Source organism: Vibrio sp. CB1-5, from assembly GCF_059412285.1.
In genome coordinates, this window is record NZ_JBJHPB010000003.1 from 1 (window position 1) to 115343 (window position 115343).

88 protein-coding genes, 1 tRNA gene and 1 pseudogene (1 of these 90 running past the window's edge) are annotated in these 115343 nt (G+C 43.7%); 37 read left to right on the plus strand and 53 right to left on the minus strand.

What is annotated here, in order from left to right:
* Positions 1 to 106: 106 nt before the first annotated feature.
* Positions 107 to 256 (minus strand): hypothetical protein, encoded by a 150-nt coding sequence (locus tag ACJB0T_RS02745; RefSeq protein WP_479293080.1) that lies wholly within the window; start codon positions 254 to 256, stop codon positions 107 to 109.
* Between the two features lie 382 nt (positions 257 to 638).
* Between ACJB0T_RS02745 and idi the strand changes: the two genes are divergently transcribed.
* Both idi and glgC (ACJB0T_RS02755) read left to right on the plus strand, forming a co-directional pair.
* Entirely contained in the window at positions 639 to 1175 is a 537-nt protein-coding gene (gene idi, locus ACJB0T_RS02750; RefSeq protein WP_479293078.1) for an isopentenyl-diphosphate Delta-isomerase, read from the plus strand.
* A 376-nt stretch (positions 1176 to 1551) separates the two neighbouring features.
* The gene (gene glgC, locus ACJB0T_RS02755) at positions 1552 to 2769 is read left to right on the plus strand and encodes a glucose-1-phosphate adenylyltransferase (RefSeq protein WP_479293076.1); all 1218 of its coding nucleotides are present in this window, start codon (positions 1552 to 1554) and stop codon (positions 2767 to 2769) included.
* A 196-nt stretch (positions 2770 to 2965) separates the two neighbouring features.
* Here glgC (ACJB0T_RS02755) and ACJB0T_RS02760 read toward each other — a convergent pair.
* Positions 2966 to 3229 (minus strand): annotated as a pseudogene (locus ACJB0T_RS02760) (glycosyl hydrolase family 18 protein); the annotation flags it as partial.
* A 127-nt stretch (positions 3230 to 3356) separates the two neighbouring features.
* On the opposite strand from ACJB0T_RS02760, the gene ACJB0T_RS02765 reads away from it, so the two are divergent.
* The 4 genes from ACJB0T_RS02765 to ACJB0T_RS02780 all read left to right on the plus strand — a co-directional run bounded on the left by ACJB0T_RS02765 (position 3357) and on the right by ACJB0T_RS02780 (position 7079).
* A complete protein-coding gene (locus tag ACJB0T_RS02765; RefSeq protein ID WP_479293074.1) occupies positions 3357 to 3974 on the plus strand; it encodes a hypothetical protein in 618 nt (205 codons plus the stop codon).
* 146 nt (positions 3975 to 4120) lie between these two features.
* Positions 4121 to 5263, plus strand: a complete 1143-nt coding sequence (locus ACJB0T_RS02770; RefSeq protein ID WP_479293072.1) for an iron-containing alcohol dehydrogenase — start codon at positions 4121 to 4123, stop codon at positions 5261 to 5263.
* Between the two features lie 1123 nt (positions 5264 to 6386).
* Complete coding sequence (locus ACJB0T_RS02775; RefSeq protein ID WP_479293070.1) at positions 6387 to 6740, plus strand: TraR/DksA family transcriptional regulator; 354 nt, start codon at positions 6387 to 6389, stop codon at positions 6738 to 6740.
* Positions 6741 to 6797: 57 nt separating this feature from the next.
* Positions 6798 to 7079 carry a hypothetical protein gene (locus tag ACJB0T_RS02780; RefSeq protein ID WP_479293068.1) on the plus strand — a complete coding sequence of 94 codons (282 nt, stop codon included), beginning with the start codon at positions 6798 to 6800 and terminating at the stop codon, positions 7077 to 7079.
* A 993-nt stretch (positions 7080 to 8072) separates the two neighbouring features.
* Here ACJB0T_RS02780 and ACJB0T_RS02785 read toward each other — a convergent pair.
* From ACJB0T_RS02785 to ACJB0T_RS02795, 3 genes are all read right to left on the minus strand, one after another.
* Positions 8073 to 9101, minus strand: coding sequence for an acyltransferase (locus ACJB0T_RS02785; protein WP_479293067.1), 1029 nt, complete (start codon positions 9099 to 9101; stop codon positions 8073 to 8075).
* 297 nt (positions 9102 to 9398) lie between these two features.
* Positions 9399 to 10544: an iron-containing alcohol dehydrogenase gene (locus tag ACJB0T_RS02790; protein WP_479293065.1), complete on the minus strand. Its 1146-nt coding sequence runs from the start codon at positions 10542 to 10544 to the stop codon at positions 9399 to 9401.
* A 125-nt stretch (positions 10545 to 10669) separates the two neighbouring features.
* On the minus strand, positions 10670 to 11023 hold the full coding sequence (locus tag ACJB0T_RS02795) for a TraR/DksA family transcriptional regulator (RefSeq protein ID WP_429759666.1): 354 nt from the start codon (positions 11021 to 11023) through the stop codon (positions 10670 to 10672).
* Between the two features lie 1071 nt (positions 11024 to 12094).
* Between ACJB0T_RS02795 and ACJB0T_RS02800 the strand changes: the two genes are divergently transcribed.
* The 3 genes from ACJB0T_RS02800 to glgC (ACJB0T_RS02810) all read left to right on the plus strand — a co-directional run bounded on the left by ACJB0T_RS02800 (position 12095) and on the right by glgC (ACJB0T_RS02810) (position 14124).
* Positions 12095 to 12448, plus strand: coding sequence for a TraR/DksA family transcriptional regulator (locus ACJB0T_RS02800; protein WP_479293063.1), 354 nt, complete (start codon positions 12095 to 12097; stop codon positions 12446 to 12448).
* A gap of 57 nt (positions 12449 to 12505) precedes the next feature.
* A complete protein-coding gene (locus ACJB0T_RS02805) occupies positions 12506 to 12787 on the plus strand; it encodes a hypothetical protein (RefSeq protein ID WP_495292909.1) in 282 nt (93 codons plus the stop codon).
* 80 nt (positions 12788 to 12867) lie between these two features.
* Complete coding sequence (glgC, locus tag ACJB0T_RS02810; protein WP_479293059.1) at positions 12868 to 14124, plus strand: glucose-1-phosphate adenylyltransferase; 1257 nt, start codon at positions 12868 to 12870, stop codon at positions 14122 to 14124.
* Positions 14125 to 15178: 1054 nt separating this feature from the next.
* Here the strand turns inward: glgC (ACJB0T_RS02810) and ACJB0T_RS02815 are convergent.
* Together ACJB0T_RS02815 and ACJB0T_RS02820 are read right to left on the minus strand one after the other, a co-directional pair.
* Positions 15179 to 15706: an opioid growth factor receptor-related protein gene (locus tag ACJB0T_RS02815; protein WP_479293058.1), complete on the minus strand. Its 528-nt coding sequence runs from the start codon at positions 15704 to 15706 to the stop codon at positions 15179 to 15181.
* On the minus strand, positions 15696 to 16292 hold the full coding sequence (locus ACJB0T_RS02820; protein ID WP_479293056.1) for a hypothetical protein: 597 nt from the start codon (positions 16290 to 16292) through the stop codon (positions 15696 to 15698). The genes ACJB0T_RS02815 and ACJB0T_RS02820 overlap by 11 nt, the downstream gene beginning before the upstream one ends.
* 553 nt (positions 16293 to 16845) lie before the next feature.
* Here ACJB0T_RS02820 and ACJB0T_RS02825 point away from each other — a divergent pair.
* Genes ACJB0T_RS02825 through ACJB0T_RS02835 form a run of 3 tightly spaced genes read left to right on the plus strand, consistent with a single transcriptional unit; the run spans position 16846 to position 22628 of the window.
* Positions 16846 to 17424, plus strand: coding sequence for a hypothetical protein (locus ACJB0T_RS02825; protein ID WP_479293055.1), 579 nt, complete (start codon positions 16846 to 16848; stop codon positions 17422 to 17424).
* Complete coding sequence (locus ACJB0T_RS02830) at positions 17417 to 19639, plus strand: integrase (RefSeq protein WP_479293053.1); 2223 nt, start codon at positions 17417 to 17419, stop codon at positions 19637 to 19639. The genes ACJB0T_RS02825 and ACJB0T_RS02830 overlap by 8 nt, the downstream gene beginning before the upstream one ends.
* Positions 19632 to 22628 carry a tyrosine-type recombinase/integrase gene (locus tag ACJB0T_RS02835; RefSeq protein ID WP_479293052.1) on the plus strand — a complete coding sequence of 999 codons (2997 nt, stop codon included), beginning with the start codon at positions 19632 to 19634 and terminating at the stop codon, positions 22626 to 22628. Before ACJB0T_RS02830 ends, ACJB0T_RS02835 begins: the two co-directional genes overlap by 8 nt.
* Before the next feature lie 33 nt (positions 22629 to 22661).
* Here the strand turns inward: ACJB0T_RS02835 and ACJB0T_RS02840 are convergent, their stop codons facing one another.
* On the minus strand, positions 22662 to 22820 hold the full coding sequence (locus ACJB0T_RS02840; protein WP_479293050.1) for a hypothetical protein: 159 nt from the start codon (positions 22818 to 22820) through the stop codon (positions 22662 to 22664).
* 23 nt (positions 22821 to 22843) lie between these two features.
* Here ACJB0T_RS02840 and ACJB0T_RS02845 point away from each other — a divergent pair, with 23 nt between their 5' ends.
* The gene (locus ACJB0T_RS02845; RefSeq protein WP_479293048.1) at positions 22844 to 24937 is read left to right on the plus strand and encodes a caspase family protein; all 2094 of its coding nucleotides are present in this window, start codon (positions 22844 to 22846) and stop codon (positions 24935 to 24937) included.
* Positions 24938 to 25359: 422 nt separating this feature from the next.
* On the opposite strand, the gene ACJB0T_RS02850 is transcribed toward ACJB0T_RS02845, so the two are convergent.
* From ACJB0T_RS02850 to ACJB0T_RS02865, 4 genes are all read right to left on the minus strand, one after another.
* Positions 25360 to 25746, minus strand: a complete 387-nt coding sequence (locus ACJB0T_RS02850) for a hypothetical protein (protein WP_479293046.1) — start codon at positions 25744 to 25746, stop codon at positions 25360 to 25362.
* The gene (locus ACJB0T_RS02855) at positions 25733 to 27070 is read right to left on the minus strand and encodes a CHASE2 domain-containing protein (RefSeq protein ID WP_479293044.1); all 1338 of its coding nucleotides are present in this window, start codon (positions 27068 to 27070) and stop codon (positions 25733 to 25735) included. Before ACJB0T_RS02855 ends, ACJB0T_RS02850 begins: the two co-directional genes overlap by 14 nt.
* A gap of 482 nt (positions 27071 to 27552) precedes the next feature.
* Positions 27553 to 32697 (minus strand): caspase family protein, encoded by a 5145-nt coding sequence (locus tag ACJB0T_RS02860; RefSeq protein WP_479293042.1) that lies wholly within the window; start codon positions 32695 to 32697, stop codon positions 27553 to 27555.
* Positions 32698 to 32740: 43 nt separating this feature from the next.
* A complete protein-coding gene (locus ACJB0T_RS02865; RefSeq protein WP_479293040.1) occupies positions 32741 to 34303 on the minus strand; it encodes an alpha/beta hydrolase in 1563 nt (520 codons plus the stop codon).
* Between the two features lie 846 nt (positions 34304 to 35149).
* Here ACJB0T_RS02865 and ACJB0T_RS02870 point away from each other — a divergent pair.
* The 5 genes from ACJB0T_RS02870 (at position 35150) to ACJB0T_RS02890 (ending at position 37945) form a co-directional block, all read left to right on the plus strand.
* On the plus strand, positions 35150 to 35497 hold the full coding sequence (locus ACJB0T_RS02870) for a hypothetical protein (RefSeq protein WP_475556175.1): 348 nt from the start codon (positions 35150 to 35152) through the stop codon (positions 35495 to 35497).
* A gap of 13 nt (positions 35498 to 35510) precedes the next feature.
* Positions 35511 to 35987 carry an alpha-amylase family protein gene (locus ACJB0T_RS02875; RefSeq protein WP_479293038.1) on the plus strand — a complete coding sequence of 159 codons (477 nt, stop codon included), beginning with the start codon at positions 35511 to 35513 and terminating at the stop codon, positions 35985 to 35987.
* A 678-nt stretch (positions 35988 to 36665) separates the two neighbouring features.
* On the plus strand, positions 36666 to 37019 hold the full coding sequence (locus ACJB0T_RS02880; protein WP_479293036.1) for a TraR/DksA family transcriptional regulator: 354 nt from the start codon (positions 36666 to 36668) through the stop codon (positions 37017 to 37019).
* Positions 37009 to 37359 (plus strand): hypothetical protein, encoded by a 351-nt coding sequence (locus tag ACJB0T_RS02885; protein WP_479293035.1) that lies wholly within the window; start codon positions 37009 to 37011, stop codon positions 37357 to 37359. Before ACJB0T_RS02880 ends, ACJB0T_RS02885 begins: the two co-directional genes overlap by 11 nt.
* A 370-nt stretch (positions 37360 to 37729) precedes the next feature.
* A complete protein-coding gene (locus tag ACJB0T_RS02890; protein WP_475556171.1) occupies positions 37730 to 37945 on the plus strand; it encodes a hypothetical protein in 216 nt (71 codons plus the stop codon).
* A 90-nt stretch (positions 37946 to 38035) separates the two neighbouring features.
* Here the strand turns inward: ACJB0T_RS02890 and ACJB0T_RS02895 are convergent, their stop codons facing one another.
* The 19 genes from ACJB0T_RS02895 to ACJB0T_RS02985 form a co-directional block, all read right to left on the minus strand.
* Positions 38036 to 38563, minus strand: a complete 528-nt coding sequence (locus tag ACJB0T_RS02895) for an opioid growth factor receptor-related protein (RefSeq protein ID WP_479293033.1) — start codon at positions 38561 to 38563, stop codon at positions 38036 to 38038.
* Positions 38553 to 39149, minus strand: coding sequence for a hypothetical protein (locus ACJB0T_RS02900; RefSeq protein WP_479293032.1), 597 nt, complete (start codon positions 39147 to 39149; stop codon positions 38553 to 38555). The genes ACJB0T_RS02895 and ACJB0T_RS02900 overlap by 11 nt, the downstream gene beginning before the upstream one ends.
* A gap of 74 nt (positions 39150 to 39223) precedes the next feature.
* The gene (locus tag ACJB0T_RS02905) at positions 39224 to 40408 is read right to left on the minus strand and encodes a cell division protein FtsZ (protein WP_479293030.1); all 1185 of its coding nucleotides are present in this window, start codon (positions 40406 to 40408) and stop codon (positions 39224 to 39226) included.
* A gap of 157 nt (positions 40409 to 40565) precedes the next feature.
* Positions 40566 to 41093, minus strand: coding sequence for a single-stranded DNA-binding protein (gene ssb / locus ACJB0T_RS02910; protein ID WP_479293028.1), 528 nt, complete (start codon positions 41091 to 41093; stop codon positions 40566 to 40568).
* Between the two features lie 44 nt (positions 41094 to 41137).
* On the minus strand, positions 41138 to 42265 hold the full coding sequence (csm6, locus tag ACJB0T_RS02915; RefSeq protein WP_479293026.1) for a CRISPR-associated ring nuclease Csm6: 1128 nt from the start codon (positions 42263 to 42265) through the stop codon (positions 41138 to 41140).
* Between the two features lie 177 nt (positions 42266 to 42442).
* Entirely contained in the window at positions 42443 to 43708 is a 1266-nt protein-coding gene (locus ACJB0T_RS02920) for a hypothetical protein (protein WP_479293025.1), read from the minus strand.
* Positions 43709 to 43835: 127 nt separating this feature from the next.
* Complete coding sequence (locus ACJB0T_RS02925; RefSeq protein ID WP_479293023.1) at positions 43836 to 44456, minus strand: DUF4326 domain-containing protein; 621 nt, start codon at positions 44454 to 44456, stop codon at positions 43836 to 43838.
* Positions 44456 to 44896, minus strand: coding sequence for a DUF488 domain-containing protein (locus tag ACJB0T_RS02930; RefSeq protein ID WP_479293021.1), 441 nt, complete (start codon positions 44894 to 44896; stop codon positions 44456 to 44458). The genes ACJB0T_RS02925 and ACJB0T_RS02930 overlap by 1 nt, the downstream gene beginning before the upstream one ends.
* A 14-nt stretch (positions 44897 to 44910) precedes the next feature.
* Entirely contained in the window at positions 44911 to 45540 is a 630-nt protein-coding gene (locus ACJB0T_RS02935) for a dual OB domain-containing protein (RefSeq protein WP_495292910.1), read from the minus strand.
* 120 nt (positions 45541 to 45660) lie between these two features.
* Positions 45661 to 47406 carry an AAA domain-containing protein gene (locus tag ACJB0T_RS02940; protein WP_479293019.1) on the minus strand — a complete coding sequence of 582 codons (1746 nt, stop codon included), beginning with the start codon at positions 47404 to 47406 and terminating at the stop codon, positions 45661 to 45663.
* Positions 47393 to 51496: a sacsin N-terminal ATP-binding-like domain-containing protein gene (locus ACJB0T_RS02945; protein WP_479293017.1), complete on the minus strand. Its 4104-nt coding sequence runs from the start codon at positions 51494 to 51496 to the stop codon at positions 47393 to 47395. Before ACJB0T_RS02945 ends, ACJB0T_RS02940 begins: the two co-directional genes overlap by 14 nt.
* 5 nt (positions 51497 to 51501) lie before the next feature.
* Positions 51502 to 52302 carry a hypothetical protein gene (locus ACJB0T_RS02950; RefSeq protein WP_479293015.1) on the minus strand — a complete coding sequence of 267 codons (801 nt, stop codon included), beginning with the start codon at positions 52300 to 52302 and terminating at the stop codon, positions 51502 to 51504.
* 122 nt (positions 52303 to 52424) lie between these two features.
* On the minus strand, positions 52425 to 54125 hold the full coding sequence (locus tag ACJB0T_RS02955) for a DUF3696 domain-containing protein (protein WP_479293013.1): 1701 nt from the start codon (positions 54123 to 54125) through the stop codon (positions 52425 to 52427).
* A 207-nt stretch (positions 54126 to 54332) separates the two neighbouring features.
* Positions 54333 to 56474 (minus strand): hypothetical protein, encoded by a 2142-nt coding sequence (locus tag ACJB0T_RS02960; protein ID WP_479293011.1) that lies wholly within the window; start codon positions 56472 to 56474, stop codon positions 54333 to 54335.
* Between the two features lie 24 nt (positions 56475 to 56498).
* Positions 56499 to 56858, minus strand: coding sequence for a hypothetical protein (locus ACJB0T_RS02965; protein ID WP_479293009.1), 360 nt, complete (start codon positions 56856 to 56858; stop codon positions 56499 to 56501).
* A gap of 404 nt (positions 56859 to 57262) precedes the next feature.
* A complete protein-coding gene (locus ACJB0T_RS02970; protein WP_479293008.1) occupies positions 57263 to 58459 on the minus strand; it encodes a restriction endonuclease subunit S in 1197 nt (398 codons plus the stop codon).
* Positions 58456 to 59994: a type I restriction-modification system subunit M gene (locus ACJB0T_RS02975; protein WP_479293006.1), complete on the minus strand. Its 1539-nt coding sequence runs from the start codon at positions 59992 to 59994 to the stop codon at positions 58456 to 58458. The genes ACJB0T_RS02970 and ACJB0T_RS02975 overlap by 4 nt, the downstream gene beginning before the upstream one ends.
* A 192-nt stretch (positions 59995 to 60186) precedes the next feature.
* Positions 60187 to 63564: a DEAD/DEAH box helicase family protein gene (locus tag ACJB0T_RS02980; RefSeq protein WP_479293004.1), complete on the minus strand. Its 3378-nt coding sequence runs from the start codon at positions 63562 to 63564 to the stop codon at positions 60187 to 60189.
* A 136-nt stretch (positions 63565 to 63700) separates the two neighbouring features.
* Positions 63701 to 64666, minus strand: coding sequence for a hypothetical protein (locus ACJB0T_RS02985; protein ID WP_479293003.1), 966 nt, complete (start codon positions 64664 to 64666; stop codon positions 63701 to 63703).
* 166 nt (positions 64667 to 64832) lie between these two features.
* Here ACJB0T_RS02985 and ACJB0T_RS02990 point away from each other — a divergent pair, with 166 nt between their 5' ends.
* Positions 64833 to 67172: a DUF3696 domain-containing protein gene (locus tag ACJB0T_RS02990; RefSeq protein WP_479293001.1), complete on the plus strand. Its 2340-nt coding sequence runs from the start codon at positions 64833 to 64835 to the stop codon at positions 67170 to 67172.
* Complete coding sequence (locus ACJB0T_RS02995; RefSeq protein WP_479292999.1) at positions 67172 to 68116, plus strand: hypothetical protein; 945 nt, start codon at positions 67172 to 67174, stop codon at positions 68114 to 68116. The genes ACJB0T_RS02990 and ACJB0T_RS02995 overlap by 1 nt, the downstream gene beginning before the upstream one ends.
* Here the strand turns inward: ACJB0T_RS02995 and ACJB0T_RS03000 are convergent.
* Both ACJB0T_RS03000 and ACJB0T_RS03005 read right to left on the minus strand, forming a co-directional pair.
* The gene (locus ACJB0T_RS03000) at positions 68106 to 69257 is read right to left on the minus strand and encodes a PcfJ domain-containing protein (protein WP_479292997.1); all 1152 of its coding nucleotides are present in this window, start codon (positions 69255 to 69257) and stop codon (positions 68106 to 68108) included. The two genes, ACJB0T_RS02995 and ACJB0T_RS03000, sit on opposite strands and share 11 nt — an antisense overlap.
* Positions 69258 to 69266: 9 nt before the next feature.
* A complete protein-coding gene (locus tag ACJB0T_RS03005) occupies positions 69267 to 69791 on the minus strand; it encodes a hypothetical protein (protein WP_479292995.1) in 525 nt (174 codons plus the stop codon).
* A 741-nt stretch (positions 69792 to 70532) separates the two neighbouring features.
* Here ACJB0T_RS03005 and ACJB0T_RS03010 point away from each other — a divergent pair.
* A complete protein-coding gene (locus ACJB0T_RS03010; RefSeq protein ID WP_479292993.1) occupies positions 70533 to 70760 on the plus strand; it encodes a hypothetical protein in 228 nt (75 codons plus the stop codon).
* A 66-nt stretch (positions 70761 to 70826) separates the two neighbouring features.
* On the opposite strand, the gene ACJB0T_RS03015 is transcribed toward ACJB0T_RS03010, so the two are convergent.
* Genes ACJB0T_RS03015 through ACJB0T_RS03025 form a run of 3 tightly spaced genes read right to left on the minus strand, consistent with a single transcriptional unit; the run spans position 70827 to position 72536 of the window.
* Positions 70827 to 71138, minus strand: coding sequence for a hypothetical protein (locus tag ACJB0T_RS03015; RefSeq protein WP_479292991.1), 312 nt, complete (start codon positions 71136 to 71138; stop codon positions 70827 to 70829).
* Positions 71138 to 72313, minus strand: coding sequence for an Arm DNA-binding domain-containing protein (locus ACJB0T_RS03020; protein WP_479292990.1), 1176 nt, complete (start codon positions 72311 to 72313; stop codon positions 71138 to 71140). Before ACJB0T_RS03020 ends, ACJB0T_RS03015 begins: the two co-directional genes overlap by 1 nt.
* 10 nt (positions 72314 to 72323) lie before the next feature.
* Positions 72324 to 72536 carry a hypothetical protein gene (locus ACJB0T_RS03025; RefSeq protein ID WP_096993182.1) on the minus strand — a complete coding sequence of 71 codons (213 nt, stop codon included), beginning with the start codon at positions 72534 to 72536 and terminating at the stop codon, positions 72324 to 72326.
* 133 nt (positions 72537 to 72669) lie between these two features.
* Here ACJB0T_RS03025 and ACJB0T_RS03030 point away from each other — a divergent pair, with 133 nt between their 5' ends.
* Positions 72670 to 72882, plus strand: coding sequence for a helix-turn-helix domain-containing protein (locus ACJB0T_RS03030; RefSeq protein ID WP_418642358.1), 213 nt, complete (start codon positions 72670 to 72672; stop codon positions 72880 to 72882).
* 206 nt (positions 72883 to 73088) lie between these two features.
* Here the strand turns inward: ACJB0T_RS03030 and ACJB0T_RS03035 are convergent.
* Positions 73089 to 73163 (minus strand) — tRNA-Gly (locus tag ACJB0T_RS03035).
* Between the two features lie 381 nt (positions 73164 to 73544).
* Between ACJB0T_RS03035 and ACJB0T_RS03040 the strand changes: the two genes are divergently transcribed.
* From ACJB0T_RS03040 to ACJB0T_RS03055, 4 genes are all read left to right on the plus strand, one after another.
* Positions 73545 to 74708, plus strand: a complete 1164-nt coding sequence (locus ACJB0T_RS03040) for a threonine/serine exporter family protein (RefSeq protein WP_479292987.1) — start codon at positions 73545 to 73547, stop codon at positions 74706 to 74708.
* A 429-nt stretch (positions 74709 to 75137) separates the two neighbouring features.
* Positions 75138 to 75347 (plus strand): cold-shock protein, encoded by a 210-nt coding sequence (locus ACJB0T_RS03045; RefSeq protein WP_042497416.1) that lies wholly within the window; start codon positions 75138 to 75140, stop codon positions 75345 to 75347.
* A gap of 148 nt (positions 75348 to 75495) precedes the next feature.
* Positions 75496 to 76032, plus strand: a complete 537-nt coding sequence (locus ACJB0T_RS03050; protein ID WP_479292985.1) for a YaeQ family protein — start codon at positions 75496 to 75498, stop codon at positions 76030 to 76032.
* Positions 76029 to 76568, plus strand: coding sequence for a hypothetical protein (locus tag ACJB0T_RS03055; protein WP_479292983.1), 540 nt, complete (start codon positions 76029 to 76031; stop codon positions 76566 to 76568). The genes ACJB0T_RS03050 and ACJB0T_RS03055 overlap by 4 nt, the downstream gene beginning before the upstream one ends.
* Before the next feature lie 37 nt (positions 76569 to 76605).
* Here ACJB0T_RS03055 and hmpA read toward each other — a convergent pair whose 3' ends face one another.
* A complete protein-coding gene (hmpA, locus tag ACJB0T_RS03060) occupies positions 76606 to 77805 on the minus strand; it encodes an NO-inducible flavohemoprotein (RefSeq protein ID WP_479292982.1) in 1200 nt (399 codons plus the stop codon).
* 296 nt (positions 77806 to 78101) lie between these two features.
* On the opposite strand from hmpA, the gene norR reads away from it, so the two are divergent.
* Both norR and ACJB0T_RS03070 read left to right on the plus strand, forming a co-directional pair.
* Positions 78102 to 79682 (plus strand): nitric oxide reductase transcriptional regulator NorR, encoded by a 1581-nt coding sequence (norR, locus tag ACJB0T_RS03065; protein WP_479292980.1) that lies wholly within the window; start codon positions 78102 to 78104, stop codon positions 79680 to 79682.
* 105 nt (positions 79683 to 79787) lie between these two features.
* Positions 79788 to 80147: a glutaredoxin family protein gene (locus ACJB0T_RS03070; protein WP_479292978.1), complete on the plus strand. Its 360-nt coding sequence runs from the start codon at positions 79788 to 79790 to the stop codon at positions 80145 to 80147.
* An 80-nt stretch (positions 80148 to 80227) separates the two neighbouring features.
* Here the strand turns inward: ACJB0T_RS03070 and ACJB0T_RS03075 are convergent, their stop codons facing one another.
* The gene (locus ACJB0T_RS03075; protein ID WP_479292976.1) at positions 80228 to 82954 is read right to left on the minus strand and encodes a parallel beta-helix domain-containing protein; all 2727 of its coding nucleotides are present in this window, start codon (positions 82952 to 82954) and stop codon (positions 80228 to 80230) included.
* Positions 82955 to 82984: 30 nt separating this feature from the next.
* Positions 82985 to 84274: an outer membrane protein transport protein gene (locus ACJB0T_RS03080; RefSeq protein ID WP_479292974.1), complete on the minus strand. Its 1290-nt coding sequence runs from the start codon at positions 84272 to 84274 to the stop codon at positions 82985 to 82987.
* 702 nt (positions 84275 to 84976) lie between these two features.
* Between ACJB0T_RS03080 and ACJB0T_RS03085 the strand changes: the two genes are divergently transcribed.
* Together ACJB0T_RS03085 and ACJB0T_RS03090 are read left to right on the plus strand one after the other, a co-directional pair.
* The gene (locus tag ACJB0T_RS03085) at positions 84977 to 85228 is read left to right on the plus strand and encodes a DUF2999 family protein (protein WP_112479601.1); all 252 of its coding nucleotides are present in this window, start codon (positions 84977 to 84979) and stop codon (positions 85226 to 85228) included.
* A gap of 218 nt (positions 85229 to 85446) precedes the next feature.
* Complete coding sequence (locus ACJB0T_RS03090) at positions 85447 to 86574, plus strand: ribosomal protein uL16 3-hydroxylase (protein WP_479292972.1); 1128 nt, start codon at positions 85447 to 85449, stop codon at positions 86572 to 86574.
* Between the two features lie 53 nt (positions 86575 to 86627).
* Here ACJB0T_RS03090 and ACJB0T_RS03095 read toward each other — a convergent pair whose 3' ends face one another.
* Positions 86628 to 87800 (minus strand): MFS transporter, encoded by a 1173-nt coding sequence (locus ACJB0T_RS03095; protein ID WP_479292970.1) that lies wholly within the window; start codon positions 87798 to 87800, stop codon positions 86628 to 86630.
* Positions 87801 to 88103: 303 nt separating this feature from the next.
* On the opposite strand from ACJB0T_RS03095, the gene ACJB0T_RS03100 reads away from it, so the two are divergent.
* On the plus strand, positions 88104 to 88838 hold the full coding sequence (locus ACJB0T_RS03100; protein WP_479292968.1) for a nucleoside recognition domain-containing protein: 735 nt from the start codon (positions 88104 to 88106) through the stop codon (positions 88836 to 88838).
* Positions 88838 to 89305, plus strand: a complete 468-nt coding sequence (locus tag ACJB0T_RS03105; protein ID WP_112479591.1) for a YjiG family protein — start codon at positions 88838 to 88840, stop codon at positions 89303 to 89305. Before ACJB0T_RS03100 ends, ACJB0T_RS03105 begins: the two co-directional genes overlap by 1 nt.
* Positions 89306 to 89388: 83 nt before the next feature.
* On the opposite strand, the gene ACJB0T_RS03110 is transcribed toward ACJB0T_RS03105, so the two are convergent.
* The gene (locus ACJB0T_RS03110) at positions 89389 to 91386 is read right to left on the minus strand and encodes a methyl-accepting chemotaxis protein (protein WP_479292966.1); all 1998 of its coding nucleotides are present in this window, start codon (positions 91384 to 91386) and stop codon (positions 89389 to 89391) included.
* Positions 91387 to 91540: 154 nt separating this feature from the next.
* Between ACJB0T_RS03110 and ACJB0T_RS03115 the strand changes: the two genes are divergently transcribed.
* The 3 genes from ACJB0T_RS03115 to ACJB0T_RS03125 all read left to right on the plus strand — a co-directional run bounded on the left by ACJB0T_RS03115 (position 91541) and on the right by ACJB0T_RS03125 (position 94412).
* Entirely contained in the window at positions 91541 to 92482 is a 942-nt protein-coding gene (locus tag ACJB0T_RS03115; protein ID WP_479292964.1) for a LysR family transcriptional regulator, read from the plus strand.
* A gap of 155 nt (positions 92483 to 92637) precedes the next feature.
* On the plus strand, positions 92638 to 93657 hold the full coding sequence (locus ACJB0T_RS03120; protein ID WP_479292962.1) for a hypothetical protein: 1020 nt from the start codon (positions 92638 to 92640) through the stop codon (positions 93655 to 93657).
* 71 nt (positions 93658 to 93728) lie between these two features.
* Positions 93729 to 94412: a hypothetical protein gene (locus ACJB0T_RS03125; RefSeq protein ID WP_479292960.1), complete on the plus strand. Its 684-nt coding sequence runs from the start codon at positions 93729 to 93731 to the stop codon at positions 94410 to 94412.
* An 81-nt stretch (positions 94413 to 94493) separates the two neighbouring features.
* Here ACJB0T_RS03125 and ACJB0T_RS03130 read toward each other — a convergent pair whose 3' ends face one another.
* From ACJB0T_RS03130 to ACJB0T_RS03165, 8 genes are all read right to left on the minus strand, one after another.
* Positions 94494 to 95513, minus strand: coding sequence for a glycoside hydrolase family 16 protein (locus ACJB0T_RS03130; protein WP_479292959.1), 1020 nt, complete (start codon positions 95511 to 95513; stop codon positions 94494 to 94496).
* 187 nt (positions 95514 to 95700) lie between these two features.
* Positions 95701 to 98097 (minus strand): glycoside hydrolase family 17 protein, encoded by a 2397-nt coding sequence (locus tag ACJB0T_RS03135; protein ID WP_479292957.1) that lies wholly within the window; start codon positions 98095 to 98097, stop codon positions 95701 to 95703.
* 439 nt (positions 98098 to 98536) lie between these two features.
* Entirely contained in the window at positions 98537 to 100135 is a 1599-nt protein-coding gene (locus ACJB0T_RS03140; protein ID WP_479294530.1) for a glycoside hydrolase family 16 protein, read from the minus strand.
* A gap of 334 nt (positions 100136 to 100469) precedes the next feature.
* Positions 100470 to 102074 (minus strand): ABC transporter ATP-binding protein, encoded by a 1605-nt coding sequence (locus tag ACJB0T_RS03145; RefSeq protein ID WP_479292956.1) that lies wholly within the window; start codon positions 102072 to 102074, stop codon positions 100470 to 100472.
* Between the two features lie 10 nt (positions 102075 to 102084).
* Complete coding sequence (locus ACJB0T_RS03150; RefSeq protein ID WP_479292954.1) at positions 102085 to 103107, minus strand: ABC transporter permease; 1023 nt, start codon at positions 103105 to 103107, stop codon at positions 102085 to 102087.
* Entirely contained in the window at positions 103108 to 104196 is a 1089-nt protein-coding gene (locus ACJB0T_RS03155) for a microcin C ABC transporter permease YejB (protein ID WP_479292952.1), read from the minus strand. It abuts the gene before it with no gap.
* Between the two features lie 9 nt (positions 104197 to 104205).
* Positions 104206 to 106026 (minus strand): extracellular solute-binding protein, encoded by a 1821-nt coding sequence (locus ACJB0T_RS03160; RefSeq protein WP_479292950.1) that lies wholly within the window; start codon positions 106024 to 106026, stop codon positions 104206 to 104208.
* A 184-nt stretch (positions 106027 to 106210) separates the two neighbouring features.
* The gene (locus ACJB0T_RS03165) at positions 106211 to 107155 is read right to left on the minus strand and encodes a sensor domain-containing diguanylate cyclase (protein ID WP_479292948.1); all 945 of its coding nucleotides are present in this window, start codon (positions 107153 to 107155) and stop codon (positions 106211 to 106213) included.
* Positions 107156 to 107523: 368 nt separating this feature from the next.
* Between ACJB0T_RS03165 and ACJB0T_RS03170 the strand changes: the two genes are divergently transcribed.
* A complete protein-coding gene (locus tag ACJB0T_RS03170) occupies positions 107524 to 107715 on the plus strand; it encodes a hypothetical protein (RefSeq protein ID WP_479292946.1) in 192 nt (63 codons plus the stop codon).
* Between the two features lie 42 nt (positions 107716 to 107757).
* Here ACJB0T_RS03170 and ACJB0T_RS03175 read toward each other — a convergent pair whose 3' ends face one another.
* Positions 107758 to 108645 (minus strand): MalM family protein, encoded by an 888-nt coding sequence (locus ACJB0T_RS03175; RefSeq protein ID WP_479292945.1) that lies wholly within the window; start codon positions 108643 to 108645, stop codon positions 107758 to 107760.
* A 276-nt stretch (positions 108646 to 108921) separates the two neighbouring features.
* Positions 108922 to 110217, minus strand: coding sequence for a carbohydrate porin (locus ACJB0T_RS03180; protein WP_479292943.1), 1296 nt, complete (start codon positions 110215 to 110217; stop codon positions 108922 to 108924).
* A 787-nt stretch (positions 110218 to 111004) separates the two neighbouring features.
* Between ACJB0T_RS03180 and ACJB0T_RS03185 the strand changes: the two genes are divergently transcribed.
* Entirely contained in the window at positions 111005 to 112012 is a 1008-nt protein-coding gene (locus ACJB0T_RS03185) for a LacI family DNA-binding transcriptional regulator (protein ID WP_479292941.1), read from the plus strand.
* Positions 112013 to 112133: 121 nt separating this feature from the next.
* On the opposite strand, the gene ACJB0T_RS03190 is transcribed toward ACJB0T_RS03185, so the two are convergent.
* Positions 112134 to 115343, minus strand: partial view of a 1,3-beta-D-glucan phosphorylase, GH149 family gene (locus ACJB0T_RS03190; RefSeq protein WP_479292939.1) — the 3' portion only. It continues 246 nt past the right edge of the window; only the last 3210 of its 3456 coding nucleotides appear in the window; the start codon falls outside the window, past its right edge; the stop codon is at positions 112134 to 112136.

The following is a 115343-nucleotide window of genomic DNA, read 5'->3' on the forward strand; positions in this document are numbered from 1 at the left end:
ACTCCTATTAGATCAAAGGTCTAGCTTGAAAGCTAGACCTTTGTCAGCAGTCTGACCCCGCTACAAGGTAGCGGGGTTTTGTTAATCTATTTGGCAATTAATAGCTCTATAGAACACGTTCCACTTCACCGGTGGCTAGTTCAAAGCCCTCTTCTTCCTCAACCCAACATTCGACCATCTGACCTTCTATCTCAAGCTTGTCACAGTCTTCGAGAACACCAAATCGTCCATTGGTCAGCATTACGACTACATCCATGTCTTTCTCCTAATTAGTGGGTCACTGCAATTACTACACTAGACACTCTTTCGATCACTATCAACCCTTTAAGACTAAAGTATAATTACCATTATCAACTTTGAGAATTCTGTTCTTACAGAGCCTAAGGCTCTCGAAAAAGCGGGCTGGCACCCAACATATTGGTCAGAAGATATGACGGTAAAAGTATTCGACGTTCAAAAAATGAACCGTAAGTATCGGAGAATATAGGCGATCTTACTGATTTTCTCGCGGCACTTTCAATCTGTGTGATATTTAAATCTTTGATGGTATGATTCGCGCTCACAACAGGAGTTGAGTGAGCTGTTTAACTGGTAGAGCGAACAAAGGATGTCGCAGTTGCCACATTATGAGTGTACCTATGGTTGAAGATCTCGTTGTTGTTCTCGATAAATTTGGAAACCCAATCGGAACCGAAGACAAGTTAGATGCGCACAGAATGGGCTTCCGTCACCTAGCCTTTTCCGTCATGTTGTATCGCTATCACAATGGTGAACTTGAGTTCCTAATGCAGAAACGTGCGGCCAACAAGTATCATAGTGGTGGACTTTGGAGCAACACCTGCTGCTCTCACCCTAGACCCGACGAGGACATCATTCATGCCTCAAAGCGCCGCTTAGAAGAAGAGCTTGGCATCCGAGACTCGCTATCTCTGAGCGATATTGGCACTATTAGCTATCTTGCGAAATTCGATAATGGCCTTACTGAGAACGAGTTGGACCATATCGTCATCGCGCAGTGCAGCGATGTCTCGTTAGAAGTGAATCCTCGAGAAGCAGAAGCGTGTGAATGGCAATCACTCAATTCAATTGAACAATCGATGATCGCCTACCCACAAAACTACACCGCTTGGTTCAAACTTGTGCTAACTAAGATCACCGCTCACCTCAACAGCTAATCACAGCGTACATCCTGTCTAGGCAATCGACACTCACTCGCTTTAGTGTCGATCAACCTTATCAATTTACAATGTAAAACATCGATACCATTACCTCTCAAGAGAGTTACCATACAGCTTTAACTCTACATAATTGCAAATCGCTGCTCATCATGCACTAACCTTGGTTTACATCCTGTTTTGCACCAAGTTGAAACATCAAGCATTTCTAAGCACAACAAACGTGCACTCACTCATACTCCATCCCTATTTTGGTGCAATCTCACCGCTAACAGCGATGCGCTTCATTGATATTCAACATGTTAGCCTCTGGCGTGGTTCTTGAAAGGTATGTGACTAGACCTACTCTAATTGCACAATTTCAGGGAGAAATAAGATGCAAGACGTTCTTACTATCGTCCTAGCGGGCGGCATGGGCTCTCGGTTAAGCCCCCTAACCGATGACAGAGCCAAGCCAGCGGTTCCTTTTGGCGGAAAATATCGAATCATAGACTTCACGCTAACCAATTGCTTGCACTCAGGCCTTCGTCAAATATTGGTGCTGACTCAATATAAGTCCCACTCGTTACACAAGCATATCCGTGATGGCTGGTCTATTTTCAACCCTGAGCTGAGAGAATACATTACCGTTGTTCCCCCGCAGATGAGAAAAGGTGGTGCTTGGTACGAAGGTACTGCCGACGCGATTTATCACAATATGTGGTTGCTTTCACGAAGTGAAGCTAAGCATGTAGTGGTTTTATCTGGGGACCATATCTATCGAATGGACTATGAAGCTATGGTACAAGAACACAAGGAAAGCGGTGCAAAGCTTACTGTGGCATGTATGGACGTCCCTCGTGAAGAAGCAACAGCCTTTGGTGTGATGGCGACAAACGAGTTAAAGCAAGTGACGGACTTTCACGAGAAGCCTAGCGATCCTGCATCCATGCCGAGCGATCCTGATCGCTCTCTGGTTTCGATGGGAATCTACGTGTTTGAAATGGAAGCACTGCAACAAGCTCTCGAGCTCGATGCGGAGCTCGACAGTTCAAGTCACGATTTCGGTAAAGACATTATTCCTAAGCTTATCGACTCACAAGGCGTCTATGCCTACAACTTTGGCGACGACAAAGGTCGCGTTGCTCGCGATTGCTACTGGCGTGATGTAGGCACTATCGATTCCTTTTATGAAGCAAACATGGACTTACTCGAGCCAGTACCTCCTATGAACCTGTACCAAGAAAATTGGGGGATTCGAACCTATGAGCCACAATTGCCGCCAGCACGCACCGTTCCGTCAGCAACGGGCAATGAAGGTATTTTCATCAACTCAATTATCGCCAATGGCGTAGTGAACTCTGGCGGCTCTGTGCACCATTCTATTTTGTCACCCAATGTTCATATCAATGATGGCGCAACGATTGCCGACAGTATTTTGTTTGGCGATGTCACTGTGGGTGAAGGCTGTCAGCTAGTCAACTGTATCGTGGATAAACACGTTAATATCCCTGATGGTACTGTGATAGGTGTAAACCCTGCAGAAGATGCTAGACGCTTTCACATCTCTGAAAAAGGCATTGTGGTAATACCCGAAGGATATATCTTTGAGTAGTGACTGCTCTTTTTCATATGCTTAATTTACCAATGAAACCGAAGTATCTAGTTAGTAGAATAGCTTCTCCGAGATATTGAACAGAGTAGACAGCGAAAGCCGCTTCCCCGAGCGGCTTTCTTTATCTTTGATGATTGGTTAGGAAGAGGGCTCTACCCCACAAACCATTATGACCTACATGATCGTTCCACGCTCAGTGCAAGTCGTAGGTCATGACGTTCACATAATCGAGTTACTGGTTCACGGACATGGTTTCCATACCACGTAGAAGATAGCCTGATGAAGACGCCGCGATAGTCAACATGTAATGGACACCATCTTATGCACTGGCAGCATCAAGCTTTTCACGCAACACCTTCATTAGGACTTCGTACGACTTCCATAAGTGGGGTCGTCTGGATTCGGCGAATGCTTTGTCATCTGGATTCCCAGCGCCCGACATGAACGTTGGGTATTCGTAGCGTTTCTTTCTGGTCAGAAATTCTGTTTTCATGAGAGCATTTAAGCAAATCTGATTTTGTCGATCTCTTTTTAACAGAATCATCCTATAATGCTTTTATTACAGTCGGTTACATAGGATGGAAACCATGAAGTTAAAATCGATTTTGGCGGGGGCTATCGCTGCTAGCTTACTCGTAGGATGTGGCGCTAACACGACTCAAGGTGCTGCAGAAGGTGCCGCGGCAGGCGCCGTATCAGCGGGTATGTTAGGGGCGTTGACAGACCTCATTGTCGATGGTGAAGTAAATACTTACCGCTTAAGCCGCAATGTCACTGCGGGTGCTTTGGCTGGTGGTGCAGCGGGCGCTGTGGATGGCTATGCAAAAGATCAACAAGCGGAAGCAACGCAAGCGAAACAAAATACTACACCACCAGCTCCGGCGAAACCGGCGCTTGAGTTTGGGCCAGATGTAGAAGGCTCAGTAACGGCACTGATTGCTTGTCAGCATGATGATGCTTATCGATCGGCTCTAAGAGCTGAGCAGGCTTCACAACAGTCCTACAAAGAAGCCGGTGTTGCTATGCAAGCACTCATCGACTACGACCGTAGCAACACGGAAGGCGTTGATAGAGCGGTTAGCAAATACGTCAAACTCAGCTCAAGCATGAGTGATGTAGACCAAGCAAAAACGCAATTAGAAGCCCTACACAAAGAGCTTCAACAAGAGCGCCAAATCGCAGGTTCCGCTCCAAATTGCGGTTAGTCTAACCGCAATTCCCCGCTCCAATCGCCCTATCTCAATCAGGCTTCCCCTTGAAGCCTGATCTATTTACCCTAAATATAAGTAACAGCAATCTAATAACTGAGCGTAAATTCACTAAGCTTGACCACAAAGTAAAAGGCAAAATCATGAAATTCAGCTACGTAAACCCTACTGTCATTCATTTTGGCCAAGGTCAGATTGAGCAAATCACCAACAGCATCCCAAAAGATTCAAAAGTCCTCATCGTCTTCGGTGGTGGCTCCATCAAAAAGAATGGCGTCTATGATCAAGTCACAACCGCACTAAGTAGCCATGATTGGCTTGAGTTCTCGGGCGTAGAAGCCAACCCGACGAAAGAAACACTCGACAAGGCCATTGAGATAGTCAAAACAGAGAACGTTACCTACCTTCTCGCTGTCGGCGGAGGCAGTGTCATTGACGGCACCAAGTACATTGCTGCTGCTTCTTTGCACGATGGAGACAGTTGGGACCTGATCACCGGCGCGTACAAGCCAGAATCTGCGATTCCACTTGGCGTAGTGCTCACGCTGCCTGCGACAGGTTCTGAATCTAATATGGGCGCTGTTGTAACCAAGAAATCGACACAAGAGAAACTTGGGTTCCTGTCTCCAACAGTAAGACCAACGTTCGCGGTATTGGATCCAGACGCAATGAAAACCCTGCCAGAACGTCAGCTCATCAACGGTCTGGTTGACGCTTGGGTGCATGTCTGCGAACAGTACATCACTTCACCTACCCGTCACATGGTTCAAGAAGGCTATGCCGAAGTGCTGCTTCGTAACCTACTCGAACTTGGCGATAAGTTTGAACAACGCGATGACGCTTGGCGAGCCAATTTGATGTGGACAGCGAACCAAGCACTCAACGGTCTTATTGGAACGGGCATGCCGCAAGACTGGGCAACACATATGATTGGCCACCAGCTCACTGCGCTTTGGCATGTGGATCATGCACGCTCGCTTGCCATTGTTCAGCCCTCACTACTGCGCAGCCAAATGGAGTTCAAGAAAGAAAAAATCGAACAGATGGGCCGAAATGTCTTTGGTTTAACCTCTAGTGATGATCTGGCCGAGCGCACTGTCGACGCAATCGAAGCTTTCTACATCAAGTTGAACGTCGATACCTGCCTATCTGAGGTTCAGGGCGACAAGTCTGAAGCAGTAGATGCTGTGATTAAGAAGCTTGAAGACAATGGTTATCTTAAGCTTGGAGAAAACCAAGCTATCACCATCGATGTGTCGCGTCATATTCTGGAAAATGCGCTGTAGATGAACCAGTTGGTAATTTTATAGCGAGATTTCGGCAACAAAGCCCTATCCCGTGCTCCTTGAAGTTGCCTACACATAAACTAAAGTTAAGAAAGGTAATCGGTAGCTCGCCGTTAATGAGTATGGCTTAGCGATGGGAACTCGCCTCAGTGAATACGTGTTCCCCTTGATGTATTCACTGCTCTTTCCGGTTTTACTTGCAATCTATCAACTCGTTGAAGCAAACGTTTAATTGAAAGTTATCCACTAAATTTGTGTACAAAATTCGGTCAAAACCAACAACCTAGACTATTATGATTTTCTTCTAGGATATCTCTTAAAATTCAATAAGCTAAATTCAAAACTTACAGAAAAATGAAAAGACCGCATAATGAAAATGCACATTTTTCATACACCAGTTGTTAATTTCTCTTACTTGAACCCATTTAACGACAAACAGTTCCATTTAGTAAGTTTCACTCTATAGCGAAAATGTTGACAACTTGGTTTCAAACCTCTCACCAATGCATTAAATTCAAAATATTGGGCGGACAAATTACTGGTAACATAAACAAGATGACCATAGCCTACATGTCAACATATTGTCAGCAAAGCTTGTAAGCGATCGTCCATAACAATGGACATAATGCATCTGGATTCATGGCCAAACCTACTTGGCCATACAGATAACCCTCTGTTTTATCGTTCCATCAATCCTTCTATTGCTCAATTAAATCAATCTTTACTTACCGTTAACACACATTTCATTTCCTGAGCACGTAAAATATCCCTCATCGACGGGGCTAGTCGAGTCACAAGGAGTGCCTATAGAGATAGGCATGGTTTTGAGGATTGGAAAACCAGGACGGAATCATAAGGACACCGCGTATGGATGGCGATTTGACCTGATAAGGATACTTCAACACCAAGGAATGATTATGGACACCGCTAGGACAGCGATTGGAGCCAGAAGCTGGACGATAACAGCCCGCTCATTAAGGATGATTTGCATTGAGCAACATAAGTAGCATGGGGGCTACTGCGTCAATTTAGGCCCCGATGATGGTTTTACCTCTCGGGGCTACTTTATTTTGACAAAAAGCTTTTTACGAACAAAAAGCAAACAGGCCAAGGAAAACAACACATGGATTTGAATCACATTCTAGCTCGTATTCAAGAAGAGCTTACTCATACTCTAGCGAGTATCGACGATACCCGCACACAATTAAGCCAATCCGCCGTTCAATCAAGCGATTGCTGCGATACGGCCGACCAATTACAACACCATTACCAACTCAACACGATTATGGGTCGTTTGAATACACGCGCAAATGCATTAACCCTCGCTAAAGCAAAAGTGTCTTTGAATGATTATGGGTATTGTCAAGCATGTGGTGACGACATCGAACCGGCTCGCTTAGCCTTTGATGTCACGTGTACACACTGCATTAGTTGTCAATCCAAAAAAGAAATGAACCAGCACCTTTATGCTCAATAAGATTGATATATTAGCAGTAGGACTCGCCTTTTTAGTGCTTTGAATATTAAGGAAAATATGATGAACGTCACTTCTCATTCATTTAACGATTGGTATAGCCTCACCGGACAACGAATGGTCGACTGGGATATGAATGGACTGTCTTTAAAAGAAGCAGAAGCCTACTTAATGGAATATTTCAGTGACTTCCCTGCGGCGGGTGTTGAAGTAGGAAAATACATTGCAGAAAACTGGACCAGCCGTCGAGTTAAAATGTTAAACCCAAGAGCAAGACAAATACTGATACAGGTCTGTAATGACTACGAGCTTGTTCTCATTGAAGGACACATGACTAGATAACATATTGCCTCGCTGTCACCATGAAAATGGCAAACGACCACTTATGCCTTGATGTTCTCTGCACATAAACTAAAGTTAAGAAAGGTAGTCGGTAGCTCGCCGTTAATGAGTATGGCTTAGCGATGGGAACTCGCCTCAGTGAATACGTGTTCCCCTTGATGTATTCACTGCTCTTTTGCTGTTTTGCTTGCAACCGATCAACTCAGTGAAGCAAACGGTTTATTACAAGTTATCCACCCTACGTCTACCGCTCATCAGTCCCTATAAAATTAGGGCAAGTTCACAATAATAAGTTCATGACTTTGTAAACCTGTAAACAAATATCGAAACAGAGCATTGATTAGTTCTTGTACTTCATAGGTTTACCATACACACTCGAAAACACAGCCAGAAAGCATTCACTGTGCAAATATTAGACTTAAGAACATTTCCAAACGGTATTTGAAGTCTCTGACAAACATGTATATATTTCGCGCAAACGTTCTCCTAATACTACAACAACGTCTTTCAGGCTTATTACATGAATCATTCAACATTCGCTCTTCTTAAAAATACCACTCGCGGAAAAATAAAAAATATCGAAAGGATCCCACCTTGCAGTAAAGAGTCGTTACTCGATGCCGTCGACAATGTGACAGATCTAGACGACATCATCGTGATCAATCAGGCAATAAAAAAACTAATTGCACACGAGCAAGCTTCAATACCAAATTCAAGAAAGGAAGTAAGATACTGACAAATCGGTCATTAAAACATTTTCGTGACTTATATAGACCAATTCCTATCAGAAAATATCTTGGATGAAGAACAGCGAGAATAAGAACGAAAGTAGACTGATTCTCCAACGAAAACGCCCTTTGCTGTTGTCAGCAAAGGGCGTTTTTATTGCAAAACCAACTCAATCACTTGTATACCAGCAGGTAGATATCTTTGCAAACCACATAGTTCATACAAACATCATAGCGTCATAATGACTCTTTCCAATAATAGAGTTTAACGCTTTACCATAAACGATAACGGCGTTCGCTCGAGTAAACAGACAAGGCTATAGGACAACGCTAATGTCCCAACCAATACAACAATGTCCTTTGACAACCCATTCAGACCTAAAATCCCACATACATTAAACATGACGATAATCACAAGAAGATGCACTACATAGAGTGACAATATTCGATTTGAGATTTTAGATACAAAAGGATAATTACCCCAATTTGGATTAGCCAGCAACCATAAAAAGCAGCCAACCGCCCACGGTACGGTACCGGCCAGATAATCGTTCAAACTAAACTCATAGCCTAGCTGATGTAAAACGCTAGCCTCGAAAAAGTGAACCATTAAACCAACTAACATTACCTTGATCGCATCTCGCGAGTTTAGCTTTATATTGAGACGTCTTATCTCACAACCAAGGCTGACCAACAGCAGACTAAAAAATGGACCATTTCTTGTAAACACTGGTGCTTCATGGCCACTCATTACTTGATAGCTCCCCCCCAACAAACCATACAAGTATAATAAAGAAGCAAACACCAAAATCCATTGAACATTTTTGAAGCTAACGGCAAACGCAATGATATAAACTGCCATCACCAAAGCAGGCAAGAACCATAAATGGACCAGCCCTCCCTCTAGGATTGAATTCAGAGGGTTAATCATTAATGAATCCCAATATCCCTGCCTCTCGGTGAGATAGCCTTGTTCCATCACTGTGCCCAAGTTAAAAGGCATCACCAGTGAAATAACCGACCATATCAACCACAAGCGTATCAAAGGTATAGAATATTGAGATGCAGTTTCAAAAGGCTTTGAATACAGTTTCGGCTGTATAAGATAACCAGACATCAAGAAAAAGAGCGGTACAGCAAAACGAGCGAGTTGATTTCCGATGTAACCTAGCCAAGGCTCCCCGGCAGTACCAACTTCAATACTCATAAGAAATTGACCGTGAATCAAGACTACTGCTAAAAACGCTATTAGCCTAGCCATCTCAATACTTGCTATTTTTCTTGTTTTACTCATATTTACCACTACTAAAAATAATACAGGCTACTTTCCACTCATAAAAATAGTCAAATACGTCATCGATACGCCCCAGGCCAGTACAACCACACTCTGGTCGTACCCATAGGTTTGATGGGTGGATAGGACTAAGAGCTAAGCGCCGTTGACTTCGATACATATACTCACCACACTTCCTTATATGGAAAGATGTAATTGAGGTCTTAATGTAAATGATATTTTTATACCTTTCATACTTGATGTAGCGTATTGGCTGCATCAAGCATGAAAGAGATCTTACCTAGAGCTTTCGGGGTGCTATAGCGCCGCTTCAAATATCTCTTTAATCTGTTTCTTCGAGGCTTGCCTAGGATTAGTCATGCAACAAACATCTTCCAGAGTTTTTGAAGCCAACATTTCTATGTCATTCCCATCCACGCCTAAGTCACTCAACTTTGCTGGAATACCTGTACGCTGCGCCAACTCAGCCATCGCATCTGCTGCTAACAAACTGGCTTGTTCAATATCAACGCCATCGATATCTTTTCCCATAGCCTTAGCAATTTCTGCAAACTTTGTTGGATTTGCAGGAGCATTGAAGCGCTGTACGTGCGGCAAAAGTATAGCGTTGCATACGCCATGTGGCAGGTGGTAGGTAGCGCCGACTTGGTGAGCCATTGCATGAACATAACCTAAAAGAGCATTATTGAAAGCTACCCCTGCCATAAATTGGGCATAAGCCATTTGCTCTCTTGCTTCAATGTCATTCCCATTATCAACACATTTAGGTAAATACGTTGCAATCATTTCAATCGCTTTTAACGCAACAGTGTCCGTTATTGGGTTCGCCGCCACTGATACATAAGCTTCGACAGCATGAGTTAATGCGTCCATCCCTGTTGCTGCTGTCAACGAAGCAGGCATCGCTAGCATCAATTGAGGGTCATTAACTGAAATTAATGGCGTTACTTTCTGATCTATAATCGCCATTTTCTTTCCCCTTACAGGATCAGTAATGACACAGAACATTGTCATCTCAGACGCCGTTCCTGCGGTCGTATTAATCGAAATTAAAGGCATTGCTGGTTTTGAAGCAATATTCAATCCTTCATAATCACGGATGCTTCCACCGTTTGTCGCCACCAAGGCAATGCCCTTTGCGCAATCATGTGGCGAACCACCACCAATTGACACAATTAAATCACTGCGATGTTTAGATAACTCATCCAACCCTTGTTCTACGTTATTAATCGTTGGATCCGGCTGAGTTCCATCAAAGACATGAAACTCAATATCCCTTTTCTCAAGTTCACACGTTACTTTCTTGACCAGACCAACTTCACTTAATACTGAGTCAGTGACTATTAGCACTTTTTTAAACTCCTGGTTCTTAATGATATCCATCGCTTGAACTAGGCAATCCCTACCAATTAAATTAGTAGATGGTAAAATTATGGCGCTCATTTTTATATTCCTTTTAAAGTATGAAAGATAATATCAGATCGTATTTATTAGATTATAATAATTATATAATGGGCTGAATGTCTTTGTTGTCACCTGACATCTCGCCTAATATTAACGGACTAATGCTAGTCTACGTATAGATGACTTTTTTTCTCGATAATGCCCTGACAAGTCACACAACAACGGCAAGTAACGTCAAATTGCAACCGAGCTAACTCAACGGCTTCTCCACAATTTTGACAAAGCCCAAAATCATAGTTGTCGATACTAATAAGTGTTTGCTCAAGCGCAGATAGACGAGTGACTAAACGTCTCATCCTTTGTTCAATACCGGCTTGCTGTTGTGCTATGCCCGCAACATCGCATGAATCAGTGACTCGTTCCGTTACGGCACTTAATAGTGCTTTGGATGTTGAGAGGTCTTGCGTAACTTGCGCTAACTCAGAGCAAGTAATATTTTTGGCTGTAGTGAAGTCCATTCATCATTTCCATATAATAAATTGGTAAAAGAAGTATCTTGCTCGGGCATCTTGCCCATTGGTGTACAAGTAATAGAACGAAAAAATGCTTGTCCTTTGATACCGCAACATAATAAAAGGAGAAGAGTTAGAATAAATGACATAAAAATGTAAAAAACGGAACAAAATACCGCCAACAATGAACATACCTATAACTATTAGTAAGTTAGTAATTTTTAGCTTACAAAAAACAATACTCAACCGCTGAAAAACCACTCCAAATGTAAGCTTTATCTCACAAGCCTTAGGGTAAATATCTCACTTTGCAGTTACAGTACTGTATCGCATCATACAAAAAACAAATAGCAATCACGCCAACTAGTGGTCTGCGAAATCATTCATTCCCCCCCCCCAGAAAAAAGAAGCCTGTGGCTGCTTCGTGGCTGATCAATGAGACTTACATTAATGTCAAAGGTCAGCGGAAGTATTATTACCGAACCGTTAATCAGTAGGGTAATATCATTAACTCAACTCGGTGTTAAGCCTTGTTCCTATACATTGAATTCAAATCATTGGGTGTGTGAATTATGGCTAACATAAATAAGTTGCTTATAGTCTCAATGTCAGCATAGTGTCAGCAAAACTTGTAAGAGATCGTCCATAGCGATGGACATAATGCATCTGGATTCATCGCCAAACCTACTTGCCCATACACATAACCCTTTGTTTTATTGTTCCACCAACCCGTACATTGCTCTGTTAAATCATTCTTTACCTAGCGTTAACACCCATTTCAATTCCTGAGCACGTAAAATATCTCTCATCGACGGGGCGTCGAGTTAAAAGGAATGCCTTTAGGGACGGATATGGTTTTTGAGGACAGAAAAACCAGAACGGAATCATAAGACAACGCTAGGACAGCGAATGGAGCCAGGAGCTGGACGATAACAGCCCGCTCATTAAGGATGATTTGCATTGAGCAACATAAGTAGCATGGGGGCTACTGCGTCAATTTAGATCCGATGATGGTTTTACTTCTCGGGCTACTTTATTTTGACAAATAGCTTTTTGCGCATAAAAGGAAAACAACACATGGATTTGAATCACATTCAAGCTCGTATTCAAGAACAGCTTAGTCTTACTCTAGCGAGTATCGACGATACCCGAACACAATTAAGCCAATCCGCCGTTCAATCAAGCGATTGCTGCGATACGGCTGACCAATTGCAACACCACTACCAACTCAACACGATTATGGGCCGTTTGAATGCACGCGCAAATGCATTAACTCTCGCTAAAGCAAAAGTATCTTTGAATGATTACGGGTATTGTCAGGCATGTGGTGACGACATCGAACCGGCTCGCTTAGCCTTTGATGTCACGTGTACACACTGCATTAGTTGTCAATCAAAAAAAGAAATGAACCAACACCTTTATGCTCAATAAGATTGATATATTGGCAGTAGGACTCTGCCTTTTTAGTGCTTTGAATATTAGGAAAATATGATGAACGCCACTTCTCATTCATTTAACGATTGGTATAGCCTCACCGGGCAAAGAATGGTGGACTGGGATAAGAATGGACTGTCTTTAAAAGAAGCAGAGGCCTACTTAATGGAATTTTTCAGTGACTTCCCTGCGGCGGGTGTTGAAGTAGGAAAATACATTGCAGAAAACTGGACCAGCCGTCGAGTTAAAATGTTAAACCCAAGGGCAAGACAAATACTGATACAGGTCTGTAATGATTACGAGCTTGTTATCAATGAAGGCCACATTGCTAGATAACGTATTGCCCTGGGGTCTCCCCCCCATATTGTTATTGATACACTGCTCCGACTCTCCCTCACTAATTTAATGGATTGAAAATGAATAAAGGAAATAACTACTCTCACATTTCGAGTAACGCACGATTGAGAAATACGACGGCCATGATACTGGCCGGAGGTAAAGGGACAAGACTTAAAGGATTAACGTCAAGTGTCGCTAAACCGGCAGTATCATTTGGTGGCAAATTTAAAATTGTTGATTTTGCCCTATCGAACTGTATTAATTCTGGTATTCGTCGAGTTGGTGTTCTAACTCAATATATGGCACACGATCTCATTAGCCACATCCAATTTGGGTGGCAGTCAAGCTACTCCGCTTTAGGAGAAGGTGTACACATTATCCCTGCACAACAGCGAGTTGGAGAAAGTTGGTATAGAGGAACGGCAGATGCCATCTATCAGAACTTAGATTTATTGAAGCGCCAAGAATCAACAGAGCGCGTGCTTATCTTAGGTGGCGATCACATCTATAAAATGGATTACTCTCGAATGGTTAACTTTCATGTCGAAAGTGGTGCAGATGTCACCGTAGCCTGTATTGAGAAGCCAATAGAGCAAGCATCCGAATTTGGGGTGATGGGACTCAACTCTGAGGCTGACATCATTAATTTTGTCGAAAAGCCGACTAACCCTACGCCCACGCCTAATGACCCCTCTAAAGCTCTTATCTCAATGGGGATCTACATTTTCAATATTGATGTACTAGATTGCGAGCTAAAACAAGCGCTTGAAAGCCCAGAATACAAACATGATTTTGGCCACAATATCATCCCTAGCTTAATTGGCAGGGCAAAAATTAAGGGCTATGTTTTCGCCGATAAGGGACATCCTGGTGGTAACGGTTATTGGAGAGACGTAGGTAACCTTGAAGAATACTATGCCGCTACCATGGACCTACTTTCACCAACACCAGAGTTGAATCTTTATGATCAACAGTGGCCAATCATGACCAACCAAGTCCAACGTCCAGGTGTTAAATTTCTATTTAATGACGCAGAACGTCAAGGTAGTGCCGTCGACTCTGTGGCATGTGCTGGTGCCATAATTTCAGGCGCATCTATCGTTCGGTCATTAGTCTCTTCTGACGTCTACATTGATGAAAAAACAATAGTGGAAGACTCTATTCTCTTACCTGCATCCCATATCGGAAAGAATTGTAAATTAAACAAAGTCATTGTTGGTGAAGGCTGTGTTATCCCTGACGGGAGTGTTATTGGTTACGACAGAGAAGAAGATCAAAAGCACTACACCGTATCTGAAACTGGTATTGTGCTGGTGACATCAGAAATGCTCTAACGTACGACAGGAAAAACATTGAACAGTGCAGTTCCGAGTTCTACGATTGTATGAGGTAAAGGTAGCTCGCCATTAATGAGTAAGGCTTAGCGATGGGAACTCGCCTCAGTGAATACTTGTTCCCCTTGATGTATTCACTCCTCTTTCCTGTTTTGCTTGCATTCTGTCAACTCTATGAAGCAAACGTTTTATTACAAGTTATCCACTAAAAATGTGTAGCAAATTCAACCAAAGCCAGCAACATCGTTCAATCGAGATACTGACAAAATAACTCTTTAAATTCAATAGGATAAAGTCTAAACCTGCGAATTAATGCACAGACTGCATAATGCGCGTGCGCATTTTTCATACACCAACTGCTAATTTCTGTCACTTGCCTCCATTTAGCTATGAACAGATTCATTTAATAAATTTTACTCTATAGCGAAAATATTGACAATTTCTTGTCCCAGCGGACATTGTGTACCGCCCACGTCTACCGCTCATCAATCCCAATAAAACTAGCGCGAGTTCACAATAATAGACTCATTACTTAGCCAGCCTGTTAATAAATATCGAAACAGAGAGCTGATTAGTTCTTGTACTTCATAGGGTTAACATTCACACTCGAAAACACGAGCAGGAAACATTCACAGCAAAAAATGAGAGACTCAAATACATTCCCAAGCAGTATTTGAAGTACCTGGAAAACATATATATTTCGCGCAAACGTTCTCCTAATACTACAATGTCTTTCAGGCTTATTACATGAATCATTCAGCATTCGATCTTCTTAAAAATACCACTCGCGGAAAAATAAAAAATATCGAAAGGATCCCACCTTGCAGTAAAGAGTCGTTGCTCGATGCCGTCGACAATGTGACAGTTCTAGACGACATCATTGTTATCAATCAGGCAATAAAAAAACTAATTGCACACGAGCAAGCTTCAATACCAAGTTCAAGCAAGGAAATAAGATACTGATAAATAAGTCATTAAAAACACATTCTTGGCATATATAGACTGCGGTGACCAAGTCAAATTGGCCGCTGCTTCACAACTTCTTTAACTCTCTTCATGAATCCGAATTAAGGTCATCCCCAGCCTTCAACCAATAATCTATTGACTCATCACTAACCTCTCCATACTCTTTCGCGACCTTAATCACAGCCTGTTGAAATTGGTAGCTAAGCTCGTGTTGTCCGCAAAGCGCAAGGCTTCTGATGATTCGTGAAATACGAAGGTGGTTATGTCCACCCCGTTTCAACCAGATATGATCGCGGATATTTAACTGAGCGGTAGGAACGATTTCACCCTCTTGCCATTGCAAACCAAAAAAGCGGAGCAACAAATCTAAAGATTTTTGCTGCGCTTGCTGAAGTGCTTCCGACTCAAAAAATGCAGCTCTGTCATCAGTGGTTAAAACAGGCGCATGTCGGTTGAACTTGGTTTGGGTATCGATAGGAAATAGCCATTGGATATACTTGTGATCATGCTCAAGCCAAAAACTAGTATAGTCCCATATCTCGTTAATGAATCGCCCTTGGTGATCGGTACCTTTTCCGAGTTGAAAGGCGATTAATGCGGACTGTTCAATCTTCATAAGTGACATCCAAAAGTCGAAAATCAGGGTCGGTTACATAATTACCTTCAAGGAGGGGATAAACGGCCTTATAGGTTACCGCAGCGCGCTCAGGATCTGGTGGTACTAACCTCAACTGATAGCTGCAAATAGCGCTGAAGCAATGCATCTTAAAGGCTTGATAATAACCTTGGTATTGTGTGCTTTCGCTAAACCTAAACATTCGCTTTCGGTTAAAGCCTTTTTCAAAGCCAGCCAAGTCTGGAAGGAAATACTCTGCACTTTCCATCGGGACATAGTAGTTTTCACCATCTTCAGAAACGTGTTGATAGTCAGTCACTAACACACGTTCAGGTACCAATGTCCATGGAAGTTCAACCGACAAAAAGAAGATACCTTGCTGTTCAATTTGCTGTTGAAGAAAGTGATGCATTTCTGAGCCATCAACAGCGAGACTAACCACTTCTCTATCTTGTTCGATAACCAATTTCTCAGTTAATGTAATGCGAGCCAGGTGATACGGATATGGCTCTACCTCCGCCTTAGCGGGTAAAGAGCACAGTAATAGTTGCGCCAAACCTAAAAGGCCAATTAACAAGCGTTTCATATTTTTATTTTCAAGCAAATGTGACGACACCTTTCGAGTAAAAAAGCCGGAAGCTTAAGCATTGTGGATGACCCACTAGTTCTTTAAAGAAGCGTAGGTTCGGATAAGTATTGTTAATAGTGAGCTGACAACTTGACCATTTAAAATCAATTAACACCATTTTTACTACAAAAGTATCATGGTCTAGATTTGGTTTCAAAATGGTCTCAACCGCAGATAGAACGGTTCAAACTTGTGGAGTTGGGGCTTTGATCGCTTGATTTATAGAACGATTAAACACTTGAAATTAAGGGTTATTTTAGCAGTATGCTTAGGAAGCAAAGATTGGAGCGTGCAGCGGGAATCGAACCCGCATCATCAGCTTGGAAGCATTATACCCACTCAATTTTTTACTGTCGAATAATTAAAATCAAAAGCTATTTCAGATAGTTACCGTTGCATACCCTACCAAATCTCGATCTCATTTTTCACCATTTTTGATCGATTTTTTTAACTTTGAGTCGCAAACAATGTACACTTATTGTACATTTTGTGACTTAAACGAGCGTTTGAAATGTCTCATATTTTATCAAATCGTTCAAAAAATCGATTAGAATTTTCGATTCATAGTGCTGCCCTACCCGCCTTTTCGTTCTTTCATACTCGGCAGTTTTGGGTGGATAAAGCGGTTATGCAGCCGTCGTCTTTAGATGAGATTAATGTCGGTCTCACGCTTCAGGCCGTACGCATATCAAACAACAAAATCGCCATTATCTCCGGATTTGAATCGTTCAGTTTTTCATTAACAACACTGAAGCTCGTCGACTGCGAAGTACTTATTCACGATGAGATGAGTGATGTTGAAGTCGAGAAAAGAGCTTGGTTGGCCGTGTTACGCACCATGCTTTCCTCAATCGACAACAAATCAGCAGAAGACTTTCGTCGAGCACTTAATCAACAGGCGCCAAACACAATCATTAAATCTCTTTTTGATAAGAATAAATTGAGCCAAAAACAGCTCTCCGTCATGACACACTCTTCGAGAAGTTCTCTCGCTCAGCAAAACGCAAAAGCGCAAACCCTACAAACTCCCCCCGATGAAGAACCTTCCATTTTTGAGCAGCTGTTACGGGAGAAAAAACGAGATGTTTGAAGGTGTAAAAGAGCGGTTTAAACACAAGAATATCGAGCGTTTTCTAAAGCAGCTCTTCCCATTCGACGAGAGTCACAATGCCCTTATCGCAACTGAAGTCATTCGGCTATGTGCCGTCATCAGAGAAGAATACCGAGACGAGTTTTCTGAAATCCCCTTTCTTGTTTCAGAAGCCCAAAGAGTACAACGCCCGCCAGCTTCGGCAAATTTGCACGACATAGTCATCTCAATTTCGAATAATAAGAACCTCGGTGTCCATTATCTACCTGCTTTCTTGTCATCCAATCTTTTGCTTACTTCCTATGACCGCAACAAGTTCGACCAATATAAAGCGCTGACTTTTTTATCCGTGGCGCGCCTTTCATTTATCGGTACGCATCAATCCAAAATCAAAGACATCTGTAATGACGTGAGGTTATTTGCCAATGGTAAACGAGAAACAATGGCCGCTTACTTACCAGACATTGAACAGCTCAATTTTCACCAGCTTGTAAAAGCGTTTCAAACTCTTGTTGATGACGAGAATGATAATCGTCCCCCGAATCAAGTGGTCGACAAACTTAATCACTATCGCCGACCCTACGAGTCCACTTTAAACTACTCGGACGGCTACACTCGTAATGTTACTAGTAGTGAATTCAAAAAAAGTGGTCGCCTTGAGCAAGGTGAACTCAAAACACTCGATGACGATGGTGAAGAAGGGTTATTTGAGCTAACACAGTTCAACGAAGGCCCCAAATCAACGAGTCATAGCTGGCAAAAAGAAGACCACCACGGTGAGAGCAGTCGAACGACAAGTATAGTCAGCAGCTATACCCACACTCAGCCGAGCTATGCAGCTGGGGCATTGCATGCTCGCGCCATTCAAGCTCGTATTGAAAAGAGAGACATGAGTCTTGCTTGCGATATAGACAGTGCGACTATTTATGAAATAGGTGCCTTGGTTCGCTATTGCATGGAACAAATCAGCACCAATTCAAACACTTTGATGGCAGCCAAGTTACTGCTTGTTATGCTATTTAGCGGCAGTACCTACACCCAAGCAAAAAAGCTGAAAAGTAAACGCTCCTCGCGCCGAAAGCTCGTAGGCTTTTGCCGAAAGCACAGGCTGCCTTCTCAAAAACAGCGTACTGAGCTCCTGCCTCTTCTGACAAAAACCACGGAAGAGTTTTGGTTGCCTTTACCGCTGATTGTCTGTCATGGGTTGAGCAGCCTTTCTTTCAGAGATGTGGAAGAAGCGGAACTGAAAGGATTGCTCAGTTACATTAACAAACGGCATGATACACATCTAACACTGAGAAAAGTAACATCTTATCTTAAACAGAAGCTGTCGCATGAAAATGTTGACTCGACCATTATTGCTTTGCTGACATGTGAGATAATTAACACCACACCTGCTGTGTTTTACCTCCAGCTTTCTCATGGATACCTACTTCAAACATACAACCGTTACTTGGACTTCCTATCACACTTAACCCTAGCTCCCTCCGCGTTCACTCTGTTCGATGAAATTCCCAGTCCTTTATCACTTGGTTCACCCTTGTATATTGAAACGGACGTTTTGTCTTCATTGTTTGCCCACCTTCAGTCAAAGCTGAACTCAAAGCAGCCAAAGGATGAATGCTTCCATAACGACATCACGATTTACACTCAGCTTATTCTTGCGATAGCATCTGGCTATCGTCCCGTCACCGGTTGGTTTGGAAAAATCACGCACTTATCACTGCAAACAGGCGACTATTGGATTTCTGACAAAGAGTCCGGTATTGGTGATAATAGCCGCGTCATCAAGCTTCCAGACATCACGATTAAAATCCTCGACAACTATTTGAGCTATTGCAAGCGACGAGTATTACAGCTCGCCAACACTCAACCAGAGCTATCACTCGAGTATCAACGTTTACTCACAGGGGAGACTCATCTCTTTTTCTACTTAAGAGAAAGTCAGTATGAGCCTTGTACACCATCAAACTACACATTTTTCATTGACTCAGTCTTCCCTCTCCAAGCTAACTGGGCAAGACATCACGCTCGGTCACTATTAACGGCAAAGGGCGTTGACACCTCAGTCATTAACGCCTGGATGGGACACATGAATCAATCTAAACGCAGTTTTCACGAGTTTAGCACTCTCACCCGCCAACATATGGTGACGATCTCAAACATCCTTAACGAACACCTGTTAGATATTGGCGTGGAGGCCACCTATGACTGAGATTGGTGTCGAAGCTCGCCGTAAAAATCGACTGAACCAGATAGAGCGAGTCAATCAAAAAGCACAGCAAGTATTTGAGAAATATTTCCCGAACCCAGCCATAGTGCCGAAGCCAGAACGTTTTTATAAAGACTGGGCGAAGTTCATCGATGACATCACCCACATATTTGGGCGAATTGGCGATTACCGACGTGCCTTTAACATCGGTGTAAAAAACGTCCTCAGTTATCAAAAACTCTATAACTGGAAGGTCAGCCCTCCAAGTTACATTGTCACCAAAAAGTCACCTAAACCACTGCGCACGCTCGATTGGATGCAGAATGCTTGGAAAGGCTATGAATTCTATCAACATTGGTACTTCGGTGAGCTACTGAAGTCCCCCGCTCAATCCAAAGAACAAGCTTTTCGGAATCTCATCCTTTCGCTCATCTATCATAGCGGCCAAGCGAATCCTGATGTTGTAGACGCCTTCCAACGATTAATTGCTAGCTCAAACGTCACAGTGCATCATTGGAATCAGTCGCCTTTTATTAGCGTAACCATAGACTCTGAACGGTTTAACACCAATGTTGATGTCGCGAGAAAGAAAGTCACCCAATTTCATTGCTACCTTCACCCTATTACACTTGGCTTACTGCGTTTATGGAAACGGTGGCAGCGCCATAATTGGCAGGCGCCTAGAGATAGAGGCGAGTTGGGCACCATATTGACAAGAAATCAATGCGACCTGACTTTCAGTCAACTTTGCAAATCCTCGGTCTACGTGGCAGAAAACCAATCTGATTTAGCCATCAGCCAGGCGCTCATTGAATACCAAGTGAGCAAAACAAAGTCTTACGGTCTTCCGCCGAGCAATCTTGCTCGCTTGATTCACCCAATGGTCTATCCATTAACGGATATCGACGTTACCTCCGCTTCGGCTTCCTCAGATTCTGAGTTAAGCGCAAAGAATGCGAAACCAATATCACAACACCTTGAACTCTTTGACAAACTAAAAGCTTGTTTGCGCCCCAAAGGAACCCTCAAACCAGTGAGCAAAGCAACACTCAAGCAAAGCCTGGAAACGTTAATAGCGGAAATATCGAGTGAAGAAGCAATAAACCAACGCTTACTCATCCAGTGGTATCGCCATAAGCTAGACTCTTGCAGTGTCGGCACCTTAAAAGCGTACCATTCGAGCCTAACACGCAAATGGCTGTACCTCAGCGAAAGATATCAATTGAATTCACTCAACAGTGAAGAATTAGAACAAATCTACAAGCAAACCATCGACAGCCACACGACAGACAAGTCAAAGAAGTACTTTGCAGGCCGACTCAAAGACTTACACGCTTTTGCTGTGGAAGCTAATGTGCTTACGCCTATTTCGAGTGACTATTTACACACTGACCCTACGCAAGCCCATACTCGCGCCGCATTTGTCGATGAAGCACTATTCACAGGTCTACTTAACGGTATTTCTTCTACTGAGGGGCTAAATGAAGCCGATAAACTGTGCCTTCAATCAATGTGTATCCTCTCCTATCGATGTGGCCTAAGACTCAATGAATTGGTCAAGTTACGAATCAAAGACATTGAACCTTCCAGAATTGGCTGGCTCTCCGTTCGAGATAATCACCTTGGTCAAAACAAAACCGCCGCGAGTTTACGGAAAGTACCGCTTTACCCAATATTGCTTGAGCACGAAACCAAAATCATCAACGACTATTACCATATCAAGCAGGAACAACAACTTGGACAAAAACACCCCTTCTTTTCGCTTGGTGCCGACGCAAAGCTTCCAGTCAATAGCTTTCGAGTGTCTATGCTTGTTGGGGAACTGCTCAAGTCCCTTTCCCAATTGAACTATTTTGTATTTCACCACCTTCGCCACAGCTGCTTAAGCAGGCTGCAACTTATCTTGGAAGTCGATGACTTAAGATCACTACCCCAACAATTATCCCCATACGATAGAAGCCAGCTCGAGAAAATCAAAGGCATTGTGTTTGGACGATCAGCCATGAACGGCTACGATGCCATCGCCGCTATGGCGGGTCATGAGTCGCCACGGATGACATTTGAGCATTATTTCCATTTTTCTGATTGGATCGTTGCTCAAAAACTGAAAGAGATCGACTTTTCACTTCCTCAAGGCGCAATGAGCCAAGTGGGCTTATTGCCTCAAAGGGTCCCACTTGAGAAAAGACTCAAACGATATGTCCTGCCCTACTTGATGAAAACGCTCGCTATTCAAGAGCTATCAACCAGCATAGACAATGGTATTGTTCCCACGCTCCATATTGAAGAGGATAAAGAACTCAGTTCCATTCCGGTTTGCCAAAGTGCTCTAGAGCGTTACCAACAAGGCTTTAGCCGTGAAGATATTTGTACGAGGCTAAGAATCAGCGAGACAACATTAGACAAGTGGATTAGCAATGCCAAACACATCAAAACATTCTCCACGGAGTCGGCTGGTCAGCAATACTCCCGCCATTTTTCTAATGCCCGTTCGACGAAACTTCTGCCCTCTGCACTCAAAACTTCCATTGAAATCAAAACGCAGAATCAGTACATAAAAGATTTAAAAGAACACTACCTGCATCACCATGTAGCTATCGTCGATGCCATTAAGTACGCCCTCAACCACGCCAGTGTTTCTCGCTCAGGTATCCATTTCAACTCACCAGTTGAGTTGAAAAAATTTCTAAAGACCACCCACTTATTTATCCCTAAATCTCACTGGCGCGCGGCAACGCAGTACCTCGATAGCAGCATTAAAAAACCGGAATGGCTCGATGCCCTCAAAGGTATTAAAACGTACAAGGAGAGGAAGCCCTCAGGTCGTAGTAAAAAAGCACAAGGGGCAGTTAGGTTAGAGCTAGCGCACCCTGGTTCACGAATGAACAACCAGTCAAAAACTAAGCGATCATCGCCACTTTTGCTACATTTGTTCCATATGATGGGCATTATGATGATGAACCTAAATGGTGGGGATGAATCGACCTCCTAAAAGGAACACCTATTTAAGATGCTAGGTCTCCACTTAATGCTTAACATCACTATTGAAAGCAAAGAGATCAACCACGTTATCTGGGATGGTCGCTTTTTCTTGTGACGTTTCATTCGTCATCGACGCCGCGACCATTTCCATTTGTGCTTGGATTTCCGCTATTTCTGCTTCATCTTGAATACTATCTATCATTTGAAAACTGTTGGGGGAAATAAATGGACACTAACACCCTTAAAATCTATCAACGAATTCTCGCTTCTGCGGTACTCATAATGGCGTTCACCTTACCTGCACAGGCGGCTAAGTATGCCATTCTAGTTGGGGTAGCCGATTACGAAAACCTCCCACCGGATCTACAACTCGATGGCCCGGTAAATGACGCTGAAATCGTCACCTCTGTGCTACTTCAAAGGGGGTTCGCTGAAGACAATATCCTGCAGCTGATAACCCATGACGGCTATACCCAACCAACGCGTAAAAATATTCTGGCGGCGTTAACTCATGTCTCAGACAAGGCGAGCTCCGGAGATTTTATCTACCTACATTTTGCGGGACACGGCAGCCGACAGCCCGCGAAAAAAGCAAGCAATGATGAAGCCGATGGGCTCGACGAGATCTTCTTACCTTCCGATGCTAACAAATGGGATGCATATATTGGCTCGGTAAAAAACGCCATTATTGACGACGAGATTGCCCTCTTTATCGATAAAATTCGTGGTAACGGTGCAGACGTTTGGTTGGTGTTTGACAGTTGCCACTCTGGCACCATGACACGTGGTGCCGCCACACCTGAAGTTAAATATCGTCGAATCGGCAACAACGTGCTAGGTATCCCAGATTCCAACAGAACTCCAGATATACAACACCGGGGGAACAACGAAAGAAGTGATACACGGACCGATTTTAGCCAGTGGAATCAGGCTAATCATTTTCAGGAAGGTACGCTTCAAGGTAAACTACAAGGCTCAGAAGGCAAGGGAGCGACAAACCGAGGTGCATTGATTGCCTTTTCTGCTGCTCAAAGCACTCAAACCACACCAGAAATGAAATTGCCACGATATGAAGAGAGCCGTCGCTACCACGGCCTGTTTACTTACGCCTTAATGGAAGTGCTTAGTAACAACGGTCAAATTAGCTATCAACAGCTGGCTCAAAAAGTACTTGCCCGCTACGAAACCCTGCCATGGCGCAATACTACCCCTCTCTTTAGCGCCTCAGACATGAATAGCCCAGTCTTTGGGGAAAAAGGGGGGCATACCCACCAGTTCACCGCCAAATTAGAAGGCAACATACTCGCTATTCAGGGCGGTAAACTCGCCATGTTGACATCCGGCTCCCAAGTAGCGCTGTTTGGGGATGCTACAGCCACGGATGATCAAAAACTGGCGTCGTTGGAAATCCAGAGCGCGACAGCCGTCAAAAGTTATGCCTCCATAACAGGCCTAGAAACCAAAACGTGGCCAAAACCGCTGTACGTCCGGCTGATCAAACCGGCCATTAATGACACCCTAAAAGTTGCTTGGATCCCTGCGAAAGGCACTAGTGAGGCCAAGAACCAACGTATGCAGAAAGCCTTAGCTCAGGCAGCTAAAGAAGAGGCTCTACTAGAGTTCGTCAGCCCGGAAGCCGCGACCATTGTTACCACTCAGTTTGAAGAACGCCTTTGGTTTTTAAAAGCCGATCAATCTTTACCGTGTGAATACCAGGAACTGTCGAAGAAGTCTTACCAAACGTGCGTCGACGTCAGACCACAACAACCTCTATTGAATGTGCACGAGCCACACGTCCCCACGCAGTATGTCTCGGTATTGAAAAACAACCTGGTCAAAATCGCCAACGTTGAGCGCTTGCTGTATAGCAACCGTTATTTGAATGGCGTGGAAAAAAATCTTGAGGTCAACTTCCAAATTGAACGTGATGGACAAGTACAAGACATGCCTGTCAACGTCACGCCAGTGCTTCAGGAAAACGATATTATTCTCTTTAATGTCAAAGGACTCAGTCGCACCTCACAAGACGTCAGCATCCTATTTGTCGACAGCCAGTATGGCATTACCCAGCTCTACCCTGCACCGGGAGAACCCAACAGGCTGCACAAAAACGAAGCTCTCTCGTTCAACTGGACAGTAACGGTCGATACCGTTGGACGCGAACATTTGCTGATCAGCAGCCAGCCTGGAAGAGGAGTCAATCAAGACCTTTCTCACTTGGAACAGGCGCCATTACAAATGAGCAGCAGAGGCCTAGGCAGCGGAAGACCACCCGAGACGGGAGGCGTGAAACTTTTCTCTTGGAACGTCACCCATTAGCTATGGAAGAGTCAGCCACAGCAACCATGTAGCTGACTCTTCGGCGATCATATTTAACAATAACTCATAGAAACCGTGTTTAAAAAGAGCACGTCACCGTCACGTGCAATACTCATTTTCGATCTCAGAAATGGCGAGAGTGGTACATTTCTAAATTAAAGTTGCAGCTCAACTTAACTTCATTTGAGCCAACCACTCTACAGTGCTGTAGACGGTAGCTCCATTGCCATTGGGTTTCCTTAACACTCGAAAACAGCATATTGTTGGCTTAGAGTATCGAATGATTCAAACTCAGCCCCTTCGTTTTGATTCTCGCTGACTAATCTTCCCGCAGTGTAAGGAATATCTGCTTTATACAGTACTTCTCCTTCCAGCGTATTGCTTATAGAACAGACCAAATAAGATTCACAGTTGAGTAGCGATTACTCAGTAATACACTTCACTTCCGCTTGTTGTCTAAAGCCCCGCATGCCAAAGTTCTGATGATCTTCCGCCTTGGCATTCTTCGTCCGTTGACAATGCAATTGCAACGTCTCTTCACTCAACCTTACTGAAGCGTTATTGACCCATACTGGCCCAATACCACTCAGTTCAACCAGAACTCGTCCTTCCTCTGCACGCATAACGTAAATAGGAGGCTCCGGCAAAGTATCCACAACGAATAGCGACCAATTGCCGTTATCAAACTCTAGATCGACCACCGGCTCCAACCAAGCTTCAATAGAGAGGGCCGCTGCAGAACTCAATAGCAAGTGACTAGACAGCAGAGCACACAATATCGTAGAAATGATTCGGTTAATGCACTTCATAATAAGCCTCAAGTCGATCCAGCACCTTACCACCTAGCCATCCCATAGCAAGCAGAAACACCCAACTCGAAGGCGCAGCGTCGTATAAACCATACACCACGCCCACGATCAGTACCACGTATAGCAAACTCATTCCCCAGAACACCTTCTTGAGTGTCGGCTCAGCAATGCGACCCTTTACCGCTCGTCGAAACGCCAATAACAACAAGGTATAGAAGGTCCAAATCGCCAAGTTCAGTTCACGGGCGTGAGGTAAGTCTTTGGTGTAACTCTGGCCGTAAACGATCAAGTTGTCCAATGCCATGGCGTGAAAGAAAACACCCGGTACCGCGCCATGAACCGGCGATATGACGTAATCGTGAATCCCTTCGATTTGCCCACCTACCAGCACGATTTTGTTGGTTATCCAACGTCGTAGCATCTCCCGATCCGTCTCATCGCCCGATCGAGCCAGTGCAAATAACTCGTCGGCATACAACACTTTTTGAGGAGGGCATGCGACTTTGCGCTCAACCGGAGCAAAGCCAGGAATCATGTTGTTCGCGATGCTTTTGGTCACCGCCCAGAGCAGTCCACCAAGATTGCTGGCCGGTTTTTCGCATTCGGCGGCGCGATGCGCCAGCAACACGGGGGCCGATAGCGCACTCCATTTTATGCTGATGGGGTGAGCCGACTCAGGCTCGGGTAGTGAGCACGCTCCCTTGTCGCAATACCTTTCATACAACGCCGCCGCTATACTCTTCTCACCGCCAACATATACTGGATATAGATTCTGACTCAGGTTCCAGCCATTAATTGCTAGCGTTGCGAAACGTTCCAGACGATCTTTGACTTCAGCAGTCATCGAAGAGTCCCTGCTGCCTTTTGCCAAATAGAGGTGCGTTTGTGTGATTTGCTGTATCTGCTCCAGTTTACTTAATGCCCGCTCGAAAGAAGGGTCCAGTGATCGGCGCTTTATCCACATCACATCATAAAAGAGCGCCTTGGGATCATTTACCATGATAGCCGACAGTAAGTTTACCTGATCCAGATAGGACAGTGGCCAATCATTCGATTGCCAAATAGCTGGATACAGATTGTCTATAGCGCGGTCATTAAAGATCACTATCAGAATCTCGTGCTGGCTTTTGTCTGATTCGTAGGTTTTCGCGCTCAGGCGATAGATAGCACGCTCACTCGCCCGCTCACTAGCACTACCGATCCCGTAAGGGTCTACAAAGATAATCCAAGAACCGAATAGAAAGAGCAACAACCACTGACACAGGAAAGGCGACTTCCCATAGATCCATCGTGTTTTGTTCTTTAACCAGATACCTACTCTCATTTCGCACTACCATCCCGAAAGGCTTTTCCAACATCCATATCCTATAAGCTTAATCCGGTGGTAGACGAAGACAAGCCACTTCAACCTGAGCCTCAAAGGCACGTCATAACGCCAAACTCAGCTCAATACATTGGCTGCTCCATGGCTCTGTCACCCTGTTCAATTGCGTGCTCTCGCGCACTGTTTCTCATACTCAGTACAGCAATAGGATCCGTGTCAACTTGTAGCAAAAGATGTACAGTTTCAAGCGTTCCCGAATACACCGCCCACAGCAGAGGTGTTTACCTTGAAATCTCGGCATCAAGAGACAAGCTGTGCTTTAGCCGCGACCTTTCTAACTCTCTCAACCAGAACACTGGCTGCAACAAATGTTCAGCCAAAGTCGAATGACCATCCGTCACACACAAACTCTACCGCGTTTTTGTTGCAAAACACTCCTTGCGGAGCGGCGCCATGATGCAGAAAAATCACGACGTGAGCCATTATTTAAGGAATAAGGCGTTATCCTTTGAAAAGTCGAACAATACCGGCTGCTGTATCTTGCTGGCTATCTGACTCTTCTCCCGGCCAGATACCGCGCTCAAGCCACGTGTGCCCGGTGTTAAGCTGCTGAAACCACCGGATTTGAGCTCATCCACCAATTGCGGTACACGCTGTACCCCATAGTTCAACCACTCACGTGTGGAAATACGGTTATCTTTCGGGAAGTAGTCTGCTTTTCCGGATCCTAATCCTTCTTTTGCCAAGCTGTAAGTCAAATAACCGTGATTCAAACTTGAGCTCTCTAAAGCGAACTGCTCGGCCTGACTGGCGCTCAGGTAAAACATCTTTTTATCCCACGCCAACTGACCAAGGCCCCGGCTACCCATCGGGCCGGGTTTAAAACCGTTACTCGCCAACGCACCGGCTGACTGGCAGGCATCCACAATCATTACCATGCTACCGGCGTCTATCTGTTCGATCAAAATGGATAATTCGTTGGCAGACAATGTGCGCGCTAACATATCCTCCGAAATGACCCGACTGGTTCCTTTCCCGATATCACTAGTGAAGAAGTAGAATTCGCCCTGATGCAGTAACCCGTGACCGGAAAAGGTGAAGATTACCAGATCATCCGGCGTAACTCGTTCGATTTCAGAAGCATTGACCACGTTAGGTATCTCTACCGCTTCCCCTGCCAAACGACGTAGCACCGCTGCCAACGTGCCCTTATCAGCATTGTTCTCGGCATCGTCCGACAACAGTTGAATCGGCACAATCGTATAGTCTGTACTAGTGGCTAGATTGTCACTGATCATACTCACCATCTCTTGGGCATCATTGACGGCATACGTCAGATCCCACGAACGGTTACTGTACCGATTTATCCCGGTCGATAAAATATACGCCTTAGGCTTGCGTACATCCAATGTCGGGAGGGTCACTGACCTTGTGCTAACCAAACTTCGGATCCCATGTAGGTTAAAAGCATAAGCACTAAACTTGACGGAGGCTCCTGCGCTTTTCTGAAATCGGGTAGGCAGTTGAATACTGTCGAAGCGGACTGTTTGTTGCGGATCAGTTGACAGATCCACCGCCTGCCCTACCAATACTTCATCCCGGAAGAGCTGAATCGAAGAAACCCCTTCCTCCCCCGATGTCAGTTTCAGTGCTACATCAATGGTGCCATCGTTCATTATCTCTATCTTTTCTATGGCCACCTTTGGCTGACGCGTATCGATATCATTGAGGTCGGAGACATCCGGGAACGGCTCCCCCCTCAGCGCCCGAACCAATAACCCCGGTTCATAGAACGGTTTCATAAACAGTTCCAGTGGTTTCGGGTCAAACGGCTGTTCATACAGTACCCAAGATGCTGCGGGAATATCACCGGGGGTATTACTATCATAACGGCCAGAAGCATCGGTTACCAACCAACCACCGCCGTCGAGTATCATCAGTGTAACGATAGGTTGGAATGTCTGGGGATCCAAAAAGAGCAATTTCTGATCGGTGGTCGTAGCATGCAAATACCGACCGCTTGCATCAAATCCAGCTTTCACAATCACATCGTCAATCACCGCTACAACCCGGCCCTGGTCAGATGCAACCACGAAGGTCTTGGATGCCCCATTAACGAGCCGATACTGGGTTTGGTTTCGGGGATCCACAAAGGCTGTTGCCACATCCCCATAGATTTCTTCTTGTTGCGTAATCTCACCGTTGGTGCGCGAAATGTTCGAGTGGCCTCGCTCAGTCAGCAGCGAAAACTCTCTGGCCGTCACATCGAACGCGAGGACATCATCACTACCATTTAAATGTTGTATCTCATCTTTTAGTTGGATACTTTCACCTCGTTCACCGTTAGTCACATTCAGCGAAAAAAGTTGGCGATGCTCATCTGTTTTTGCATAAAACCAGACCGTGTCACTCGGCCGCCCATCTATTTGAGGCATGACAAACAGCTTGTCCCCACGGCGGGTAGTGATAAGGTCAGAAGTCTCATCATGATTTATCAACCAAGGATAGCTGACATCGCTGAGAAGGATTTCATGCTGAAGCTGCTGGTCACGCCAATGCAGTCGGGTTAACTGAAAGCGCTTATCGTCACCGGTTTTTCCGTTGTTGGTCACAGCCAACCAACCATTTTGAATAGCCGTTATCTGCATGTCCCGACTGTCGTTTTCGATTTCGACATGTTGCATTTCTAATGTGCTGAGGTTCAGCACCGCCAACGTATCGCCATAACGATGAGTCAGCAATAGGTGAGTATCATCCAGAACATCTATTCGTCGATATTCATCTTTAATGACCAATTGGGTGTTCAATTTACGGCCACTGTTAAGCGACCAGAGCTGCAGCTTATGATCGGAAATAAGAGCCATCATTTGCGGTTTATCCATGATCACTACCTGCTGCATAGGCAGGTTGTAGGCACGTAGCATACTGAGCTTTTGATCCGTTTTCCGATCAAAGACTTCAAACACGCCATCTTTCTGAGAGATATGGAACGTTTGTGAAGTGGCTTCATGCTTAGACTCGAAACCACTAGGAAAAACACCTTGAGCATCCACTGGAGTCAAGTCGTCCAACTGATAATAATGATTCGCCAGGCTGGACGCATAACCCGTACGGATACGAATAATTTGGCCATTTTTCGACAGTGCCAATCCTGAAATTGTATCAGGTAGATTCACAATCTGCCTGGCGTGGCTGGCGTAGTCCCAAACCACCAAGTGTTCCCGGAAAGCAGTAACCAGTCGTAGCCCATCGGGGGACAACCTGACGAAGTATGGCCTATCAGTTATGAATCCTACCGTTGGGTGATTAATCTTACTTTCAAAGTGAGCTAGCTCGGTTCGACTACTAGTGTCGTACAGACTGACCTGAGAACCGGACGCAAGAAGCAATCTGCTTAATGGCTCGTTCCAATCAAAGTCTTCGGTTTCACCAAGCTGCTCGTCGAGACTCCACACCGGCGCTTCCCGCACCAGATCCCACAACTGAAGGTACTTTTTATAAGAGCCTTTGTTTTGTACTATCGCAAAGAGCTGAGTTCCGTCAGACGACAACTGAACTTTACTCACTTTCCCCGTGGTCAATCGGATTTTTTTAATGGCACGACCCGTCGACGGTTTCCACAGCCATACTGCGCCGCCTCCAACAGCTGTAATAGCAATATCCGCCTGATCTGCTACCGAGAACGGACGATTGAACACCCGACCAAACGCATCAGTTTTGTTATCTGGGTCAGTGAACACGGCAAGGCTAGCTTTATGCTGTATGCGATCATAATAGTCAGATGACAGTAACATATTCTGGTGAAACGAAACATTCGTGGTGTAAAACAACGGTGCTTTGGTCAGTAGTGGATAGTAATAGTCCAGAGTTATCGTGTCTGAGTCTGGTGTGGTAAGGATTACCTCCAGATTTCTCAGTAGTATCTGCTGGTCGTGTTTACTTTCTGCCAGCAAGGTGTTCATGTCATTAATTGCCCCTTGCCGATCATTTATCAAAACTCGAACCAAACCGGCACTCACCCGATAGGTTCTTTGGTAACCCTTCCGCGGATTAGGGTTTTCGATGATGGCCGTTAGCTGCTCAAACGCTTTGGCATACTCACCTTTCGTTAAATAAGCTACCACAAGGTTATGCCGGAACAGTAGCTCGTAATTGCGACCGTTATCCTTCTTCAGGGTATGTTGCTCCAGTGCGCGGTTCAACACATCGCTTGCCTGTTCAGCCTCATCAACTTTGATCAAAATGGCGCTGTGGAGTAGCGCCGCATCTCCATGAGCCACATTGTCTCCAAGAGTGGCTATTAAACTTCGAGCACGTTCAAACTCCCCGAGATTATAGAGGTTCTCGGCACTCTCCAGTACCAGCTCATAAGCGTGGGTAACCGCAACCTCACCTGGTTGAGCAGTGTGCTCAAAATACTTACCGACCGTTTCAATGGCTCGATTGGTGTAGTTTTGCGCCACATTATTTTGTCCGTATTGCCTTAGTAAGGACGCCTGAAGTGCCTGTGCTGAAAACTGATAAAACAGAGAAGGTTCTCTCGAAACAATGCGATCCAACTCTGAAATGACCAATTTCAACACATCAGGGTCATTGAGCTGGGACGCCATAGTCCGCCATAAGTACAACTCGTAACTGGAATTCATCGGAGAATCGGGTAACGCTGCAAAATATGGAAGGAGCGATTGCCACAAGGAGTGAATCGCGCTGATTTTTGCTTGATTTGCTTCGTAACCACAGCTTTGAGCCAAGCTGTTTTCATCCAGAGCGTAAGCAAGATAAAACACAGCCTGATCCCGGTCGTGCCTTATGGTCGCAAGTTTCGCCAACAATAACGCTGAATCGATCCACTCGGTACTATTAGTGCACTTTTGCTCGCCAGTATAATTATCTATTATCCCCTGCCAGAATTGAGATTGTTTGATGGCTCTTGTCAAGAACCACCGTTCCAGTTCCACCATTCGGATGGTTCGGTCAAAGGTGACACGCTCTTCCTCAGATAACTTTTTTCTCTCCTCAATGAGAGCAGGCATAGGTGGAAACTGCGTTTCGATCTTCTTGGTTTCGAGCTGAGGCAGGTTGACATTGGGATCAAAGAGGCTAGTGGCCAAATATACCCAGCCCCCTACTTTGTTGATCACCTCTTCAGCTTGTTTGCGCTCTGCGTCTGGTAATGCTTCCGTCATGTTAAACGCCACGTTATTCAACCTGTTGGCTTCAGACAACAGTGAGAATTTGTTGTATCCAGAGTCCAACTGGCCCCATACCTGTTGAGCTAAGCGACCGCGAATCCAGCTTAGCTGTAACATGAACTGCCAACTAAAGTCGTATTGGTTTGCGTCTGTTTCGACAAACTCCTGAAGCTTGCGTTTATACTGCTCGTCAAGGACTTGGTTACAGAGACCGAGCTCTTCCACCCCTACCAACGCTAACGGGTACTGTTGACCTCTGACAATAAGCCGATGGCAGGGTGCTGGCATTTCCTCGTCGAGTCCCATCAGCTGGTATTCTTGCCATAGCGCGCCGGCACTGTGTTCTAACCCAGTGATCCACGCATAACTCGCCAAGCCTTTTCCGGACAGGCTAAACAGCACAGCGACACATAAAACCTTGATGACCTGCCTCATTTCCCCTCCTTTGGGGTTGTGTTCATGTTGACAGCGGATGGATTTACTCGGCTAGCGTCCAGTAGCGGCCTTTTTCTGTCACGACTTCAGTTAGGGTCCTCTGACCCGGTGCCACCCCTTTGATGTGTTCCACCAAGTCTTCGATCACTGGCAGTTTGTTAGCATAATATGAGTGGGACTCTGGAATGCTCCATGGTGCTGCGTTCAGACCACTAGTGTCGATAACATCAATGTTCTCGATCAAACTCACCGGCATTCCTAAGCGCTTGGCTTGATTGACTTTGTTGGAAGCAATCAGTGCACCATCATTCTCAGAAGTATACAAAGCCCAACGATCCGCCAGTCGCGTCACCCGTTCTGCAAGCTGAAACTGAAACCACTCACTGTCTACATCTGGTGCCGCCAGAACTACGCTGCTAAATTTCAGGTGCTTGGTTTCTTCTTTTAGAGACATCTCATCTAGAGCATTTAACAGCACCTGATTACCCATGCTGTGCGCGATAATATGGATGTTCGTTTTGGGGTTCTCCGCATGTAACCGAGCCAGGAAACCGGCAAAGTGGGTAGCGCTCCAAATGGCGTCTTCCCGATCAGCGGCATAGTCGAGCAGCTTGGCATTGGATGGCCATGAGAACAACAGAGGCACTCCAGTAAAGTTGAAATCGTACGCCATCTGAGCTGTGCGTTTTATCGCCGCATTAAACGCTACATTGTAGCCGTGTAAGTACACAATAATGCTGTTATCCCACTCAGTTCCATCTGCTTTAACTGGGAGCTGGGACCAAAATTCATCACTTCCCATCTCTGAGACAGATCGAATCAATACGTGCTTATCGCTGTCTTGAAACCATTCTATAGACAAAAAAGGCTGTTCGATGCTTCCTTTTTCGTGATTAAACGGGATAGACACTTCCGCCTTACCGTAGTGAATGGGTGCCTCAATATCCCGATCCTTACCGTAATAGGCACCGCGTTTGTCGTCGCGTGCTCGCGTGGTTCCGTAATAAACGGTCTGGACGTGGAATGCTTTATCCTCTTTGAATCCACGGTTTTTTACCGCTGGGGTCTCTTTAATGTAGGTAGCAAGTTCGGCATATGTAGCGTAGAGCTCTTCCGGCATCGCGATTTCTGCAGCAGCAAACACCTTTGCCTGTACCGCTGCGATTTGATCGAGTGACAGACCCAAATCTTCCACAAACCGAGAACCTGGGCCTAGTGTGAGCTGATTTCCCAACACCTGACGTGAGACCTGAACAGCGCTCACTAACTCAGGGAAGATCTGAGAACAGGATGCCGCGATCACCACGACCTCTTGGTCACCCCCCTGTTTTTGGATGCTATAGACCTGACTGCTCTGCTGCTGTTCATTAATCCAGAGGATGTGGGTGGCATTGAGGTTAGAAGCAAGCGCAACAAACGGTGACTGATAAGAAACTATGACGTTGGCATGATCCCCAAATAGCACCTTCAACGTCTCTTGAGGAAGTACACATTTTTCTGTTGTTGTCGCCACACTGTATGAAGAAAACAGGATGGAAATCATCGTAACCAAGATAAACCAAAGGTGCTTAATGCCAATAATCCAATATTCAGTAATTGTAAACATGCGCGCCACATCTCCTTCACAAGTTAGCTGTAGAAGTATTATCCATTGTCGAAGTATTATCCATAATACCTTACCTAATACTAACAGCTCACACCTACTTGGATTATGTATTTGGGCCGTTCATTATTTTCCTCGCATCAGTAGTTCAGTCTACATTGCGCACAAAGTTTGTTTACAGTAATCACTTAAACTAGAGAGAGTTTTTTAGTGAAACGTCCGGTTTTTCAAGTGCAGATTTCTTACTCACAAACCATCTCAATGTCACCATGAAAGCTCTAAACGACAGCTTATTCCTTGAAGTTCACTGCACATAACCTAAATTTAAGAGAGGTAGTCGGTAGCTCGCCGTTAATGAGTATGGCTTAGCGATGGGAACTCGCCTCAGTGAATACGTGTTCCCCTTGATGTATTCACTGTTCTTTCCAGTTTTACTTGCAATCTATCAACTCTATGAAGCAAACGTTTTATTGCAAGTTACCCACTAAAACTGTGTACAAAACTCAACCAAAACTAGCAACATCGTTCAATCAAGACCCTGACAAAATAGCTCTTTAAATTCAACAGAATAAAGTCTAAACCTGCGAATTAATGCAAAGACTGCATAGGGCGAGCGCGTGTTTTTCATACACCAACTGTCAATTTCTATCACTTGAGCCAATTTAACGACGATTAGTAGAAATAGTAGAGAACAACCAGTGTCAAAATAACATCAGATTATACATAACCATATGAAAAAGTTAACTTTTATATAACTTTCAGTTTGACGCTGGAAACACAATATTATTAGAGGACTCCTTTGCCCTATGCTAACCTCAAGTTGTGTTTAACCCGCCTAAGGGCTTTGAAATGTTTGCTCAAATCCATCACACCGAAAGACGTAAATCACTCAAAGTAGCGACCAAAATCCTAGAAAAATGGGGGTGTACACAACATCAGGTGGAGCGACTACTGAACACAAACCATTTCGAAAATCCTGAAAACGACAGCTTGATACGAGCCAGCTACATTTTGTCGATCCATTCATCATTAAGTCTATTTTTTTCGAGCAAGGAAAGTGTTTACAGCTGGGTATCGAAAAAGAACCTTCACCCCGCTCTCGGTGGTTCACGTGCTCTTGATTTGATGCTTACCGGAGAACTGCGAGAACTGAAAAAAGTCGCAGACATTGCCAAGTCAATGATCTACTCAAACTAAGGATGTACGCATTATGAAAATTCTATACTTTATGGCCCGCCGTACTCTATATTCTTATAGCTACCTGACGAAAATTGGAGCGACTACCATTGGTTTAACTCAGCCTCAATTGTTCAAAACCATACCGTTCGACGTTAAAGCTGTAAATGCACTAACCACAGCAGCACAAGAGCATGGGTATTTACTCTACCCTATTGACAACCAAGACATATATAGAGACCTCATCAATAACCGCGTATTTCCTAAAGAAACCTTAGCACCGGATATCGACTGGGTAGGAAAAGTGAGGCTTGATGAAGCAGACCCAGTCAGACGCTTATTAGCTCACGCTCATCAATTAAACGTAGATTCTTGGTTCGTTTATGGTGATGTTGACCTATCGCATCACGCAACCTTCGCTGCACGCCAATTCCTCAGCAAGCACTGCAACAATATTAATCGAGATCTCGCTGACAAGATTTCATCGTACATTACAACGAAATCGCATTAAACCGTGCGTGATTTGCCCAAGTTGCAAGATACAGGAATCAACTTGGTGTTAAAATTTCACACCCATACATCGAACCCAAACCATTGGGCGTGTGAATTCCTGGTAACATTAGCAAGATGCTCATAGTCCCAATGTCAGCAAAACTTGTAAGAGATCGTCCATAGCAATGGACATAATGCATCTGGATTCATGGCTAAACCTACTTGGCCATACACATAACCCTCTGTTTTATCGTTCTACTAATCCGTACATTGCTTTATCAAATCAATCTTTACCTCGCGTTAACACCCATTTCATTCCCTAGGCACGTAAAATATCTCTCATCGACGGGGCTAGTCGAGTACAAGGAATGCCTTTAGAGATAGGCATGGTTTTTGAGGATAGGAAAGCCAGAACGGAATCATAAGGACACCGCGTATGGATGGCGATTTGGCCTGATAAGGATACTTCAACTCCAAGGAATAATTATGGACACCGCTAGGACAGCGATGGGAGCCAGAAGCTGAACGATATCAGCCAGTTCATTAAGGATGATTTTGCATGGAGCAACATAAGTAGCATGGGGGCTACTGCGTCAATTTAGGCTCCGATGATGGTTTTACCTCTCGGGGCTACTTTGTTTATTTTGACAAATAGCTTTTTGCGCATAAAAGGCATACAAGCCAAGGAAAACAACACATGGATTTGAATCACATTGAAGCTCGTATTCAAGAAGAGCTTACTCATACTCTAGCGAGTATCGACAATACCCGCGCACAGTTAAGCCAATCCGCCGTTCAATCTAGCGATTGCTGTGACACAGCTGACCAATTGCAACACCATTACCAACTGAACACGATTATGGGTCGTTTGAATGCACGCGCAAATGCGTTAACCCTCGCTAAAGCAAAAGTGTCTTTGAATGATTATGGGTATTGCCAAGCATGTGGTGACGACATCGAACCGGCTCGTTTAGCCTTTGATGTCACGTGTACACACTGCATTAGTTGTCAAACCAAAAAGGAAATAAACCAGCACCTTTATGCTCAGTAAAACTGATGTATTGGTAGCAGGAAACGGCCTTTTTAATACTCTGAATATTAAGGAAAATATGATGAATGCCACTTCTCATTCATTTAACGATTGGTATAGCCTCACTGGACAAAGAATGGCCGACTGGGATAAGAATGGACTGTCTTTAAAAGAAGCAGAAGCCTACTTAATGGAATATTTCAGTGACTTCCCTGCGGCAGGTGTTGAAGTAGGAAAATACATTGCAGAAAACTGGACCAGTCGTCGAGTTAAAATGTTAAACCCAAGAGCAAGACAAATACTGATACAAGTTTGTAATGATTACGAGCTTGTCATCAATGAAGGCCACATTAATAGATAACGTATTGCCCTGAGGTCTGCCTTAGGGCTCCTTCCAGTTTTACTTGCAATCTACCAACTCTATAAAGCCAACGGTTTATTACTATCACCCTACATCTACCGCTCATTACCCCTACAGAACTTGCGCGAGTTCACAATAATAGATTCATTACTTAGCAAGTCTGTAAATAAATACCGAAACAGAGTACTAATTAATTCTTTTACTTCATAAGGTTAACATTCACACTCGAAAACACGGGCAAGCTACATTCACAATAGAAATGAGAAGCCCAGATGCATTCTAGGGCGGTATTTGAAGTATCTGACAAAAATGTATATATTTCACGCAAACGTTTTCCTAATACTACAACAACGTCCTTCAGGCTTATTACATGAATCATTCAACATTTGATCTTCTTAAAAATACCACACGTGGAAAAATAAAAAATATCGAAAGGATCCCACCTTGCAGTAAAGAGTCATTGCTCGATGCCGTCGACAATGTGACGGATCTAGACGATATTATCGTTATTAATCAGGCGATAAAAAAACTTATTGCACACGAGCAAGCTTCAACAGTACGTTCAAGTAAGGCAGTAAGATACTGAAAATGATCCATTAAATACATATTCTTGGCATATATAGACTGCAGTGGCAAAGTCAGATTGGCCACGATTTCACAACTTCTTTAACTCTCTTTATGAGTCTGAGTCCAAGTCGGCCGCTGCCTTCAACCAATACCCCATCGACTCCTCACTAACCTCTCCGTGCTCTTTCGCAACCTTAATCACAGCCTGTTGAAATTGGTAGCTGAGATTGTGTTGTCCGCAAAGCGCAAGGCTTCTGATGATTCGTGAAATACGAAGGTGGTTATGTCCACCCCGCTTCAACCAAATATGCTCTCGGATGTTTAACTGACCGGTAGGAACGATTTCCCCCTCTTTCCACTGCAAACCAAAAAAGTGCAGCAACAAATCTAAAGATTTTTGCTGCGCTTGCTGAAGCACTTCCGACTCAAAAAATGCAGCTCTGTCATCTGTGGTCAAAACAGGCGCATGTCGGTTGAACTTGGTTTGCGCATCAATAGGAAATAGCCACTGAATGTACTTATGGTCGTGCTCAAGCCAAAAACTATTGAAGTCCCATATCTCGCTAATGAATCGCCCTTGGTGATCGGTACCTTTTCCGAGTTGAAAGGCGATCAATGCGGACTGTTCAGTCTTCATAAATGACATCCAGAAGTCGAAAATCAGGGTCGGTTACATAACTGCCTTCAAGGAGGGGATAAACGGCCTTATAGGTTGCCGAAGCACGCTCAGGATCTGGTGATACCAATCTCAGCTGATAGCTGCATATACTGCTGAAGCAATGCATTTTAAAGGCTTGATAATAGCCTTGGTATTGTGTGCTTTCGCTAAACCTAACCATCCGTTTGCGGTTGAAGCCTTGTTCAAAGCCAGCCAAGTCTGGAAGGAAATACTCTGCACTTTCCATCGGGACGTAGTAGTTTTCACCATCTTCAGAAACGTGCTGATAATCAGTAACTAACACTCGTTCAGGTACCAATGTCCATGGAAGTTCAACCGACAAAAAGAAGATACCTTGGACTTCAATTTGCTGTTGAAGAAAGTGATAAATTTCTGAGCCATCAACAGCGAGACTAACCACTTCTCTATCTTGTTCGATAACCAATTTCTCAGTTAATGTAATGCGAGCCAGGTGATACGGATATGGCTCTATCTCAGCCTTAGCGGGTAAAGAGCACAGTATTAGTTGCGCCAAACCTAAAAGGCCAATTAGCGAGCGTTTCATATTTTTCTTTTCAAGCAAATGTGACTACACCTTTCCAGTAAAAAGCCGGAAGCTTAAGCATTGTGGACGCTCCACTAGTTCTTTTTAGAATTTCTCAAAAACGCTGGAATATTTAGGTATTCCATTGCTTCTCTGCGCGTTTCTGGTTCTGTGCGAGTTGCTGCTACCGTATTACCCTTAACGTTCGTCTCAAGCTTTTCTACAGTGACAGGCACTTCACTTTGGCTGACGGTATCTTTTGGTGTCTCGTTAGAGATAGCAAGTTTGATGGACTGATAACCCTCTGGCACACTTTCCTCTGTATCTGAAATACCTGTCCCGATGATGAAAATCTCAATCAGATGCTGCATATCCGGCTTTTCAGTAATACCACTAACGAGAAGAGTGCTCGGTTTGAGCATACTTGTGATGGTGTCATTGATCTTGTTGTAAGTGCCTACCGTGATTTCTTCTCTGACATTAACCTGCACCAACGCCCCCTTCGCCAAGGTCATATCGCGATCTTGATAAATTGGATTGTTTACGGCGGCTTTGACAGCTAGTTCGACAGCAGACTGATCATCAGCCTTACTAGTGCCCAAAATCGCATCACCCGTCTGAGACATAACAGTAATAAAATCATTAAGATCGATATTCACGTAACCTGTACTGGTTAACATATCAATCAAAGCACGAAGGGTATCCTCCAGCATTCGGTCTGCATGCTTAAATGCACTGAACACACCAACACTCTCACCCAACGTTTCAAGTATATTATCGTTCGGTAACGTGACGACTGCATTAGCTAACTGTTTGATTTGCTTCAAGCCCTCTAAGGCATTCTTCATTCGAAGCTCACCTTCCGTCTTGAACGGCAAGGTAGGAATACATATGACTGGCTTGTTGCTGTTTCTGGCCAATTCGATAATGAAAGGCGTCGCACCTGTTCCCGTGCCACCACCTAAGCCGGCAGTAATAAAGATAATATCCTGACCGTCAAACAACGCCTTCAAATCATCTTCGTTCTCTTTTGCAGCATCAAGCCCTACTTCCGGTCTTGCTCCAGCACCAAAACCATTGGTGAGCGAGCGACCAATCAAGAAGTTTTCACCCGATTTGCAACGCTCAAGAGCCGAAGCATCTGTGTTGATGTTAATGATTTTAAGGTTATCATCCTCGATGGCATCTCCAATGGTCGAAGAGGTATTGCACCCGCAACCACCAACTCCTAAAACCAGGATTTTGGGCATTCCATTGTCGCCATCAACCGTAAAAATCATCTGCAGTTCCTTTCTTTACTGATTGATTACAAATATATATGAAATTATTCGCGCTTTCACGCGTCTGGCATGTCTTCGTTTAAACGATAGACAATTGAGGTAGTGTAATTGATAGAAATGTGCTTGAGCGCAAACTCTGCTTTGTGCTGAGTAACCGTCAGAACGGGATATCATCATCGTAATCAGTCAAATTGCTCGCCGGCGAACTAGGGGTAAGACGATTCCCCGACATACCTTGGCTCTCTCTATTATCAGGCAGAACCGTTGGACTTACTTGCGGTTTATGAGATGACATCGACAATGTATTATCTGTTAAATCGCTTCCCGAACTCGGGCGATTCCCCACTAGCTGCACATTACCACTAGGCCACCTAACAACAACCTCTGTGGTATACCGGTCTTGTCCATTTTGATCCTGCCATTTTCTGGTTTGAAGCTGTCCTTCTATATATAGCTGAGCGCCCTTCTTAACATAATTTGCTAAGAAGTTAACGGATTGCCCAAAAACAGAAATACGATGCCACTCGCTTTTTTCTTTAACTTCACCTGTCGCTTTATCACGCCAACTTTCTGATGTCGCGACTGAAAGTGATGCTACTTGCTCGCCGTTTTGAAATGTCCGCACTTCGGGGTCTTGACCAACGTTACCCACCAAAATCACTTTGTTAACCCCTCGACTCGCCATTTTTGCTCCTTCTCTCTGCTATGAATAATTCTTAAGACGTTACATTAACTACAGATCGTAATTTGAATATTAGGATTGATGTGATAGGTGGCTCCGCCTTTGACACCGTCTGAGTGCACCCGAATCTTCTCCACGACTTCTTTTGGCAGGCCTTGAGTTAACTTTCCGTGTAAGTCAGTCAATACCCTTTGAATAAAAGCGGCTGTCATAGGCTTAGGTTCTACTAATCCCCTTTCAACCAACTTTAATGCGCTTTCATCAACTAGGCCGAATGTCTGTTGAAGAACTCTGACATCACCTTTCATTGGACCAAAGATCTGCAAATATTGCTTTGAATAATCAATACTGTTTCTAAATGCAGACCCTGTTTTCAACTGACGGTGCGGCTGTTGAACGAAGAAGATATAAAGCGCTAGCAGCTTTGGTGACATCTTAACGTCGACACCCAAAACACTTAACGTCTTTGACTTGGTATTAACGCTCACTTCAATTTCATTTTTCGTAGCGTTCATCATAGCTACCGTTTTAGAAAATGATGCAGATTCAAGCTGCGACGTCAAATCAGATTCAAAGTGATTTTTCATTCGTACAAATGGGATTTCCGCAAGTGTCACTTCCGCGTCTTTGGTGTTAATTAGCTTTCCGCTCTCTCGACCCTCAATCCAATTATCATGTAGCGTTGGATAATAAAAATCTTTTACAAACTCAAACTTCTCATCCACAAAAACATGGCTAAGCGAATCTTGCTCTCTTCCAAACAATGACATTGCGTAACCCATATAGAAGGCCATTGTTTTTCGCCCGCCAGCAATAGAAGCATGTAATAGGACATCCTCCATTGAAGTAAGCCAAGCCATTTTTCTACATATAAAGTCCGCCATCACAGACTGATCGCCTTCACCTTTTGCATCATCGAGTTCTTGACCGTGCTCATCGGCAATAACCCAAATATTTTCTTCACTAAATTGGATAAGAGGCATCTGGTACTCATCCAGCATAGCTTCCCAGTGTCCTTCATCAAACAACCCTTTAGTTAACATATCTTTAGAGCTAGACGTTGTAATGACATAAACTTCTTCGGGGAATGCCTTACCTTGTGTATGCAAGGCGTAAATGGTTTCCGTTAACACCTGCGGGCTCGCGCCGGTTACCGCGACTAAAATGTTTTTCAAAATGGCCTCATTTCTTATTGAACCTGCTACGCGTTAACTCTAACAAGTAAATTGTCGGCTTTGTTATCGTAAGCTTACAAACAAGCACTACTCGTATCCGCTAATAACGTGCAGAAAAAATAATCTTTGTTAGTACCTCATTAGTTTAGAACTGTATGATGCTGACAAAACTCGGCCTTAACACTGCTCCAGACGCCTTATATACGCCTCATTGCTCATAAAACTGCTATGTATTTTGCTCAAATCCCTGTACTTTTCACGGTAGCGCTCAAGCAGCCCCATCACGCCTATCGATGTTAGTGGTCCCATAAACCAAACACCTGATGCAGACATCACGCCTAGGCTTATTAGGTATGTAATGTAAGCCTGGCAGCCGCGGTGAGTAAAATCTATCACGTCAAAGTTGCCCATTTCATCGTACGATGTAAACGCAACGATTGCTAGCGAGAGCACCGGAACATGATCAAAGAGTATACCGTCGCTACCTTGCATCGAACCATCAACATAACTTTGCAGTTCTGAATTAGAAATCCCTGAATCGATAAGACCTTCAGCGACGCCCATCTCGGCAAGTTTCAAAAAGGTTTCTTCCGTTGTAACCACGTCTATGTTTGGATATTTTTCAATAGCTTGCTGGACATAATAGACAGACGCAGTTGCTTTTGCCTGCAACACTTCAATCTCTGCACCATGCGTATCCACAATTTGAATGTCCCAACCAGGTTCAGTGGCACTTTCAGACAACCTCGCGAAAGCCCCGTTAGGCAGTAGCTCACTGTTTAACAAGTCAACATACTGCAATTCAAAAAGCTTTCCCTTGATTCCATTAACCAAACCCACGACTTGCTCATCTGACAAGCTAGCAACCCTTTCGGCTAAACTAACCTCCGCTGCAAGGTTGGGATAAGCCATTTCATAGGCCTGGATAATGTCGGAATTGTATATTCCAGTGGACAAAAACTGAGTGAGTGACTCCCCCATCACAACCGTTGTATCAAATGCAGGTTTAGTCCGAAGCAATTTTTCTATATAGGTACCTTGGTAAACCCTTGCTCGTTCATAAAATACATACTGTTCGTTGGGAATAAATACACCTTTAATACCATCAGAGATATCAGAAGCCGTCTTACTCAAGCCTTCAGACATATCCTCCGCAACTTGCTCAGTTGATTCAACAAACTTACCCCAAGACTCTCTTGGCTCTCGAATTGAACTCTCTACTTTTTCTGTAAGAGATTGTGCAGCTTGCTTACCTTTATCTGCATAACGTTTTGCAGCGGTTGTTGTGCGATCTAGCACTTCGTCAGGGTTATCACATAATTCTCGAACTTCATCGGTCAATTTTCGGCCTAGTGACTCTGCTTCTTCTGTCACTGGCCGTATATACTCTTTTGCCAATTTCTGTACATTACCGAATTTGGTAGACCATTTATCAAATTTCATGACGCTCCATCGGTTACTTGGTTTGAGTTGAAAATGAGATTTTAGCTACTAAAGCAATAAAGTTCGGAATATCGGCTATTACACGTTCGCCCGATCCGGCTCCGTTATCTGATAGGGATTGATACGGTTATTTACCGTCATCCCATTGATTAAGATAATCTGCCAATACATCACCATGGCAGGGTTGTGGCTTACAAAAACAACCTAATCGCTTGCCTGCAAGCTCGTAGACCTTGCTCTTATCGATATTCAAAAACTTATCGTAATCAAAGTCATACTTGAACATACGAATCACCGCATCACGAGGGTCTTCATCATTATCTTCAAAGGATTCATACATTGAATGCGGATTACCCCAATATGAGCCCCTACCAATATATTCGTAGCTCTCTGTCGACTTTGCGTCATTAAATTCAGGGTTGTTCTTGAGGTTGATAACCCGCGTAATTGGGGTGTTGATGATTCTCAGAGGCAAGTTACGCGCTTGAATCACTTCAATTTCTGACTCGAACTCTTCGCCGTCATCGAATACAACGGCATGAGTGAATGCCAAGCTCTCTATACTTTCGCCTTCAACCAATGACTGACTCACGTTCAACTCCTCCGCAAATGTTTTAATCAGTTGCCGATCGTCATGGAAAGAAACCAATTTAAATTCAAGCATATTGCGCGTAATGTTAGAAAGCTTTCGGGTAAGCTTCGATTGGCAGCTAAACGCTTCAGGGTACAGAACTAGTACGGTATTCATTATTGCAAATGCTCTACTTCAAATTCTAAGTCAAGGTTGTCAGCAAGATACTCAGCGACGAGTCGTCGATGACATTGATCAGGCTCGTGTTCACTGCAAAGGAAACAAGCACCGTCCAACAGACTGGTGTCCAGAATCTTGTTAGCTTCCCGTTCCTCTAATAAATGACCAAAGCGAACTGTGTATTCGTTCCAATCGATCTGCTTGTGCTTATATGCGTCAAGAATATCTTTTGAAGGAGCCAACCCTGGGACATGGATATAATCAATATCACACAGCTCATTCAAGAAATACTTTAAATCATCTCGTTTAGCAAAACCAGCTAGTTGCGAAACATTGTTAAGTCGAACATCGACCAGAGTCTTGACGCCATTAAGCTTCAATAAAGAAAAAAAACGTTCCGCATTTTTTTTAGTAAAACCAATTGTATACATTTTCATTCTGGTTCCCCTGCTCAGTAAATCGCCGCGACTATTTTATAGCAATTATCATAGAAACATTCGCCTAAGCTGATACACAAAATCCCCATCAAATCATCTTGCTCATGCACTACATCATCAAAATTTGGAGACGTAACAGCAAGATCATAGTCGACGCCATTATACGTGAACGTCGCCCTACGCTTAGTTCCAGAATCAGCGTAGTAAAGCATCAAGTTTTCAACTTGTACCAAGTACAACGATTGATCTACGCTTTTAGCTCTGTTTTGTATCTCTCGATAACCAACTCGGTCCCCAAGACCCCACAAATCGTTCGGGTAATCCAAAAACTGGCTCAGTTGATTCTCTGAAATGGTGTAGCACTGTTGCCATTCGGTGCCATCAATTAGTCGATTTTCTGGTTGATTAACCAGTGGCGACTTTCCTGCAAATGACATGTTTACTTTTTGAAGAGTTTTAACGGGGTAAACACCGTATGGGTTGCGAGCACTAGCTTGAAGCCGAGTTAACTCTCCGCCTTGTGGAGTAGCAACAGGGCGGATCCATTCATTGGTTTCCATGCACTTCCCAGCCACGCAGCGATGGCCTTTTTTGATTGAGTTTGCCAAAACGACCATTGTACAAGTAGATTGATTTAGACACATAAAGCTTACCTCTCAGACGTTTCCTTGTTCTGGAGGTATATTAAGCTGGTTCGTTTAGAGTTAGATTTTCAAAAGCTTACGAAACTGAAATTTCTTCAAGTCCAATTGGCAAAATGTTTTTTAGTTCTTCATCATACTACTATCTAAAAAATGCTTTACTGAATCATTAATGGACAGCCATTGGTACTGTGGAGAGATAAAGATTAAATTTCCCAATCTCGCTCTACTCGTTGCAACGTTAAAACGTTCTAGTTCTGTCGCAAACAATGGGTTAGTGAGTGGCACCAATATAATAGCAAAATCAACTGTGACCCCTTGTATACGGTCTATCGTCTCAACTAACAACTGCTCTGACCCGACAATCTTGCTTAACTTAGACTGTGCATGATTGACAACGCGGATATATGGTGACAATAGCGCTATCTTTATACCTGAATTGTGACTAGTGATATCTTCAATGATTCGAGAAATAACATCCAGGGAAGCTTCAACTCCAGTTTCATCTTCGAGGACAAATTCAGTAGAAACAACAGCCCCTCCTTCTGGATCAAAATATCTTCGGTATCTATCAGAGAATTTCAAACATTCAAAGCCACTGACTCTGCTAACGAGCTTACTGTCATAGAAAATCCCCGTCTGAGACGCTCCTTTGGGATTTAGCCGATAGCTCTCCGTTAACATGTAAGGTTCGGCCTTTGTGTTTGATGCGACTGCAGTCAGCCCTGATGAGAAAGCCCTAAATTTAGGTTCCTTTTCATATAACGCCCTAGATTCGAGAACTATCGGTGCCATTTGTATAGGATCACCCACCAATAATGTTCGCGGAGCTAGACGATAGAGTGCAGAAATTAAAGCTAAGTTTGCTTGAGAAGCCTCTTCAATAATAACAATATCAAATTCTGGTGTATCGTTCTGCCTCAAAGCACTGACTCTTTCCTTCAATGAGAAGAATGTCGAAAGTAGCACATCTCCCGGAGCGACGAAGTGATCCTTGCCAGACTTCAAGTTTGGATACTCTACGGATTCATTACTCTTTATACTATTTTTGTAGATTTTGCCAGACTCCAACAAGCGGCTCATTTTCGCCGTTCTACAAAGCTCAGACACCGTTTTGTTACTCTGCGCAGCGACACATATTCTACTACCTTGTGCTTGCAAACTGTATATGACTTCTGAGATGAGGAATGACTTGCCGGTACCTGGTGGTCCCTGCACAATCACTCTCGAATTGTTTCTTATCGAATTTAAGACATGAATTGCCGATTCATCTGAAGATAGTTTTCTTGGAACCCAACTTTCCAACCCGTTAACCAAAGGCATCGTGAGTAAGTTATCTTTTGAAAAATCATTAACATAATTTCTTAATGTTAATACCAGCTCAAACGGTGGTGGTTGTTTTGCCAACATAAAGCTAATTTTTTGCCCTGATTTAATACGAGGCAAGATTTTATTTATTAACTCCGATTCAACGCCTTTAATACCAACTACAGTTCCTTGTGAACCTTTTCCAGCCAAGAAGAAAATTGGGATCGCTTCAGTTGTAACAACTTTGTGTTCTTTAAGGTAGTGAGCATAACTAATTTGCCACTTATTAAGATCAATATCTTTGGGAGCGCCTTTGAATAGACTTCCAGAGTAAGGCGTATCAAGTCTTGGTAGACTACGCCCTAAAATACGAACCAAAAGATTTCCACGTTTTTCATCAAAGCCAACAATTTCACCTATAAAAATGTTTCGCTTACTATGATTGGATGCAATTGTTCCAGCGAGGACATCCTTATACTCACGCTCCATCGCAGCGAGCTGATGAGAAAAATAATAATCAAGTTGTTCTCGAGTTAGCGAATTTGAACTACGATAACTCATCTAAAACACCACCGTTCAAGTCTTCGTCTAAATACTCCTGAAATGCCCCAATTTCGGAAGTAGAATTTTGAATATTACTAGATAACTCGAATACCAAATGGGTACTGGGTATTTCGGAATAAGGCCTGCTTACAAACTCACCAGCAAACATGTCATCTAAACGATTAACATCGCCATCATGTTCAATTTCAATGGAAACTCTTTTTGTAATACATGCATCAATTAGCGCTTGTTGTGTTGAAAAGAAACGTGGTTCGGTAGAGCCTGATACGAACACCATCAACTCTGATTCCTCTCTAGATAAGTCTTTCCAGACGGTATAGCTTAAATAAACAGTTCCTCTTTTCGCCGATCTAACATGAAATATCACACCATTACCTACTTCTATCTTTCGCTCAGCGACAAACCTTTCAATGGCTTTCTTGGACTCGTCTATACCTACACGAAGCTCACTATTTAAGTAGTTAACTGCCGCTAAAACACTCTGTTGTGAGGATAAAATTTGAGTTTCTTTATCCAATGACTTTGGGGGATAATGATTATGGAATTCTAATTTTTCAAGAGTCCCGCTATCGACAAATGATACTTTTTGAGTATATGAGCCAAGTAAGCTTTGATATTTAGGGTTCGCTAAGAAGTCATCCAACCAACATTCAGCTACCCCTGTCAAATTCATCGATTCTCGTTCTTGTTCTAGGGTAACCAAAATAGATTGTACTATTGTTACGTGTTCTTCAAGCCCTAAACAGTTAGCTATTGGATAACTCAACTGCGGCGCTGTAAGGTTACTAACAGGTAACGACATGTACACTTCGCCGTTGTGTTCAACTACCTTGTGCTCTATTGAGTGAACTACTTGTTCACCTAACCAGTAATCGCGATGGATAGATGCACACTCAAAAACATCCATAGCTTCAAATTTCTCTAATACATCAGTAATCTCAGAAGATTTGAGGAGACATTCGTTGTATGCTAGCAAGTATGGTAAATTTTTAATAATACGTGCTTTTAGTTCAATATCTTGCGCTTTGCCTTTGGTCGAAACTGTAACGTCGTCAGCAAATGTTACCTGAAACACTCCTTCGAACAAGTATCTAAATCTCTCGTTCAAAACGCATTCCAATGGAGCAAATAGCAGGTCACCCATTGATTCTGAACGTGTCTCTGCTTGCTCAATAATACAAGTTGGTGTCTCAGAAAACTTACCGTCTAAACAAAGGAGGTTTACTTTGTGATGTATTGTAACAGCTAAGTTATCTAGACGTTCTTCCCAATCATCTACATCCGTCAAGCAAGAACATAACGCTCTATAAACCGTAGCTACATAGTCATATAAAGAATCACCTTCTAGCTCAATGTTAGGGAGTGCATTCAGGATTTCTACAAAATCATTAATATCAATATTGCTTTTTAGCTGTAAGTACTCAACCCAACCATCAGAAAGCGGCACTGGCGCATCAATAATGGGTAAAATATCTCTTGCCAACTCTATATTTTCAGGCGTATTAACTAATAGTTGACCTGCGGTTTCTATTCCATGATTAATTGATGGTAATATTTTTCGGTCTTGAACCAAGTATCTTAAGTAAGGGTATACTCCTGTCCAGTTACTATCATAGTTGCCCCATCGCATTCTATCTGCTGCTAAGTAGGAGCAACCGTTTATACTAAACCTATCCCAAGTTTGCATAGCTGAGCATTTATCACCTACTACACATTCTTCAGTTTTTACAAAATCAATATTAACTAAGGAAAATACTTGCGACCAATACTCAGAAAGATTTTCTTTGGAGCTTGGAGGAAGGAATCCAAAGCTATTAATATGCAAACTCTTTCTTCCGTCTTTTGCTTTTTGAACAGTCACATGATTTGGCCATTCATGACCATCTCTAGCTAAATCAGCGGCGAACTCCAAGTATTCATCATCAAAATAATCTGCATACAATTCGAGCGTAACAATATTAAGGTCATCCACTACACCCAAGCGTAAAAGAAAATCCTTAACATCATCTATTTTTTTGTCACCAATATAATCCGCGCATATAAGAGGTATATCAACACCAAATTTGCGAGGTCTGACTCTGGGGTTGTAATCGTCGCATAGTGCATATTCATGTACGGCATTGAATTCGCCATCAATGCTACATAATGGGACCTGACTGAGGTCATCATAATGTGACTCAGTTAAAATACCGTCGGCGTGTAAACTAAACAAATAATCAAAAATGCGCGTATGGTTTTCAATTGTTATAATATTTGTCGAGTTTTGTAGAAGCTGTGTTTCTAGAAATGCAATCCGTGATGGCTTTTTAAAGCCGTGCTTTTGAAGCCAAACATACACCTCTTCATTGTTTTTTATCAGCGTAAATAACTCATCATGCACAGTATCTATACTTTCAGCCCATGTTTCATCTTCTCCGTCTACAGGTTCGCAGATCTGACTAATAGGGAGATAATCGCCGTTTGAAGTTAACAATAGCGGCGTTAAAGGAAGCAATTTTCTCCATGATATTAAAGCAAGTCTCGAAGCTTTATCTGTATGACTCTTAACTAAAAGCAAGAGATCATAAGCACTTGTGACATTCACATCTTTAGAAAAATCAGCACTCGATATGAACTCCAGTAAATTCTCTTTAGTAAAGTCCGCTGCACCTAATTTATTTAGTATTGTTTCGGTTGCCTTATCACAGCTCAAAACGTTACTTAAAGAAAAGTCTCCTATATTTTTAGAGATGTGCGACTTTAATACTGAGCTATCAACCGAATGTACTTGGCTCAATCCACTTTGGTCTATGAGTATACTTGATATTTTTACTAACGCTCCATCATTATTCTTAACAAAAGGAATTAATGTTTTTGCTTCATTCATGCCTTGAGAAAAATGAAAATCTAAACCTTTACTACGTAATTTAGGTGTTTTTATACATAATCCTGTTAGATTTGAAGATACCGTAAATTCTTGATGACAAATTTCACGTGCAGATTCAATCATTTGGAATCCAATACATTCGAAAAGCCAATGATTCCAGATATGATCATTCATAATCTTTTCACGACTAGCATCCACCAAAAAATTAGAGTTTACTAAAAATGGGAAGTTAAACTCTGTAACTTCCGTCGGCAAATATGAATAAAGTCGACTGTCGCTATCTTCGATTGGCTTAATAGCATAGTTTTCATCTATTTTATTAAGCTCATAAGCGAGCGTTATACAAATATTATCAGCTTCTTTTAGTTTGACTGGTGCGTTTGAATCATTAGACAGCTCATTTTTAATAGAGGCACCAATTTGATGATTCCTATTATGCAACCACCAATACGATAATACATCCCCATCTTCTACAAGTGAGACTATGCAATTTTTGTCAATATTTTTTGTATATACTTTATTTGTATCATCTAGCTTTAACGTGATTGAACGCGTGTTTGAAAGAAACAGAATAAACTGAATGTGATTAAATAGCTCTGAGATATCAGCCTTTGTTTTCTCAATATCATCTAGTTCTATAATTGTTGCAACATTCGCATCTGAAACGAAGCTCTTTATATTTATTGGTAAGTCATTACATTTTAGTGGTAGTATTTGCCAAGGTGCCTTAAAGCTTCTATCGTTAGACTTTTCCCAATTAGAAACATCACCCCAGCGTGCCTTCCAAGAAAGTTTTTTTGCTAAATTTTTGTTAAATTTAAAAACCTCACCACCAGTATAAACATAAACATTTGCTGCCTTTTGTGTGAACACAGATTTGAAACCAATTCCCTTATATCCAATTGCCTTACTGTTAGACTTCTTGGTACCGTGATTAACACCACACAAGCCTTCGATGTCGCGTGTAGTAAAGGGACACCCTGTATGGGACACTACCAAGTAATCATCAATTATTTTAATTCCAATGTCTACACCATTTTTTTCTGCAGAGTCATCAGCATTTTGGATTAATTCATAAATAAACCTAGTCTGTTTGCTGTATATGTCGGACGATATTGTATCTAATGCGTTCGCGAGATCTACAATACTAGCAGGATCTGATACATTTAGTTTTCGATCGACGATTTCTGTAATTGATTCAGCGATTGATCTCTCAGACATCAGTTTCAAACTCTCTTTTTATTAATTGCTGTTTCAACAATATTAAACGCTTTTTGTTTTACATATTGCTCATAACGGATTTCATACTGTTGTTCTTGCATAAGTGAAATATCATCCGTTTGCCCTCCTTCACGAATATCAAATCCGAATCCTAAGTTAATACCAGCGAGATCTGTAATGAGATAACGATTATGCAAAGCCTCTCCTGAGTGTTTCGACTCCAGGCTAATAAATTCGATATTATCGAACTGGACATATAAGTCTGGGTGTGATTTTTCAAACTTATCTAGTAGGTATGTTGGTGTGGGTAGGTTTAGCTTTTCGGCACTATAAACTACCTTGATCGACTTAGTAGGATTTGGAGAGTTAGTTAGAGAGGCTTCCACGAAAGCGATAAATAAAGACCATACTTTAGGGTTATCATTGAAATATGGGTCGACGAATGTAATTTCGCTGGAAAGTCGAAGTAAATTTCCAAAAGCTTGAAGCATATGATTGATATCTTTCTCGACGACACCTTGCCAATCAATATCTTCAATACCTTCTTCAAAATCTTTCAAATTGATAAGCTTGCCGGTGAAATCTTTAGGCTCATTGTTGTTAACAACCGCATAGTCGGCAAAACAGGTTTGTGAAGCAAGAGAAGCGTTTTCACACCATGGCAGCTCGCCATAAAAGTCGCTCTTTCGGGCGACACGGCGTGTTTCCTGTATAAAACGTACTAACTCATCCAACCTCATTTTTGTACCTTCCGACATATCTTCTGACATGGTTTTATAGACTTGGCTACGAAAGGCTTTAAACATAGGGTAGTTACTAATCACTCGGGGTGATGAAGTAGAAAACTGCCGCTTGAAGTCTCGACAGTTTCGCTTATTGGTTGCCAATTGAACAAGAAAGCTTGGTTCTATGAGGTGCTCGTATATCATTAGAAAAGTTCCTCTCTTCTCTCACTAAAGAACCCTTTTGGCCATCGAGTTACAAATTCTCCATCGTCATCTATCTCAATGCGTTTTGCGACGACGCCGTCCTCGCCGGATTCAATGTACATGATAGAAACATCTTTGGTGTATACTGGCTTTATATCATCAGGTAGTTCATTGTCCGTCGTTTCACGTATGCGGCGAAGAATTCGCAAGATAATATGCTCGCTATGCGTCTCAATTAAATAATTCACTTTGTCGTTAGATTGAGTCAAAAAATCCCCCAATTCAACTTGTATCCTGGGGTGGACGTGCAACTCAGGCTGCTCACAAGACACAACTCCCCTTTCTTGAGTTAAGCCTGCGACAATTAATGGAAATACTTGGGAGATGCCAACTCCTATATCAGATGCTGAAACCGGGATATTATTGCTTAAATCCCACAGCACAACTTCGCGCTGTTTATATAATTCCCCTGCACGATAGACTTCATCTGTATGGATTTTAATCTCTGTTTTAGTGCTTTCCCCTTCCAAGCTAATGTTAAAATTCAGCTCAGTACCTGATTTAGCTGTAAAAGTAAATGGGAGCTTAGATACAAGATTAAGATCAATTGGTATACCACCATTCACTTCCAATTGTTCGCTTTCCAGTGTAAGTTGGACCTGATTAACACCAATAGCATCTTGAACTGCAAGCAATGAACTCATGGCATCACTGGAATGAGGAATCACATATCGATTTGCCCCTTGCTCAACCTTAACAACTAACTGGTAGCCTAATTTTAGCCTTTTATCAATCCAAGTGTTGTAGTCATGAGTAAATGCATATTCGGGTCTATAAAAACGATCCCAAGCGGCCAAGCCACTGTACCAATCTCCTTGGCTAGGTGAAGCATTTGGATGGAACTGTTGATCCGGAATGGTACGAATAGGTCCGATACATGCGCTAGCCTTAAGAAGTGCGAGCAAGTTATCCAATGGGGACACAACAATTTCACTGTAAATAGCGTTTGCGTATATATTGTCAAAAATACTATCTGCAGAAAAATCAACTTCTAGCGGTCTTCCTAACTGAGGCAATGCACCGCACACCCCATCAACGGCGATAGGAAGTCGAGACAACTCTTCCGAAAAACGGCTATCATCATTTTGATTCGTCAGTAACGGATGTTCAAAGTTCACCGATGTAATTTGACGAATTTTCATACCACTGTCTGATTGAACCTGTGCGACAAATTCATCATTTAGCCAAACACAATATTGCTCTACGTAGGCAGATTTATTTAGCTGAGAGTACCGTATTACAAACTCAACGGCTATAAGCTCACTCTCTAACATAACTTCTGGCATACCAGCACAAATAAGCTCCAACCCATCAGCAACTTCATCAAACAGAGAGGGATCATAGTAAGTAGAGCCGATACCACTCTTAGAAAACTCAACTTTGATTTTAATCTCTTTGGTTAGATCGCGCCCATTAACTAAGTTCTCAAATCCACCTATAAATTTATGACCAAGAGCGCTGATGTAATGCGGGTCACAATCTCCATGCTCCAAAATGTGTTGAACATAGAACAATGCCATCAACACAGTACTTTTACCCGCACTATTCGGTCCAAAAAGCAACGTCGTTGGCGCAAAATCTATAGTTTGCGTCTGTTTGAAAGAACGAAAATTAGTCAGAGATAGTTTGGTTAGTTTCATTAGTGATCCTTGGCTAAGTGCTTTAGGTGCTTGGCGCTTGATTTCATAAACAGTGATGAAGTTAGGTTACCTCATTAATCAACCCCAAAGAGTGATCTTAAGCTTACAAAAAGTATTCAAACACCGACTACCTTATTGATGAAAAGTCAATAATGACCACTCTCTTCATATCCGGTTACGCATCACTTCTGATCGTAACTATGCGGATTATCTATAATCAACGGGCAGCATAGCGCCATGATCTGATAGCCTGTCAATTAGCCCTTTTATATTAGAGAATTGATTAATGCACTTGAAATTAACAACTAGCCTAGAAGTCGGCCTACTAAATAATACATAGAGGTGATTATTAAACCATTGTCTATCTTCGCCCATTAACTTGTTAAAGCTTGGGATATTGACATATAAGCTTTCAACTTCACGTGAGATGAGTTCATATGCAGATAATATATAGTTTGGCATTATTTCTTCATTACAAAAATAGGGGAACTTATAGGCAAAGTGTTCCTTTTCATGATTATTTAGTTCAATGATGTCATTTTCCCGATGCTTGGTTTTTATTGCGTAGTCATCGTTGAAGTTTGTCCACGCACTATCTAAAGGAGATGCTATATGTTTTTTATGCGAATTATCACTATCAAATAAGCTGATCAAAGTGTCAGTGTTATCATTTATTAGAACCAACTCAAACTGTCTTGGTTCCAACCAAACTTCAAGAACATCATCAAAAACTACTAATTCAGGGTTTGTTAAATATTTCATCAGTATCCCAATTTCCGGTGGTACACCGACTGAATCAGGCAACCTATGCTTTTTTAACCTTTCACCTTTACCATGTAAACACTCTTCAATTTTTTCTATTCCTTTGTCATACTTTTTGTTTAGCATTTGAAAGTTATCGCCAGTAAAGAAAGTATGTTTAGAATTATCAATTATTGCTGCTGTTTCATCAAATTCATCATAATTTCCGTACTTACCAATCACACCAAGTCTCTGAACTTCATCACAAATGATAAGCTCTGGTTTATGCTCATCGGTCCATAGCTTAGCCTTGGTTGGATTTCCTCTTACAATCCAGCAACCTTCAATTACTTTAGAAGATATTTTGCTATTGATATTATGATGAAAAAACTTTTGCTCCGAGCTTTCAATCAAATTTTTGATCACTTTTGAAATGTTTTCGGTTATCGTTACGAGAGTACTAGAGTTATTAGAAGTGATTCCACAGATAAATCCATGTAATTTTCTTAAAGCATCGAAGCTTACATTAGAAAAGGAGCTATTATTACCTTGTTCTTTTAGCTTCTTATTAAGATTTTTTAGTGAATTAAACACCTTTAAGTCTCTAGTATCAAAGTCAACAGACTCACATGCTTCAGCTAATTCATCTATATTTTCAATTAACCACTTCTTAGTGTTACTATCGCTTTTCTCCTTACCATAATCTTTAATAGCGTATCTCAAATTTTCCCTAATAGCATTTAATTTATGAGGAATGGTCTTTTCAAGATACAGCCAAAGATCCAGTTCATCATTTTTGACTAGTTTATTTATCTCTTCTTCATCCCAGCCAGAAAGTGCATGAAAACCATCTACAATCGCCTGATAGAAAAAATAGTTCATTAACAAAAATTTTGCGTCTTTAAACTCTCCTAGTAGAGAAGCCGCAATGATTGTTTTACCACTCCTTGCCGGACCTTCAACGATTACTCTAGATTGTTCTTCACGGTAATCCTCTCTTACTTTCTCCAGCATATCACTCGTTTGTTGCAAGAGTGCAAGATCCCCTGTGAATGCTTTCACGCAGTCGACCGCGTCTGAGTTAGACGACTCCATTCTATTTAATTCAAGCTCAGGGTTAGCTAGGTATATATAGTCATCTACAATTTCATCCTTAGATAATGTTATACCTAACAAGTTACTCCTTCGAGTTTCTTCCTTAACTTCATACTTTGAATTAAACGCCCAAATCTTGAAGTGCTTTGTTTTTGGTGTTACTTGCGACTGGTTAAATATGTCCCTTTGGGTGACGGATGATAAATCGATGAACACAAAGTAAACATACGACCTTATAAACAAAAAAGGATATTGATTTTTAACTTGATTTACTTTTTGTTTGTATTCGGATTTAGGGTCTAAATCACCATCATGAAAAATGAAATAGAAATTGCTCCAAACTCTTGTTCTGAGTCGGCCATTTTTTCTAGTAAGCCTATCAATCTTATCCATAGCAATTGAAAGATACTCATTATTTTTCAATTGCATATACTTATTATCAGTTTTTTCAAAACCAATAATTTCTTTGAAGAAGTACTCAAGATAGGCTTCTATATAGTCAACATCAAACATCCATACTCCTTAGAGCCTCACTCGCTACTTCACCATCAACGAGTAAGCATTATACAAACTCATTTGACTACGGCCTTTGTACTCTGTGATTGTTCCCTTACCACATAACGTTTTACCAACTAGTTTGTCTAAATCACCATGTTGCTGGTTGAACTGAGTTAGATCATCTTCCCAGACCACCAAGGTTAATGGTTGCTTTGGGTATCGAGCTTCAAGATTGAGATAGACACCGCGTTTAAATCGGGAAGTTTGCGCGAGCTCTCCACATGCAATGACAGTTTCACCGGTATGAAAAGGCGCATCTTGGGCTTCTATTTGAGTGGCACTTTGAGCGAGAGGGCTGAATAGGATTAAAGCGGTAGCAAAGATACTACTTGTGTTCATACTTACTTCAATAATTACAAAAATATCATTACAGCATAGTATCCAATAACTCGATTCAATGTACAATCGACATGGGAGATGCATGACCTCCAAAGTATTTATTTTACAAATTGGTAGACAATAAATATCTGATAATTATTGCTTTAATTTTTTCCGTATAACGTTACTAAGTCAGCTCAATGTCAGAAAATGTGAACTCCATCCTCTCAATCAACATCTCTTCTATATGATGCTAGTTTTAGCTGCGGAAATTCGAGATTTTATGACCATTGTTCGTAACTTAGCCTTTGAGTAATTTAAGGCCTTAATCGAACAGGATAGTTAATAAGTGACGGTCTTTGTTCTTGATAGCAATGCTGAAGAGTCTCAGCATTGCTTTTTTGAGGGTTTATTTTGGGCTTAGTTTACAGTTTGCCAGAGAAGGCTTTTTGGGAAAGAGAATCAAAAATATGATTTGATTCAAGCCATGCTGCTTCCATTGCTGATTTAGACTTCCTTACTGTAGTGACAGCGTCGTTATATTTCTTTAAGAGATCTTCGTCAGGCATTAGCAAACTAAAATTTTTCAGCTCGACAGGAGATATATGTGGCACTGTTGTCTCTGTCGGGCAACAATGTCTCTCGAAAGCCTTTGACAATATACTCGAGTACAAGTAATCAGTATAAAGACTATTTTTTGGTCTCATTCTTGCCACTCGTTGTACTAAGTATGTATCTCTTTCATTGTCTGGAAACACACACACTTTCAAACCACTAGATATCCACGGACGATCCATAGCAAGAATGACATCACCAGCATTTATTTTGTAATTTTCGATACCACTGAGTTTCCTACTATCCCAGTACGCGGTATCTTTCCAATCAAAATATCCTGGTAAGGTATTTGCTCCACGACAAAGCCTCACGTTGGCTTTATCATCTTCAACATACTCTGCACTCTTAAAAGCAAATCCGGTAATTACATCAGAAAATTCCGTTAACTTAGCTTGTGATAACCCTTTCGGATTAGTCACCGGGTCACCAAACATATCCAAAAAGACACTGCGTAGGAACTCATCGGCTAGGTCGATGGCTTGCTTGCGCTTTTGGCGGATGACATCCGCTTTGTCCAAGATGGCGGCAATGCGCTTTTGTTCGGCTAGTGGTGGGAGTGGGATTTCAATTTCACCCATGACTTTTTTGTTAACAAACTTTACAGTTCCACCTGTTAATTTCCGTTCATAAAAGCCAATTTGCAGTAAATAATCAAAGTAGCGTTTCAGATAATTAACGTCTAATTCTTCTTTCTTTACTCGAATAATAAAGACGTTCCATGCAAATAAGTAATTATTCTCTTCTGTAACGATTGCAGATTTACCTATACTGCCTATATTGGAGAAAAGTAGATCTCCCGATTGAGGTTTGTATTTACCCTCGTATTTTGTGCAGTCTTCATATGATAAATGTCTAGTATCATTTAATACTACTGAACCATTGCTAATATGTTTAGCCTGAATAATCGGAGTACCATCAGAAACATATTCAACTTTATCTGCGGCGGTATTAATCCCCTGATGCATAACTTCAACTAAGGATGCTAGTTCTACCAAAGGCCAACTCATAGCATCCCCTCCAACTCATCCAAGTCAGCCAGAATCTCATTCTCAAGCGCTTTCAACTTGCCAAGAATCACTTTAGGGTCTTGGTGCACTTCTTCCTCGTACACCACTTCTTTGTAGCGGTTGATCGAAAGGTCGTACTTTTGCGCTTTAATGTCTTCCGCCGACACCATAAAGGCTTTCTGTGTCTTATCACCAAACTCAGCGGTGAGTGCATCAATATCATTGGCTTGGTATAGCTCACTGTAACGCTTCCATTTGGCCAGTGCGTCTGGAATGTCGTTGTCTTTAATTGGGTTACGCTTATCATCGAGCGAATAACCATCTGCCTGCATGTCATAGAACATCACATTGTCAGTGCTACCGCCTTTAGTGAAGATAAGTATACCGGTTGATACACCCGCGTATGGCTTAAACACCCCACTTGGCAGTGAAATCATTGCTTCAAGTTGGTTTTCTTCAATCAGCTTTTGACGCAAATCTTTGTGTGCTTTCGAGCTGCCGAAAAGCACGCCATCAGGCACGATGGTCGCGCTGCGGCCACCCAATTTGAGCATTCGTAGAATGAGTGCCACGAACAGAAGCTCGGTTTTCTTGGTTTTCACCATAGAAAGCACTTTCGGGTTCACCGATTGTTCGTCCAAGCTGCCTTTAAACGGCGGGTTGGCTAGGATTTTGTCGAAGAAGTTCTCTTCTTGCGGCGCATCCGCAAAGTTCTTGTTCAAACTGTCTTGGTAGGTGATATTGGCTGAGCTCACGCCATGCAGCAGCATGTTCATCGCCGATACGCGAAGCATGGTGCTATCAAAATCAAAGCCCCAGAACATCTTGTTGTTGATGTGGTCTTGATAATCGTGCAGCAAGTCACCGGTGTAAACTGGGTTACCGTCTTCATCATGGTAAATGCTTTCTGGTGAGCTATGCACGCGAGTCAGATATTCCATCGAGCGCGACAGAAAGCCCGCGGTACCACACGCTGGGTCACAAATGACGTCGGTTGGCTGCACATCAATCATTTCAACCATCATGTCAATGATGTGGCGCGGCGTACGGAACTGGCCGTTTATGCCTGCAGAAGAGAGTTTACTTAACAGGTATTCGTAGATGTCACCTTTTACATCACTTTGCTCAAGTGGCAGCTTGTCGACCATCTCTACCGCCGATAGCAGTACGGATTCACTGCGAATTTCAACATCGGCATCGGCCATAAACTGGGCGATGTCAGAGCCGTTTAGTTCAATCTGTGAAAAATGAGCAAACACGTTATTACGTAGATGCGGTAATAACTCGGCACCCGACATGTTTTTAAAGTTCTGCCAACGCAATAACTGGCCTTCTGTTGTTTCCGGGAACTGACGATTAAACGGTTTTCCGGTACGACCTGCCTTTTTCTCTGCCGTGGTTTCTTGCATGTCGAGCATACGCGAAAACATCAAATAGCTGATTTGCTCAATCACCACTAATGGGTTAGTGACCCCGCCTGTCCAAAATTTTTCCCAAAGCGCATCGATGTCGTTACGTAGTTGACCAGTTAGCATAATGTTCTCTTACTTTAAGTTGGCGGTTATCGCCATTCTGCTGTTGTTCGCTCTAAACTTGAGAGCAAAACGAATGATAAGATTTTACCGATAAATTAGGAGTTCGTAACCTTACGAACTCCTTTTTTGAGGTGAATACGGCGAGCTTTTGTGCAAACAACACTGTTATCGGCTTGACCAAGTTACTTGGGACTAGTGTGGAATTGTGAAAGGCTCAATTAACGCTTCTAGTTCATTGGCAGCATTATCGTTAAATATCTCTAGCCCATCGCCGTTGGTTAAGCGCTCAAACTGCCCTTCATACAGGTTCGCTATTTCTATTTTTCCGTTTTGGCAAATGAATCGTTTGAGCTGGTTTAAAAACTGAGTTTGCTGATAGGTTAACTGATGGTTTTGCATAAACGTCGTAAATCGCTCATTCACAAGCTCTGCATCTAACCCCACCAGCTGCACCAATGTTTGGCTTAGCTGCTCTGGCGTTCGACCATAAAAGGCGTTGAGTGCATTAGCATCAACCCCTGGGTGTTGAGTCAAAATGGTTGAGGTCAGTGATTTAAGCTCCTCTTCCGTCACGGGCTGGTTTTGGTGAATTTTTTGCAGTACAGGGTTACTTGCCAGCATGGTTTCTAAAATGTCTTTAAGACGTTTTCTGTACACCATCGCTTCGCTGTCATCGCCTATCATCACGACACGATCTTTTTCACGTATCTCACCATCTTCCGTGGTTGTGGTTTGAATCGTATCGTACGGCGTCATCTCTTTCTTTTTAAACTTCATGATGCCACGCAGTTTGTTACGGGTAGCCTCAAGTTGCTCTAACGACAGTGAGTCCCAATATTCTTGAGTTTGCACTTTCGCAATTTCATCACCTTGCTTGCGTACATCGGTAATGGTGACGGCTAGGTTTTGGATACGTGAAATCAGATCGGCTTTAAGGTTTTCAATCTCGCTGCTGCCGGTTAGTTGCGCGGTTTCAACTTGAGATATTAGACGATCTAACATTGATGCATCTTTATCTTTTAGGGTTCTTGAGCCCATGAGAGGCGCTATGGTGGTTTCTAGCAAATGCCTCGTGGCACCGTTCATTTCCAGTAGCTGATCCGTTTCTTGTAGCTGCTTAACATTACGAAGTTCACGGCGAACGGCAATCGCCCCCTCAGGTAAATCACAAATATCGGCTTTCATCTGTGCACACGCCAGCTCAAAAGCGGCAACATCGGCTTTTTTACGCGCTTCGTCCGCTAGAGCCAAACGTGCCTCAAATACGGTTTGTAATAGTGAACGACTTACGCCCGTATCAGCCTCAACGTATTCTTCTTCAAAGTATTCGAAGTTGCCGTAATGGTCGAAGATCAGGAATTCTTCTTTATCTTTCCCTGGTCCAAATAGATCCTCACACAAGCGTGTACCACGGCCAATCATCTGCCAAAACTTTACCCACGATTTAACCGGGCGAGCAAACACAAGGTTGACCACTTCAGGTACATCAATCCCCGTATCCATCATGTCTACTGAGATCGCAATACGAAAATCGTTGTCGGGGTTTTTAAACTCATCAATACGAGCCTCAGGGCGATCCACTTTATTGTGAATGACCTTGCAGACCTTGCTGCCGTATTGTGGATACAGGTTTTCACAAAATAGCTTTTCAAGCTGTTCGGCGTGCGCTTGGTTCTGGGCAAAGATAATGGACTTACCCACGAGTGAATTAGTCGCATCTTTGATTCCATTCTCAACGAGGTTTTCTAGAATGGCGCTATCCGTATCGACACTAAATATCTTCTTGCCGATATCTTTGCCTTTGATTGTCGTGTTTTGCGCTTCTTCTTCGCCCAAATCTTCTTCAAGCTGTGCCTGTTGGTCTGGGGTTAGTTGATTGTAGTGGATCCCTTCACGTAAGAACTCGGTCGTGAATTCTTTTACACGAAATGGATTAAGGAAACGCGGCTCGTGGGAAATCGCTTCAGCGAGATCAAAATTAAAGGTTGGATCACCGTTTTCGCAACCAAAGAGGTCATAGGTATTACGCGCGATGAACTTTACCGGCGTAGCCGTTAAGCCTACTTGCATAGCGTCAAAGTAATCAAAAATATCATGATAGCGATTATAGATACTGCGGTGCGATTCATCCGCGATGATCAAATCGAAAAAGCCCACATCCAGTTGTGAGAAGCGGTTCATCATCCCAGGATAAGTGGAAACGAAAACACGAGCCGATTGATCAATCTTGTTCTTCTCACCAATCACACAGCGCGGTTCACTCGATAAGAAATCTTTAAACGCACCATCGGCTTGTCGACGCAGTTCTTTACGGTCACATAAAAACAGAACGCGTTTTACCCAGCGTGAACGAAGAAGCAGTTCTACCAAGGCTATCGAAACGCGGGTTTTGCCCGTTCCAGTTGCCTGCACAATTAATGCTTTTCTTCGCTGATTTTGTAACTGGCTGGTGACCGATTTGATGGCTTCTATTTGATATGGTCGTCCTGCGATATCGACATTTGGATTAAGAAGCTCAAGGTTTGGCTCTTTATGTTGGTACTGGTATTGGAGAAATTTCAGGCTTTCTTTAGAGTAAACGCCAAACACCTGGCGATACGTATTGTATTGCTTGGTGTCCCAAATACAGATCTCGTAGCCGTTGGTGTAAAACACAATGGGTGTCAGGCAATTGAATTGCTTGGCTAGACCTTCAGCATAATAGCGAGCTTGCTCACGACCTAGCTGCATGTGTTCGCGTGCACGCTTTGCCTCTACCACTGCAAGTGGCGTACCGTCATCATCCCATAGAACATAGTCTATATAACCAATGCCAGACTCCGTTGGTTGATGTTCAACCTCGATTTCCGTACCCACTTTTTCTGGGTCATTGATGTCCCAGCCTGCTTGGGCGAGTTGTGTATCGATGAGCAGTTGACGAGTGGTATCTTCATCCCACTGTAGACTATTGGCGGTTTGCTGGCTTCGAGACTTGGCTTGTTTAAGCTGTTCTTTGGTACGCTCTGCTTTGGTTTCGGCAGCTTCTCGCTTTTGACGTTCGCGTTCAAGTTCTTGAAGTAAGGCTTCTTGTTGCTTTTGGTTTTCTTCAATAACTTTGTCTAACTGTTTCTGGGTTAAATCAGAAGAAGCTGGTTTGTCTGGATATTGAAGCTCTTTCAGATCTGCTAACTGAAAGCCGTAGTAGTTGATCGCAAGATATTGAGACAGAGAGTGCGCAGTACCGAGCGCAGCATGGGCTTTGCGACTTGAGCCGTCACCGCCGTGAGCTGTTTCATTCCCCTCGATTCTTAAAAAATGAAGTTGGTCACGTAGCCGTGACTCTGTAACATCAATAAAAGCATCGTTTTTAAGCAAGTCCATAAAGTTAGCTTGCGGAGGACGTTGCAAGCCATCAATAGCGTAGATCTCTTTTGTCACTTCTTCAGCAAAGCCGCGCAGACGCGTAATGGCGCTACCTGGATCAAGATGCAGTATTTGCTCTGCAAGCCCCCCAAGGTTGGCCAGTTTTTCATTGTGCTCGCGTATTAGTTCGAAGTTTAAAGATGTCGTCATAAGCCATTGATACTCCATGTATGAATCCTTAGTCTTATATCAGAAATTCGTGACCAATTCGATGATCTACCCCACTTGTTGCACATTGAAATTTCAATAATACCGTTTATTACCGAATTCATGCGTAAACCTAGACGAAAAAACGCTGATGCCGCTAGGCAGCATCAATACGTGAAATTATGGCTTCTATAGGTAGGTCTTTCTCTTGGATAAGAGCAACCACTTTGGCGATATCCTCCTCTCGGTTTTGTGCAATCGCAGTGTTCAAGTCATCAATTAACATCAACGCTTGTGCTTTAGTAAGCTGTCGTAGCAAGCTTACTCGATTGCTTGTCGACATGCCCATGAGTTCGGTGGCGGAGTTGGCATGTTGCTTACTCTCACTATTATTTTTTGTTTCCAACGAAAAACATGGGCCATTTGCCGTTTTCACTGTGGTGCTTTCCACTGTGTCGGCTTTTTCATCCAACTTAATGACGTTGCTAGTTTGGATTGGTTGCTGAGCTGCCTTTTGTTCATCTTCAATCTCGCCTTTCTTGTACTTCTGTTTCGCATCAAGCAGCTCTGCGTAAAACGCTATGGACGGCAGCATGAAGTTCAGATGATTGCCAATTTTATCCTCGAGCACTCTCATCTCTTTCGATTTAACGTAACTGCCTTGCTTACGAGCTTGAAGAGACAATGACAGCGCCTGACTAACTGTCTCGGTGCGGTGAGTGGAGATCACATCTACGTTTTTATGTTCAAGCACTAACGCCTCTTCTTTCGATTTAAGTGCATCGAGACGCGTTCTAAGCGATTTCACCGTGTTTTGAATCAAGCGGTCACGAGACACTTGCATTGGGTTAGGAAGCGCAGGCTTACTCACTATCACCTCATCAGTTTCCTCTTGTTGGCTCGCTTTCACTTCACGCTTCACTTCAGCCATGAAGTTGTTCAGAGATTTACTGTCTGATGGCGTCGAACCCGTGTACATGGGTTTTGGCACCCCTTCGATTAACACCTTTAAGTGGTTGTTTTGCGCCTTCTCATAGGTGAAAGGTATTTCGCTTCCTAGGTAGTCGGTAAGAAACTTAATGACGCGTCGTTGATACTTGCTGTAGCTTGCTTGTGTACACATATAATCACCTCTGGAATGTTGCTTAACTGCTGTTGATGAGAGGTATCTTATTTGTGAATGGGTGGGAGCGGAGTTCGTAAGGTTACGAAATCAAACTAGACTGGTATCGCCTTGTTTCGGAGGATGAGCTTTGTCATACTGCAAAAAAACACAATGATAAGTTAGTATGGCATTCGATACCTTTACCTTTAGCAACTTCAAGAGCTTTGGCCCTAAACCACAAACCATCAACCGTAAACCGCTTACACTCGTGTACGGACCGAATAGTGTGGGTAAGTCTTCATTGTTGCATGCGATGTTGTTGGCTGGGTATCAGGTTAACAATATTCAACCGATGCATAAACGCACTGATTTTGCTGGTGATGAGTTAACACTAGGAAAAGAGTTTAATTTTATTCACAAACGTAGTATCGATAACACTTGCAATTTAAACTTTTCTTATCGCTCTCCAGCCACTATCAAGCATTTCTTTAATGAAGCATATTCGATAAAAAATGATTTAATAGAAATCAACTTTGATATAAATGAATTCACACTTGAAGATTACCAAAATATCATGTCAGGGCTAGAAATTGAAAGTGGTAAATATGCATTCTCAAATGTTTTATTTTGCGTTGAATTTATAGATTCAGGAACACTGCGAAATACTTTATTGCATCACATTTGTAATTATAGACATTTCTTTCAGCCAAAAATGATTGAGTTAAATCTTTACAAAGAAATTTGCTTAGACAGCATTATAAACATTTGCGATTTAGTCAATAGTAAACTCCATAGTAACCACTGTCCAAAAGAAATAAACCTAAAATTCTTTGAGTGGCATCTTTCTGATCTTTTGGAAACTTGTGAACTAAAATTAGATGAAGAAGAGTTTAAAACTAAAGAATTAGAGCTTATAAGGGATCTTCAGAAAATTTATAGCACATCTGTTTTAAAGTCAAAGTTTTCATCCTTTTCTTTTCGTAAATCCGTTGATATAGCTTTAAATAACCGGAAATTCTTAGAGTTTATTGCTAGCATTGATATCAGCAAGCATCGATTAAAAAACTGCTTAACAAATAAAAACATTAACACTCTAGAAAGAATGATAGTTTATATCATTGAAAGGGATAAACACTCTGATTTCAAAGAATATAAGAGAAATACAAAAGTCCATTTGGATACAAATATGGGCATCAACTTTGTTGAAGACGACTTCCAAACTATTAAAGATGGAATACAATCAATCTTAAACTTAGATACTAACATTAGCTTTGATTTAAGCTTCTCATACAATGGTGATTTTTCAAAAACTAGGGAAACTAAACTTCAAAAAAATATAGATATAGATATAGATATAGATATAGATATAGATATAGATATAGATATAGATAGTAAATTAGATCAAACCGTTAACACCCTCATTACTGAAGATATGTACCCCACCATTAATAACATACTATCAAGCATACTCAGTGAAATTCCAAAAACCAATACATTCCCATATCAGCCCCTTGTTGGAATAAATTATATTTTCAAAAAAGAAGAAGCAGTTCAGTATTTTTCCCCTTTACGTTATGTCCCAACAAAAGATGAGTTAAGCAACATTCACATATCCAGCAAATTTGGATGCATGAATCATGACAGCCAATCGATTTCAATAAACTCTTTAAGAGAAATAAAACTCTACCGTTTAGCTAGGAAATTTATAAGGCTTACAATTTCTGACAAAAGAATATACAAGGTTATACGTTGGCTACAAAGAATAACAAACAAAATTTTTAATTTACGCTCATTAATGAGCAGAAGCATAGGCTTATCATTTATTCCAGTGTTCTTTATACGCTTAATTGCTAAGGAGCAATTATTCACTGATTGGTTTAATGCCTTTAAAAAAGTGCATAAAAGGCGACGTCAATCTTTAGCATCTAACAGTCTCCAACTATGGCATAAAATTGCACTTTCACCACAGAGTTTAGATACTATTAACATTTGGCTTAGGGACCCCAAAAAAATCAACAACCGTTATCAGATTGAGACTATTCAAAGTAATCAAAGTACTGTAAATCTGGCATTTCGAGATATGCAAAATGATACTATCGTCTACCCACAGGAGATGGGGCTTGGTATTTCGCAAATATTACCCATTATTCTTGCCTCTAAAGTTCATAAAGAACATAAGATATACATTGAACAGCCTGAGCTTCACTTACACCCTGCCATGCAATGTGAAATAGCAGATGATTTTATTCAAAGCATAAACGAGCGTGACAACGAATTTATTATTGAAAGTCATAGCGAGCACATGCTTCTTAGAATTATGCGCCGCATGCGAGAAACCGCCAACGGTGATTTGGAACCAGGTAGTCCGCTTGCATTAACTCCGGATGATGTCTGTTTACTCTATGTTGATCACAACGGAGAACACACCTATGTGAATGAACTAGAGCTAGATGAAGATGGCACCCTACTCGACCCATGGCCAAATGGCTTCTTTGAGGAAGGGTACAAGGAGCGCTTTGCATAATGTTAAAAGAAGTCTCATTCACTCCGCAAGTTTTCAGCCAGGACGTCATTGGTGATTACTTGTGGCGTGATGCCTCTCGGTTGCTAGAGCTGCTTAGTGTGAGCGGAGTTCTCGTTGGCGTTCAAAGCAATGACTGGATCAAGGCTATTTACAGCCAAATTGACACATTGGAAGGCAAGCCTAAAGCGAAACTCCTTGATGCACTCTCATTGCTTAAAGAAAGAAACCGACTGGTATCACATCCAAAAGTGGATGGTTGCTGCCCTGAAACTGAAGAGGAGTGGCTAGCAGCTTTAAGACAAGTGGATAGTATTCGCCATCTCGACTCCATCTACGCTTCATCGGCTACGACGGACTACACTAAGCACATCGATGAGTTAGAAGATATCAACCTCTATCAAGAATATGGTGTCACCGGTTCGATCCAGTTACCTACTACGAGCACCATGTTAAAGGGGGTTCTTCTACCGTTTTTAAGCTACGCCAAAAAACTGACCATCATCGACCCCTACTTCTACCTAGACCAGGAAAGGTATCAAGATACGCTAATGCTCGTTGCGCAGAGTTTTCGTGAACGTAGAGGAAAGTATCAAAAAGGAAAGATCATCATCAATTGCAAGTGGGATCCATATAAAGAAGATTTTCGCTATGACGATTGGCGCTGTTTTCTCGCTAAACTGCACTTGAAGCAACATCACGATTGCATAGTGAATATCTGGCAACCTCAAAAAGGCTCTGTAAAGATGCATGACAGGTATATTATTACCGATCAAGCTGGGTTGGTAAGTGCCGCAGGCCTTGCTCGCGACGATAACCAAAATTCGGAATGGTCGTTTAAAGACTACTCCGAATTGGGCAAAATTCTGGCACAGTACCAGCCGAACTCTTCCCCCTTTGTTTTAAAGGCTGTAATTGATAGAGATGACGTTAATCTCATCGATTAGTTGTACCGGGCTTTGATTTTAATGCTGACTTACATTCCTCAAACCATTGATAAACCAAAGCTCGAGTTTCCTCTTCTGGAAGTTGATTTTTATATCCCGAGATTTGTTCAAGACGAAAATGGCTATCAACACCAGGGCTGATTGCGACGCCAATTGTCATTCGTTCTGGCTCCAACATCCTAAATACGGCATACCGTCCATGTACAATCCGGCTATGATAAATGGCAACACAGTGTTGCTGTTCCCTCGCCTCATAACAAAGCATTTCGTAATTCGTAATTTGTTTAATATTCTCTGTTTCCTTAAACCATAACGGATAAGGTAAATTGGCGTCTTCAGGTGTCGATGCGACAAGATCCTGGTCTATTCGTCTTAACGCCCACTCATCATGAAGCTCCCTAAGGGAATCTAACGACTTACGAGCAACCACACAGCGAGCTGGATCTGCAATACCAATCGCTTGACCAAGTTCCAAGGTATCTCTTAAATAAAACGCTAGTCTTTGGCGTACTCCATCTTGCTCATGTGCTAATGCCAACCCTAACGTTGTGCCTGTAATAAACGGATAGCTGTGGTCAAGAGACAACGACGAGAGATTTACCCTTTTATAATGCTTAAACGCCATGAATCTTGAGAATGTGGGTTCCAGTTTTTGAATCACATAATTTAGCCCATTGGTCGTTTGAGCATCTGGTTCAAGTTTACCTAAAAACCTCAGAGCGCCTTTGGATGCGCTCAACCCAATATGCTTCAATATATGACGTTGCCCACCTTTAAGTGCTTCCAGTGCTTTGTTGTTATTCAAAGGGTAGGCTTTGCAAAGCATTGCCAACAAGATGGGTCGTGAACGGACAATATCGACCGCTTCTTCGCTGTTTGCCACCAGCCACAACATTTGAAACTGGTATTCTTGATACGGTTGGGTCACAGCGAGATACTCGTTGGGAATTGATGCTAGCCAGTCTCCACCACCTTTCATATGCTCGATATAGCTCAATGAAAAGCCCAGTCCACCCTCTAATGCTTCGCGGACATTATGTTCATATTGGCGATAGCATTCGAGCCTATTGTTCCAAGTTCCTAGGATTAAATCGAACCCCAGACCAATATCAGCATTCGAAATAACAAGTGCGTTTTCCATTCTTTCACTCTAACTCATCACGTGTTTAAAGTAACGGTTGATACCTTCTTCAGCTTCTCTCTCTGTAGAAATACGGCTAGCAATGATGTTTGATGGTAAGTTTCCTTTGTCTACCTTCATTTCGACATAAAACTCATCGATACCATTTCTTTTGAGACCATTAGTGAGCTCATCTAAACACTTTTTCAACGCAATACTCGCATATCCTTTTCCTTGAGATCCTGGCATTGTCGAGTAACCAATATCAAAGCACAACTTACCTTTGTATGCACCACTAACCGTAAAGACGATCACAGATTCAATTTGTCCATCGACTATATAGCCATAGGTAAGCCTAGTTTCCCCCATCGGATGATCAACGTGCACCTTAATGTCCGTGTGAACGCTACCCGGCGTCAACTCAATCAAGCGATTATCGACCGCGTATAGAAACTGATGCATCGCCTCCGATGCCATGGTTTCATTGGTCATCTCATCAGTAGATCTATCGACGATATCGCCTGTTTCTATATCTCGCATTTGAATTTGTGTCATGATTGTTCCCATCATTTGAAGTAATGTGGGCACTTTAGCTATATTTTAAGAAAGAAGGCGGTTCGTAAGCTTACAAACAGCACCACAGGACCGACCTAGTTCAGATTACTAAACGCTGACAAGACAAATAGCTACCATTACATAAGGGAAACACCATGGATTATCCTATTCCTTGACCACTTTCTAACAATGAGTAATTAACACTAAAGCTCGCACGCCAACGGCAGACACCAAGTCGTTTTATGTGTAATCAAGGGCAGACTGGGTAAAGAGATTCAAGTAAAGTATCGATTTGTATCTCATTTTCTAGTCAGTTGATTTTTTGGCGAAACCATTTTATCAAACAGCGAAGAGCGCAAATACTTTAAAATTATGATTTTATTGAAATAATTAGACTGTTGCTCAGCTATCAAGTTTCTGGATACGACAACGTTTAACTATCTAACTGTCAGGAAAAAAATTATGGCAAAGTGTGTCCGATGTAATCGATATTTCCAAAAGCGAAACCCGAACCAGCTTTATTGTTGCAAGAGCTGTTCGAACTGCGCCAAATCTAGCGCACGAATCTCTAATAAAGACTTCCATCAATTTCAGACACAATCTTCGTACTACGCGACAGAAGGCGGATATCAAGAAGTGGCGAGAGGCCATCATTCGGAATATTTCGAGCAAATGAATGAGACTAGAGAACAGTGGCTCACTCGTCATAAGTACCACCTGGACGAAAACGGAAAAGCTTTCATGGACAAGTTGAAGGCAAAACGTGAAAAGGAGTCTACTGCATCAACCGTTGAAATTCATAGCGACTCGGGTATTAAACATCTTTCAAAGCGAGAGCCAATCAACGCCGATCAAATGGAAACAGTCAAGCTAATTCAAGAGAAGGCAAAGCTCGCTAGCCAGTTTTGCCGCAGTGATTACTCTTCGAAGTTAGTCCAAGACATTAAAGCATTAGCAGAGAAACTTTAATAATTACGCTACACACATCAAAAACAGAGCTAGCCAAATAACTTGTACTAGCTCGCGCTATTTGACCTAGTGCTTTGCCCTGTCGATCGCCAATTCAATCTGGCGCTCTACAAAACTCAGCACCCACTCCGCATCTCGCTTTGAACGGTGATGACGACATTGGTATAACACTTCCACAACGCTATTCGCTACCATGTCGAGAAACAGGTCTTCTCGCCAAAATTGGTGAGGTAGCATGTACGTTCGCCCTTTAAGTAGAAGATAGATTTCTGCTTTAGATTGTTTGATGTCTTCAACCGTCATTTCATCAAAGTAATGACTTTGGATTACATCGAAGCAAAGGCTTGTGCAATGTATAGCTAACGGTGAATAGCGCATCACTTACCCCCTGCATTTAAGAACGCGGCAAATGCACTGCCATCTCGACGTGTTAAGTTGGGCACGTAACGGGAGTAAACACGAAACAGCATCGTAGTCGTGGTGTGACCCATCTGATTCGCGATCCATTCTGGAGATTCACCTGCCGCCAGAAGTAACGTTGCGAAGGTATGGCGGGTTTGATACGGATTACGTCGTTTTAACCCTGCTCTTTCAATAGCCGGATACCAAACGGAACGAGCAACTACAGCGTAATTGAGGTGACGATTTTGAGCATTAGTAAATACATATTTCAGTTTTTTATCGGCGCTAAGACAATGCTTTTCAAGGGCTTCCACCACCCTATCTGTAAGCTGAATCACGCGATATGAACCATCGGTTTTGAGCCCTTTCAATCGGCCACGCACAATACTTTGACTAACCGTAATGGTTTTGTTCTCTAGATCTACGGCTTCCCACATCAACCCATCAACTTCACCGGTTCTCATACCAGTAAAAAAGCGAGTTACGTAATAAGCCTGGTACTCCTCATCAACATATTTGAGGAAGCGCTCCACTTCCTCTAATGAGAATGGGTCAACTTCCGTGCGACCTACTTTTAAGGCTTTGATATTCTTCCAGGCTGGGGTAAAGTCATAACGATCAGCGGCTTCATTAAGAATCATCCTAAGCGGTGTCATTATGTGATTTATCCGTGATGGACTTAAGAACTGCGCATTTCGTCCCGGTACTTTGGCGAGGAAGGAACGAAATTGCATGATTTGAGCCTTATTGATGGCGCTGATCCTTTTACTGCCGAACGTCGGTAGTAGGTATTTATTCAAGACGCCCTCGACGTCCACTAGGTGACCGTGACTCCATTCTACTTTCATCTCGGCTAGCCATATTTCAGCGAATTCCTGAAACTTTGGTGACTCTGTCGCTTCAAAGTAACTTTTTGCCGTTTCCTCTCTTCGTTTTACCTCAGCGAAACGCTTTGCCATTGAGCTTTTTGGAAAGTAAGCGGAATAGTCAAAGGTATCGAGTACAATTTCCGCCTCTATCCTTTTGAGTAAACGCTCCAATCGATTTCGATTGGGCTTATTGTCAGGCAGTTGCGTTTGTTCTCGGCAACGCTGACCACGATAGCGAAACTGAAGAACGAGCTTGCCATTTCGAACGTTCAATACCCCCATATTGTCCCCCTTACAAACCAGTGATTAATGATTGCATCGAAACACCGCTAAGCATTTCCTCTTCTACTCGTTCCCAAATAAAGAGTATTTTTCTACCACCGAATGGACGGATGTAATGTACTCCTTCAAACAGTACACTGTCTTTCAACTGCTCTCTAATCACTCTTTCGTCATACTTGATTCGCTTTGAGAGCTCTGACGTTGTCAAATAGGTATTATCCATCGTACAATCTCCTACTGAACTAAATATCTTTCAAAAGAGCTTAATACTCTCCTGTAGAACAAAATGTATCATAAGAATTCTCTTTTGCAAGCATTTTTAATCTACAGGAGGTCATTTTTTACAGGAGAAGACCATGCTGAAGTGCCACTTATCGAAAATCATGGGTGAGAGAAAACTTAAAATTTCCGATGTATCACGCGATACGGGGATCAATAGGGGCACTATTACGCGTTTGTATAATGAAACAGCAACCCGAGTAGAGTTAGAAGTGATTGATGCATTGTGTGGCTACTTTGATATCACTGTTGCAGAGTTATTCGAGCGGATACCTCAAAACAACAATTAGGAAAAGTAATGATAAGCTGACGACTATTACGCTTCAGCTCATTTAACGTCACTTAATGCCCTTAACCAGTGGTGGACACCAAATTGGCCACCATTTGGACACCGACATATAAGGCAACGTCTTGTTCTCGGATTTCAGGCATGAGAAAAAACGCAATAAAGCGTTTATTTTTAATAGTTTAGTTTGATTTTATAACAGATAAGGATTGGAGCGTGCAGCGGGAATCGAACCCGCATCATCAGCTTGGAAGGCTGAGGTAATAGCCATTATACGATGCACGCATCATCGTGGGACGAGAGTTAATATGCCATATCTGGACTAAAAGAAAAGCCTCTTTTTGCGCATTTTGGCTTAACTGCGCATCTTTGCTTCAATTTGGTCTATAAATGTACTATTACACTGATATAAAAAGGGAAAATGAGATGTGAGTCTCACTTTTCTAGACTAAAGCCAATCACCATTCGTTTACATGAGGAGCATTTATATCAGAGTGCTTGCTAATTCATTGAAACGTTTGCGGTTCGCCATACAACTTACTGTATTCCGCTCTGTTACTGTGAATAGAATTGATAGAAAATTGAATATTAACTATCGAAAAACCCTTGAAGCTTTGGTACCTTTACGCCACCGAAGTGGCACCACGACATTGATTAGACGGACCTATGCCTTCCACTCAAACCATAAAGAAAATCGTAGATATCGGCGACACACTACACCGTAGTGGGTGTGCTCCTTATAAAGTGGAAAAGTACGCACAATACTACGCGCAAAAACATGGTATCGATGTCATGGTGCAAGCCACCCCAACCGCCATCAACTATCAATTTCCAGATAAAGACAATACGGTTGTACTAAAGCGGTTAAAGCCAGCTTCCATTAACCTTAGCTTGCTCGCCAACACCATCATTCGAATCAATCAGCCAAGCAATGAAGCCGTGCCAGAACCTGTTGGTTACCCTAAATGGGTGGTCGCTCTTGCTAATATGGGGATCCCACCCGCTTACCTCATGTTGGTAGGCAGTACATTGGAAGCCATTGCATTTTCGATGTTATTGGGATTGATGGTTTGGGTATGTCAGCTGGTTTATCGTGGACGCAACTCTATCGCAGTGGAGTTCATTTCAGCTCTACTAACCGGGGTTCTCGTGGCATTTATCGCCAGCACTGGTGCCGCAATTCCTATATGGGCGTTGTGTATCGCGAGTGTCATTTTGTTTGTACCCGGTTTATCAATCGCCAACTCACTTGAGTGTTTGGCATTTAATGACTTAGTGTCGGGTACCGCTCTTTTAGGGCAAAGCGCCCTCACCCTCATCAAATTGTTTATCGGTGTGATGATGGGGCTCAATATTGGTGAGGCCTTTTGGGGACAAACAGAGTCCATCTCATACACCAATGAAGTTCCACTATGGCTACACTGCTTTGGGCTACTACTTATCTCAACTTCCATTGGCGTCATTTTTAACGCCCGCCCTAAAGACATTCTACTTGGACTACCTGTAGCCGTGCTCGGCATGTGGGGCCCTTTCTATCTTGGGTTTGATAGTGGCTGGGTGGTAGGCACTTGGGTGACGACTGTGCTCATCACTTTATATGGCACCTGGGTTGCTAAAAGGCTTGATCTAACGGGTTCCATATACATCGTGCAGGGCATCATTATCTTAGTACCAGGAAGCCGTGTTATGGTCAGTGCTAGCCAATCTGTGTTTGAACAATCGATTTTACCGATCCCTAATATCGGTTTATCCGCATTATTTATGTTTTCAGCTATTGTGGCCGGTCAAATTACCGCATACTCAATATACTCGCCCAAAATAGAGAGATAGGCCTCATAAATTAGTGATTCTATAAAAACCTGTAACACTTCAAAATAATCGTATTGTTTGCTTAATCTTTACAAAACATTATTTCGAGGCGCTAAATAATGTTTTATATCAACACGTTACACACCGAGAATGAATGTTGATCTAGTGTCAGTAAATTTACTATATGTTTGAAATGTCATGAAAGTGCCATCTAAAAACGAGCTACACATCAAATATTCAACATTAATATATTCACCACTCTTTGACTTGCCTAAGAAGTCGCTTATATTCGTCACTGGCTAGAAAAAAAGTTCCATTGTTTACAAAAAGCATTCGTTGAATTCTCGTGATTCCCCCGACGCGTTGTACGCAATAGCAATTTCATTTTCCACGCTATAGCTGCCGGATTGGCAATAGAAACAAGATAGTAAAAAAATTTAGGATATAACTATGTCTAACACAGTAACTGGTACAGTTAAGTGGTTCAACGAAACTAAAGGCTTTGGCTTCATTCAACAAGAAAATGGTCCAGACGTTTTCGCTCACTTCAGCAACATTAAAGCAGACGGCTTCCGTACGCTAGCTGAAGGCCAAAAAGTTGAGTTCCGTGTAACTCAAGGCCAAAAAGGCCCTCAAGCTGAAGAAATCGTTCCAGTTTAAGACTGACTTCCAGTAACGTTTGATAAATAGCCAGCTCTGCTGGCTATTTTTGTATCAGTTAGCCCTAATATCCTGCTTTGTTAGTATCCTTTTGTGGTAAGACGCGTACTATAGGGTCAAACGCTATTCACAATTTTTGAGCACTCTCATGGCTTTAAAACCTACAATCTATAAGTTTCGTGTCGCCCTTACTGACATGAACCGCGACTACTACGACTCTCTAAATCTTACAGTTGCCCTGCACCCTTCTGAAAACCAACAACGCATGATGGCGAGACTCATGGCATTTTGCCTCAACGCCTCGCCGGAGCTTCACTTCACCAAAGGGTTATCGACCATTGAAGAGCCAGACATTTGGGAAAAGTCACTGGATGACCAAACCTTGGTTTGGATCGATATCGGTGAGCCTGATGTTGATCGAGTGAAAAAAGCGACTCGACTGTCTAAAAAAACCAAAGTCTACAGCTTCAACACCAAAAGTGATGTGTGGTGGCAGCAAAACAAAGGCAAATTTGGCTATTTAGACGCTAGCGTCTATCGCTTTGACAACGAATCTATCGAGTCACTGTCCGAGTTGGTCACGCGAACCATGGATCTTTCCGTGATGATTACCGGCACTTCACTGTTTGTCGATGCGGAAGGTGGTTCTGTAGAGGTCACTGTCGAGGAACTGCAAGACAAATGATCGAACTGAGGGAAGCACTGTCCAATATTAAGGCTGACACGCTCACCATAGCGGCAACGCATCAAGAAGCTCTGAATAACTTGTGCGAACGAGAAAGCCTTTTGTTCGCTAGAGCACAAGAGAACAAGCCGGATCATGCCCCTTCAGGTTTGTTGCTCGGTCTATTTACTAAACTTAATGTTGAAGCGCTTTCCTCCCTCAATGCACACCTCAATCAAGTTCAGGCGATGAGAACCGCCATTGAGCAACAAGTAGGCCCTGAACACGCCAATTCATTTAAGCTGCCTGTTGTTGAAGAACTGATGCTGGTCACGCATATCTGGGTTTACATCCAAGGGTACTTAGGCATGGACTATAGCCTTGCCAATGATCACGCCCTCCAGACCAGCGAAACACTCAGCCCCCTAACACAAAAAAGCGTTGATGAACTGCGGATTGCTTTTAATCAAAGCTATTACCAAGGTTTTAGGGAGTTTGAATCAAAAAAACCACCGTCATCCGGTTGGAAACAGTGGTTTGAAAAATGGTTTAACTAAACGGCCAATTTAGTAGGCCGATAGATTAAACAGTGCATTAAAGATTTGCGTGCGGGCCAAATACTTCGTAATGAATACGTGAACGATCAACATCCATCGCTTCAAGCTGTGCCACCACTGCCTGCATAAAGCCAACGGGTCCACAAAGGTAAAACTCACCAAAATGAATCGGTAGAGAATCTTTGATGGCCGCCAAATCCATCACACCCTTGTGACAATTAGGCGCTTCATGCTCCCCCTGAGGTTCACGATACCACGTATGTTGTTGCCAGCCGTTGGCTGCCAAAATGGTCGCTGTTTCATCAACAAAAGAGTGCTGCTGCTCATTTTCACATGCGTGCAAATAGGTCACTTGCTGAGATGGGTTTTGCTTGCTAATTTGTTGCAGCATTGCTTGCATTGGCGTGCAGCCTACACCGGCAGAAATTAGTACAACAGGTGCCTCTGACGGCTGGTAGAAGAAATCGCCAGCAGGCGGCATTACGTCCAGTGTCGAACCAACATTTAGCTCACGATGCAAATAGTTGGATACCAAACCATCATCATGCTCACTCGATTGCTCTTTTTTCACAGAAATACGGTAGCTTGTGCCCGTTGGTGCTTGAGACAGTGAATATTGTCGAATCTCCACATTGTCACTGTCAGTTGGCGATACTTGAATTCCCAAATATTGCCCCGCTTGATAATCAAGAACTTTGCCGCCATCCTCAGGCTCAAGAACGAAACTCGTAACCAATTCCGACTCTGGTGTTTTTTCGACGACGACGAATCGACGAGTACCACGCCATCCGCCCAACGCTTTTTCACGTAACTGGTAAAGCTCCTCCTCTCGATCGATAAAGATTTGCGCCAAGAAGAGATACGCCTCTGTCCAAGCTTCTTCTACGTCTGGAGTGAACGCTTCTGGTGCCAGCTCGCGCAGTGTCTCGATAAGATGATGGCCGACAATTTGATAGTGCTCAGCTTGGATGTGGAAGCTAGTGTGCTTGTGCGCAATACGTTCAACCGCGGCCGATAAAGCAGCAAGGTTTTCAATGTTCTTCGCATAAGCGGCAACCGCTTCAAACAAAGCAACGCTTTGACGACCCGACTTTTGATGAGCCATATTAAAAATGTCTTTCAGCTCTGGGTTATGAGAAAACATTCTTTGATAAAAATGCTGAGTCAGAGCTGGCCCCGCCGACTCTAGTAGAGGAATGGTGCTTTTGATGATTTCGATATGTTGATTACTTAGCATAGTGTTTCCTAGAAGGCTTTAAATTACGACTTTATTAATAGATATAATAATAGGCTGACTGTCTTACGTGTTTCCTGCTGACGCAGCACGCTTTTTATATTTAAAAGTGAACGATTCGTGTTCACATCCGATTTTACAAACAGCATATTGCAGAGTTCGTGCCAAGTATAGAAACATCGGTAGTCATTGGTTTTAAAGAACATTTCGATTACAGTTTGAGTCAAAATGACCACTTCCATTTGTGTCTAAATGACACTAGAATGACAACTATACTCATTTAACGCGGCATATCCCACATGCAAGATATCTCCACCTCAAGTCTTATCGACCTAACCGTTGGTCTCGCTAGCAGCAACAACGATCAAGAACGTTTCGATTCACTGCTCAATACAATCAGAAAAACCATTCGCTGCGATTGTGTCGCCCTGCTTTCGCTTCAGGGAGACACGCTAGTACCACTTGCAATGCAAGGGCTTGCTCGCGATACATTAGGTCGACGCTTTGTCATTAATGAGCACCCACGTTTCGCCGAGATCTGCGCTGCTAACAGTCCGGTGATTTTTGATGCTGACAGTGAATTGCCCGATCCCTTTGATGGGCTATTGATTGACCACCACGGCGACCTGCCGATGCACTCCTGTATGGGGCTTCCGCTTATTTTTGGCGAAAAAATGTTGGGAGCGCTAACACTGGATAGTTTGGAACCGAATGCCTTTCATAGCATTCCAACTCGAAATCTCGAGGTTCTATCCGCTATCGCCGCCTCTACTCTAAAAATGGCACTCACTTTCTCTCAACTTGAGCATCAAGCTAAGCAATCAAAGCAACTTCTTGAAGAACTCAATGAAGAGGCTTGGGAGCGGGATGGAGGAGAGATGATCGGCAACAGCGATCCAATGCGGGCGCTTAAATCTGATATTGAGATCGTCGCGCCCTCCGATTTCAATATTCTAATCCATGGTGAAACCGGCGTTGGCAAAGAGCTGGTTGCGCGCACGCTACATTACCAATCCACCCGTAGACAACAACCTTTGGTCTATGTGAATTGCGCGGCTATCCCAGAAAACCTCATAGAGAGCGAGCTATTTGGTCACGTTAAAGGCGCATTCACCGGCGCTGACAAAAACCGCTTGGGTAAGTTTGCACTCGCGGACGGTGGCACTCTGTTTCTCGATGAAATTGGCGAACTGCCACTGGCCGCACAAAGCAAGCTGTTACGTGCATTGCAAAATAACGAGATCCAACCTGTTGGTAAAGATCAGATTCAGAAAATTAACGTCCGCGTACTCGCGGCAACCAACCGAGACCTTAAGCTAGAAGTTGAAAACGGCAAGTTTCGTGCTGACCTCTACCATCGCCTAAGCGTCTACCCTATTTCCGTACCTCCACTCAAAGAACGCCTCGGTGACGTTGAACTGCTCACTGGTTTTTTCTTGGAGCAAGCACGTAGAAAACTTGGGATCAACCAGATCAAACTGAACCCTAATGTCGTTCCTCATCTCAACCGATACGCTTGGCCCGGAAATGTGCGCGAACTTGAACATGTCATCAACCGTGCAGCACTGAAAGCCAAGGCTCGCTCTCTGGGGAAAACCGTAGTCACTGTCACCATCGATGATTGTGGGCAGTTTGATGACACACTTCCACCACAAAATCAAAACAAAGTGTCTACTATTGAGCTGCCAAAACAGAGTGCCGGAATACGTGAGGCCACTGAGGAATATCAACGAGCATTGATCTCCAATGCGTTAGTCAGTGCTGACTACAACTGGGCTCAAGCTGCTCGCGAACTTAAAACGGATCGTGCCAACCTTATAAGATTATCTAAGCGCTTGGGTCTTAGCGTCACCAAACGTCACAGTTTATCTAGGGACTAAACGTATCGGTAAAGTAAAAGAGGTGTTAAGATTTGCCGCTATACGTGTTGATAGCAAAAACACGATAACAACAATAAGCTCAACAAATTACAAAGAAAGGTAGTTATGAAGTTCATCCGCATTATTTTAGGCAAAATCATTCTATTGCTGAACTTTGTGTTTTCACCACGCGGCGTTAAACGCAGCAGTGAAGCACAACAACAAGCTGATGCTAAAGCATCGGCGATGCAGCTTTATCAATTCGAAGCTTGCCCATTTTGTGTCAAAGTCCGCCGTGAAATGAAACGCCAGTCTGTCAATATAGAGTTGAAAGACGCGAAAAACGATCCCATTGCTAGAGAAGAGCTTCTTAATGGCGGCGGTCGAGTAAAAGTGCCGTGCCTGAAAATTGTCGAAAACGGCGAAGAAACATGGATGTATGAGTCATCCGATATTGTGAGTTACCTGCAAAAAGAATTTGCCTAACCTATTCCTGAAACTCATAACCTGATAAACAAACGCCCGGCAATGTCGCCGGGCGTTTTTCTAACATTTTTTTAATGAACTTACTCTACGCAGTCCCAACCAGTAGGGTCGATAGAGTTAATCCAGTCAGTGACCAAAGCCACCCCTTCTTTGTGTACGACGTGGCGACCAAGCTCAGGCATCATGTTGCCATTATCGATGTTGATTCGATAATGCAGCACAGAGTTGTCGGCATCCCCTGGCATCACCACATAAGGACTAGGCCCTTTATGGAACGTAATGCCGCGCGCACACAATCCCATTTGACCCACGCCTTCTCGCCAATACTCCAACTTAAATGGATTACTGGCCGCTTTACCTTCTGTTCGATGGCAATGCGCACAGTTAATATCTAAGTAGGCTTTCGCATAGTCTTCTAGCTCAGCAGGGGTTAAATTGGTTGCTCCGGCTTCGGAATCAAACTCAGGCACCGCAGGTAAGTTGCTTGGCATATCCGGTAAACTTACTAGACCTAAATTTTCCCAGTGTAATAACTGATTAATCGGATTGCCCGAAGAAACAGCGCGAATACTATTCATATTGCGTGCTTTTGGACCAATGGGGGAGAATCCAGCAGCTTGGGTACTACCTACAGGGTCCGCCACATCTTCAGTAACTTTGTGACACAAAGTACACTCATTACGACTTGGTACTTCGTAGGTAAATGCTAAGGTTTCACCGTCATGTTCAATAGTGCGATCAAATGGTACGGATACTGCTGTAAGCGTGGCGTCGGTTTTGTCTTCATTCCACACATATGGCAATGCCACCCAGCCTGAATCACGACGAATCAACAATCGAGTTTCGATTAGCTCCTCGTCTTCGCCAATCGCGTTATTAGTGCTCGTTGGTAAAGTGAACGTTTTTATTAGCACCGTACCGACAGGGAAATCAAACACTTCTTGAGAGCGATAGCTCGCAGACACATCTTCTGGCATCAATACATAGCGATACTTGCGAGCATAATCCGTGAACAGTTCAACATTCATTTCATACAAAGTACCTTTACCTGATGTCGCAAGGTTAAGGTTCTTCGTCGGATCGCTCGCATCAGCAAATAAGTGATAGTCAGAAAGATTCGTACAGTTTTCCGCAAAGCTCGCAGACTCACGCGTCAGTGCAGCCCAATTAATGTCACCTGCCGTATTCGCACGACACATCTCATTGCCGACAATACCGTTATTGCCTGAGCCCGACTCTCCGTCATCTGGCGTTGCATCCGTAATGCCCCAACCATATTCCACACCATCAATGGTTACGGTGTTTACAGCTAAAGGCTGCTTAACATCACACCCACCGCGCAGTAGTGACGTATGAGGGTTTTGGTAGAGGAAATCTGCGTTTGCTGGATTCTCTGAATATCGACCTATTGCGGTTGGGTCTAGGTGATCCACCAGCACACCGACACTGGTTCCAGTATTGTCAATGACACAGTTTGAATCTACGTCTGTAAAATTGGTTAGGTAGTTCCAACGGTCAGTTCCAAATGTGCCATTCAGCGCATCCCTCAGTTCGGTAAACATTTGCGAGCGCACTAGCGATTCACCGGCGCCGTCATAAAAAACGGCAGGGAACGCTTGGTGCTCAAGTGAGTACGCCAGCACCATGTCGTCAATAAGGGCACCATTGGGCTTCGTGCCTACATTGGTAACCGTATTGTCATGGAAGTACATACCTGTCGGAACCGGGTTCCAACCTTGTAAAATCGCTGCCCCTTCAGAGCTACTTGGCCCAGTAAAGCTTGGTACGTATGCTTCTGGGTTATCATTCACCAGCAAATAGCTGGTCATTGCGACCGCCATTGAGTCGTGGTTATCGATAGTGTTGTTAAAGAACTCGCCATTACGGCCAGATAAAATCACCACACCAGTACCAGGAGGGACAATACCTACCACACCACAACCACCGACGCCTTTATCACAAGTAGTATCCACATAGTTAACTAAGTTATTGTCACGAATAGTGTTATTAAATACCCTTACATCATCAACTAAACGCCCAATAGTGGTTGCACCTGGTAAATCAAATAGCAAAACGCCACCGGTATTACCCACTGCGAGGTTACCGTAGACATCAACGCCCGAGCTGTTTTCAATTTCGATACCTGCGATGTTTTTCTCAGCCACATTATTTCGTACCACGGCACCAATAGTTTGTCCCACATAGACACCCGCATCAGCACTGCCGTAGCTCCATGTGTCTTCGATCAAAACATTTTGCGATTTCACAGGGTAAATACCGTACGTGCCACGCAGTGAACCATCTTCATCTCGCTCTCGCGGGACTTCTAGCCATACCGTTGCAACATCACGAATAATCAGCCCTTCCACTGAGTCCGCTTTGATGCCATTTTTCGACGCTTCAGACACCTGCAAGTCAGATATCACGATATTGCTACCGCCACTGACTGCAATGCCGTCCTTGCCATCTACATTAGAGAAATCCAAAAAGGTCTTCGTTATCCCCGCCCCTTTGAGCACCAGATTGTCTTTCGAATCAACAGTAAGCTGATTGTTCATTTTGAAACAACCTTCAGGTAACGTGATAGTACTGTTGCTTTCTGCAAGTTCTACGAGGTTTTCAATGGCGGTCACTTCACTTGCACTCGCCCATTCCATGCCATCAGCACAATGCGTTGGTGACCCGTAGTCAGACAAAGCATAAGCACCAGTGGACTGAGGCTCTTCATATTCGTCACCGTTACATCCAGTAAGGATGACAGCAACCATTGCCGCTAGCGAGAGCGGTCTTAAAAGCGTAGACATCATGATTCATTCCTTGTCAAATATCGTCATCCATTAGAAACGGTGATTGAATTGCAACGCGTACAAGTAAGCGTCGCCTTCAGATTTGAAATCCACTGTCGTTCCAGGCAAGTTTTCGGGCTCTAACTCTTCGGTAAAAGTGGTTTCCTTAGCATCGATGAAGCTAAAACCAAAATCTAACCAAGTAGAATCACTAAACGCGTAGCTAGCGCCCACGCTGTAGTTCATGCGGTCAGAGTCCGGTAAGCTAATACTTGGATGATTGACGTTAGGGGTTTGGTCAAAGGCAATTCCCGTACGCAGCGTAACGGCCGATGAAACGCCGTAGGTAAGACCAAGCGCATACTTAAACGAATCCTCGAATTTTTCGTCTTTCTGCAGCACAGTCACACCATCTACCGTGCCACGAATTTCTTCGAATGTACTCCAACCTGTCATTACAACGCTATAGTGAAGCGCAAGTGGCTCCGTAACCTGGTGATAGCCCGAGAACTCAGCAATACTAGGTAAATTAAGCTCGAGTTCACCCCCAACGGTTTGGCCTGGCTGAGTCACGATGCCGTTGGGAACATCCGTGGTGTAATCACCTTTCAAAGTAATATCGACTTTCGAGCGATAGCTAAGCCCAAAGCGATGGTTTTCATTTAGCTCCCATAAAACGCCAAGGTTAAATCCGTACCCCCAACCATCACCTTTTAATGAAGTTGCAATATCAGTGCGATTAAAGTTTGTACCATTCTGACTGTTAATTGCATCGGCCAATATCCCTAAGGTTCGTTCTAGTTCCGCATCGGCATAAACTGCGCTTGCACCGACTGACACACTAAAGCTGTCATTAATTTTATAGGCAACGTTAGGATTGATATTCATCGTTTTTAAGCTGGTTTTTCCAGCAATAGGTCCAGCTAAATAGTCTTTAGGATATTCTGTCATTAGCCCAAAGTCGGTAAATAAACCCACACCAATATGCCACTGTTCATTAATGGGCATGGAATAGTAAGCCGATGGTACTATCACATCATCGACAACGTTGTTGTTAGTGAGTTGTCGATTGAAACTCTCAGAAGGTCCATTACCCGTAACACGAACTTGTGGCGCGATATAGGCCGCACCCAACGATATCTGTGCTTCACTAAAGCGAGTAATCGCCGCGCTGTTATGGGCGATCGTTGCTGCTGAATCAGCAATCGCCGCTTCACCAGCATTCGCTCGGCCAAGGCCTGCCGCAGAATGCTCGGCAAGCTGAAAACCCGCTGCCCATAAGGGTGCGGAGGGTATTGCCAGTAAACTGGCCAGGGAGAGCGTCGCATACCTTTTATCCATTATTATCTACTCCATGATTTTATAAGGATGCAAAAATTCCGTGCGTTTGGGGCAAACACACTATGATAGGAAGTCATTCCATTGTTATGCTGACATATTGATGCACACTGTTTTCAAGATAAAACGGGCGCAATTAGACATGATGCTTTAGGGGAGTCACCTCTCTTTAAAATAGCTATTGAGCAAACTATCTAAAAAGTTAGAGCGAAAATTCCAATCCAGTTAGCCCTGTGTTGCAAAAATGTTAAGCTGGTCTCGTTATTTAATTATTTAACGGATTAAAAAATAACACAACCACACTTTACCGTACGAGAAACCTGTAATTTATCAGACATCATTTTACAGTAATATGTTTATATTATTTTTAAGATCAATTTAGCGTACGATATTTTTTATTACTAAAGTAGAAGACGCTAATTCAATACATAACTAATCCAAGCTTTAATTATCACTCTTCGCAAAGCGTCAAATTAATGACACTCGTGACAGATTTACGTCACATATAAATATACAAGCGAGATAGCAACACTGAGAACCAGATTTCGTCCACCGCTACATTCATAAGCTTTGCTGCCGTCACGATGTATGTAGGTAGCTCTATCAGTTCCCCCTACTCTTTTCGCAAATATTGCTGGTTCTCTCGACCATCACCTAGTGCTAGAATGTCCGCCCAACGGCTAAAGTAAAAACAAAGGTAAGACAATGAATCCGATTATTGCCCTATTGAAAGAGAACAATATCAGCGACGCGCAAATCAATGAGATTTTTGAGACGCTAACGCAAAACCCACTAGCGGCAATGGCAACCATTAGCCAATTGGGCCTGCCTCAAGACAAACTTCAACTATTGATGAACCAAGTAATGCAAAACCCAGCGCTTATCAAAGAAGCGGTCGAAGAACTTGGGCTCGACTTTGCCAAAGTTGAAGCGGCAAAAGAGCAACTAAACAAGTAATGCCACAAACGTAAAAAGCCGATGCGACAGCAATACTCCTCGGCTTTTTTTACACCAACCGTTTCTATGTGATGCTGACGCAGACAGCTAAACACATCATGCCGACAACAAAAGCCACCTAAATAAATTATCTATTGGTAACTAAGGCGACTTCTCCATCCCAAGTTGCTAAAATCCGCTCAGCATTCAACAGTGACTCGTAAATAATTAAGTTTTCTATGTATCAATTAACCGTAAACCTAGCCGACTTCCTTGCCCAATACTGGCAAAAGCAGCCAACTATCATTAAAGGTGGTTTCGCCTCTTTCACCGATCCTATCTCGCCGGAAGAGCTTGCCGGACTGTCAATGGAAGAAGAGATCGACTCTCGCTTTGTCTCCAACCTTGATCAGAATTGGCATGCTGAACACGGCCCGTTTACTGAACAAAAGTTCGCAGATCTTGCAGATAGCCACTGGTCTTTAATTGTGCAAGCCACCAATCACTGGCACGCCGGTGCAGCAGAGCTCGTCGAGCCGTTTAAAGCACTCCCTCAATGGCTCTTTGATGATTTAATGGTGAGCTACTCCGTCCAGGGTGGTGGCGTTGGACCACATATCGACCAGTACGATGTCTTTATTGTTCAAGGAATGGGCAAACGCCATTGGCGTGTCGGCGCGAAAGATGTCGGTCAATATACCGAAACCAAGCGACATGAGGCGCTACGTCAGATTGAATCCTTCGATGCCATCATCGACGATGTGCTTGAACCTGGCGATATTCTCTATATACCACCGGGCTTCCCACATGATGGTTACGCACTTGAGCCATCACTAAGCTACTCTGTTGGCTTCCGCTCTCCTAAAGAGCAAGAGCTTATCAGCAACTTCGCCGACTATGTGTTAGCTCACGACTATGGCGATAAGCATATGGATAAGCCGACTCTCAGTGCGACCGAGCACTTTGGTCAAATCAGTACCGACGACAAAGAAACGCTGACAAGCATGTTGATGTCGGCACTGCAAGATGAGTCGACCATCAAAGACTTTTTGGGTTGTATGCTCAGCCAATCACGTCATCAACTCAATATCATTGAACCGGAAGACAAGTGGACCTCCGAGGATGTTGCTCAGCACCTCTCAGACGGTGGTGCCATCTATAAGGTAGCGGGCTTGCGTGCTCTGTTACATGAAGAAGAACCGACCATGGTGTATATCAACGGTGAAGTGTTCAAGTTGCCAGAAGCACAAACTTGGCTAGCAAAAGCGCTCACAGATAGAGAAGTTATCGTTGATATCGAGCCTAACTCTCACGTTGTACCGCTTCTGACTGAGCTCATTAACAAGGGCTACTGGTTCATTGACTAAAAACAAAAAATGGCGTCCGATTTGGACGCCATTTTTTCTTCTATTTTAGGCGGTTAGTCTTTAATACGAGCAAGAGTAAACAGCGCAAAAGCGAGAGCCACTGCCGCACTTACCGCAACAAACATGAACAAGCTCGCCATACCGGCAACCTCACCCACAACACCACCCAGCGATGTCCCCGCAGCGTAACCACCAGCGATAGCAAATAGCAAGAAGCCTTGGGTCGCGGCAGGAGGCAAAGTCGTGACCTTGGCAACAATTGCCGGCTTAACCATGTCGACCATCGACAAGCACTGCATAAAGAACAGGTGCATAACGAGTGGCAGGTAGAAATATTCTGTAGAGCCTGTGACTAAACTTGAAAGTACCGTGCCAACAACAATGTAGCCAACTAACCCCACAACCCACACTTTACCTGCCCCGAATTTTCCTAGTGCACGACCAGCAATATCCAATGTTAATAAGCTAATTACCGACGAAATGGACAACAACAATGCCGTTGCCGACTTATCAATATCAAACAAGCTTTCAAATAGGTTAGGACCTTGCGCGACTTGGTTAGAGCTTGCCAGCATTGCAATAAACACCGCCAACAGGAAAGTAACAAATGTTAGGTTCCAGCGGCCTTTCTCTTCGCTTTCACCTTGTTGCGGTGCATCGGATACAATACGCTGAGCTGCAACCTTGCCATCAACCGACACAATAATCATCGCAACAATCGAAAGCACACCAACAATACCGAAGCTAAGCGTCGCACTAATGCCTTCTGCTACCGCCAAAATAGCGCCCATGACAATCGCGCCAACAAAGATACTTTGGTTCATGCGAGTTAAGCGCAATGCCTCTTGAGCTTTATCAAAGCCTGCTGCCACGATAAAGGTCGGGTTGACGGTCATGAGAGTGATAGAGCCAAGACCCACCAAGAATGTCGCAAGGTACATCGCCCACGTTGCAGGAACAAAAGCAAACAACGCCATGGCAAAGGCATAGAACGCAAGTGATGCTTTCTGTGCCGCGCTATGCAGATTCAAGCGATCGACGGTTGAGCCTATTAGTGGCGCAATAAATCCGCTCAGTCCAACAAACGAGAGCGCCGCTCCCGTATGTACCATAGAGCCAGTGACTTCAAGAATATAACTCGGGATTAAAAGCGGTAAAGCAATAAGCTGGATAGCACCAAACATAAACGCTGCAGCATACCAAAATGAAAGTCCGTGTTTTTGCATAAGTTAATAACCTAATTATCTGATTTCTATCGTCAGACTATTCTTATTCACGGCCAATAAGCAGTATCAAACCAGAACGATAGGTTACATACTTTGCAAGTTTCATGAAACGCATTAACTCGGATTAGCCAAATTAATCCAAACCATTAACAGAGCTATATCTATTTTGCGTGAGATTTCACAGTTACATGTTTTGTAATATTTAGTTTCTACAAAATAATCCTTCTGTTGATACTGATCAGTATTTTCGTGCTTCAACATCCTCAGACTATGCACTCTGTTCCCCCCTCTATAGGTTGCTCCATGTCTGACTTAACTAAAGAACGTAAGGTAACAATCGGAAGCTATATTGCCCTAGCTTTTGCGATTGTTTTTTTCTCCGGCTTACTCCAATCCAATGAATGGTATGGGGTTTTTGATTTCACTACTCTTAACGGAGCATTTGGCCAAGTCGCTCACAACGTTACCGAAACGGAAAATGGTGTCCAAGCTGCAACGACTTCTTTTCGCGGTGTAGGTGGTAGCGGTGCACGTGATGGCTTTATTTTCGCGTTGACCCTGATCCCAACGGTGATGTTTGCGCTGGGCATGATCAATGTACTTGAGCACTATGGTGCGCTAGATGCTGCTCGCAAACTGCTCTCTCCACTGCTTCGTCCGCTCATGGGTATTCCTGGCAACTCTGGTCTAGCATTGATTGCCTCGTTGCAAAGTACCGATGCGGGTGCGGCAATGACCCGTCAGCTAAAAGACGAAGGCCACCTTACCAAGCGCGAAACCGACGTGTTCACCATGTTCCAGTTCACTGCAGGTGCGGCGATTGTTAACTTCTTCTCTTCTGGTGCTGTGCTTTTCACGTTAACGCTTATGGACGGTTCGCTTGCTGTGACGTCTTCAATTGGTTTAGCAGTGGCGGTTATGTTCCTATTTAAGTTTATTGGTGCAAACCTGTTCCGTATTTACCTGAACATTACAGAAGGTAAAGAAGACAAAACTCCAAAACAAGATCAAGCTAACGCACAACAGGAGACCGCATAATGAGCGAAGTAAAAGCGAAAAAACCAATGGTCACTGACATTTTTGTTGAAGGTGCAAAGAAAGGTTGGGTGATCGCCACCACATCTACCGTCCCGAATGTCCTAATGGCATTTGTTATCATCAAGGCGCTACAAATTACGGGTGCTCTAGATGCTATGGGCGCTATTTTTGCTCCAGTCATGGCCATTTTCGGCTTACCTGGCGAAGCGGCGGCTGTCCTTATTGGTGCTTGGATGTCGATGGGCGGCGCGGTTGGTGTGGTTATCACACTGTTCGACCAAGGTATCTTAAACGGTACTCACATCGCTATCTTGGCGCCTGCCATCTATCTGATGGGCTCCCAAATTCAGTACATGGGTCGTATCATGGGCCCAATTGGTACGGAAGGTCGCTACATTCCGGTAATGATCGCCATCTCTGTACTCAACGCTTTTGGCGCTATGTTCCTTATGAATATCTTGGTCTAACGACACGCCTAATCTGAACTCATAAAAATGCCCATCAATTTGATGGGCATTTTTTATAGTAAGGGTTTCTTTTGTAATAAGGGCTACACCTTAAAATTGGCAACCTGTTGGTGCAGTTCACCGACGTTTGAAGTCACTTGCTCAGTCACCTCATTTGCCGAGCGCGTTTGCCCAGCGACCGCGCTGAGTGAATCATTAATGTCATTCACTAGACCTGAGATGGTTTGTGTCGCATTCGCCTGTTGTTCTGCGGTTGCCGCCAAGCTCGCCATTTGTGTATTCACAAGCTCTACTTGTTCTGCCGACAACTGAATTCGACTCAGCGCTTCATCGGTTTGTTCCATGACATCGGAAGCAATAGAAGTTCCCTCATTGATCTGCTCTTCTACTTTATTGGTTGAACTGCGTATAGCTTGCACAATGGCGTTGATCTCTGTGGTAGATTCCGTAGTTCGGCTGGCAAGCATTCTCACCTCATCAGCAACCACGGCAAAACCTCGGCCTTGCTCTCCCGCTCGCGCCGCTTCTATCGCCGCATTGAGCGCTAATAGATTGGTTTGCTCAGCCAAGCCTTCTATTACCTCGGTCACTTTACCAATGGCCTGACTCTCGTTGCTAAGCTTCGCGACGAGCTGCTGTGCCGTTTGAATCGCACTAACCAAATCCGTCATATTGCCGTGGTTTTCGGTCAGCATAGTTTCACCCGAGGCTAACTCTTGCTTAGCGTCCACCAGAGCAGAAGAAGAAATCTGAACCTGGCTTGCGGTTTGCTCCGAGCCCACCGCAACTTCAGACAACGAATGACCGATGTTATCTAGGTTTGAAGACTGCAACTCAACTTGCTGCAAACTTTGGCGACTATGCTTAGTAAGGTCATCCATTTTTTCCTCAACAGCGCCCACACTCTGCGACACTTGCCCTACTAACTTAGACAGTGATTGGTTCATGCTATTAATCGAGGTCATAAGGTCCGCCAATTCATCGCGGCCAGTTACCGTCAGTGGCGCACTCGACACATCACCTGCAGCAATCAATTGCGCACGCTTGGCGATAAGCGACACGCGACCACCAATTTGGCGCCCTAAAAAATGGGAAACGACAAAGGCAACACTAAGAACAACAACGCAGCTTAGCGCTAATATTGCCAGCAATGAATTCACGCTTGAGCCGATACTATTTTCTGTCTCGCCTGCTTTTTGCTGAGAAAGAAGAACCACATTATCTAGATCACTTTGAACGTCCTGAATTGCGGGTAGTAATTCAGATTCCATCAAGAAATTAGACTGGTTCCAGCTCGGAGATTGGCGCAGTTCAATCACTTGTTCTGCCAGCGGTAAATACAGACCTTTCATCTCATTAAACAGTGACCATAGGCTTTCATCACTGCTGCTAAGTAAATCTGTCTTGTAGCCGATTTGCTCAACAACTTTTGCGTGAGACTTTAAAAAGTCGTTGTACTTGTCGAGGTAGTCTTGATTACCATATTGGAGATGATCTCGTTGAGCAGAGAGTGCGTTGGCGAGAGAGTTGTAGGCGTCGGCATAGAGTTTAAATAAGCGCTTTCGCTCACCACCGGCGGCGCGACCCGCTTCATCGTTTATCAGCCCTTGGATTTGATCGAGTGCAACCTCCGCAATGGGTGCGGCTTCATTAATAAAGAGAGAATGCGCAGGAAGATTGTCGTGAGTTTGCGCTATCTCTAATATTTTACGCGCGGTGACTTTAATCGATGTCCACTGCTCACTCACGGCCAGATAGGTTTGTTCCGGCAACAATCCCTCAAGACTAATCAGCTGAATATCAACCTGATCAATATGTTGCAGTACCTTGGCCTTTGAGGCTTCGACCTGCTCTTCTGAGCCCACCAGCAACATGTGGCCTCTTAGCTCAGAAACGGTAGTTTGCAGTGACTGGCCAAGCTGACGACTGGCGTCGACCGTTGGAAGATCAAAGCGCAACAGTGAATGCGTTTGTGTTTGCAGCCCATCAACACTTCGATACACAAACAGAGATGAGACGATAAAAAGTACAGCAAGCGCCAGATAACTCATCCGAAGCTTACTCGATATCGAGAGTTTCATCCTTAAACCTCTTTAAAATACGACTGATTTCACACTATATCGGTAAAATAGAAGAATTCTAAACGTTTTGTTGATGTTTTTGTTACCAATTTTTTGCGAAACTAGGATTTGAACATTAAGATTGAGATCTAAATCGAACTCGTTGGGTACGACTATGGCTAAAGATTTATTCGCAAATCTTGATTTAAATCTATTAAGAACTTTCATCATTTTGAATCAAGAACGCAACATGCGAAAAGCCGCTGAGCGCCTGTTTGTCTCACAGCCCGCGGTAAGTAAAGCTCTACAACGTCTGCGTGACCACTTTGATGATGAGCTGTTTGTCAAAACCCATCATGGGCTGCGCGCCACCGAAAAAGCACACCAACTGGCAGACGCTTTAAGTCCTGTCATGGATGACTTGGCCAACGCGGTCAATCATTCCGCAGAATTTGACCCAGCGGAACTTGATGTCACCTTAAAACTTGCCATCTCTCCTTTTTTCCTAGCTGGGATCGCCAACCAACTTTTCAATGCCATCAGGGCAGAAGCGCCCAATGTACAGGTTCAGCTCCTTAACTGGAGTAAGTCGACGATTCAAGACATCGTCAACGATGATATCCATTTAGGCTTAAACTACACCATCAATCATGCACCTAAAGAGATCCTACAAAAGCAAGTAGCGGAAGACCAATTTAAGGGCTACGTCCGTGCAGACCATCCTTGTAGCAAAGACTATTTAGAGATCGATGATAGTGTTGAATTTGAAATTGCCACGCTTATTGCCGCGGACTGGAACTCGAATCAATCCATATCCGAAAAAATGATTCGTATGCGAGGCCACGATCCCAAAATCGTATTTCGATCCGAACTCCCCTCAGCAATCGTCGACGTAGTGAAGCATTCGGATATGATGTTCCCAAGTTCGAGTTTTTTAAATCTCGACACACATCCAGGATTACGTTCACTCGATATTTACTTCGGTAGCGCCACCGTAGATACAGATATCAATGCCTTCTACCACTACAAAAACCGAAACAGCGCCACCACCTTGTGGCTACATAAACTTATAAAGAAGATTTTAACTGCTGATAACTCTGGGTTATCAGCACAATAACCCATATTTATTAATAGCTTAAGTTCATTATCATGATAAAGGCTGTTCATTAGTTCAGCCTCATCAAACACTTTATAGTTCTCTCATCGGCTCGGAACGCCAACTCAGAAAGCAAGATGCCTCCTTTAGTTCCAATACAATTTTGAGAGATACCCATGAAACTTAAATTAATCAGTGCAGTAATCGCCGCTTCTTTCCTAGCAGGTTGTTCATCTAATGGTTCTTCTAACGACAGCGGCGAACAGGCTCCGCAAGATGGAATCGCTAACGTAACCGTTCACGAAGGTGATGTGTTCAACGCTGCGCTGGTTGAAGGCGACGAAGGCAACCACAATGTGCTTGCTGTAGCGGGCTCCGAAGGTAATGGCTACATTGTTCACAATGGGACAACTTATCTCGTAGAAGCGGGTGATGTGACTACCCTTGACGGCCAAGAAGTAGGTAGCATCCAAGCGCAAGACGGCGGCTTCATTTTCCACGGTATTAATGGCGGTGAAATCAAGATAACTAATGTCGATGGTCGCCTGGTCGTTTCGGACTACCAACCACCTCGCCCTGGTAACGATTTACCAATTACCGACCCAGATTTCGGTGTAAGTCCAAGTGATGTTTGGTTTATCGATAGCGAAACCGGTGAGCTTAAGTTTAACGGTGAGACCGTTGGCCAAATCTCTCCAACAGATGACGTAGTAGATGGTACAGGTACTTATAACGTTCGAATTGGCAATGACTACGAAGTAAAGCAAATCCAAGTTATTAACTATGGTGGCTATGTTGAGATCAAAGTACCAGGCAAAGGTCGCCTAGCGGTCACTATCGATAACGGTGTGATTAGCCGCATTGGATGGGATGCCCCAGAAATGGATCAACCTATCGAGATTGACCCTGGCTTTGGTAATGATCGAGTGATTAAAGACATTGAGCGCCAAGAAACAGCAACGGGTGTTGAAATCAAACTGGTCGGGTTCAACGGCGGTGAAGTTTACGTGTACACCGACCAAAACGGCAAAGTGGAAGATGTCAAAATGAACTCTGAAGCTAGTGCGTTCATTAAAGCTCATTTACCTAAAACAGAGATCAACCGCGATGAAGTAAGACAAAAACTGCAATCGCTATCTCAAGAACAACGTCAACAAATCAAGCAAGCAGTAAAAGACCGCGTTGGTCGCTCTTAATAGACAACATCAGTAAATAAAACCAAAGGAGCCGGATTTATTCGGCTCCTTTTATTTTGAGCGAGAAAACCATGAAAAGATACATTGCTACCGCGATGGCGTTATTACCTTTTTCTACGTTGGCTAGTCATCATGAATTGTCCTATTACGAACCAACCATGAGCTTTCAAACATCGAAGGTGGGAGACACTTGGATTGGGACACTTTCTGGTACTGTTCAAGCAACGGAACAAGTCAACCTTGGCTTTGAGGTTGACTCGACAGGTTATCTCGAGCTAGGTGCAGGGTATGGGATGTTACTTGGTGACACCTATACCGAAGCATTTGCAACCTACGGCAGAGCAGACTTAGTCGACATTTATAATCTTGGCGCGTTTGCTGGTCGTATGCTTAGCCACAATGTTTTAGTCTTCGCTTCTACATCCTATGAGTGGCGAAAAAATGTGTTTCAGAGCGATGACTTCCCTATTCTGAGTCCAAATTTCAACACGCACCGTGAATGGAAAGCCAGCCTAGGCGCAAGCTACACTCCGGTGACTTGGCTAACCTACAGCTACGCTCTCAACCACGACCGAATTATGTCCGAAACCCATCTGGAGCCTAGTATCTTTCATGCCGACTTTACCCTGACCTTTAAACCGAAATATGTAGAGCCTTATGTAAAGTACCGATACGGCCAGCACCGCGTCCGTCCGGGAGAGCCAAGAACGACAGAAGGTACGTTTGAGTTTGGGTTTAACCTGAATTTTCGATAATAAAATGATATTACGGCCAAATGCAGTCAGCATTTGACCTATTGGCGATTATATTTTGAGTTGTTGTAAGCAACAACCGACTTACCTTCGTGTTCTCGACTTGTGTTTTTTAATTGAGGCTAGGGTTAACAAAGCGAATAACGACAACATCGATGCAGAGCCGCCGTTGTTTCCAACAGTAGCTGACGCGGTTGGTAACTCCGGAATCTCAATATTTGGGTCGATGCGTGGCGTAGTTTCATCACAGCGTTCAGAGTCGCTAGAATCTGACAACTGACAATGTGCTATATAATCCACTTCCATAGTGGCACGTTGCAAATTTGGTTCGATTTGCCCCCCTAACATGCCCCCCATAGCGACGTTAAGTAGGACAAACATGGGCTCTTTGTAGCGTGGGCATTGGCTCACGTCGTGGCGAATAATTTCTTGATCATCCATGAAAAAAGCAATTGAGTTGCGATCCCATTCAATAGCGTACCGATGCCAATCCAAGACATCTTGGGTACCATTGGTGTATGGATGACGATATTCAGCACCGCACCCTGCAGTATTGAAAAAGTTTGTGATATAACTTTGGGGCTGATTGGAAAACCACTCCCAAACATCAATTTCGCTCGCACCGGAGTTTGGCCAGCCAACATTGTCGTTGTCACCTTTTATTGGCTGCTCCGCGATTCTATTTTCTAACATCCAAAAAGCTGGCCATGTGCCGCCTTCCAAATCGTGAAAACGAATACGAGCTTCAATCCGGCCGTACAAGAACTCTTGTTTGTCTTTGCTATTAAGGCGGCCCGATGTCCAGGTTTTGGTTTGCCCACCCAACGTCATACATTGGTTGGTTTGCTTTCTAGCGATAATTTTCAAAGTACCGCCGGATACGTCATAGTTACGTAACTCGCTAACATCATCGTCGGTGTAACACTGCACTTCGTTGTTATAGTTTGCTTGTGTTTGTGCCGTCCAATTGTCCCAATTGACGCCTTCCCCTTCAAAGGTATCAATCCAATGAACCTCCCACCCGGCGTGCGCTTTAGGGGCGATAACACCGGCAACTAAAACGCCAAACATCAAACCAAGGCTGTAGAGCCTTTTGTTAACCATTTCTTTTCTCCTGCATTTCAGACAGCACAAAAACCACTTGCAACATGATGGTCGAAGCAGAATTGTGTAGGGATTATTGAAAGTGGTGATGGCATCACTGCCATCACCTATCGGTAGTTCAGTTCTACTGATAATTGAAGTAAAACTTATGAGATTGCTCGTGATGAGCGGCACTCATACTAGGCAATTATTCAAACCAAGAGATATTGCGAACCTGAATATCTGCATCAGTCAGACCTACTTTAGTGGTACCGTGCACAATAAACGGCTGGGTGACTTGGTTTAAGTTTGGTTCACTAGAAAACTCACTGATATCAATTTCAAACGATTGCCACTCAGTCGTGAGCTGACGTTCACCCTCGTTGAATCGAATTGTGTGGTTGGTTGACCATTGTTCACCTTTATCCGATTGGAAGCCAACACCAAATCCAAAATCAGCAAGTGCTTTACCGCCATCCGTGGAGCCACGGATTTCAAACTTAAGCGTCTTCACTGAAGTGAAGTCACGGCGACTGTCGTCACCAATGTGCGCTCCCCAACCCCAATCTTGCGCAGTACTAGGTGAAGTTGCCACCGTTAGCACACCTTCCTCGTCAACGCCTGCCCAAGCTGTATCTTCCCAAGCATACGCTCCTGCGCCGCTAAATAGGCCAGCACCAAGGACTTTGAACTCACCCTCCACTGGAGGCTGTTCAACTGGAGCAAATGGAGGGGGTAAAACATCATCCAGAAGTGATGCATATATCCCGCCGTAACTGGCAGTAAAGCCATTACAGTCACGTGTCAGCCCAAGTGCATTGAGTGTATCGACTTTGTCCCAAGCAACGTACTTAACGTTACAGTCGATATCAATAAGGCCGAAATTTTTCTCTGAATGCTCGGGGCTATCACCACCTTTCCATGGCTCGTCAAACGCTTGGAAGAAGAACAGCGATACGCCTTCGTTGTTAGCAAAATCACGCATATCGTCATGGAACATCTTCTGCTTGTACTCATCAGCGGCTTGTGTGCCACCCTCGCCGTAGCCGTCGTTTGAGTTAGTAGACCAACCTGTCTCACCAATATGAATTGGCTTACTAGGATCAACGCTATTGATAAATTGCTGTGCTGCCGCGTACTGCTCTAGGGAATGCTTGTATGCTTTCTGCATTGAAATAGCAATTTGCTGCTCTTTGGTTAACGCTTGATCCGCTTCAGAGACCTTCCAATCTTCTTTAAACTCTGGGTGATAGAAGGTGTCATGGTGGGCATAAGTGTGCAGCGAAACGTAGTCTACCGCTTGAATTAGCGCTTTTAGATCGGTTTGGTCACCGTAGTTGCCATTAGGATCGATGCCAGCCCAAACCGCCCAGTTGTCCGATGTCGTAACCCAAAGATCTTCGGTGTCACTGCTTTCCAGCTTCCAGCTTTGTAGGTCGTTAACATGATTGAGAATAATAGAAGGGTGAACCTTATAAGACGATGCCCAATCGACCATGGCTTCATTACCTACCGCAATCACTTTGACGATATCAGGATACGCCAAGGCTAACTCTTTCGCTTTAGCAAGCTCTAGCGCGTTATTTGGAGAGTCGGTTGCCGAATCGATTGCCCCACCAGTCCAAGCGCCATTCGCATCTATCCAAACACCGAGCATAACGTACATTTCAAATGTATCGCCATCACCTGTGGCCTCATCCTTGAGCTGACGGATCGCCGCTAGCAAGTTCTCAGTGTTACTTTGACCGTCAGTACCAATAAATCCTTGCGTGTTGTAGGTGCGAACCACTTTAATGCCCATAGCATTAAGGATTTTCATGTCTTCTACATGATCAGCGACAGAAGGAACAAGGTCACCGGAGGCACGGGTATCGCTACGCCATGCGCCATAAGAGATTGCTTGATACTGAGGGTTACCCAAAAGTGGCTGACCCGTATCAGATACAGGGTAGCTCTCTGGCATCGGTTGCTCTACTAGGCCATCCCCTTCAAGGCGAACATTGTCCCAATAAAACACTTTGTCGCTGCCCACGTTTCCAAAGTCGAAAAACAGACTCTTCATGTTGTAGGTGGTCGCCTCGCTCAACTCACCTTGATTCAAATCGGTAAAGTCAAAAGTAAGCTGTTCCCATTCATTAGCCTTAGTCGTTGTCACTAACACTTCAGCAAATTGAGTACCATCGTTAGAATTTTCAACTTTAAGTAATACTGGTACATCGACTTCTGGAGAATAAACCCATGCAGTGACGACACTTCTTTCAGCGCTTAGCTCGAGGCTAGTATTGTCTGCAATTGTACTACCAGCCCAAGTTTCAGCCCCAGCCACTTTCGTCGTTTTAAGTACTGAGCCTGTTACAAACAAGGACGTTGGATCTGGGTTGATAGCGTTCGTTTCTGTGAACGCATTACCAAAGTCTATTGGAGCTTGGGATTTCACATCCATTTGATAGTCGGGCGTTACAGAAACAGTAACTTCACTACCGCCACCGTTGTCTCCACCCTGGTTACCACCATCCGTTGTTGTATCTGTAGAGTCTGAACCACAAGCCGCGAGCATCGCTGCAGCAGTGGCGAGAACAAGAGGTTTCAAACTGCTTTTGATCATTATAACTTCCTTGCATATTGGAATTTCTTTTTGTTGAAGGCGCGTGGCACCATCATTGAACAGCTTAAAAAAGTGGCAACATCTTAGGTAAGCGCTTTCTTTTTGAAACTAAGAAAACACCGATAGAGCCTCTTTTCGTTTCACCAACTTTGGCGAACTCACTATTGGCGAAAAGCTTGTATAACTAGTATTAATCAACATTTCCTGAGTGTATAGCGGTTAGAAAAAGTTGTTTTCGTAAACAAGAAAACCATCACCAACAAGAAAGCGCTTACTTTAATGAGAGATCAATCGACCATTTATTGTTCAATCTATTTAGAGGCTAGTTACCCAAACCCACGCTCTCTTGTCTCGTCCTAAAATACATTGACTTCTAGAACTAAAAAGGGAGCATACAAATATGCTCCCTTTATATCAGCTCAAAAACTGCTTCTATCAACTATCTTTCGAATCGAATATTGTCCAGCTTAAACGTCATTGCACCTTGAGGTTCAAATACTAAAAGATTATTCACCGCTTTAGGATCCGCTTGTGAACCAGGAGCAAAGCTATTATCACTGTCCAATATATCAGCGATAGCTATCTTCACCTGTCCCCACTCGCCTTGCGCTGGCGTTGGCACGACATAGTCACTCGTGTTTGGCCAGCCACTGTCCATCTTGATCAATAACTCAGTATCCGAGCCCTGTTCTACTTTGATATCAAAAATTAAGGTGCCGTTTTTCTTCCAATCTGTCATGTCAGTCACCGGAGAGCGGAAGTAGAGGTTACCCGCACCGTTTTGCTTGGTGATTTCAAGTACCGAGCCACGTCCGGCTTCTTCAACAACCGCATGTTCCACCAAGTTAACCGGGTCGTAACTTGCAAACGCCAGTGCTGCATTTAACGTGTCCGTGAAAACATCTAGGGTTGGACCGTCAGCGTAGCTATCGTCCATCGCCAAAATAGCCGGCGCTTCGTGACCTTCTACATGCTTCGCAAGGTCAGAGCGACTAGAACAGCCCTTGCCTTTCCAGCGGTCAACGCCACATCGGTATACTTTGACAAAGTCCACCAGCATGGTTTTTGGATAATCACTATCATCTACGCCCTGTTGGTTAGCATTCGCAGACCAGGAACCGCCAATTGCAAGGTTTAACAGTAGATGAAACTTCTCATCAAACGGGGCTGCACCTTTTGCATTGACCAATAAACCTTTTTCCTTTTCATACTGGCTATACCAGCCATCTTGGGTCTGCGTGGCATAGTGTAAGTTGTCTACGTACCAGCGGATTTCGCCTTCTTCCCACTCAATTGCGTAAGTATGGAATCCGTCAGCTGGGTTCACGCCCTCTGGCAACGTTGCACCTTGACCACTGTACACATTGTCTGGCCACTTCTTACCATAGTGCAAACTGCCATAAATACGGTTTTCCCCATCGCCAGGTTTTGCATTCGGCGCATCAGATTGAGTCTTGAGGTTCACGGCCTCCATGATGTCAATTTCACCAGATGCCGCCCAGGTGCCGTATTTGTTTTCTGTAGGTAGCATCCAGATTGCCGGCCATGTACCTTGACCGGTAGGCAGTTTGGCGCGGATTTCAAAACGACCGTATTTTTGGTCGCGCTTATCTTTAGTGCGAAGCCGCGCCGAGGTGTAAGGCAACGTTTTTTCCGGGCCCGCTTTTCCTTCTGGATTATCAGGACCCGTGTAGCGCTCTTTGTGCGCTACGATGTGCAGCAAACCATCTTGCACAAAAGCATTCTTACTTCGGTTGGTGTAGCACTGCTGCTCATTATTACCCCCTCCCCAGCAGTTTTGCTCCAAGCTCCAGTTTCGTTTGCTGATGCTGTCACCTTCAAACTGATCCTCCCACACCAACTGCCAATCACCACTCACCTCGACCGGTGCATTAGTCAGCATAACGGGAGCTTTAGTCTGAACCAAAGTGGTGTCTGCATCTTGTCCTTTATCTGTGCTTGCACAACCAGACAGTAACGCAACTGATATCACTGACCCCAATAGCGTTGGGCTTAAATTTGCTGTTCGCTTTTCCATTCGCATCACTACTCCTTGAATACGAGTATACCTAAACCGATTAAAACTGATTACTCAACACACTCACCAAACTACACGCTCACACTGAAAGCGCTTACTTGTGCGGATAAAAAACCAAGCGTTATTATTGACGGCAATATCGATGAGTTTGTGTAATTTTGCTGCCTATTTAGCTCTTGCAGCCCGTATTAACTAGTTCACTACAATTCAGACATCTTGTATACAGTGTTAAAAATCCCGTTTGCGAAAACTCGTTGGTCGTCACCAAAAAGAAAGCGCTTACTTTTTTAAATATAAACCTCGCCTAATTATTGAACTAGCCGCGCTGGCGCGGCTAAAATGCAGAAAGAGAGACTAGGGTCTTGGTGTACTCTTGTTCTGGCCTAGCAAAAAGCTGCTGCGTATTGCCTTGCTCAACAATCTGACCATCTTTCATTACTATCGTGTAATGACATAGCGATTTAACCACATTCAGGTCATGACTAATAAACAGATAGGTAAGTCCGTGCTTTACCTGAAGAGCTTTGAGCAAATCCAGCACCTGAGCCTGAACCGTACGATCCAGTGAAGAGGTAGGTTCATCGAGCAGAATAAACTCAGGCTTTAAAATCAGCGCCCTCGCGATTGCAATACGTTGACGCTGACCACCTGAAAACTCATTCGGATAACGATGACGTGTTTCTGGATCCAAATCTACTTCACGCATCACATCGCAAATCATTGAATCCAAAGTCTGCTCATCATGCTCGAAGTGTACACGGAGTCCCTCACCGATGACTTGTGCTACTGACATTCGTGGGTTAAGTGCAGAAAACGGGTCTTGAAACACCACTTGCATTCGACTTCGATATGGCAGCATTCCTTTCCTGTCTAAGGTTTGAATGTCTTGCCCATCAAACTCAATCAGCCCTTCACTTTGAACCAACTTGAGTATTGCCATTCCAGTCGTTGATTTACCCGAACCACTCTCTCCCACCAGGCCAATTGAATGCCCCTGCCTTAACTCAAAGTTCATGTTGGTCACTGCCTTCACGTGATCAAGAACCCGCTTAAACAGTCCCCCCTTAATTGGGAACCATACCTTGAGATCCTCTACTGAGAGTAATGGTTTTGCGCTTGTGCTAACTTCAACTGGTAAACCACGTGGATCTGAATTGATAAGCTTTTGAGTGTAAGGATGAGAAGGCTCATTGAACACCTGCTGACACTCACCGACTTCTACTAATCTGCCTTGCTTCATCACCGCTACGCGATCAGCGATACGCCTTACAATACTCAAATCGTGGGTGATGAATAGCATCGCCATGCCCATCTCTTCTTGAAGCTCTTTAAGCAAGTCCAGAATTTGTGCCTGAACCGAGACATCAAGCGCCGTGGTTGGCTCATCAGCTATGAGAAGCTCTGGCTCATTGATAAGTGCCATGGCGATCATCACACGCTGACGTTCACCACCGGACAACTCATGCGGATAAGCGGTAATTTTTTGCTCTGGGTTGCGAATACCCACTTTCTTAAGCCAGGTAATCGCGTGTTGCTCCGCTTTATTGGTGCGCATACCTCGGTGAATCGATAAGGTTTCTACCAACTGCCTACCCACTTTATGAAGCGGATTGAGCGATACCATCGGCTCTTGGAAAATCATACCAATGCGACCACCACGAATACCTCGAAGCTGTCGTTCAGAGCAGTTCAACATATCGATGTCATCGAACTTAATATGACCATTCAAGTAATGGCTCGAGCCCTTTGGCAACAGTTTCAGTATGGAATTAGCGGTGACTGACTTACCAGAACCACTTTCACCTACTAATGCCAACGTCTCGCCTTTTCGGATATCCAGTGAGACGTCGAAAGTCACTTGTTCAACGTTTTTACCTCGACCAAACCCAACTGACAAACTGTCGATTGAGAGCACATATTTTGGATCATCTTGCGTCATAGCGCTCTCCTTAGCCTTGTTGATGTGGGTCAAATGCATCGCGCACCGCTTCGCCAGCAAAAACCAGTAAAGTCAGCATCATCGATAACACAGCAAATGCGGATAAACCAAGCCAAGGCGCCTGCAAATTCGCCTTGCCTTGTGCTAAAAGCTCACCTAGTGACGGAGAGCCTGCAGGTAAACCAAACCCTAAAAAGTCGAGCGAGGTCAGTGTGGTCACCGAACCAGACAGAATGAACGGCATCATGGTTAATGAAGCCACCATTGCATTAGGCAGCATATGGCGCAGCATAATACGTTTATCATCGACCCCCATTGCATGAGCCGCCTTAACATAGTCGAAATTTCGACAGCGTAAAAACTCTGCACGTACCACGCCAACCAAGCTCATCCAGCTAAAGAGCACCATGATCCCAAGTAGCCACCAAAAGTTAGGCTCCACAAAGCTAGATAAGATGATGAGTAGGAACAGCGTTGGCATACCCGACCAAACTTCGATAAATCGCTGCCCAAATAGGTCAACCCAACCACCGTAGTAGCCTTGAGTGGCACCAACGCCAACGCCAATCACACTGGAAACCATGGTTAAAATAAAACCAAACAATACCGAAATACGGAAACCGTAAATCACTCGCGCCAATACATCGCGCCCTTTGTCGTCGGTACCCAACCAGTTCACGTTGTCGGGTGCGGATGGCACTGAGGCAACGATGTCGTAGTTGATGGTGTCATAGCTAAAACGGATAAGTGGCCAAATCAGGTAGCCCTTCTCCTCAATAAGCTCAATCACATACGGGTCGGTATAATCAGCTTCGGTTTCAAATTCACCACCAAATTCGGTTTCGGCGTATTGTTCAAAAATTGGGTAATACCACTGATTGTCATACTCCACCATGAGCGGTTTATCATTGGCAATAAACTCAGCAAATAGACTGAGGACAAACAGCAACATGAAAATCCATGTAGACCAGTAGCCACGTTTATTGGCTTTAAATCGCTGCCAACGCGCTTTTGTAAGAGGGTTCATTGCCATTTATCGCGCCTCGAAATCGATACGAGGATCGACCCACGTATAAGTTAAGTCAGAAATAATGCTCAAAATCAGACCCAATAACGTCATAATGTACAAGGAGCTAAATACCACTGGATAATCACGTTGAATAGTGGACTCAAAACCAAGTAAACCAATGCCCTCTAATGAGAACATCACCTCAATCAACATTGAGCCGGTAAAAAAGATACTGATGAATGCCCCTGGGAAGCCAGCAATAATAATCAGCATGGCATTACGGAACACGTGTTTATAGAGGATGCTGCTTTCATCTAGCCCTTTCGCACGTGCCGTCACCACATATTGCTTGTTGATTTCATCTAGGAATGAGTTCTTAGTCAGCATACTAAGCGTGGCAAAACCACCAATGACCATAGCAAGGATTGGTAGCGTTAAATGCCAGAAATAATCGACGATTTGCTGATACCAGGTTAACTGTTCAAAGTTGCTTGATACTAGCCCACGCAGCGGGAACCAACTGAAATAGTTACCGCTCGCAAAAAAGATAATAAGAATGATGGCAAATAAAAAGCCGGGGATGGCGTAACCGACAATCACCACAGCACTCGACCATATATCAAACCGAGAGCCATGATGAATCGCCTTCAAGATCCCAAGAGGTATGGAGATCATGTAGATAATAAGCGTACTCCACAGGCCAAGTGATATCGATACGGGTAGCCGCTCTTTGATCAAATCAATCACATTACCGCCACGAAACAAACTATCGCCAAAGTTAAACATGGCGTAATTTTTCAGCATATCAAAGTAGCGTTCGTGAAGCGGTTTATCGAAACCAAACTGAACCTTAATCGCTTCTACGACTTCAGGATCAAGGCCACGTGAACCCTTGTAGCCTGTGGCGACATCCCCCTGCCCCGCATCAAGCTCAACCTCTGTACCACCACCGCTAAATCGTTCCATGATGCCGGAATCCAAGCCTTGCATCTGGGCTAAGGCTTGTTCGACAGGCCCGCCGGGGGCGATCTGAATGATGAAGAAGTTAATGGTTATAATCGCCCACAGTGTTGGTATCACCAACAACAAGCGTCGGAAAATATAGGCCGCCATGCAATCCTCTTATCGACGTTTTTCAGGAAGCTTTTGTGCCTTCTGCTCTGAAATCCACCAAGTGTCCACACCTAAATCATAAGTAGGCAGAACATCCGGACGCTCAAACTTGTCCCAAGTCGCGACACGGTACTTTTTGATGTGCCACTGAGGAATAATGTAATAATTCCACTGCAGCACTCGATCTAATGACCGTCCGAGAACCTTTAATCTTTCCGGATCGTCTTGGCTGTCTGCAATCAGATCGGTTAGTGCGTCGATAACAGGATCCTTTACGCCAGCTTGGTTATAGGTGGAGTCGATAAAATTCGAGTTCCAAACAATTTTTAGGTTTGAACTTGGGTAACGGTGTGCTGAGTAGCTAGAAGACACCATGTCATAATCACGGTCTCGCCAGCGTTTAAGGTATTGAGTGGTGTCTACCGTACGGATGCGCATATCGATACCCATAGCACGCATGTTCTTTTGAACAGGTATCGCAATACGCTCTGTGGTCGGGTTATAGATAAGAAGCTCAAAACTCAGTGGCTCACCCGTTTCAACATTGGTCATCACCTTATTTTTAAGTTCCCAACCTGCTTCTTTGAGTAGGGCAAACGCTTTGCGCATTTGCGGGCGAATACGGCCAGATCCATCCGTCACAGGAGGATTGTATTCGTCACTAAACACACGCGCTGGAATTTTATCTTTAAACTTATTCAGTACTTCTAGTTCTTCTGACGAAGGTAGCCCTTTTGCCTCGTAGTCCGTGTTTTGGAAATAGCTACGCGTTCGCGTGTATTGGTTATAGAACATGTTGCGATTCATCCACTCAAAGTCCATGGCATAGCTCAATGCCTCACGAACTTTCGGATCGCTGAATACTGGTCGCTCTGTGTTAAATACAAACCCTTGAGTGGTCATAGGCTTGTGGTGTTCAATCTCTTCTTTCTTGATATAGCCACGGTCAAAATTACTGCCCGTGTAAGAGCTAGCCCAAAACTTAGCGCTCGACTCTTGCCTAAAATCAAACTCACCCGCTTTGAACGCTTCTAGCATCACGGTATCATCACGGTAGTAGTCGTATTGAATGGTTTTAAAGTTGTTTCGGCCAACATTCACCGGGAGATCTTTCGCCCAGTAATTGTCGTCAAGTTGGTAAGTGAGCGTCTGACCCATTTTGAAATCAACGATTTGGTACGCGCTGCTGCCTACTGGTGGCTCATTGAGAGGCTCTGAAAAGTTTCGATCTTTCCAGTAGTGTTCAGGAAGAACTCGGGTTCCCTGCGCTAAACCGAACAATTTCTCTTTGTTGGGCACCGACATATCAATTCTTACTGTCAGCTTATCAATGGCTTTAACGCTTTTGACGTCCTTATAGTACGCCTTGTACTGAGGCACACCTTCAGCCATGAACTTGTTGAAAGTGAATTCGACGTCTTTAGCAGTGATCGCTACACCATCACTAAAACGTGCTTTAGGGTTGATATCAATTTCTAGCCAGGAGTAATCATCGGAATAACGGATTTTCTCGGCGATAAGTGGGTAGTAGGCATCGACCTCATCCCCGGAAGGAAGCATCAATGGATCATATAGCTCGCCAGTCGCAGCAGCTGGTTGACCGCGAGATGCATAGCGATTGAAATTGTCGAAGGTACCCATCTGCCCAAACGTGACTTTACCGTACTTTGGTGCATCAGGATTAACATAATCGAAGTGTTTGAAATTTTCTGGATACTTAGCGCTACCGAATCCGGTCAATGAAGTGGTCTCAACCACGTTAGCTGCCATCACCGCCGATGAAAACAGCCCCACTCCCATCGCGACTACCGCGTATTTTATTAACGTCATCCTTTCCCCCGAAATGAAGAAAGGGTGTCAAAGACGTCCTTTCTTCGCTAGCGTAATTTTTTTAGCTTATTTTCTTAAGTATATAACTATAAATAGCTGTATTTGACGGGGTTTTCAAGGGTTCGAAGGAGGAGTTATTTCAATATTGGGTTAAACCTTTACAGTGATGAGGCCAAGCGATGAATTAATCACCACATTGACTACTTTGTTGGATCCTGTGTGTTTCTGGGCAGTACATGTGTACTCGACCTGAGTTACCTTTTTTCGATTTGTAGAGTGCCTTGTCAGCTCGCTCGATAATGTTGCTGTCATCAGAGGTATGCGTGGCCACACCGATTGAACACGACACCTTAAATCGAATACCGCTACTACTCTCAAATTCCAGCGCATCAATCTTGCGGGATAATCGAGTTGCCAATGTGTACGCTTGATGCACGTCACTACCTGGCAGCAACAGTACAAACTCATCGCCGCCGTAACGGCACAGCTTGTCTTCCGAACGCGTGCATTGATCGATCACTGTGACCACATCTACCAAGACACGATCACCGATAGAGTGACCATACTTATCATTAATAGGCTTGAATCGGTCAACATCAATAATCAACAAAGAGCTTGGTAGGCCTAGCTCTCGATAATTGGTTTTCTCTTCTTCTAACGCCAGGTGCAGGTAGCGGCGATTAAAACAACCCGTTAATCCGTCGGTGTTTGCTTCTTCCAACAGCACTTCTCTCTCGGCCATATCTTTTGACACATCAACAGCAAAACCGATAACACCTAATACTTGATTGTTCTTTATGATAGGCGATGACACGGTGAGGTGATAAAGCTCACTATCATCAATTGAAAAAGGAATCTTTTGCTGGCTAGGCTTACGCTTCGCTACGACTTGCTTGTCATTAAGGCGCATCATTTTGGCTGTACGAAAACTAAACAGATGCCAATCAGTTTTGCCCTTAATACTCTCAAGGGATACGCCAAAGGTATCGAGCACTTTCCTATTCACGTACTGATAGTGACCGTCTACATCTTTGATAAAGATGTAGGCATCGACCGCATCGAATACCTCGGATAGACCAAGTAGTTCTTCGTTGGATTCATGTTGAGTCGATAAGATCAGATCAAGCATACAATAACGCTTAAAATGCACCATGTTGAATATAATAGCCTTAGAGTTTATACCCAGCTTTCTGAGTTTGCAGAAGAAGGTGGCTATTTTGTCGCCGCAATTCCTAATTTTGATAGCTGGAACACATTTTGAACAAGGGTCACACAGTCACCCTACAAAATCTTATCTAATAGATTGACAGAGCAAGAACTTAAATTGAAAAGCATCGCTAAAAAGGATGACAAGGGGTGTTTTAACCGCCGATACAAGGAGAGATTGCCCTGCTCCACAGGCTTGATAAATAGCTGATAACCACTAGTCTTAGCATGAGAAGCGTGACTGAGATCACATTGATAAGGTCATTGAATCTTTAACTACAGGATTGCGTTATGAGCGCACTACTTATTGCGACGCTAGCGCTGGGCTTTTCCCTTTCAGCGAATGCCGCACAACTAGAGCCTGCCGGAGTGACAACTGGACAAGGCGGAGCGAATGTCTGCCTTTATAAAGCTGCGGGCAGTGAAACCGTTGTTTATGCCCTATATAGCAACACACCTTGCCCTGCTCTAACAAGCAAGTAAGATAATGACAGAGTAGCGTATGTACTACTCTGTCTCTTGCGTCTAATACTTCTTCATTGCCTCTACAAAAGCCTTTTCCGCACTTTGCGACCCTAGCGCTTCTGCTTCTTTAGATAACCTTAATGCCTTCTCAAATTGCCCTTTCTCGACGGCTCGTTCAATAGCGGCGTTAAACGCTTGTTCTTTTTCTGCAGTAAATATACTCTCTGGCTCTACCTCAACATACTTCTCCGCGGCTTGTTGGCGCTCTTGTTGCTGAGCATCTGTTTCTAAGCGTGGCCCTGTCGGTTGATAATCTAGCTCGAGGGTCACAAGGCCGATCGCGGCGTGAGATATCTCGTTAGTGGAATAAAACGGTTCACTGGCCGACACTTGCCCTGATTGCAGAGCAAACTCACTTGGCGGCATTGGCTCTGAACTCGTTGCCATGGCCTTATCTGTAGTGACGATGACCAAATAGCTTGGCTCCCTCCCACCAGGATAGCGATTTGGAACCGAATACTCGCCAATAAAGCCCGATTTGTACAATAGTGAACTTTCGCGATGCTGAATGACTTTGTCGTCAATCACATCAATAACTTGATAGCCACTATCGAGTATAAGAACTGTAGGCACCAACACTTGTTTATCGATCACTGAGTACACAGTGAGATCGATATTGCCCAGCGCGTTAGGTAACTTTATTCCTTGAGCAAAACTGCGCCCAGTCTTTAGCGCTACTTTTGCAGACTGAGGGGTAAGCAAAACGTCCAACGAACCAGGCTCTGTGACATTTTGATAATCGAGTTTTGCCAGTGATTGGCAGCACCCTTGAGCCGAGGCAAGCTGCTCATACCCGAGCACATCATCACCACTTGGTACGATTTGATCTTGCTTCGCACAACCAAAGGTGGCCGCGAGTACTATCGCGAGAATGGTTTGTCGTAACATGGCAACACTCCTTACTGCTTATGGCTACGTCATGGAATAAACTATTTTAACCAAAAAGTAACCGCTTTCACGATATATTGTCTGAAAGTTAGAACTCAAACAAAAAAAGCCACTCTATAATAGAGTGGCAAGATGAAATTAGCGTTGATAAAGCGAAAAACAAAACCCTTTATCTTTAGCATAAACACAATATAAATCATGAATATTGTGAAAAATACGGATATGCTCTCTCCCCGTGATACACATATCCGTCCCCTCTATAGGCAGTGGTTTACATTACCACCACATATCCGCTTGGATACCTACTAGTAAGTCTGCTTTGTCGCGATTTGAACCGTCCAAGTATGTCGCTAGGAAGCGGATTTCTGGAGCCGGGCCAAAGCCTGTACCTACTGTCACTGTTGGTGCGATAGTCAGTTTGTAGTCATACGCACTGCCGCCAACATCATTTGAATCAGACCAGTCACCGTATTGATAGCCCGCTTCTGTTGCAATTGACCAGTTCTTAGAAATTGGGAATGTTGGACGTACCATCGCCGATGCCCAAGAATCTTTGCCTCGTTTTTCAAGGTCATTATATTGGCCTTGAATTGAGTGGAAGATGCTCACGCCATTTTCGAAGAAGTAACCACCCCAAATTAACGCACGTGTTGATACGTCACCAGAGTCTACTTTCTTCATATTCGCAGGCCCCATAGCGCCGCCGTAACCAGGCTTCCATGCATTATATGTAGTAATTGTACCACCTAATAGCTGACCAGAACCTAGACCCTGACCTGCTTGAGCAATATATTTTGTGAAACCTTTTTCTGATAGGCCAAATACAGTGTCCGAGTGATAAATACCAGTAAGTTCAAAGCCGGTATCCGCAAATTCAGTCATTGTTCCGCCAACATCGACAAAGTTATCTGGCAGATATTTTCCCATACCGTGCAATTCGAACGAACCGAAGTTTACTCCGACGTGAACAGAGTGCATTGGGTTATTGTCATCTACGCCCCAATAACCACCTTCCGCATTATCACTTGCGATATAAGCGAAATCCCATTTATTGTCACCAAGTTCAATACCTTCTACACCGACACCAGTACCAGACATATCTGTATAGAAAAAGTCCGTCATAAAGATGTAATTATCTTTACCGTAGAAACGTTTACCACCCCACATTGTGCCCGTTTCTGTAACACCATCAAATTCAACGAATGTCTCAATCAAGCCAATGCTACCGTTCGCTGCATCCGCGTTAGTACCTAATTGGTTTTTACCCTCAGACTGTGCGTTGTCTGCGCCAGCACGAGTCTTGATACGAATAGCTTGACCGTCTGCAGTATCAAAGTTCTTTTGTAGAGCAAGCTCAAAGTGGTTGTCTGATTCGATACCTAGACGACCTAACTTCTCCTTTGTAGCAGGGAATTTTGAACGTTTAAAATCATCGTTCTTACTATACAATGCACCTGCACGGAAATAACCATGGAATTCAAAACCTTGTGTATTTTCAGCGGCGATCACGTTTGAACTAGCAACACTTAGACCAGCCATTAGGCAGGCAAGCGAGATTTGTGATAATTTCATTATCAGCTCCTGATTTATTATAAATTGTTTTCCGTTTTTTAAGTGCTAAAAAAATAAATTGGCAACCACTGCTTTTATTTAATTGGCACTGATATTTAGAAAAAGAATGAAATCAGACCCCCACCTGAATTCACACTATTTCTAGTTTTCACATCTCCCTTGAATAAAGGAAGAAAATAATTCATTGTTGCTTTTTCTATTACTAATCAAAATTTTGTCTGCAAGATACCCCCAGCTTTTAGCCGAAAGTAATCACTTTTCCGCGTCATTTTTATGTAAGCGCTTACTTTAATGCACTAACAGCGTTTTCGTTTGATCAGCTCTATCCTACGCAATACTCTTTCAATTACTCGATATGACGACACTTTCATGTGCCATTGATTTGTCAGCCACTCCTACCATTTAGAAAGCGCTTTCAAATTATGTGAATTTTTATGAGGAACAGTGACGATTGAAGCGCTTGTTCCTCATTGCTTGATAACCATATTAATAGCATGTAAACATTATGTACACAGCGTCCAATTCAACGAGTGAACAAAACATGAAGCCCATCACCAGAAAGAAAGCGCTTACTTTTACTAATGTGGCGTCTATCACTAAACGTGAGAAAGCAATTCGATATGATGCTTTCAAGCCTACAAATCGCAAGCCAGATCACAGAATGCCGTCGTGGATTATGCGTTCCACGCTCGGATTACCAATGACCTGTCTATTTGTAGTATAGTTAAAAGGTGTTATTGAATAAATTTCCAATAATTTCAATAAGATTGAATGATAGGATCGAAAATTGATTACGATAAAAGAAGTCGCAGAACTTGCCCAAGTATCCCAAGCGACGGTGTCGAGGACACTCAATGGTCACTCTTCTGTAAAAGAAGCCAACAAACAAAAAGTGTTTGCTGCGATGGAAGAACTAGGCTATCAGCCTAACACCTTCGCGCAAGCGCTTGCATCCAATCGCTCATGCAGTATTGGCATGCTCGTGGGTACATTAGATGGTCCATTCTACGGTCCAATCATGCACGAAGTAGAGAAAGTGGTTCGCTCAGAGAATTACCATTTGATTATCACTAGCGGCCACGAAGAGTATGACGAAGAGCACGAGTCAATTCATTTCTTACGTTCAAAGAAAGTTGACGGTTTGGTACTCACTGTCGATACCCTTTCCGATAGTGAGCTACTTGAGATTTCTCGTCAAAATGAAGCGACAGTGCTGATTAACCGCTACATTCCAGAAATGGCCGATCGCTGTATTTGGTTAGATAACGAAAAAGGCGGCTTTCTCGCCACTGAGTATCTAATTAAAAAAGGTCACACGCACATCGGTTGTATCAGCGGTCAGTTAAGCAAGGTGGACAGTCGCGATCGTCTCCAAGGCTATCGTAATGCGCTGAGCCACTATGGTGTTGCTTACAACCCTAATGCGGTTGTTGAGGGACGATTTGATAACCAATGCAATCACGATGCGATTCGTCGTCTGCTAGATCGCGATATTCCACTGACTGCCATTTTCTGTATGAACGATAACATTGCAATGACAGCCTACACTCTCTGCTTAGAGCGCGGTCTTAAAGTGGGCGAAGACATTTCAATTATCGGTTTCGATAACGTACCTTTTGGTCAACATATGACACCAGGTCTTACTACCGTTGATTTCCCGATTCAAAAAATGGCCACTGCCGCCGCTAAAAAAGTCATGGCCATTGTCAAAGGTAAGAGTACCGCATCGCAGCCAATCGAACCGATTGAACCGAGTGTTATCAGCCGTGGTTCAGTGAAGACATTGAGCAGTTAATACTCTTAGTCATTAATAAATAGCACCGCTAGCTCAAGTCTTAACACGTTTTTCTCCCATTCATTCATAAAAAAAAGGCAGGACAATTCATTGTCCTGCCTTTTTATTTACGCTTTGTTATCTAGATAACCAGTTTTTCCGCTGGAATTGTCACGTATACCGCCTTCACCTGACCACTGCGATCAAAAATGTGTTTGCTTAGATTCTCTGGAATCATATTCGACACTTTTTCAATCTTAGGACCATTTACTAACTCCACGGTAAGAGACACTTCGTTTTGCTCTTCACTCAATGTGTACACAAATGGTACCTGACACAATGTGAACGCTAGACTACCTACTTCTACATCAACTTGATGCTCCTGACCATTAAGGTCGAAGTAGTCAAACGTAACTGGCTCAGTTAAGAACTCAGACTTATCGAGTAGGTTAGGAGTAATTTGAATCTCACCATCCGTGATTGCAATACCTAGCTCACCGAAGCGTGTGATCACTTCCTCTTTCACCTGACCTGTCATACCTGGTTGCTGTGCACCGGCTTGTTTTGGTGTGTGTGAGTATGGGTCAGTTGGGAACGCACCATAGACTAGAGGCGTTTTATTGAAACCAATACCTTCACGAACTCGGTAGTAGAACTCAGCCAATTGCTTAGTTTTCTCTGTATTACCCAGCTCTACCCACGCTTGCTGATAGTTCTCTTGAACCGCTAGCAGTAGCTTTGAAACCATGTGCCAGTAAATACAGCCCAAGCCCTCGTAGCCAAACATGGTGCCAGAACGCCCCGTAAACGCTTTGTGATTGAAGGTCTGTTCGTAGATATCAGCGACTTTCTCCCAATCCTGGCGACCAAAACGCGGATAGTCTGCCGCAACTTGTGCGATGCGTGCTTCCAGTACACCTGCATTTTCGAAATCAGCATTGAAGTGAACTCGGTTTTCAATATCTTGATTCACAATACGCTTGTCATCGTTCTCTAGCATCGCTTGCAGCAGCGCGCTATTGTCCACAAGGTTCTTAGTAATGTGGTTCTTCTTCAAGAAAGCTGTTAAGTCACGGTCTGGATAGAGCATAAAGCTCAGTTGATCTTCGCGGAACATCTCGCTATCAAATAGCTTGGTGAGCAAATCAACCGCTTGTGTCGCATCTAAGATGCCCGCACTTAGAATCGCAACTTGACCTTCAAGCATTGGGTATAAGTACTCAACATTGGCACTATCACCTTGTAGATCAAGAATATTGTAAGCGTTATACAGACCGTCTTCACGCTTGTTACTGTGGATCGTATGGTCAAGTAGCGTCTTGGATACGCGAAGTAGCTCTTCCACTTCCGTCATCTCAACCGTCGACTTACCTGAGAAACCGTTGGCGTACACGCCCACACGGTACTCTTCTGCCACTTTTGCAAGTTTAGTCAGTAACGCTTTACGTGACTGAGGCGTGATCTTCTCAACACGCAATGACGCAGCCGCTTCTGACAGTACTTCACTGGTTTTCGCCAGCCAAGTTGCGACTTCACTTGATAGCGCAACGTTAATTGGCGCACGGCAAATGAGTTTTTGCATGAAGGTAACGTAGCGGCGCATGTAGTACAGCGTCACCATAGACAAGCCATTACCAACAATCGCGTTGTTCGCATCATTCCATTCTGGACGCTGTGTATTGAGCCAAATACCACCGTCGATCACGAAGTTGCTAAGCTTGGAAAGAAGCGGCACCAACAGTTTCTCTAGCAGGTTAACTTGGTAGACGTCGCCATTGCCACTCATCACTAAGCGACCGTCACTGCCCATGGTTTCCGTCAGTTCTTCAGTTGTCGCTTGCTTTTGCTCGTTGAAGGTGACGGTGTCTTTCGGGTTAGCAAACAGCTGCTCGACACCAGAAATTTCATAAGGAACATTAGCGTAACTGTATGTCTCTTCACTTAGCCATTCGATAAGGTCGTTGCTTTGGTACTTATCAGCCAATTCAAGGAATTTAAGCAAGTAGATGATCTGGTGGTCACCCCAGTAACCAATGTTGCTCCATGGATCATCTAGATCTAGCAGTTCCCAGTCGACACCCTCTTTAGTAATGCGGTAAGGGTTGTAGCCATCAATGGTCGATGCGTTGACAAACTTCGCCACAAACGAGCCGATGAAGTTTGGATAGCTGAGTGCCATCGCTTCCCAGTTTTGGAAAATATCGCGCCAGTTACCTTGGTACGCAAGCAAACGCTGACCTTCTTCATCACGTACTTTGATTTCAAAATGGTTCCAAGGGCGGCTTGGATCACCATGACGACGACCGAATGTAAGTGGTAAATACTCGTAAGCCATACGCAGCAATTGCTGATCACCGGTATCTTTCGCCATAGATACCAATTGCGGGTGAGACAGGTTCTCTGGCAGCGTACGCAGCAGTGCTGAATGCTTCTCAACAACCTTCTTGTTGATGCGAGTAAAGGTTGCCAACACATCGCTGCTATCAAGCTTGTAACCATCAACAAATACGCCACCACGCATGTTGTTAAACAACACGTTAGCGTAGTGGTGAACTGCGGTCTCTTCTGATGATGTCAGCTGCCATGCATCCGCTCCGGCCATAAGCAACTTGAGTTCATCACTATTTGCTTTCACATCTTTTTCAACAGTCGCTGCGATTTCATCGTCTAGGACAAGCTGATTTTTCAACACAGCAACGTCAGCGTGTGACTTATCGATATCCGCGATGATAGTCCAAGATTGAGCGTCACCAGCAGAAAGTGTTAGCGACTGAGTGATAAGGAAAGCACCACGCTCACCACGAGTTAAGGATTCAGCATTCAGCGGCAATCCTTTACGGAAATTCGCCACATCTTTGGCGCTCAGCGTCACTTGCTGAGCATTAGGCGCGATGCCGAAGACTGTTGTTGCACGTAGTGATTCTGCTGGCTCAGCACGGTCACTAAGCTTGGCGTACATGCTGTACGTCGCCATTGGCAAATCTTCGATGCGCTCGTTCCATTTGTACGCGTCTACCAGTGCGCTGCGCGTTTGCAAAGCTTGCAGTGGTGCACCGGAAGGTAGCAAGTTTTGAATACCATCAATGATGTCAAACTCAACCGCGCTCTCCCCTAAGTTAGTCACATGAGTTTCACGAACGAAACCAAACTTATCTGACGTAGACCAGCTGTATTGATAGCCCAGACCCAATGTGTGGTTTAGCTCTTCAAAGATGATTTTATCGCCGACCGCGTTTTTATACAGATTACGCTGCACCTCATATAAACCGTCGTGGTGCGGGTTAAACGGTTCCCAAAGAGCAGGTTTGCCCTCGCCTTTTTTAACACGCAGTACCGCTTTCGAGCCTGTGTT

Bases quoted from the DNA above. Each gene is read 5' to 3' on its own strand.
- ACJB0T_RS03140 (WP_479294530.1), bottom strand. From the start codon at position 100,135: ATGGAAAAGCGAACAGCAAATTTAAGCCCAACGCTATTGGGGTCAGTG.
- ACJB0T_RS02795 (WP_429759666.1), bottom strand. From the start codon at position 11,023: ATGGACTTCACTACAGCCAAAAATATTACTTGCTCTGAGTTAGCGCAA.
- ACJB0T_RS02905 (WP_479293030.1), bottom strand. From the start codon at position 40,408: ATGATTTTTACGGTTGATGGCGACAATGGAATGCCCAAAATCCTGGTT.
- ACJB0T_RS02890 (WP_475556171.1), top strand. From the start codon at position 37,730: ATGAATCATTCAACATTTGATCTTCTTAAAAATACCACACGTGGAAAA.
- ACJB0T_RS03155 (WP_479292952.1), bottom strand. From the start codon at position 104,196: ATGGCGGCCTATATTTTCCGACGCTTGTTGTTGGTGATACCAACACTG.
- ACJB0T_RS02970 (WP_479293008.1), bottom strand. From the start codon at position 58,459: ATGAGTTGGCCTTTGGTAGAACTAGCATCCTTAGTTGAAGTTATGCAT.
- ACJB0T_RS02780 (WP_479293068.1), top strand. From the start codon at position 6,798: ATGATGAACGTCACTTCTCATTCATTTAACGATTGGTATAGCCTCACC.
- ACJB0T_RS03045 (WP_042497416.1), top strand. From the start codon at position 75,138: ATGTCTAACACAGTAACTGGTACAGTTAAGTGGTTCAACGAAACTAAA.
- ACJB0T_RS02925 (WP_479293023.1), bottom strand. From the start codon at position 44,456: ATGAATACCGTACTAGTTCTGTACCCTGAAGCGTTTAGCTGCCAATCG.
- ACJB0T_RS02960 (WP_479293011.1), bottom strand. From the start codon at position 56,474: ATGTTTGATGTTGACTATATAGAAGCCTATCTTGAGTACTTCTTCAAA.
- ACJB0T_RS03180 (WP_479292943.1), bottom strand. From the start codon at position 110,217: ATGAAATTATCACAAATCTCGCTTGCCTGCCTAATGGCTGGTCTAAGT.
- ACJB0T_RS02800 (WP_479293063.1), top strand. From the start codon at position 12,095: ATGGATTTGAATCACATTCAAGCTCGTATTCAAGAACAGCTTAGTCTT.
- ACJB0T_RS03090 (WP_479292972.1), top strand. From the start codon at position 85,447: ATGTATCAATTAACCGTAAACCTAGCCGACTTCCTTGCCCAATACTGG.
- ACJB0T_RS02825 (WP_479293055.1), top strand. From the start codon at position 16,846: ATGTCTCATATTTTATCAAATCGTTCAAAAAATCGATTAGAATTTTCG.
- ACJB0T_RS02775 (WP_479293070.1), top strand. From the start codon at position 6,387: ATGGATTTGAATCACATTCTAGCTCGTATTCAAGAAGAGCTTACTCAT.
- ACJB0T_RS02805 (WP_495292909.1), top strand. From the start codon at position 12,506: ATGATGAACGCCACTTCTCATTCATTTAACGATTGGTATAGCCTCACC.
- ACJB0T_RS03055 (WP_479292983.1), top strand. From the start codon at position 76,029: ATGATCGAACTGAGGGAAGCACTGTCCAATATTAAGGCTGACACGCTC.
- ACJB0T_RS02820 (WP_479293056.1), bottom strand. From the start codon at position 16,292: ATGAAACGCTTGTTAATTGGCCTTTTAGGTTTGGCGCAACTATTACTG.
- ACJB0T_RS02745 (WP_479293080.1), bottom strand. From the start codon at position 256: ATGGATGTAGTCGTAATGCTGACCAATGGACGATTTGGTGTTCTCGAA.
- ACJB0T_RS02855 (WP_479293044.1), bottom strand. From the start codon at position 27,070: ATGAGAGTAGGTATCTGGTTAAAGAACAAAACACGATGGATCTATGGG.
- ACJB0T_RS03120 (WP_479292962.1), top strand. From the start codon at position 92,638: ATGAAACTTAAATTAATCAGTGCAGTAATCGCCGCTTCTTTCCTAGCA.
- ACJB0T_RS03100 (WP_479292968.1), top strand. From the start codon at position 88,104: ATGTCTGACTTAACTAAAGAACGTAAGGTAACAATCGGAAGCTATATT.
- ACJB0T_RS02980 (WP_479293004.1), bottom strand. From the start codon at position 63,564: ATGGAGTATCAATGGCTTATGACGACATCTTTAAACTTCGAACTAATA.
- ACJB0T_RS03145 (WP_479292956.1), bottom strand. From the start codon at position 102,074: ATGACGCAAGATGATCCAAAATATGTGCTCTCAATCGACAGTTTGTCA.
- ACJB0T_RS03015 (WP_479292991.1), bottom strand. From the start codon at position 71,138: ATGCGCTATTCACCGTTAGCTATACATTGCACAAGCCTTTGCTTCGAT.
- ACJB0T_RS03150 (WP_479292954.1), bottom strand. From the start codon at position 103,107: ATGGCAATGAACCCTCTTACAAAAGCGCGTTGGCAGCGATTTAAAGCC.
- ACJB0T_RS02920 (WP_479293025.1), bottom strand. From the start codon at position 43,708: ATGAAATTTGATAAATGGTCTACCAAATTCGGTAATGTACAGAAATTG.
- norR (WP_479292980.1), top strand. From the start codon at position 78,102: ATGCAAGATATCTCCACCTCAAGTCTTATCGACCTAACCGTTGGTCTC.
- ACJB0T_RS02815 (WP_479293058.1), bottom strand. From the start codon at position 15,706: ATGAAGATTGAACAGTCCGCATTAATCGCCTTTCAACTCGGAAAAGGT.
- ACJB0T_RS03075 (WP_479292976.1), bottom strand. From the start codon at position 82,954: ATGATGTCTACGCTTTTAAGACCGCTCTCGCTAGCGGCAATGGTTGCT.
- ACJB0T_RS02830 (WP_479293053.1), top strand. From the start codon at position 17,417: ATGTTTGAAGGTGTAAAAGAGCGGTTTAAACACAAGAATATCGAGCGT.
- ACJB0T_RS03170 (WP_479292946.1), top strand. From the start codon at position 107,524: ATGAGCGCACTACTTATTGCGACGCTAGCGCTGGGCTTTTCCCTTTCA.
- hmpA (WP_479292982.1), bottom strand. From the start codon at position 77,805: ATGCTAAGTAATCAACATATCGAAATCATCAAAAGCACCATTCCTCTA.
- glgC (WP_479293059.1), top strand. From the start codon at position 12,868: ATGAATAAAGGAAATAACTACTCTCACATTTCGAGTAACGCACGATTG.
- ACJB0T_RS03115 (WP_479292964.1), top strand. From the start codon at position 91,541: ATGGCTAAAGATTTATTCGCAAATCTTGATTTAAATCTATTAAGAACT.
- ACJB0T_RS02940 (WP_479293019.1), bottom strand. From the start codon at position 47,406: ATGAGTTATCGTAGTTCAAATTCGCTAACTCGAGAACAACTTGATTAT.
- ACJB0T_RS03125 (WP_479292960.1), top strand. From the start codon at position 93,729: ATGAAAAGATACATTGCTACCGCGATGGCGTTATTACCTTTTTCTACG.
- ACJB0T_RS02895 (WP_479293033.1), bottom strand. From the start codon at position 38,563: ATGAAGACTGAACAGTCCGCATTGATCGCCTTTCAACTCGGAAAAGGT.
- ACJB0T_RS03165 (WP_479292948.1), bottom strand. From the start codon at position 107,155: ATGCTTGATCTGATCTTATCGACTCAACATGAATCCAACGAAGAACTA.
- ACJB0T_RS03030 (WP_418642358.1), top strand. From the start codon at position 72,670: ATGCTGAAGTGCCACTTATCGAAAATCATGGGTGAGAGAAAACTTAAA.
- ACJB0T_RS03160 (WP_479292950.1), bottom strand. From the start codon at position 106,026: ATGACGTTAATAAAATACGCGGTAGTCGCGATGGGAGTGGGGCTGTTT.
- ACJB0T_RS03095 (WP_479292970.1), bottom strand. From the start codon at position 87,800: ATGCAAAAACACGGACTTTCATTTTGGTATGCTGCAGCGTTTATGTTT.
- ACJB0T_RS02875 (WP_479293038.1), top strand. From the start codon at position 35,511: ATGAAAATTCTATACTTTATGGCCCGCCGTACTCTATATTCTTATAGC.
- ACJB0T_RS02765 (WP_479293074.1), top strand. From the start codon at position 3,357: ATGAAGTTAAAATCGATTTTGGCGGGGGCTATCGCTGCTAGCTTACTC.
- ACJB0T_RS03175 (WP_479292945.1), bottom strand. From the start codon at position 108,645: ATGTTACGACAAACCATTCTCGCGATAGTACTCGCGGCCACCTTTGGT.
- ACJB0T_RS03105 (WP_112479591.1), top strand. From the start codon at position 88,838: ATGAGCGAAGTAAAAGCGAAAAAACCAATGGTCACTGACATTTTTGTT.
- ACJB0T_RS02990 (WP_479293001.1), top strand. From the start codon at position 64,833: ATGGCATTCGATACCTTTACCTTTAGCAACTTCAAGAGCTTTGGCCCT.
- ssb (WP_479293028.1), bottom strand. From the start codon at position 41,093: ATGGCGAGTCGAGGGGTTAACAAAGTGATTTTGGTGGGTAACGTTGGT.
- idi (WP_479293078.1), top strand. From the start codon at position 639: ATGGTTGAAGATCTCGTTGTTGTTCTCGATAAATTTGGAAACCCAATC.
- ACJB0T_RS03010 (WP_479292993.1), top strand. From the start codon at position 70,533: ATGGACAAGTTGAAGGCAAAACGTGAAAAGGAGTCTACTGCATCAACC.
- ACJB0T_RS02975 (WP_479293006.1), bottom strand. From the start codon at position 59,994: ATGCTAACTGGTCAACTACGTAACGACATCGATGCGCTTTGGGAAAAA.
- ACJB0T_RS03085 (WP_112479601.1), top strand. From the start codon at position 84,977: ATGAATCCGATTATTGCCCTATTGAAAGAGAACAATATCAGCGACGCG.
- ACJB0T_RS02945 (WP_479293017.1), bottom strand. From the start codon at position 51,496: ATGTCTGAGAGATCAATCGCTGAATCAATTACAGAAATCGTCGATCGA.
- ACJB0T_RS02965 (WP_479293009.1), bottom strand. From the start codon at position 56,858: ATGAACACAAGTAGTATCTTTGCTACCGCTTTAATCCTATTCAGCCCT.
- ACJB0T_RS02885 (WP_479293035.1), top strand. From the start codon at position 37,009: ATGCTCAGTAAAACTGATGTATTGGTAGCAGGAAACGGCCTTTTTAAT.
- ACJB0T_RS03130 (WP_479292959.1), bottom strand. From the start codon at position 95,513: ATGGTTAACAAAAGGCTCTACAGCCTTGGTTTGATGTTTGGCGTTTTA.
- ACJB0T_RS03135 (WP_479292957.1), bottom strand. From the start codon at position 98,097: ATGATCAAAAGCAGTTTGAAACCTCTTGTTCTCGCCACTGCTGCAGCG.
- ACJB0T_RS02900 (WP_479293032.1), bottom strand. From the start codon at position 39,149: ATGAAACGCTCGCTAATTGGCCTTTTAGGTTTGGCGCAACTAATACTG.
- ACJB0T_RS02935 (WP_495292910.1), bottom strand. From the start codon at position 45,540: ATGTGTCTAAATCAATCTACTTGTACAATGGTCGTTTTGGCAAACTCA.
- ACJB0T_RS02785 (WP_479293067.1), bottom strand. From the start codon at position 9,101: ATGAGTAAAACAAGAAAAATAGCAAGTATTGAGATGGCTAGGCTAATA.
- ACJB0T_RS02840 (WP_479293050.1), bottom strand. From the start codon at position 22,820: ATGATAGATAGTATTCAAGATGAAGCAGAAATAGCGGAAATCCAAGCA.
- ACJB0T_RS02865 (WP_479293040.1), bottom strand. From the start codon at position 34,303: ATGTTTACAATTACTGAATATTGGATTATTGGCATTAAGCACCTTTGG.
- ACJB0T_RS03070 (WP_479292978.1), top strand. From the start codon at position 79,788: ATGAAGTTCATCCGCATTATTTTAGGCAAAATCATTCTATTGCTGAAC.
- ACJB0T_RS02955 (WP_479293013.1), bottom strand. From the start codon at position 54,125: ATGAAACTAACCAAACTATCTCTGACTAATTTTCGTTCTTTCAAACAG.
- ACJB0T_RS03005 (WP_479292995.1), bottom strand. From the start codon at position 69,791: ATGACACAAATTCAAATGCGAGATATAGAAACAGGCGATATCGTCGAT.
- ACJB0T_RS02870 (WP_475556175.1), top strand. From the start codon at position 35,150: ATGTTTGCTCAAATCCATCACACCGAAAGACGTAAATCACTCAAAGTA.
- ACJB0T_RS02790 (WP_479293065.1), bottom strand. From the start codon at position 10,544: ATGAGCGCCATAATTTTACCATCTACTAATTTAATTGGTAGGGATTGC.
- ACJB0T_RS02950 (WP_479293015.1), bottom strand. From the start codon at position 52,302: ATGTTTAAAGCCTTTCGTAGCCAAGTCTATAAAACCATGTCAGAAGAT.
- glgC (WP_479293076.1), top strand. From the start codon at position 1,552: ATGCAAGACGTTCTTACTATCGTCCTAGCGGGCGGCATGGGCTCTCGG.
- ACJB0T_RS02930 (WP_479293021.1), bottom strand. From the start codon at position 44,896: ATGAAAATGTATACAATTGGTTTTACTAAAAAAAATGCGGAACGTTTT.
- ACJB0T_RS02995 (WP_479292999.1), top strand. From the start codon at position 67,172: ATGTTAAAAGAAGTCTCATTCACTCCGCAAGTTTTCAGCCAGGACGTC.
- ACJB0T_RS03020 (WP_479292990.1), bottom strand. From the start codon at position 72,313: ATGGGGGTATTGAACGTTCGAAATGGCAAGCTCGTTCTTCAGTTTCGC.
- ACJB0T_RS02845 (WP_479293048.1), top strand. From the start codon at position 22,844: ATGGACACTAACACCCTTAAAATCTATCAACGAATTCTCGCTTCTGCG.
- ACJB0T_RS03050 (WP_479292985.1), top strand. From the start codon at position 75,496: ATGGCTTTAAAACCTACAATCTATAAGTTTCGTGTCGCCCTTACTGAC.
- ACJB0T_RS02860 (WP_479293042.1), bottom strand. From the start codon at position 32,697: ATGAGGCAGGTCATCAAGGTTTTATGTGTCGCTGTGCTGTTTAGCCTG.
- ACJB0T_RS02985 (WP_479293003.1), bottom strand. From the start codon at position 64,666: ATGTGTACACAAGCAAGCTACAGCAAGTATCAACGACGCGTCATTAAG.
- ACJB0T_RS03040 (WP_479292987.1), top strand. From the start codon at position 73,545: ATGCCTTCCACTCAAACCATAAAGAAAATCGTAGATATCGGCGACACA.
- ACJB0T_RS03080 (WP_479292974.1), bottom strand. From the start codon at position 84,274: ATGGATAAAAGGTATGCGACGCTCTCCCTGGCCAGTTTACTGGCAATA.
- ACJB0T_RS02850 (WP_479293046.1), bottom strand. From the start codon at position 25,746: ATGAAGTGCATTAACCGAATCATTTCTACGATATTGTGTGCTCTGCTG.
- ACJB0T_RS03025 (WP_096993182.1), bottom strand. From the start codon at position 72,536: ATGGATAATACCTATTTGACAACGTCAGAGCTCTCAAAGCGAATCAAG.
- ACJB0T_RS03000 (WP_479292997.1), bottom strand. From the start codon at position 69,257: ATGGAAAACGCACTTGTTATTTCGAATGCTGATATTGGTCTGGGGTTC.
- ACJB0T_RS02770 (WP_479293072.1), top strand. From the start codon at position 4,121: ATGAAATTCAGCTACGTAAACCCTACTGTCATTCATTTTGGCCAAGGT.
- ACJB0T_RS03110 (WP_479292966.1), bottom strand. From the start codon at position 91,386: ATGAAACTCTCGATATCGAGTAAGCTTCGGATGAGTTATCTGGCGCTT.
- ACJB0T_RS02880 (WP_479293036.1), top strand. From the start codon at position 36,666: ATGGATTTGAATCACATTGAAGCTCGTATTCAAGAAGAGCTTACTCAT.
- ACJB0T_RS02835 (WP_479293052.1), top strand. From the start codon at position 19,632: ATGACTGAGATTGGTGTCGAAGCTCGCCGTAAAAATCGACTGAACCAG.